This is a genomic window from Neisseria sp. HMSC056A03 (genome assembly GCF_001815685.1).
GTDB lineage: Bacteria > Pseudomonadota > Gammaproteobacteria > Burkholderiales > Neisseriaceae > Neisseria > Neisseria subflava.
Map to the genome: position 1 here is coordinate 114698 of NZ_KV821587.1, position 84920 is coordinate 199617.

The 84920-nt window shown below is 49.4% G+C and carries 75 protein-coding genes and 3 pseudogenes; 55 read left to right on the forward strand and 23 right to left on the reverse strand.

Annotation, left to right across the window (positions count from 1 at the left end):
- Window positions 1-33: 33 nt before the first annotated feature.
- Genes ispE through HMPREF3052_RS01205 form a run of 3 tightly spaced genes read right to left on the reverse strand, consistent with a single transcriptional unit; the run spans window position 34 to window position 3394 of the window.
- Window positions 34-882 (reverse strand): 4-(cytidine 5'-diphospho)-2-C-methyl-D-erythritol kinase, encoded by an 849-nt coding sequence (ispE, locus tag HMPREF3052_RS01195; protein ID WP_070748069.1) that lies wholly within the window; start codon window positions 880-882, stop codon window positions 34-36.
- Window positions 883-890: 8 nt separating this feature from the next.
- Window positions 891-1475 carry a lipoprotein insertase outer membrane protein LolB gene (lolB, locus tag HMPREF3052_RS01200; protein ID WP_049351229.1) on the reverse strand — a complete coding sequence of 195 codons (585 nt, stop codon included), beginning with the start codon at window positions 1473-1475 and terminating at the stop codon, window positions 891-893.
- 56 nt (window positions 1476-1531) lie between these two features.
- Window positions 1532-3394, reverse strand: a complete 1863-nt coding sequence (locus HMPREF3052_RS01205) for a tetratricopeptide repeat protein (RefSeq protein WP_070747948.1) — start codon at window positions 3392-3394, stop codon at window positions 1532-1534.
- 175 nt (window positions 3395-3569) lie between these two features.
- Here HMPREF3052_RS01205 and HMPREF3052_RS01210 point away from each other — a divergent pair, with 175 nt between their 5' ends.
- The 3 genes from HMPREF3052_RS01210 to recA all read left to right on the forward strand — a co-directional run bounded on the left by HMPREF3052_RS01210 (window position 3570) and on the right by recA (window position 6924).
- On the forward strand, window positions 3570-4175 hold the full coding sequence (locus tag HMPREF3052_RS01210; RefSeq protein WP_070747950.1) for a CoA pyrophosphatase: 606 nt from the start codon (window positions 3570-3572) through the stop codon (window positions 4173-4175).
- A 262-nt stretch (window positions 4176-4437) separates the two neighbouring features.
- Complete coding sequence (gene aroA, locus HMPREF3052_RS01215; RefSeq protein WP_070747952.1) at window positions 4438-5730, forward strand: 3-phosphoshikimate 1-carboxyvinyltransferase; 1293 nt, start codon at window positions 4438-4440, stop codon at window positions 5728-5730.
- Window positions 5731-5877: 147 nt separating this feature from the next.
- Window positions 5878-6924 (forward strand): recombinase RecA, encoded by a 1047-nt coding sequence (gene recA, locus HMPREF3052_RS01220; protein WP_063075842.1) that lies wholly within the window; start codon window positions 5878-5880, stop codon window positions 6922-6924.
- Between the two features lie 96 nt (window positions 6925-7020).
- Here the strand turns inward: recA and fghA are convergent, their stop codons facing one another.
- Complete coding sequence (gene fghA, locus HMPREF3052_RS01225) at window positions 7021-7869, reverse strand: S-formylglutathione hydrolase (RefSeq protein WP_070747954.1); 849 nt, start codon at window positions 7867-7869, stop codon at window positions 7021-7023.
- 500 nt (window positions 7870-8369) lie between these two features.
- Here fghA and HMPREF3052_RS01230 point away from each other — a divergent pair, with 500 nt between their 5' ends.
- The gene (locus HMPREF3052_RS01230) at window positions 8370-10082 is read left to right on the forward strand and encodes a proline--tRNA ligase (RefSeq protein WP_070748071.1); all 1713 of its coding nucleotides are present in this window, start codon (window positions 8370-8372) and stop codon (window positions 10080-10082) included.
- A 66-nt stretch (window positions 10083-10148) separates the two neighbouring features.
- On the opposite strand, the gene pflA is transcribed toward HMPREF3052_RS01230, so the two are convergent.
- The 5 genes from pflA to HMPREF3052_RS01255 all read right to left on the reverse strand — a co-directional run bounded on the left by pflA (window position 10149) and on the right by HMPREF3052_RS01255 (window position 17309).
- Entirely contained in the window at window positions 10149-10955 is an 807-nt protein-coding gene (gene pflA, locus HMPREF3052_RS01235) for a pyruvate formate lyase 1-activating protein (RefSeq protein WP_070747956.1), read from the reverse strand.
- 139 nt (window positions 10956-11094) lie between these two features.
- Window positions 11095-13380, reverse strand: coding sequence for a formate C-acetyltransferase (pflB, locus tag HMPREF3052_RS01240; RefSeq protein ID WP_070747958.1), 2286 nt, complete (start codon window positions 13378-13380; stop codon window positions 11095-11097).
- 303 nt (window positions 13381-13683) lie between these two features.
- On the reverse strand, window positions 13684-14982 hold the full coding sequence (locus HMPREF3052_RS01245; protein WP_070747960.1) for an adenylosuccinate synthase: 1299 nt from the start codon (window positions 14980-14982) through the stop codon (window positions 13684-13686).
- A gap of 43 nt (window positions 14983-15025) precedes the next feature.
- Entirely contained in the window at window positions 15026-16183 is a 1158-nt protein-coding gene (locus HMPREF3052_RS01250) for an ATP phosphoribosyltransferase regulatory subunit (protein WP_070747962.1), read from the reverse strand.
- Between the two features lie 322 nt (window positions 16184-16505).
- Window positions 16506-17309 (reverse strand): outer membrane protein assembly factor BamD, encoded by an 804-nt coding sequence (locus HMPREF3052_RS01255; protein ID WP_070747964.1) that lies wholly within the window; start codon window positions 17307-17309, stop codon window positions 16506-16508.
- Between HMPREF3052_RS01255 and rluD the strand changes: the two genes are divergently transcribed.
- From rluD to HMPREF3052_RS01285, 6 genes are all read left to right on the forward strand, one after another.
- Window positions 17308-18432 (forward strand): 23S rRNA pseudouridine(1911/1915/1917) synthase RluD, encoded by a 1125-nt coding sequence (gene rluD, locus HMPREF3052_RS01260; RefSeq protein ID WP_070747966.1) that lies wholly within the window; start codon window positions 17308-17310, stop codon window positions 18430-18432. The genes HMPREF3052_RS01255 and rluD overlap by 2 nt on opposite strands.
- A gap of 81 nt (window positions 18433-18513) precedes the next feature.
- Window positions 18514-19284, forward strand: coding sequence for a peptidoglycan editing factor PgeF (gene pgeF, locus HMPREF3052_RS01265; protein WP_070747968.1), 771 nt, complete (start codon window positions 18514-18516; stop codon window positions 19282-19284).
- 120 nt (window positions 19285-19404) lie between these two features.
- A complete protein-coding gene (gene lptE / locus HMPREF3052_RS01270) occupies window positions 19405-19884 on the forward strand; it encodes an LPS-assembly lipoprotein LptE (protein ID WP_070747970.1) in 480 nt (159 codons plus the stop codon).
- Window positions 19884-20885 (forward strand): DNA polymerase III subunit delta, encoded by a 1002-nt coding sequence (gene holA / locus HMPREF3052_RS01275; protein ID WP_070747971.1) that lies wholly within the window; start codon window positions 19884-19886, stop codon window positions 20883-20885. The genes lptE and holA overlap by 1 nt, the downstream gene beginning before the upstream one ends.
- A 147-nt stretch (window positions 20886-21032) precedes the next feature.
- A complete protein-coding gene (locus tag HMPREF3052_RS01280) occupies window positions 21033-21452 on the forward strand; it encodes a hypothetical protein (RefSeq protein WP_003746427.1) in 420 nt (139 codons plus the stop codon).
- Between the two features lie 91 nt (window positions 21453-21543).
- A complete protein-coding gene (locus HMPREF3052_RS01285) occupies window positions 21544-22068 on the forward strand; it encodes an RDD family protein (RefSeq protein ID WP_070747973.1) in 525 nt (174 codons plus the stop codon).
- 94 nt (window positions 22069-22162) lie between these two features.
- Here HMPREF3052_RS01285 and HMPREF3052_RS01290 read toward each other — a convergent pair whose 3' ends face one another.
- From HMPREF3052_RS01290 to HMPREF3052_RS01300, 3 genes are all read right to left on the reverse strand, one after another.
- Window positions 22163-23398 (reverse strand): beta-ketoacyl-ACP synthase, encoded by a 1236-nt coding sequence (locus HMPREF3052_RS01290; RefSeq protein ID WP_070747975.1) that lies wholly within the window; start codon window positions 23396-23398, stop codon window positions 22163-22165.
- Complete coding sequence (fabG, locus tag HMPREF3052_RS01295; RefSeq protein ID WP_070747977.1) at window positions 23392-24120, reverse strand: 3-oxoacyl-ACP reductase FabG; 729 nt, start codon at window positions 24118-24120, stop codon at window positions 23392-23394. Before fabG ends, HMPREF3052_RS01290 begins: the two co-directional genes overlap by 7 nt.
- Before the next feature lie 65 nt (window positions 24121-24185).
- Window positions 24186-24674: a hotdog family protein gene (locus HMPREF3052_RS01300; RefSeq protein ID WP_141756587.1), complete on the reverse strand. Its 489-nt coding sequence runs from the start codon at window positions 24672-24674 to the stop codon at window positions 24186-24188.
- A gap of 110 nt (window positions 24675-24784) precedes the next feature.
- On the opposite strand from HMPREF3052_RS01300, the gene HMPREF3052_RS01305 reads away from it, so the two are divergent.
- The 8 genes from HMPREF3052_RS01305 to HMPREF3052_RS01340 all read left to right on the forward strand — a co-directional run bounded on the left by HMPREF3052_RS01305 (window position 24785) and on the right by HMPREF3052_RS01340 (window position 31156).
- Window positions 24785-25546 carry a beta-ketoacyl synthase chain length factor gene (locus HMPREF3052_RS01305; protein ID WP_070747981.1) on the forward strand — a complete coding sequence of 254 codons (762 nt, stop codon included), beginning with the start codon at window positions 24785-24787 and terminating at the stop codon, window positions 25544-25546.
- Window positions 25543-26301, forward strand: coding sequence for a lysophospholipid acyltransferase family protein (locus tag HMPREF3052_RS01310; protein WP_070747983.1), 759 nt, complete (start codon window positions 25543-25545; stop codon window positions 26299-26301). The genes HMPREF3052_RS01305 and HMPREF3052_RS01310 overlap by 4 nt, the downstream gene beginning before the upstream one ends.
- Entirely contained in the window at window positions 26298-26558 is a 261-nt protein-coding gene (locus HMPREF3052_RS01315; RefSeq protein WP_003757545.1) for a phosphopantetheine-binding protein, read from the forward strand. Before HMPREF3052_RS01310 ends, HMPREF3052_RS01315 begins: the two co-directional genes overlap by 4 nt.
- Window positions 26559-26570: 12 nt before the next feature.
- Window positions 26571-26819: an acyl carrier protein gene (locus HMPREF3052_RS01320; RefSeq protein WP_003680823.1), complete on the forward strand. Its 249-nt coding sequence runs from the start codon at window positions 26571-26573 to the stop codon at window positions 26817-26819.
- 72 nt (window positions 26820-26891) lie between these two features.
- A complete protein-coding gene (locus HMPREF3052_RS01325; protein WP_070747985.1) occupies window positions 26892-27431 on the forward strand; it encodes a COG4648 family protein in 540 nt (179 codons plus the stop codon).
- Window positions 27432-27520: 89 nt separating this feature from the next.
- The gene (locus HMPREF3052_RS01330; protein WP_070747987.1) at window positions 27521-28294 is read left to right on the forward strand and encodes a hypothetical protein; all 774 of its coding nucleotides are present in this window, start codon (window positions 27521-27523) and stop codon (window positions 28292-28294) included.
- A 33-nt stretch (window positions 28295-28327) separates the two neighbouring features.
- Window positions 28328-30031 carry an ApeI family dehydratase gene (locus HMPREF3052_RS01335; protein WP_070747989.1) on the forward strand — a complete coding sequence of 568 codons (1704 nt, stop codon included), beginning with the start codon at window positions 28328-28330 and terminating at the stop codon, window positions 30029-30031.
- Window positions 30032-30067: 36 nt separating this feature from the next.
- The gene (locus HMPREF3052_RS01340) at window positions 30068-31156 is read left to right on the forward strand and encodes a FlxJ family methyltransferase (RefSeq protein WP_070747991.1); all 1089 of its coding nucleotides are present in this window, start codon (window positions 30068-30070) and stop codon (window positions 31154-31156) included.
- 91 nt (window positions 31157-31247) lie between these two features.
- Here the strand turns inward: HMPREF3052_RS01340 and HMPREF3052_RS01345 are convergent, their stop codons facing one another.
- The gene (locus HMPREF3052_RS01345; RefSeq protein WP_070747993.1) at window positions 31248-31904 is read right to left on the reverse strand and encodes a cytochrome b/b6 domain-containing protein; all 657 of its coding nucleotides are present in this window, start codon (window positions 31902-31904) and stop codon (window positions 31248-31250) included.
- Between the two features lie 53 nt (window positions 31905-31957).
- Here HMPREF3052_RS01345 and HMPREF3052_RS01350 point away from each other — a divergent pair, with 53 nt between their 5' ends.
- On the forward strand, window positions 31958-32839 hold the full coding sequence (locus HMPREF3052_RS01350; protein WP_070747995.1) for an NAD(P)H-hydrate dehydratase: 882 nt from the start codon (window positions 31958-31960) through the stop codon (window positions 32837-32839).
- A 149-nt stretch (window positions 32840-32988) separates the two neighbouring features.
- The gene (locus HMPREF3052_RS01355) at window positions 32989-33936 is read left to right on the forward strand and encodes a bile acid:sodium symporter family protein (RefSeq protein ID WP_070747997.1); all 948 of its coding nucleotides are present in this window, start codon (window positions 32989-32991) and stop codon (window positions 33934-33936) included.
- Window positions 33937-34005: 69 nt separating this feature from the next.
- On the opposite strand, the gene HMPREF3052_RS01360 is transcribed toward HMPREF3052_RS01355, so the two are convergent.
- Window positions 34006-34569, reverse strand: coding sequence for a YceI family protein (locus tag HMPREF3052_RS01360; RefSeq protein WP_070747999.1), 564 nt, complete (start codon window positions 34567-34569; stop codon window positions 34006-34008).
- A 278-nt stretch (window positions 34570-34847) separates the two neighbouring features.
- Here HMPREF3052_RS01360 and ilvD point away from each other — a divergent pair, with 278 nt between their 5' ends.
- The 7 genes from ilvD to ubiE all read left to right on the forward strand — a co-directional run bounded on the left by ilvD (window position 34848) and on the right by ubiE (window position 40160).
- A complete protein-coding gene (gene ilvD, locus HMPREF3052_RS01365; protein ID WP_070748001.1) occupies window positions 34848-36707 on the forward strand; it encodes a dihydroxy-acid dehydratase in 1860 nt (619 codons plus the stop codon).
- Between the two features lie 68 nt (window positions 36708-36775).
- On the forward strand, window positions 36776-36907 hold the full coding sequence (locus HMPREF3052_RS11970) for a hypothetical protein (protein WP_256388404.1): 132 nt from the start codon (window positions 36776-36778) through the stop codon (window positions 36905-36907).
- 68 nt (window positions 36908-36975) lie between these two features.
- Entirely contained in the window at window positions 36976-38265 is a 1290-nt protein-coding gene (locus HMPREF3052_RS01370; protein WP_070748002.1) for a CAP domain-containing protein, read from the forward strand.
- A 76-nt stretch (window positions 38266-38341) separates the two neighbouring features.
- Window positions 38342-38575 (forward strand): cytochrome b6, encoded by a 234-nt coding sequence (locus HMPREF3052_RS01375; protein ID WP_070748004.1) that lies wholly within the window; start codon window positions 38342-38344, stop codon window positions 38573-38575.
- 1 nt (window position 38576) lies between these two features.
- Complete coding sequence (locus HMPREF3052_RS01380) at window positions 38577-39008, forward strand: gamma-butyrobetaine hydroxylase family protein (protein ID WP_070748006.1); 432 nt, start codon at window positions 38577-38579, stop codon at window positions 39006-39008.
- A 19-nt stretch (window positions 39009-39027) separates the two neighbouring features.
- The gene (locus HMPREF3052_RS01385) at window positions 39028-39393 is read left to right on the forward strand and encodes an MBL fold metallo-hydrolase (RefSeq protein ID WP_283126932.1); all 366 of its coding nucleotides are present in this window, start codon (window positions 39028-39030) and stop codon (window positions 39391-39393) included.
- A gap of 29 nt (window positions 39394-39422) precedes the next feature.
- Window positions 39423-40160 (forward strand): bifunctional demethylmenaquinone methyltransferase/2-methoxy-6-polyprenyl-1,4-benzoquinol methylase UbiE, encoded by a 738-nt coding sequence (gene ubiE / locus HMPREF3052_RS01390; protein ID WP_070748008.1) that lies wholly within the window; start codon window positions 39423-39425, stop codon window positions 40158-40160.
- 164 nt (window positions 40161-40324) lie between these two features.
- Here ubiE and HMPREF3052_RS01395 read toward each other — a convergent pair whose 3' ends face one another.
- On the reverse strand, window positions 40325-41455 hold the full coding sequence (locus HMPREF3052_RS01395) for a polyamine ABC transporter substrate-binding protein (RefSeq protein ID WP_070748010.1): 1131 nt from the start codon (window positions 41453-41455) through the stop codon (window positions 40325-40327).
- Between the two features lie 250 nt (window positions 41456-41705).
- Between HMPREF3052_RS01395 and alaS the strand changes: the two are divergent.
- The 3 genes and pseudogenes from alaS to HMPREF3052_RS01410 all read left to right on the forward strand — a co-directional run.
- Window positions 41706-44609: pseudogene (gene alaS / locus HMPREF3052_RS01400) on the forward strand (alanine--tRNA ligase); the annotation flags it as partial.
- A 133-nt stretch (window positions 44610-44742) separates the two neighbouring features.
- Window positions 44743-45639 (forward strand): DUF262 domain-containing protein, encoded by an 897-nt coding sequence (locus HMPREF3052_RS01405; protein ID WP_070748014.1) that lies wholly within the window; start codon window positions 44743-44745, stop codon window positions 45637-45639.
- 149 nt (window positions 45640-45788) lie between these two features.
- Entirely contained in the window at window positions 45789-46478 is a 690-nt protein-coding gene (locus HMPREF3052_RS01410; RefSeq protein WP_070748016.1) for an HNH endonuclease family protein, read from the forward strand.
- A 323-nt stretch (window positions 46479-46801) separates the two neighbouring features.
- Here the strand turns inward: HMPREF3052_RS01410 and HMPREF3052_RS01415 are convergent, their stop codons facing one another.
- From HMPREF3052_RS01415 to HMPREF3052_RS01425, 3 genes are all read right to left on the reverse strand, one after another.
- Window positions 46802-47659, reverse strand: a complete 858-nt coding sequence (locus HMPREF3052_RS01415) for a CAF17-like 4Fe-4S cluster assembly/insertion protein YgfZ (protein WP_070748018.1) — start codon at window positions 47657-47659, stop codon at window positions 46802-46804.
- A 122-nt stretch (window positions 47660-47781) separates the two neighbouring features.
- Window positions 47782-48345, reverse strand: coding sequence for a peptidylprolyl isomerase (locus HMPREF3052_RS01420; RefSeq protein ID WP_070748020.1), 564 nt, complete (start codon window positions 48343-48345; stop codon window positions 47782-47784).
- Window positions 48346-48544: 199 nt separating this feature from the next.
- The gene (locus HMPREF3052_RS01425; protein ID WP_070748022.1) at window positions 48545-50767 is read right to left on the reverse strand and encodes a TonB-dependent receptor; all 2223 of its coding nucleotides are present in this window, start codon (window positions 50765-50767) and stop codon (window positions 48545-48547) included.
- A gap of 234 nt (window positions 50768-51001) precedes the next feature.
- Here HMPREF3052_RS01425 and HMPREF3052_RS01430 point away from each other — a divergent pair, with 234 nt between their 5' ends.
- From HMPREF3052_RS01430 to HMPREF3052_RS01485, 12 genes are all read left to right on the forward strand, one after another.
- Complete coding sequence (locus HMPREF3052_RS01430; protein ID WP_070748024.1) at window positions 51002-52768, forward strand: ABC transporter ATP-binding protein/permease; 1767 nt, start codon at window positions 51002-51004, stop codon at window positions 52766-52768.
- Window positions 52769-52913: 145 nt separating this feature from the next.
- A complete protein-coding gene (locus HMPREF3052_RS01435; RefSeq protein WP_003746368.1) occupies window positions 52914-53639 on the forward strand; it encodes a glycosyltransferase family 2 protein in 726 nt (241 codons plus the stop codon).
- A 4-nt stretch (window positions 53640-53643) separates the two neighbouring features.
- Window positions 53644-54573, forward strand: a complete 930-nt coding sequence (locus HMPREF3052_RS01440) for an LpxL/LpxP family acyltransferase (RefSeq protein ID WP_070748026.1) — start codon at window positions 53644-53646, stop codon at window positions 54571-54573.
- A 26-nt stretch (window positions 54574-54599) separates the two neighbouring features.
- Window positions 54600-55037: an acyl-CoA thioesterase gene (locus HMPREF3052_RS01445; RefSeq protein ID WP_070748028.1), complete on the forward strand. Its 438-nt coding sequence runs from the start codon at window positions 54600-54602 to the stop codon at window positions 55035-55037.
- 103 nt (window positions 55038-55140) lie between these two features.
- On the forward strand, window positions 55141-56520 hold the full coding sequence (locus tag HMPREF3052_RS01450; protein WP_070748030.1) for an MATE family efflux transporter: 1380 nt from the start codon (window positions 55141-55143) through the stop codon (window positions 56518-56520).
- A 70-nt stretch (window positions 56521-56590) separates the two neighbouring features.
- Window positions 56591-57631, forward strand: a complete 1041-nt coding sequence (murB, locus tag HMPREF3052_RS01455) for a UDP-N-acetylmuramate dehydrogenase (protein WP_070748032.1) — start codon at window positions 56591-56593, stop codon at window positions 57629-57631.
- Window positions 57632-57649: 18 nt separating this feature from the next.
- Complete coding sequence (locus tag HMPREF3052_RS01460) at window positions 57650-58291, forward strand: TetR/AcrR family transcriptional regulator (RefSeq protein ID WP_049332493.1); 642 nt, start codon at window positions 57650-57652, stop codon at window positions 58289-58291.
- A gap of 90 nt (window positions 58292-58381) precedes the next feature.
- Window positions 58382-59155 carry a Rossmann-fold NAD(P)-binding domain-containing protein gene (locus HMPREF3052_RS01465; RefSeq protein WP_070748034.1) on the forward strand — a complete coding sequence of 258 codons (774 nt, stop codon included), beginning with the start codon at window positions 58382-58384 and terminating at the stop codon, window positions 59153-59155.
- Window positions 59156-59205: 50 nt separating this feature from the next.
- Complete coding sequence (locus tag HMPREF3052_RS01470) at window positions 59206-59778, forward strand: ubiquinone biosynthesis accessory factor UbiJ (RefSeq protein WP_049328968.1); 573 nt, start codon at window positions 59206-59208, stop codon at window positions 59776-59778.
- 27 nt (window positions 59779-59805) lie between these two features.
- Entirely contained in the window at window positions 59806-60696 is an 891-nt protein-coding gene (locus HMPREF3052_RS01475; RefSeq protein ID WP_070748036.1) for an NAD(+) kinase, read from the forward strand.
- Between the two features lie 24 nt (window positions 60697-60720).
- Window positions 60721-61026 (forward strand): hypothetical protein, encoded by a 306-nt coding sequence (locus HMPREF3052_RS01480; protein ID WP_070585645.1) that lies wholly within the window; start codon window positions 60721-60723, stop codon window positions 61024-61026.
- 285 nt (window positions 61027-61311) lie between these two features.
- Window positions 61312-63756 (forward strand): TonB-dependent receptor, encoded by a 2445-nt coding sequence (locus HMPREF3052_RS01485; RefSeq protein WP_070748075.1) that lies wholly within the window; start codon window positions 61312-61314, stop codon window positions 63754-63756.
- Between the two features lie 172 nt (window positions 63757-63928).
- Here HMPREF3052_RS01485 and HMPREF3052_RS01490 read toward each other — a convergent pair whose 3' ends face one another.
- Window positions 63929-65230, reverse strand: coding sequence for a polyamine export protein PaeA (locus HMPREF3052_RS01490; RefSeq protein WP_003679774.1), 1302 nt, complete (start codon window positions 65228-65230; stop codon window positions 63929-63931).
- A gap of 101 nt (window positions 65231-65331) precedes the next feature.
- Window positions 65332-66639, reverse strand: coding sequence for a replication-associated recombination protein A (locus tag HMPREF3052_RS01495; protein ID WP_070748038.1), 1308 nt, complete (start codon window positions 66637-66639; stop codon window positions 65332-65334).
- A 151-nt stretch (window positions 66640-66790) separates the two neighbouring features.
- On the opposite strand from HMPREF3052_RS01495, the gene HMPREF3052_RS01500 reads away from it, so the two are divergent.
- The 12 genes and pseudogenes from HMPREF3052_RS01500 to HMPREF3052_RS01550 all read left to right on the forward strand — a co-directional run bounded on the left by HMPREF3052_RS01500 (window position 66791) and on the right by HMPREF3052_RS01550 (window position 79145).
- Complete coding sequence (locus HMPREF3052_RS01500) at window positions 66791-67165, forward strand: hypothetical protein (protein ID WP_003685778.1); 375 nt, start codon at window positions 66791-66793, stop codon at window positions 67163-67165.
- A gap of 86 nt (window positions 67166-67251) precedes the next feature.
- Window positions 67252-68661: a threonine synthase gene (thrC, locus tag HMPREF3052_RS01505; protein ID WP_070748040.1), complete on the forward strand. Its 1410-nt coding sequence runs from the start codon at window positions 67252-67254 to the stop codon at window positions 68659-68661.
- A gap of 228 nt (window positions 68662-68889) precedes the next feature.
- The gene (gene msbA, locus HMPREF3052_RS01510) at window positions 68890-70656 is read left to right on the forward strand and encodes a lipid A export permease/ATP-binding protein MsbA (RefSeq protein ID WP_070748042.1); all 1767 of its coding nucleotides are present in this window, start codon (window positions 68890-68892) and stop codon (window positions 70654-70656) included.
- Between the two features lie 85 nt (window positions 70657-70741).
- Entirely contained in the window at window positions 70742-71518 is a 777-nt protein-coding gene (locus HMPREF3052_RS01515) for a ferredoxin--NADP reductase (protein ID WP_049328975.1), read from the forward strand.
- Between the two features lie 71 nt (window positions 71519-71589).
- Window positions 71590-72282 (forward strand): annotated as a pseudogene (locus HMPREF3052_RS11975) (uroporphyrinogen-III synthase); the annotation flags it as partial.
- Between the two features lie 159 nt (window positions 72283-72441).
- The gene (locus HMPREF3052_RS11980; RefSeq protein ID WP_283126935.1) at window positions 72442-73713 is read left to right on the forward strand and encodes a uroporphyrinogen-III C-methyltransferase; all 1272 of its coding nucleotides are present in this window, start codon (window positions 72442-72444) and stop codon (window positions 73711-73713) included.
- A complete protein-coding gene (locus HMPREF3052_RS01525; RefSeq protein ID WP_070748046.1) occupies window positions 73710-74933 on the forward strand; it encodes a heme biosynthesis protein HemY in 1224 nt (407 codons plus the stop codon). The genes HMPREF3052_RS11980 and HMPREF3052_RS01525 overlap by 4 nt, the downstream gene beginning before the upstream one ends.
- A 135-nt stretch (window positions 74934-75068) precedes the next feature.
- Window positions 75069-76130, forward strand: a complete 1062-nt coding sequence (gene hemE / locus HMPREF3052_RS01530; RefSeq protein WP_070748047.1) for a uroporphyrinogen decarboxylase — start codon at window positions 75069-75071, stop codon at window positions 76128-76130.
- A gap of 145 nt (window positions 76131-76275) precedes the next feature.
- Window positions 76276-77769, forward strand: coding sequence for a cardiolipin synthase (cls, locus tag HMPREF3052_RS01535; protein ID WP_070748049.1), 1494 nt, complete (start codon window positions 76276-76278; stop codon window positions 77767-77769).
- A 265-nt stretch (window positions 77770-78034) separates the two neighbouring features.
- Complete coding sequence (locus tag HMPREF3052_RS01540) at window positions 78035-78229, forward strand: YgaP family membrane protein (RefSeq protein ID WP_036491196.1); 195 nt, start codon at window positions 78035-78037, stop codon at window positions 78227-78229.
- A gap of 12 nt (window positions 78230-78241) precedes the next feature.
- Window positions 78242-78763: a rhodanese-like domain-containing protein gene (locus tag HMPREF3052_RS01545; protein ID WP_070748051.1), complete on the forward strand. Its 522-nt coding sequence runs from the start codon at window positions 78242-78244 to the stop codon at window positions 78761-78763.
- 79 nt (window positions 78764-78842) lie between these two features.
- Window positions 78843-79145 carry an ArsR/SmtB family transcription factor gene (locus tag HMPREF3052_RS01550; protein ID WP_049328980.1) on the forward strand — a complete coding sequence of 101 codons (303 nt, stop codon included), beginning with the start codon at window positions 78843-78845 and terminating at the stop codon, window positions 79143-79145.
- A 91-nt stretch (window positions 79146-79236) separates the two neighbouring features.
- Here the strand turns inward: HMPREF3052_RS01550 and HMPREF3052_RS01555 are convergent, their stop codons facing one another.
- The gene (locus HMPREF3052_RS01555; RefSeq protein WP_283126933.1) at window positions 79237-79563 is read right to left on the reverse strand and encodes a hypothetical protein; all 327 of its coding nucleotides are present in this window, start codon (window positions 79561-79563) and stop codon (window positions 79237-79239) included.
- A gap of 162 nt (window positions 79564-79725) precedes the next feature.
- On the opposite strand from HMPREF3052_RS01555, the pseudogene HMPREF3052_RS01560 reads away from it, so the two are divergent.
- Window positions 79726-79917 (forward strand): annotated as a pseudogene (locus HMPREF3052_RS01560) (contact-dependent growth inhibition system immunity protein); the annotation flags it as partial.
- Window positions 79918-80036: 119 nt separating this feature from the next.
- On the opposite strand, the gene HMPREF3052_RS01565 reads toward HMPREF3052_RS01560, so the two are convergent.
- Complete coding sequence (locus tag HMPREF3052_RS01565; RefSeq protein ID WP_060975078.1) at window positions 80037-80852, reverse strand: HNH endonuclease; 816 nt, start codon at window positions 80850-80852, stop codon at window positions 80037-80039.
- A gap of 317 nt (window positions 80853-81169) precedes the next feature.
- The gene (gene mfd, locus HMPREF3052_RS01570; protein WP_070748054.1) at window positions 81170-84853 is read right to left on the reverse strand and encodes a transcription-repair coupling factor; all 3684 of its coding nucleotides are present in this window, start codon (window positions 84851-84853) and stop codon (window positions 81170-81172) included.
- Between the last annotated feature and the right edge of the window lie 67 nt (window positions 84854-84920).

Genomic DNA, 84920 nt, shown 5'->3' on the forward strand with positions numbered 1-84920 from the left:
AGTGTCTTAACCGCTTGACGACTCCCCAACTTACTAAATCATATGAAATAGCGGATGAATATCTAATCCTTCCACACGATAAGCCTCATATGATTGAGAAACCTGTTGGTAAATTGTATTTGCTTCTTGATGAGATGCACTTGCTATAAACAAACAAGCTCCAGAACCAGTCATTAATGTATAACCATATTGGGATAACTCAACATAAGCCTTCCAAACTTCAGGATATTCCTGAAACACAACCGCCTGCATATCATTTTGAAACGGCTGTAATGATTGGAAAGTCGGCATTATGCTGGGTTTGGAATCACGTGTCAAGCCTTCATGTGCAAAAATTTTAGCTGTTGCCACATGGACGGGGGGCTTAACGATAACATACCATTGTTTAGGGACATCTATTTCAGCCAGCTTCTCGCCTACTCCTTTGGCAAAAGCACTTCTTCCAAAAATAAAAAAAGGAACATCCGCACCAAGACTTACACCTAAATCAATCAGTTGCTGCCTGCTCAAACCGCATTGCCACCATTGGTTTAAAACCATTAAAACTGTGGCCGCATCGGAGCTGCCGCCGCCCAATCCGCCGCCCGTCGGAATCACTTTATCCAACCAAATTTCAACACCGTGCGGTACGTTTGCATATGGCAACAATAATTTAGCCGCCCGATAAGTCAAGTCCTGTTCGGGCTCAAGCCCTTCGACCGGCGTATGCAAAATAATCTGCCCATCAGTACGCATTTTCAGATGAACGGTATCGTATAAGCCGATCAAACAGAAAATACTTTCCAAATTATGATAACCATCGCTCCTACGGCCGGTAATCCTCAAATCCAAATTTAATTTAGCCGGCGCAGGAAAGGCTTGAATTTCCTCTGAAACAGACATGGCATCCTCTATTTGCGTGCTGCGCATCGGGTTTGTCCATTCTTATCCAAAGAGTGATTTACTGTATCGAATACCAAGCGGATATTAAACTTGGCATTCTCAAGTTGAAGCGTTTTGGGCTGTCCTGAACTATTTAAAGTGCGCGATATTGTCCAATCAAACTGCTCCAGACGGCCATCAGGCAGGATTTTGTATGGCGCATTGGCAACGCGTTTACCATCAGCCCAAATATGCAGATATTGAACCGGCAAAGCAAAGCCTAAAAGCTGTCTGCTCAATTCCTCAGCCGTTTCCGCCTGATAGACCTTACCCTTACTGTCTACTGCCAATACACCTTCACTGTCTTGACATAGCTGGCCAACGGTATTACCCAGCGGTGTATTCACATCAATGGTTTGAACCGCATTCTGATAAGTCCAGTCGAAATTAGCATAAGAGCCTTTGCCTTCCACTTTGACAGCCAATCGGCCATCCGCACTAAAATCCTGCACCTGCTCTGCTGCTTGCCAACTGTTTTGCTGAGGTAAGTTTGGCTGCGCACAGGCAGCCAAAAGCAATAAGGCTGTAACCGATGATAATTGTTTTAAATTCATGGATATTCCTTCATAGGCCATCTGAAATCAAACGCTTTTCAGACGGCCTTTTGGTTTTATTTGTGTTTTTGAATGTGCGGTTTACTGGGCGTTATACCGAATTTGGACATTGTCTCTTTTAATACTCGGAGATTGCTTCCGCGCTTCAAACCATCATTCCAGATTTCTTTGGCCTTGTCTTGATCTCCAAGCGTCCATAGGACTTCGCCCAAATGCGCGGCGACTTCGGCTTCAGGTTCTTTTTCGTAGGCATATTGGATATATGGAAGCGCCATTTGCGCATCGCCTTTAAGATAATAAGCCCAGCCTACACTGTCATTAATTGCTGCGCTTTCCGGATCCATTTGATAGGCCGTCTGAACCATTTTAAACGCTTCCTCCAAATTCTTGCCGTTGGACAGCAAGGTATAGCCCAAAGCATTCCAACCGTGCGGATTATCCGGATACAGCTCTACCACACGGCGCAAATCGGCAATCGCCTTGCCTGGCTGATTCAGCTTCTCGTACACCATCGAACGCTGATACAACACATTGGCAAGCAACTCTGGAGAAGCTTGGGTTTTCAAGGATTTTTCGGTGGAGTTTACCAAGCTATTCAAAGCGTTCAACGATTCTTGAAGATTGGTATTTTTAGACAATACAAACAAAGCCGTATTCAGCAAATCACTGGCTTCAAAATAACGTCCTCTTTGCTCGGGCATTTTTTGGGCACGTTGCACTAAAGCCCAAGCCTCTTTATGGTTGCCCTGTTTGGCTTCAATGGAAGCAGCCAAAATGGTTTTATCAAATGTATAAGCCGTTGCCGTTACCTTATCCAGCCATTGTTTGGCTTTGGCAAATTCTTCAGCATCATTATAAGAAACCGCACCAATCAACGCCGCACGGCTGCGCTGCTCCTCCGTACCGGCTTTATAAGCCTTTTCCAGATAGCTGTTTACTGCAGAAATATTTTCTGTTTTGCTGGCTGACAATAAGGCAGCCTGAATATACAAATCAGGGTTGGGATTTTCTTCCAACAAAGTCTGCAAGCGCTTGAATGCCTTATCATTTTGGCCATGGGCGATCAAATTGGCGATGTCCAATTCCTGCCAAATCGGAGATAAGGTTTTGGTGTCTGTATCTTTGAAGAAGCCGTCCAGAATATCAGGATGCCGTTGCGCCATCAGCCGCAATGTGACAAAAGTCGGCGGCAGGATTTCGTTGTCCAACTTGGCCAATCGCTGCAATGCCGCAATGGCGTGTTTCTTTTGACCGTCTTTTGCACTAAAAATTGCATCCGCAATCGCCGCTTCTGGAAAGTCTTTATAATTCAGTGCCGTTTTATGTACCTGTTTGACTGCATCGCTGGTCAGATTCGGCTGTTGGGCTGCGGTTTGTGCCAAAAGCAGGAACACGCGCTTTTGCTCGTCTTCACTACCGCCGGCAATCACCTTATCCAATCCGCTCAAATTCTTATCGGCTTTGCCCAGTAGCAAATTGCGCAACCAAGTCATACGCTTTTGTGCTTCACCAGGCTCCGGCTCGATTTCGCGCCATTTTTGGTAAATGGCTTCAGCCTGTTCAAAGGCATTTAAAGAAACCGCCATTTCCAAAGCGCGTTCAGCCACTTCGGGAGATTTGGTACGATGCAACGTCAAAATATACGTAAACAGCGCAGAAGCCGCATCACCCTTTTGCAGAGCCAGTTCTGAATTTAACAAAGTGAAAACCTGCGAGGTACGGTTTTGTATACCCAACAGACGTATCCGCTCCTGCTCGCGCTCTTCGGGAGAAAAACGGTCGGCACGGCTTTTCTTTTTAATAATCTTAGCCGATTCAAAAACTGCATTTGAATCGCCGGGCGCGGCAAAAGTTTGTGTAGCAAACAACATCATGACAGCCGCAGCTGCTACTCGAATACGGGATGGGAAAAACAACATAACTATCCTTTTTGAGAACCTGCCGGCATTTTCAGACGGCCTAAGCACTTGCGCAACAGACGCAAAGCTTTATTTATCATTCAGGCATAACTGTAACACACGCACCCTATTTTGTTGACACGACAACCGTAAACCTTGTGTAATCCTCATCTGCATAAAACGATCAGCATCAAAGATGAATACCGACCAACTTATCCATTTCCTAACTCAAGCTTCACACTTCAGCAGCCGTATGCAAGCAGAGCGCAATCAATTAGTTACCCCAAAAACGGTCAAAGAAGCAGCCGTTTTGGTCGGCATTGTCTTGCTTGAAGGAGCGTGGCAAATTTTACTGACCAAAAGGGCTGAGACCTTAAGGCAGCACACCGGACAAATCGCCTTTGCCGGCGGCCGCAAAGATGCCCAAGACGACAGTCTAACGGCAACGGCGTTAAGAGAAGCTTATGAAGAAACCGCCATTCCGATTGCCGCATGGCAGACTTTTGCGCCGCTACCCTTTTATGACACGCCCTCCGGCTACCGTGTTACGCCTGTTCCGGCAATTTGCGTCCAGCCCGTCAACCCAAAAGCAAATCCCGACGAAGTAGCTGAAATTTTTTATCTGCCTTTGGATTTTGCCTTAAACCTGCAAAACTACACATTCCGTCAGCTTCATCACAACAATCAAACCCTCGCCCTCCCAGCCCTGCCTTTCCGACACTACGACATTTGGGGGCTGACAGCAATCATCCTATATGGACTGGCTGAACGTTATCAGCAATATTGCCAAGCTTTTAAATAAGGCAAGGCCGTCTGAAAAAATAGGAAAGAATGGTTTCTGATTTTCTTATGGTGTTTGGTTATATACCTACCACAACAAAATAAGTTATAGCGGCAAACACAAAACAGGAGCAGAAAATTTCAAAATAAACGATTGGAAAATAGTGTAACGATATAAAAATTCATTTTTTCACAAATAAATTGCGCCCTCTTCATTTTTCAGACGGCCTTTGCCTGCGTATAATATCGGTCTGATTTACAATTCAAACGAGCTTAGTCCAGCCATGATCGAATCCATCCGCCTGCCCGCTTCTACACTCAAGCCTTCCACCGTTGCCCTGCCCGGTTCCAAAAGCATCAGCAACCGCACGCTGCTCTTGGCCGCACTCTCCGACAACGTTTGCGAAATCCATTCTTTGCTCAAATCCGACGATACCGACCGAATGCTTGAAGCACTCGACAAACTCGGCGTACACATTGAATCTTTACCTGAAGGCCGTCTGAAAGTTCATGGCACCGGCGGCCGCTTTCCCAACTCAACCGCCGATTTGTTTTTAGGCAACGCCGGTACGGCATTCCGCCCTTTAACTGCCGCGCTTGCCGTTTTGGGTGGCGACTATCATCTGCATGGCGTGCCGCGTATGCACGAACGCCCCATCGGCGATTTGGTGGATGCGCTGCGCATTGCAGGTGCGGACGTACAATATCTGGGCAATGAAAACTACCCTCCGCTTCAGATCGGTAAACGCCAAGACAACGGCGAGCGCGTTATTCCGATTAAAGGCAATGTTTCCAGCCAATTCCTGACCGCCCTGCTGATGGCTTTGCCCTTGACCGGACAAGCATTTGAAATCCACATGGTAGGCGAATTGATTTCCAAACCTTATATCGACATCACGCTCAAGCTGATGGCGCAGTTTGGTGTGGACATCATCAATGAAGACTATCGTGTATTTAAAATCCCGGCCGGTACCAAATATCATGCACCCGAACATTTATATGTAGAAGGCGATGCCTCCAGCGCGTCTTATTTCTTAGGCGCAGGTCTGATTGCGGGTACACCCATCCGCGTAACCGGCATCGGCGCGCACAGCATCCAAGGCGACGTTGCCTTTGCGCGCGAATTGGAGAAAATCGGTGCAGATGTGATTTGGGGCGAAAATTTTGTTGAAATTTCCCGCCCTGCCGAGCGCAAGATTCAGGCTTTTGATTTGGATGCCAACCATATTCCAGACGCGGCCATGACTCTGGCTATCGTCGCACTGGCCACCAAACAGCCCTGCACCCTGCGTAATATCGGCTCATGGCGCGTCAAAGAAACCGACCGTATCGCCGCTATGGCAACCGAACTGCGCAAACTGGGTGCAGAAGTCGTTGAAGAAGCCGAAGCTATTCATATTACGCCTCCCGAAACACTTACCCCTGATGCCGTCATCGATACTTACGACGACCACCGCATGGCCATGTGTTTCTCGCTGGCTTCGCTTTTGGGCGTCCCCGTCATCATCAACGACCCGAAATGTACGCATAAAACTTTCCCCGACTATTTCCAAGTTTTTGCATCATTGACCAACTGATTGATTATTCAATATTTCAGACGGCCTGTTGCATGCAAAAAACACAGGCCGTCTGAAAAATAAAAATAAAACTATACTTTTTCTTAATTTATGCGATAATAGCTAAATAAATTCTTAGCGATTCATATTTCCTTTCGGAGAGAAAACATGTCAGACGAAAAAAGCAAAGCCTTAGCCGCCGCCCTTGCCCAAATCGAAAAAAACTTCGGCAAAGGCTCCATCATGAAAATGGACGGCAGCCAACAGGAAGAAAACCTTGATGTTATTTCCACCGGCTCCCTCGGCGTGGACTTGGCACTCGGCGTTGGCGGTCTGCCCCGCGGCCGCGTGGTTGAAATTTTCGGCCCGGAATCCTCCGGTAAAACCACACTCTGTCTCGAAGCCATTGCTCAATGCCAAAAAAATGGCGGTATCTGCGCATTCATCGATGCCGAGCATGCTTTTGACCCGATTTACGCCCGTAAACTCGGCGTAAAAGTCGAAGAACTCTATCTCTCCCAACCGGATACCGGCGAGCAGGCATTGGAAATCTGCGATACCTTGGTACGCTCAGGCGGTATCGATATGGTCGTTGTTGACTCCGTAGCCGCACTTGTGCCTAAAGCCGAGATCGAAGGCGAAATGGGCGACAGCCACGTCGGTCTGCAAGCCCGCCTAATGAGCCAAGCCCTGCGCAAACTGACCGGCCACATCAAACGCACCAATACATTGGTTGTTTTCATCAACCAAATCCGTATGAAAATCGGCGTGATGTTCGGTAGCCCTGAAACTACGACCGGCGGTAACGCGCTCAAATTCTATGCCTCCGTCCGCCTCGACATCCGCCGTACCGGCCAGATTAAAAAAGGCGATGACGTTATTGGTAACGAAACCAAAGTCAAAGTCATCAAAAACAAAGTTGCGCCTCCATTCCGTCAAGCCGAATTTGATATTCTTTACGGCGAAGGCATCAGCTGGGAAGGCGAATTGATCGACTTGGGTGTCAAACATGACATCGTTGAGAAATCCGGTGCATGGTACAGCTACAACGGCGCAAAAATCGGCCAAGGTAAAGACAATGTACGCGTTTGGCTGAAAGAAAACCCTGATATCGCCAACGAAATCGATGCCAAAATCCGTGCGGCAGTCGGTATCAATATGGATATCACCGAAGGCAAATTGGACGATACCGACGGCGAACGTCCTGAGGAATAAGTCTATTTGAAATTAAAGGTTCAAAAAAGCCTAAATAAAGGCCGTCTGAAATCCGACCATTAATCAGATTTCAGACGGCCTTTTATTCAATACTGCTTAAAGCCCTAATGCCTGAGCGTGAAACTCAATATGCGAATCGATAAAGCTGGCAATAAAGAAATAGTCATGCCCATAGCCCGGACGTACTTTATATTGGATATTGAAACCTTTTTCACGCGCTGAGCGGACAAATGCTTCCGGTTGCAGGACGTCAGGATACAAAGTATCTTCACGGCCGACATCAATCAAAACAGGCAATTTATGCGAGGCCGTCTGAAGCAGCTCAGTACTGTCATAGCGTTTCCATATTTCCATGTTTTGACCCAAATAAGCTGAAAATGCCTGCCTACCTCCTTCCGTCTCGATAGGATGACATAAAGGCGCAAAGGCAGAAACCGCAGTATATCGGCCGGGATAGTTCAAAGCCAACTGCAGCGCGCCATGCCCGCCCATGCTGAAACCTGCAATGCTGCGCTCTTTTGTTACCGGGAAATTATGCTCGATCAAATCAGGCAATTCTTGGCTGATATAGCTTTCCATTTGGTAATGCTGCGCCCAAGGTGCTTCAGTTGCGTTAACATAAAATCCGGCGCCCTGTCCAAGATAATGTTCCTCGCTGTCGGCAACATGCTGACCGCGTGGCGAGGTATCCGGAAAAACCACGATAATATTCCATTGCGCCGCAAAACGCTGGATTCCGCTTTGCCGAACCAATTCAGAACCATCACTATTTAAGCCGGAAAGAAAATATAAAACAGGCGCAGGATAACCTTTTAAGATTTGTGGCGGCAGATAGACATCAAATACCATGTCCGTCCGGCAGGTTTGAGAAAAATGGCGGTACCGTTCCTGATGCCCGTTAAACATCTTTCTGCGTTCCAGCAAATGCAATTCTGAATTTTTCATTTTATCCCTTGTAAGGAAACAACCAACAATAAGCAGAATGTTAGCGCAAAACCTGCTCATCGTGTTGTTGCCCCATCTTTTTAAGGCAACCAAATCTGCTTTAAACAAGGCTTGACAATCATGCGAAATCATTACGCCGACAGCATTTAAAATCTATACACAATCTCTGTGGATAAATCTGTTGATAAGCTTTGGGTAATCGTAAAATTTTCTTTAGGAACAAACCAAGTCTTAAATTGACTAAAATTTAATCAAATAAAACATAATAAAATCAAGTAGTTATATTTATAGAATTTTACTATAATCATACAGTGAAAATTTATAGGTAAAACAAGGTTATGCGGCTTTGTGCATAAATTAGGGTTGACATCCCTAAAAATCGCCCCGAATCAAAAGCTCTGTGAAACAACGGCCAATTTCATCAGATGCCATTCAAAAGACGCGCAGCCACACATTTTGCGTTACAATACGCACTTATTTTTAAGAAAGAAAAATACGCCATGAAAGCCTCCCAGTTCTTCATTTCTACCCTTAAAGAAGCCCCTGCCGAAGCTGCACTTGCCAGCCACAAGCTGATGATTCGTGCCGGTTTGATCAAAGCAAACGCATCCGGTCTTTATACTTGGATGCCGATGGGCCTGCGCGTATTGCGCAAAGTTGAAAATATCGTGCGTGAAGAAATGGCCCGTGCAGGTAGCGTGGAGCTGCTGATGCCGGTGGTACAACCTGCCGAACTGTGGCAGGAATCCGGCCGCTGGGAGTTTTACGGTAAAGAACTGCTGCGCCTGAAAGACCGTCATGACCGCGATTTCTGCATGGGTCCGACTTGCGAAGAAGTGATTGCCGACATCGTGCGCAAAGAAGTCAACAGCTACAAACAACTACCGAAAAACTTTTACCACATCCAAACCAAATTCCGCGATGAAGTGCGTCCGCGCTTTGGTGTGATGCGTGCGCGCGAGTTTGTCATGAAAGACGCTTATTCCTTTCATGCCGACTATGCCTCGCTTCAGACGACCTATCAAGATATGTACGACGCTTATTGCCGTATCTTCACCCGTTTGGGTTTGGAATTCCGTCCTGTTGCCGCAGATACCGGCAGCATCGGCGGTACCGGCTCTCACGAATTCCAAGTATTGGCTGAAAGCGGCGAAGACGTTATTGCATATAGCGACACTTCCGATTACGCCGCCAATATCGAATTGGCACCTACCTTGCCACTTAAAGGCGAACGCGCCGCTGCTCAGGCCGAGTTGACCAAAGTACATACGCCAAACGTCAAAACCATTGAGTCTTTGGTTGAATTCCTCAATATTCCGGTTGAACAAACCCTCAAATCCATCGTGGTTGAAGGCGAAAACGAAGGCGAACTCGTCCTGCTTCTGTTACGCGGCGACCATGAATTTAACGACATCAAGGCAGAAAAACTGGCCGGCGTGAAATCGCCACTGACCATGGCAAGCCCTGCCGCGATTGTTGAACAGTTCGGTGCAAACGGCGGCTCTCTCGGCCCTGTCAACTTCAAAGGTAAAGTCTATGCCGATTTCGCCACCGAAAAAGGCGCAGACTGGGTTATCGGCGCGAACGAAGACGACTACCACTATACCGGCTTCAACTTCGGCCGCGATGCTGCCGAGCCTGAATTTGTCGATTTGCGCAATGTCATCGAAGGCGACATCAGCCCCGACGAACAAGGTCGTCTGAAACTGGCGCGCGGTATTGAAGTCGGTCACGTTTTCCAACTACGCGACAAATATACCCAAGCCATGAATGTCAGCTTCTTGGACAATAACGGCAAATCCCAAATCATGGAAATGGGCTGCTACGGTATCGGTATTACCCGCGTCGTTGCTGCCGCCATCGAGCAAAACAACGACGAAAAAGGCATTGTTTGGACCAAAGCAATGGCGCCGTTTGAAGTCGTGATTGTACCGATGAACTACAAAAAATCTGAAGCCGTACGCGAAGCCGCTGACAAAATCTATGCCGAGCTTTTGGCTGCCGGTGCGGATGTATTGTTGGATGACCGCGACGAACGTGCGGGCGTATTGCTGAATGACTCCGAGCTGTTGGGTATTCCTCACCGCATCGTAATTGGCGATCGCGCATTGAAAGAAGGCAATGTCGAATATGCCGAACGCCGTGACAATCAGGCTCAAGCCGTTGCTGTATCAGAAGTTGTCGCCAAGGTTCTGACTGCATTGAACGCTTAAGTCTTTTTCAATCATGAAAAGGCCGTCTGAAACTGATTATCTCGTTTCAGACGGCCTTTTTCTGTTTTAATAAATAATATTTTTTCCGTAGCTCTCTAATATTTCTTTGATTTTCAAAATGGTTTCTTTAGGCGGCGGATGTACGCCTTTTAATTTGTATTCGTCGCCGCACAAAGCCCATTTATGTGCGCCCAATTCGTGATACGGCAAAAGCTCGACCATTTCTACATTCTCCATATCACCAATAAACTCGCCCAATAAATGCGCTGAACGCTCATCATCGGTATAACCGGGAACAACCACATAACGCACCCGTGTCGGCTGATTGCGTTCAGCAAGATAGCGCGCGAATTTCAGCGTTTTGGTATTTGGAATACCGACAAGTACTTTATGGATTTCAGGATCGATTTGTTTTAAGTCGAGCATAACCAAATTGGTATGATCGAGCAAATCATCTAAAATAGAGTCATAGTGCAAAGCATAGCCATTGCTGTCGAGACAGGTATGGATATCGTGTTCCCGACAGGCCGTAAACCAATCGCGTACAAACTCATATTGTAATAACGGCTCGCCACCGGTTGCCGTTACGCCTCCGCCTGTCGCACGCAGATAATGACGATAGGTCATGACCTGCTTCATCACAGTTGCCACATCCAATTCCTGCGCCTGCTCGGTATGAAAATCCCAAGTATCACGATTATGGCAATACAGGCAGCGCATCAGGCAACCTTGCAAAAAGAGGACGTAGCGCAAACCCGGACCATCGACAGCACCGCAAGATTCAATCGAATGAATAATGCCTTTGCCGTTATAGTGACGGTGGCCAAGGTCTTTCAGTTCTGGCTCGGGGGTAATGGCAAAAGTCGTGGACATAGTGTTCGGCTCAAAAATATTTTTGCTTATATGGATTGTACGATAATAAAGGCCGTCTGAACATTTCAGACGGCCTCGGAGCTTTGTTTCAAAACAAACCAAATGCAAATTTAGCTTCTGGTTTGTTTCTTCACCCGGATTACATGGTTTCTGTGAATGTACGGGTAATCACGTCAAGCTGTTGTTCGCGGGTCAACGAGTTGAAGCGAACCGCATAACCGGACACACGAATGGTCAACTGCGGATATTTCTCCGGATTGTGCATTGCATCTTCCAAAGTCTCGCGATTCAATACGTTGACGTTCAAATGTTGACCGCCTTCCAAAATACCGTCTTCATGGTGGAAATAACCATCCATCAAACCGGCAAGGTTGCGCTCGCGAGAATGCTCGTCTTTACCCAACGCGCCAGGAATAATGGAGAAGGTATAGGAAATACCGTCTTTGGCAAACTCAAATGGCAGTTTGGCTACGGAAGTCAATGAAGCGACTGCACCGTTGACGTCACGACCGTGCATTGGGTTTGCACCCGGACCAAACGGAGCGCCTGCACGGCGGCCGTCTGGAGTATTACCGGTTTTCTTACCGTAAACAACGTTGGAAGTAATGGTCAGTACGGACTGAGTCGGGGTGGCGTTGCGGTAAGTTTTGTGGGTTGCCACTTTTTTCATGAAGCGCTCAACCAAATCGCAGGCGATATCGTCAACTCGGTCGTCGTTGTTACCAAATTGTGGGTATTCGCCTTCGATTTCAAAGTCAACGGCAATGCCGTTTTCGTCGCGAATCGGTTTCACTTTGGCGTATTTAATGGCAGACAGAGAGTCGGCAGCCACAGACAGACCGGCAATACCGCAAGCCATTGTACGAATCACATCACGGTCATGCAATGCCATCAATGCGGCTTCGTAGCTGTATTTATCATGCATGTAGTGAATGATGTTCAACGCGGTAACGTATTGGGTTGCCAGCCAATCCATGAATTTGTCCATGCGCGCAAAGACAGTGTCGTAGTCCAAGACTTCGTCCATAATCGGTTCGGTTTTCGGACCAACTTGCTCTTTAGATTTCTCGTCCACACCGCCGTTGATTGCGTACAGCAGGGTTTTTGCCAAGTTGGCACGGGCACCGAAGAACTGCATTTGTTTGCCGACAATCATTGGGCTCACGCAGCAGGCAATAGCATAATCATCGCTATTGAAATCAGGACGCATCAAGTCGTCGTTTTCGTATTGGATAGACGAAGTGTCGATAGATACTTTGGCGCAGTACTCTTTAAAGCCTTGTGGCAGTTGTTCAGACCACAAGACAGTAATGTTCGGCTCAGGAGACGGACCCATGTTGTACAGAGTGTGCAACACGCGGAAGTTGGTGCGTGTTACCAAGGTACGGCCGTCCAAGCCCATACCGCCGATAGATTCGGTTGCCCAAATCGGGTCGCCGGAGAAGAGTTGATCGTATTCCGGAGTACGCAGGAAACGGACCATACGCAGTTTCATCACCAAGTGGTCAATGAATTCTTGCGCTTGGGTTTCGGTAATCACACCATTTTTTAGGTCGCGTTCAATGTAGATGTCCAAGAATGAAGATACACGGCCGAAAGACATCGCCGCACCGTTTTGAGATTTAACGGCAGCGAGGTAGGCAAAGTAAGTCCATTGGATGGCTTCTTGTGCATTTTTTGCAGGGCCGGAAATATCGTAGCCGTAAGAAGCCGCCATTTCTTTCATTTGGCCCAATGCTTTGTATTGCTCATTGATTTCTTCGCGGCGGCGGATCACTTCTTCCAAATCCACACCGTTTTCCAAATCGGCTTGCAGTGAGTTGAACTGGTTGAGTTTGTCTTTCATCAAGAAGTCGATACCGTACAATGCAACACGACGGTAGTCACCGATAATACGACCTCGGCCATAAGCATCCGGCAGACCGGTAATCACGCCTGATTTACGGCAACGGCGGATGTCGGGAGTGTAAACGTCAAACACGCCTTGGTTATGGGTTTTGCGGTATTTGGTGAAAATTTCGCTGACTTCAGGGTTCAACTCAACGTTGTACACTTTGCACGCGTCTTGCACCATTTTCAAACCGCCAAACGGCATGATGGAGCGTTTCAAAGGCTCGTCTGTTTGCAAGCCGACGATGGTTTCTAAATCTTTGTTAATGTAGCCTGGAGCGTGGCTGGTAATACCGGATATGATTTGCGCATCGATTTTGTACGGCTCGTGCGTACGGTTTTCTACTTTAATACCTTCCAATACGTCCGCCCACAGTTTGGTTGTGGCTTCGGTTGCAGGTGCCAAGAAAGAGGCATCGCCTTCATAAGGCGTGTAGTTTTTCTGAATAAAATCGCGAACATCTACGTTGGTTTCCCAGTTGCCGCCAGTAAAACCTTCCCAAGCGGCTGGACGTTGCTGAACATCATTTGACATATCAAGCTCCTAATTTTATTGGAAATATATACCGTAAATTTTCTGAAAGGATAGCACTAATACCCTTCCATTTACAGGAGTTTTCTTGAAATAAAATTACAGACTAGCCTTTTCTTGACTTACATCAATGAGAATAATTGTTACTTGGCACTACATCTCGGTTTCCAAACACTCGCGTTAAAAAACGGCGTAGAATACGAAATTCAGCCCTGAAGACAGACATCCTTCAGGGCTGAATTTTTATTGCATTTCATATAAAAGGCCGTCTGAAACATTCAGACGGCCTTTTATTCACTTAATCAATTAAGCAAACGGATGATGCAAAACGATGGTTTCTTCGCGGTCAGGACCGGTTGAAACAATAGCCACAGGCGCACCGCACACTTCTTCAATACGTTTCAGATAAGCTTTAGCGTTTTCAGGAAGCTTGTCATATTCTTTCACGCCGAAAGTCGACTCGCTCCAACCCGGCATGGTTTCATAAATCGGTTTGCAGGTTTCTACTGCATCAGAGCCGCAAGGCAGAATGTCGGTTTTGCTGCCATCAGGCAATTCATAACCTACACAGATATTGATGTTCTCAATACCGTCCATCACGTCCAGCTTGGTAATGCACATACCGGAAATTCCGTTAACTTGAATAGAGCGTTTCAGAGCAGCCGCGTCAAACCAGCCACAACGACGCGCACGACCGGTTACAGAACCGAATTCATGGCCGCGCTCAGCCAAGCCTGCGCCCACTTCATCAAACAATTCAGTCGGGAATGGACCGGAACCCACGCGGGTAGTATAGGCTTTAACGATACCCAAAACATAATCCAGCATTTGCGGACCTACGCCTGCACCGGCAGAAGCGGCACCAGCCAAGCAGTTGGAGGAAGTCACAAACGGATAAGTACCGTAGTCGATGTCCAGCAACGTACCTTGTGCACCTTCAAACAACAGGCTTTCGCCTTTTCGGTTTTTCTCGTTCAAAACACGGGAAACATCGGTAATCATCGGCGTAATGCGCGGTGCAACTTTTTCAATTACCGCCATCACATCTTCAATTTTGACCGGCTCTGCATTGTGCAGGTGTTGCAACTGAACATTGTAATAAGCCAAAACGGCTTCCAGTTTCTCAACCAGTTTTTCAGGGTGCAGCAAGTCCACCACGCGAATCGCGCGACGGGCAACTTTATCTTCATAGGCTGGGCCGATGCCGCGACCGGTTGTACCAATTTTGCCTTTACCCCGGGAAGCTTCGCGAGCTTGATCAAGCGCGATGTGGTAAGGCAGAATCAATGGGCAGGTTGGCGCAATTTTCAGACGGCCTTCGACGTTTTTCACACCGGCAGCGTTTAATTCATCGATTTCGCCCAACAATGCTTCAGGAGAAACGACAACACCTGAGCCGATGAAGCAGTCCAAAGTCTCATGCAAAATGCCGCTTGGAATCAGGCGCAAAATGGTTTTTTTGCCACCGACGACCAAAGTATGGCCGGCATTGTGGCCGCCTTGGAAACGTACTACACCACTGGTTTCTTCCGCCAGCCAGTCAACAATCTTACCTTTGCCTTCATCACCCCATTGGGCACCGATTACGACAACATTTTTAGCCATAGCCATCTAACCTTATTTCAGATACAAAATTTCAAAATAAAACTCAATCGTTCAAAGCGATTACTTTCCAAACGCCGTCTACCTGTTTCAGACGGCCTGTAACCTCTTCCGAACCGTTATAGCCGATACCGTAATCGATAACGACACATTGTCCTTGTTCGCGCAAAGCATCTACCGCTTCTTGAGCCGCAGGCATGTCTTTTACATCGACAGCCACCACGGACTCTCGTCCGATAGCAGGAAGGCGGCCGATAAAGCTGCGCAAATCAAAACTGAATCCGGCCGCAGGACGTGCGCGTCCGAAGTATCCGCCCAATCCGTCATAACGGCCGCCGCGTGCCACAGCATCATGACGGTTTGAACCATAAGCCGCGTAAAGCAAACCGGTATGGTAATTGTCAACGCGCAGTTCCGACAAATCGATATGCACTTTTTGATTTAGGAACGCATCGCATACTGCCTGCAATTCATCCAAAGCCGCACTGACTGCAGACAATTCCGGTAATTTCTCTCTAGCCAAAGTCAGCACTTCACGACCGCCGTACAGTCGTGGTAACAATGAAAACGCTTTTGCCCACATACCGTCGAGTTTCCACTCTTTGACCAACTGGCTGACGACCTCGGCATCTTTGTCCTGCATTGATGAAAGCAGGGTTGCCGATTGCTGCTCATCCAAATGCGCGGCATTTGCCAAAGCACGGAATACGCCGATATGACCCAATGAAAGCAAAACTTCGCCCATATCGGCGATTTTCATGCTTTTCAGCATCAAATCAATCAATTCAATATCCGCTTCAATGCCTTCCAAGCCGTACATTTCCGCACCGGCCTGTAAAGGCTCGCGCATATTGAGCAATCCGTCAGGCCGCGCATGAAGCACTGAACCGGCATAGCATAAGCGGTTGATGCCTTGATTGGCGGAAAGCAAGTGGGCATCAATACGCGCCACCTGCGGTGTAATATCCGCGCGGATACCGAGTTGACGGCCACTGAGCTGATCAACGACCAAAATGGTTTTCAAAGACAAACCAGCATCGATATGCGTCAATAAGGAATGGCTGTATTCCATCAATGGCGGTTGCACCAATTCATAACCATGCACGCGGAACAAAGCCAATAGCCGCTCACGGGCGCTTTCCAGTTGTCGGGCATTGGTCGGTAACACGTCGGCAACGTGTTCAGGAAGCTGCCAAGACTTCATGAGAATCTACCTCTGTTTTTTTGTAAACATAAAGGGCTGCTTAAATTTAAAACCAAATCAGCCTGACGACTGAAATTTTCCTGAATGCATCAATAGCAAATCTGATGCGGCTTCAACAAAACTGATTTTAAATTTAAACAGCCCCTGAGTAACGGCTTCAAACCGTCGAGTTATTAAAATCAGACTTTACCATATTAAAACGAATTTTGCACCCTGTTTACAGAGAGCGTAAAAAAACATTAAAAACAAAGGCCGTCTGAAAACCAAATGCATAGCTGCATCGTTTTCAGATGGCCTTATTCATGCCTGAACAACCCGACGCTTAACGCCAGTAACGCCACCAAGGCATATCGTCAGATCGCCATTCGTGTTGCAAGAACGGGCTTTGTGGGAAGTTAGTTTCCAAAACGCGGCGTGTATCGGCAGCCAGTTGCGGCTTGTCCAGTTTTTTGTACGCCAGTTCCATCATCGCCAAAGCTTCTTCAACGTAACGGGTATTTTGGTAACGGCTGACGATTTTTTGCGCACGGTTGGCCGCTGCAACATAAGCACCGCGTTTCATGTAATAACGCGCCACAGACATCTCGTTACCGCCCAAAGCGTCCACCAGCTTGGCCATACGCTCGGTTGCATCGGCAGCGTATTTGCTGTTTGGATAACGTTGCACCAACTCGGCAAACGCCTGATAAGCATCGTGGTTGGCTTTCGGATCGCGGTCGGACCAGTCTTGGGAAGCCAGCTTGTTCAAGAAAGACTGGTCTTCGTTAAACAGAACCAAACCTTTCAAGTATAGCGCGTAGTCCATATTCGGATGTTGCGGATGATGGCGTTGGAAGCGCGCAATGGCAGCCAAGGCTTTTTCCGGTTCATCGTCTTTGTAATAGGCATACGCCGTATCCAACTGGGACTGCTGGGCATAGCGGCCGTTTGGAAAACGGGATTCTAAAATTTCGTATAACTTGACAGCTCGCGTATAATTGTTGCTGTTCAATTCGTCTTGCGCTTCGGCATAAAGCTTTTCCACACTCCAATCTTGAGTAATTTGGGCGTCTTTATCGATTGTGCCTTTATTTGCGCAGGCACTCAGTGCCAAACCTAAAGAAACTACTAAAAGAATTTTTTTCATGCAGAATACTTCCTTTGATAACGAAGCCGATTATAGCGATGATTTAGACTTTCCGTCATCCCCTGAAACAGAAAGTTGTGTTAATTTGACCGTTCCGCTCGAAATGGCGGGCGGAAGGCTGGATGCCGTATTGGCCAAACTCATGCCCGACTACTCGCGCAGCCGCCTGAGTTCGTGGATTAAAGAGGGTGCAGTCATTGTAAACGATAAGCCCGCGCAACCCAAAGATAAAATGATAGGCGGTGAATTGATTGCCGTTACGGTACGTCCGAGCGAAGAAAACCTCGCATTCACGCCAGAACCGATGGATTTGGACATCATTTATGAAGACGATACCGTCATCGTCATCAACAAACCGGCCGGACTGGTCGTCCACCCTGCCGCAGGCAACTGGAGCGGCACCCTGCTCAACGGCCTGTTGGCACACTGTCCTGAATTAAGCCAAGTGCCGCGTGCGGGCATCGTACACCGTTTGGACAAAGAAACCAGCGGTCTGATGGTGGTCGCCAAAACCTTGCCGGCGCAAAACTCACTGGTTCAACAGCTTCAAGAGCGCACAGTCAAACGCATTTACCGTGCAGTCGCCAACGGCATTGTTCCTTTCGACGGCAAAATCGAAACCCAAATCGGCCGCGATCCGCACAACCGCCTGAAAATGGCAGTCGTCAAATTCGGCGGCAAACCTGCCATTACCCACGTCAAAGTGTTAGAACGCTATCTTTCCCACAGCTACATCGAATGCTCGCTCGAAACCGGCCGCACACACCAAATCCGCGTTCATATGCGCGAAGCCAACCATCCGCTGGCCGCCGACCCTGTTTACGGCAACCTGCGCCATCCATGCAGCGACGCGGTTAAAGAAGCCATCAAAGCCCTCGGCGCACGCCAAGCCCTGCATGCCTACCGTTTGAGCTTTGTGCACCCGAAAACCGGCGAAACCGTTTCCTTTGAAGCGCCTATGCCTGACGATATGTACCACCTGCTTTCCGTCCTGCGTCTGGAAGTCGGTTTAGATTCGTCCCTAAGCAACGAGGAAGAATGGCAAGAGAAATTCGGCATGGACGATGACGACGATTGGAATGAAGACGACTACGATGTCGAAGTCGTTTATGTAAGGGATTAAACCCATTTTTCAGACGGCCTAAAATATTATCTGAGGCCGTCTGAAATCAATCCGTTCCAATATTTCAGCGATTCAAAGATTATGAAAACCATCACAGAAACCCTAAACCTCGCCCCGCAAGGCAAGAATTTTTTGACTGCCGACTGGCCTGCCCCTGCCAATGTCAAAACGCTTATTACCACGCGCAACGACGGTGTCAGTGAAGGCGTGTACCGCAGCCTGAATGTCGGTTCGCACGTCGGCGACAATCTGGAAGCCGTACTCCGCAACCGCGAAATCGTACAGGAACAAGTCGGCCTGCCCATTGCCTACCTTAATCAAATCCACAGCAGCATTGTTGTGAATGCCGCAGAAGCATTAGGTAATACGCCTGATGCCGATGCTTCGGTTGATACGACGGGTACGGTTGCCTGCGCCTCAATGACTGCCGATTGCCTGCCTGTCTTATTTTGCGACAAAGCAGGGACCGTTGTTGCGGCGGCTCATGCAGGTTGGCGCGGTTTGGCCGGCGGCGTTTTGCAAAATACCATTGCGGCAATGAATGTCGAGCCGTTGGAAATCATGGCCTATCTCGCACCTGCCATCGGTCCTGATGCGTTTGAGGTCGGTCAAGATGTATTTGATGCGTTTTGCACCCCCATGCCGGAAGCTGTCGATGCGTTTGAAGACATCGGCGGCGGCAAATACCTTGCCGACATTTACGCTTTGGCGCGTATGATTCTGCATCGCGAAGGCGTGAACATGATTTATGGCGGCACCCATTGCACCGTCTTGGAACGCGATACTTTCTTCTCCTATCGCCGCGACGGACAAACCGGCCGCATGGTCAGCCTGATTTGGTTGGAAAAATAAGATTTGCGCTATCAAAGACAAGGCCGTCTGAAAGACTTTCCGTTTACGGTTTCAGACGGCCTAAACATTATTCGTTATAATCCGACGATACCGTAACCGGTTTCAACGAAGGAATATCCAATGAAAAAAATCCTATTGCCTGCACTCGCCCTATTGCTTGCCTCTTGCGGTTTCCACCTAAAAGGCACAGGCGTGACTTCGCAGCCGCTGCCTTATCAAAACTGGCATGTAGAAGGCGGAGCCGTCATGCAAAAAGCGCTGGAAAATGCCTTACGCCGTGCCGACGGTCATCCGGTTAGCGAAGCCGAATCACAAATCACCCTGCGCGTTGTCGACTTTCAAAAACGCCGCGACATCTATACCATCACCCGCGCCGCCGCAATCAACGAATACCTGCTGGCCATGACCATCAAAGCCCAAGCCTTCCGCAATGGCGAGCCGGTTGGCGAACCGATGGAAGTTAAGGTTCACCGCACCATGGACTACGCCGACAGCGAAGTCTTGGGCAAACAGGAAGAGGAAGAAACCATTTGGTCTGAAATGCGCATCGACGCCGCAGATCAAATCGTCCGCCGCCTGACTTTCCTGAAAGCGCAATAATGGCTGCCGCGCCCATTGAGAGCCTGCGCCCCGATACGCCGCTCCAACCGTTGTACATTATTCACGGCGAAGAGGATTTGTTGCGCATCGAGGCTTTGGATACGCTGCGCGCAGCCGCAAAAAAACAAGGCTATCTCAACCGCGAAGTCTATACCGCCGAAAACAATTTTGACTGGAACGAGCTGTTGCAAAGTGCCGGCAGCGCAGGTTTGTTTGCCGATTTAAAACTGCTGGAAATCCACATCCCCAACGGCAAGCCCGGCAAAAACGGAGGCGATGCCCTGCAAACCTTCGCCGAACGCCTGCCCGAAGATACGGTTACGCTCATCCTCCTGCCTAAGCTTGAAAAAGCGCAAATCCAGTCCAAATGGTTTTCCGCATTGGCAGGCAAAGGCATCGTCTTAGAAGCCAAAGCCGTTGCGCCATATGCTTTGCCGCAATGGATACAGGGCCGCCTGAAACAGCAGGGTTTGGATATCGAACCTGAAGCACTCGCCCTTTTTGCCGAGCGCGTCGAAGGCAATCTTTTGGCCGCCCGTCAGGAAATCGAAAAACTCGCCCTGCTCCATCCCCAAGGCCATTTAATCAATATTGCCGACGCAGAAGCCGCAGTTGCCACTGTCGCCCGCTTCGACGTATTCCAACTGGCAGGCGCATGGATGAAAGGCGATGCCCTGCGCGTTTCCCGTTTGCTGGACGGTTTGGAAGAAGAAGGCGAAGAGCCGGTTTTGCTGTTGTGGGCGGTTGCCGAAGACATCCGCACCCTAATCCGCCTCACTGCCGCACTCAAGCAAGGCCAAAACATCCAAAGCCTGCGCAACAGCCTGCGCTTATGGGGTGACAAGCAGACCCTTGCACCGATGGCTGCCAAACGCATTTCCATCAACCGCCTGCTCGACGCGCTCAAAACCTGCGCCAAAATCGACCGCATCATCAAAGGCGCGGAAGATGGCGATGCATGGACCGAGTTCAAACAACTCGTTACCTCGCTGGCCGCTTGAAAACCGTTGCCACGCGTCAAGAAACTTGCACGCAATACGCCCCAAAAACAGAAAATACTGTAAAATAGCGTAAACTCAAATTCAGGCCGTCTGAACCTCGCATTTCAGACGGCCTCTTCCAGCAAAAAACAAGGAAACACCAACCATATGGATAATAAAACCAAACTTCGCATCGGCGGTCTGGCCCTGCTGACCACTGCCGTATTAAGCCTCATCATCGTTCTGATCGTCGATTCATGGCCGCTGGCTATTCTGTTGGCCGTCATCATTGTGGCCGCTGCCGCAGGCGGTTTCGTTTGGACTTCACGCCGTCAGCAACGCCAATTCCTCGAGCGCCTGAAAAAATTCGACATCGATCCGGAAAAAGGCCGTATCAACGAAGCCAACCTGCGCCGTATGTACCACAGCGGCGGCCAACATCAAAAAGACGCGATTACCTTGGTTTGCCTGTCACAAAAATGTTCCGTTGACGAAGCGCACGCCATCTTCAAAAAACGTCCGACCCGTCAGGAAATGAACCAAATGGCTGCCCAACAGGCACGCGGTCAAAAACGTCCACATCGCTAATCCCGACAGTAACAGGCCGTCTGAACATCCTATCCCGTTTCAGACGGCCTGTTTTTATTTCCATCAAACCCATTTCCGTTTCCATCGCATTATGACCCGTCTTCCCACCGCCCCACTCAAACGCCGCCTCGCCGCACTGGTTTACGAACTTCTGCTGACCGGCGCCGTTACCAGCATTGCCGCCCTTGCAGCCGGTATTGTCGCCATCTTTCTCAATCCCATTTCCACGCGCCTGTCCATGCTGACAACCTGTCTGATTCTGTTCTACGCATGGTGGCTCTACTTCCGCGCTAACTGGCACAAAAAAGGCCAAACTCTCGCCATGCAGACATGGAAAATCGGCTTAGCCGATAAAAACGATACCCTGCCGCCCCTGCCGCAGCTGCGCCTGCGCTTTATTTGGGCAAGCATTTTTATTGTCTTTATTCCCCTGTTTGCCTACGCCGGATTGCGCCATCTGCTCAATATACCGCCCAAAGGCGCATTCGGCGCCGCGCTCATTTGGCTCATCCTGCCATGGGGCTTCGCCCTGTTCCATCCCGACCGCCAGTTCCTCTACGACTTCTTGGCCGGAACAAGGCTGGTGGATTTGAATCAGAAGAAAACAAACGAATAAAATCCAAAAGCGACTCAATCCGTAAATAAAATAAAGGCCGTCTGAAACTCAAGATAAGTTTCAGACGGCCTTTAATCATAACATCAAGCAATGATTATTCTTGCCAACGTTTGAACACCAGCGATGTATTGACGCCGCCAAAAGCAAAGTTATTGCTGACCACATAATCGGTTTGAATCTCACGTCCGCCTGTTTGGATGTAATCCACCTTGCCGCAACGCGGGTCGATGTTTTCCAAATTGACGGTCGGCGCAAACCAGCCGTTGTTCATCATTTCGATGGTAAACCAGGCTTCCAATGCACCGCACGCGCCGAGTGTATGGCCGAGATAGCTTTTTTGCGAACTCATCGGCACAAAACCAAACACGGCTTCGGTCGCTAATGTTTCGGCAATATCGCCTTTTTCGGTCGCCGTACCGTGACCGCTGACATAGCCGACTTTATCAGGCGTAATACCTGCATCTTTCAGCGCAAGCTCCATACATTTTTGCATGGTCTCTTTTTGCGGTTGGGTAACGTGGCTGCCGTCGCTGTTGGCACCATAGCCGACAAGCTCGGCATAGATTTTCGCACCGCGCGCACGAGCGTGTTCCAATTCTTCCAATACGAATATGCCTGCACCTTCGCCGATGACCAAGCCGTCTCGAGCGTTGTCGTAAGGGCGTGGCGTCAGCTCAGGTTCGCAGTTGCGGCGGCTGGCGGCATAGAGTGAATCGAAAACATACACTTCGGACGGACAAAATTCTTCGCCGCCGCCCGCCAGCATCATGTCTATCATGCCGTATTTGATGGCTTCGTAGGCATAACCAATGCCTTGGCTGCCCGAAGAACACGCGCTTGAAGTTGGAATAATGCGGCCTTTCAAGCCGAAGAAAATACCGATATTGGCGGCAGTCGTATGCGGCATCATGCGCACATAAGTATTGGCGTTAAAATTGCGCGATGTGCCTGTCAGCAAAAGTTCACCCATATCGCCAATGTCTTTAGTACTGCCGACAGACGAACCGCACGCCACGCCCATACGGCCGTCGGTAATGCTTTCATCACCCAGCAAGCCCGCATCCGTCAAAGCTTGTTCCGCCGCATCGACACACAAATGCGACACGCGCCCCATGCTTCTGAGCTGCTTGCGCGTCCAATGTTCGGGAGGAGAATAGCCTTCGATCGGCGCACCCAGCTGCGCTTCCAATTCAGGAAAGCGTTCGCTCCAGTCCATGTATTTGACGGCATTTTTTTCGGCTTTAAAGGCCGTCTGAATACTTTGCCAATCACGGCCGAAGGCGGTAATACCGCCGATACCTGTTACTACGACTCTTCTGGTATTCAACACAAACCTCCGTTCACAGCAATCACTTGGCGCGTAATGTACGCCGCTTTTTCATCCATTAAAAAGCGCACCGCATGCGCCACTTCCTCGGGCAATCCCATACGTGCGGCAGGGACGGCCTTTAAGATTTCTTCGACAGGCACGTTCTCATCGATAATATCAGTATCGATAAGGCCCGGCGCCACGCAGTTGACGGTAATTTTGCGTTTTGCCAACTCAACCGCCAAGGCTTTTGCCGCGCCGATCAGGCCCGCTTTGGACGCGCTGTAATTGACCTGACCGCGGTTGCCCGTCAAACCGGACACCGACGCCATGCACACAATCCGTCCTGCTTTGCGGCGGCGGATCATCGGCATGGTCAAAGGGTGCAATACATTATAAAAACCGTCCAAATTGGTACGCAGTACCAAGTCCCAATCGTCATCTGTAAACGCAGGAAACGCATTGTCTCGCGTCAGGCCGGCATTCAGCACCACGCCGTAATATGTGCCGTTTGTCTCAATGTCGGCAGTCAAAATTTCTCGGCAGGCTTCGCGGTCGGACACGTCAAACTGCAACACGCGCGCATTCCTACCCAATGTACGGATTTCTTCCGCGACGGCTTCCGCTTCATCACGGCGGCTGCGGCAGTGGACGACAATATCAAAACCGTCCTGCGCCAAACCAAGCGCGACGGCTTTGCCGATACCGCGATTAGACCCTGTAATTAAAATAGTTTCACTCATACGTTTTCTCACTATATCGACAGGCCGTCTGAATCTTTGTCTTTTCAGACGGCCTTGTAAACGGTTTAAATGATTTGACCGTCTTTCGGACTGTACACATTTAAAGAAGCTTTTGCCAGCAAACCGTCCGGCGGCAACAGATGCTTCACATCTTCCGGTGCCTCCGTCCAACGCAACTCGCAATCAAATACGCCCATGCCGCCCAAATCCTGAATGGACACATACGCCCTGACTTCCAGCTCAGTACCGACAGGCACGGAATCGGCAAACAAATCCAGCTTGCGCGTTCCCAATAAAAAACCCAAGCGTACAGGCTCTCCGGCCTTTAAAGCCTCAATGCCTGCAAACGCGCCTATGCCCTGCGCCATCAATTCCATATAAGCCATAGACGGCAACACGCCGTCCTGCAGCAAAATATGCTTGTCGCCAACCGGCACATGGCAAACCGTGTAGTCATCGCCAAATTCTTTCACACAGTCGATAAGCACCATATGTCCGCTGTGCGGAAGCAGCGAAGCCACATCATAAATCGGAGCACTCGGTATTGAAGGCATAAAATGTCATCCGGGAATAAATTACGTTACAATATGCATTATAACAGAGCCTAGCTTTTACTAACTCATTTCATTACAATGTATGAAAATGTAAAACATTGAAAGACATCATGCCTCAAAACGTTTGCCGTTTCAGCTTCAATATCGCCGCATGGCAGGCCTCCTCCAGCAAAATCAGTACGCCGGAGCAATGGCGGGACTGGGCGCAGGGAAAACTCGATACCGCATCACTGCCGGAGTGCAAACCCGCGCTCTCCTTTTTGCCGCCTATGCAACGCCGCCGCTTGGGAAAAGCGGCGCGCTTGGTTTGTGATGCCGCATGGAATCTGGCCGACCAATATCCTGAAAGTGTACCGGTATACGTTTCGCACGACGGCGAAAGCAACCGCAGCTTTGAATTGTGGCAAGAGCTTTTGAACACGCATACCGTATCACCGACCTCATTCGGCCTGTCCGTTCACAACGCGACGATTGGGCAATGGTCGATGTTGCGTAAAGACATGAGCGAGCATACCGCGTTGGCCGTTGCCGCCGATTCCTTTGAAACCGCGCTGACCGAGGCATTCGCGCTTTTACAAGACGGCGCGCCATCCGTTTTAGTGATTGTTGCCGATGATCCGTTATCTGAAGACTATCCTGTTTTGGCTACCCGTGCGCCGTTTGCCTATGCATTGGCACTGGTCATCACCAAAGGCGAAGACTATACCTTAAGCTTGGAAACCACATCCGCAAGGCCGTCTGAAAACCCTAACGATACAACAGTCGAGCCCTACTGGAGCAGCTTGGAGTGGGTACGCTTCCTGCTTTCAGACGACCGACAACACACGCAACACTATGCCGGTAGAAACTGGCACTGGCAGAAAAACGCATGAAGACTTTAGACTATTTCCGTCGCTTTTTTGCCACACTCTTCGGCTTCATCCTCTTCGGCGTTGCAGGCGTATTGTTCAAAATCGCACTTTTGCCCTATACGCTCAAATCGACCAAAGGCGACATCAAACGCCAACTTGAAGCAAGACGCATGATAGGCAGAGTTTGGCGTTTCTTCGTCGGCTACCTGCAATGGTCGGGCGTATTGAGCGTCCGCTTCAACGGCTTGGAAAAACTCGGCAGGCCCGGCCAGCTCATTCTTGCCAACCATCCCTCGCTTTTGGATATCGTCTTGCTGATCAGCCACTATTCCGAGCCGAACGTACTGGTTAAAAAAGACCTGTTGCACAACCCCAGCATGAAAAGCCAGATTATCGCTTCAGGCTACATCCCCAACGACGAAAGCATGGAAATGCTGGAAGAAATCGACGCCGTGTTCAAAAGCGGGCAAAGTTTGCTGATTTTCCCCGAAGGCACGCGCACAGGCTGGGATGGACAGGTTAAAATGCACCGTGGCGCAGTATCGCTCGGTTTGCGCAGCGCATCGGTCATCACCCCCGTGTGCATCAAAATGACGCCGCCCAATTTCAAAAAAGGCCAGCCTTGGTACAAAATACCGCCGCACAAAATCCATTATGAAATCACCGTCGGCGACGACATCCTGCCCGAAGAATGGCTGGAGGAAAAACCCTTACCCATCGCCGCAAGGCGTTTAAACGAATACCTTCAAGACTATTTCACAAGGAAAACCACATGAATAACTTAGAAAACCAAATCAAAGAATTAATCATCGACAGCTTGGGGCTGGAAGACATCACCCCTGCCGACATCGGCAGCGAAGACCCGCTCTTCGGCGACGAAGGCTTGGGTTTAGATTCCGTCGACGCGCTGGAACTCGGTTTGGCAGTGCAAAAAACCTTCGGCTTCCAGCTCGACGGTGAAAACGACAACCTGCGCGAAAACTTCGCCAACGTCAAAACACTGGCCGAGTTCGTCAAGAGCCGCCAAGCATAAGGGAGAGACAAGATGACCGAACAAGAAGTACGCACCCTGCTGACCGATGCACTGGTTAACCTGTTTGAAATCGAACCGGAACGCATCAAACCCGAAACCAACCTCTACGAAGATTTGGAAATCGACAGCATCGACGCCATCGACCTTATCGACCACATCAAACGCGAAACCGGCCGCAAACTGCAAGCTGAAGACTTCCGTAATGTGCGTACTGTAGAAGACGTGGTTCAAGCGGTTTTGAAAGTACAACAAGATTCCTGATTCCGCTTTGAATCAGCATATTTTCAGACGGCCTTGTCAATCTGCAAGGCCGTCTGAAAATCAATCATAACCATGAAAATATTAGGAAAACTCCTACTGACCCTCGCCAGTCTCGCCTATCCGCTTCTATGGTATTACGGCAGGGAAAACGGCGCATTTTTCTGGCTTGCAGCGGCCATGTGTGTGTTATGGCTGATACGCGCCGCCATGCCGCAAACCACAGCCCAGCGCATTACGGCGATTATCCTTGCCGCCTTTTTCGCCGCCGTACTGGTTTTCAGACGACCCGACTCGATGTATTGGTATCCCGTCGCCGTCAACGCGCTGATGCTTGCCGTTTTCGGCGGCAGCCTGTTTGCCAAACAAACCGTCATCGAACGCCTCGCCCGACTGCAACACCCCGACCTTCCCCCCGAAGGCGTGCGCCACACCCGCCGCGTTACGCAAATCTGGTGCGCGTTCTTTATCTTCAACGGCGCAACCGCTGCCATTTTGGCAGGCTTGCAATATTACGATTGGTGGGCGGCTTATACAGGCATCGTATCGTATGTGTTAATGGGAATCTTATTTACTGGAGAGTGGATTTATCGAAAATTGGTTTTGAAGGTGTAGGCCGTCTGAAAACGCCTTACTTACTCTCTCAGAGCAAAGAAAATACAGCTTTACTTTCGCTAAAACTATCTTTTCATAAGGGATAAATAATGGAATTACAAGTTGGTTATACCACGTTATCAATTACGATAAAAAATAGTGAACCTGTAGAGTTATCTGATTTTGCTCAAAGTATGTTAAGCCTATCCGATGATTATACTACTCGCTATACATCCAATCCTAAACAACCAGCCAAGCTATATATTAAAGAATTGCGTAATGGAAGCATTATTGCCGAACTAGCTCCATTATTAGCCTTCACCGGAGATCTTTTAGGAAGTTTTGATAGTATTAAATCTTATGCTGAATATCTATCAGAAATAATTAACTGGCTTTTAGGTAAAGATAAGAAACCCGAAAACATTAACCAACATCAAATGACCAATATTGCTCATATCGTAAATCCTGTAGCACAAGATCATGGAGCTCAAATGAACATTGGCGTACTTAATGTTGCAGAAGGCTCCACCGTCAACTTTATTAACATCAACTCCAATGATGCCAACATAATTCAAAATCGTGCAAGAGAAGTAAGAAAGCAGCTTCAAAATATAGATAAAACTGTTGAAGCAGGAGAATACAAAAATGTTTTAATGTATTGGGAAAGAATCGCTACAGAAACTGATACTGACAGAGCAATTATTGAAAGCATTTCAAAAAAACCCGTAAAAGTTCTTATGCCTGAAGAAATCAAAGAAAAAATTGGACTTACTGCACAATATCCTTTTCAATATGCCCATCTCGTAGATGTAATAGTAGAAACTATTGAGGGTAAACCAAAATTATATAAAATCAACAAGTATCACGAATCCATTGAAAAATAAATATTTTTCTAATAAACACTTTAAGTTATCCCCATGTGCCTTACCCGAATCCTATCCCCCGACCTGCCCCAACACAACCTTATCGCCGCCTATCCGAATTGGACGCGTGCTGATTTCAACCGTGCAGTTTTTCATCTGTCAGGCCGTCTGAAACAGGCAGGCGTGCAAACTGCCGCGTTGTGGTTTGAAGATGCTGCGCTGTTTGCCTGTGCTGTGTTGGCGGTGTGGCATTCTGGCGGAAAGGTTTTATTACTGCCCAATTTGGCGCAAGACAATTTGGAGTGGGGAAAAACGGCAGAAGCGTTTTTAACGGATTCAACAGATAAAAAGCTGTCTTCAGACGGCCTGAACGTCTGGCACTTGCCTGATGTATTGACTCAAACAGAATCGGAAGGACTGAGCACCTATCCTGAAAACCATCTGATTCCCAACCATGCCGAAGCATGGCTGAAAACATCAGGATCCAGCGGCGAAGCGCAGATTATTGTGAAAACCGCCGCTCAAATGCAGGCAGAAGCCCTGACTTTGGCAAATACGCTGCCATTTGGACAACACGGTGAAACCGTGATCGGCAGCGTGATTCCGCAACACCTTTACGGCTTCACGTTCCGCTTCGCACTCGCGCTGACAATGGGTTGGACTATGGAGCGACAGCAGGCGGTTTATCCGGAAAACCTGCTTTCCAGCACGGCCGCACATGATAAAGTGGTTTGGATTGCCAGCCCGGCCGTACTCAACCGCTTGGGTGAAAACCGCAACTGGCAGAGTATCGGCCATAAAATTGCAGGCATTGTCTCGGCCGGCGGCGCATTGCCCGCAGCCACAGCGGATTTGCTGCAACAGGCTGCCGTCCGCCCGTTTGAAGTCTATGGCAGTACCGAAACCGGCGTGATTGCCTCACGTTGCGAACGCCAAGAATGGCAGCCTTTCAAAGGCGTGGAAATCGGACAAAACGAAGAAGGTGCACTTTGGGCTTCTTCGCCTTGGTCGCCCGAACGCTGTCAAACAGCCGATTTGATCGAGCCGCAAGATGACGGTTTTCTGTTACTCGGTCGCCAAGACCGCATTATTAAATTTGAGGACAAACGCGTGTCGCTGACCCAAATCGAACACGAACTTTTACAACACCCTTGGATTGCCGACGCCCACTGCGGCCGCCATCCGCAGCATCAACGCATTGCCATATGGGCGGCATTGAACGCAGACGGTATCGCCGCCTTGCGCGAGAAAGGCCGTGCTGCGGTTGCCGATACGCTCAAACGCCATCTGGCTGCCACGCAGGACACCATTGCCCTGCCGCGCTACTGGCGTTTTGCCGACAGCCTGCCGCGCAACGCCCAAGCCAAAATCGCCGCGGCAGATTTTCAGACGGCCTTTACCGTTGCCCAAACTTCGCCCGTTTGGTCGAAAACATCATCTGACGATGAAACCAATACCGAAACTTTTATCGGCCGCGTGCCTTTGGATTTGGTTTATTTCGGCGGCCATTTTGCCACCTTCCCGCTGGTTCCCGGCGTGGTCGAGCTGCAATGGGTGCGCAACCTGATCGCGTCCAAGCCATGGAGTAAACAGCGCGTTATCCGCATCGAAAATCTAAAATATCAGCAGTTTATCCGTCCTCACGATGAAGTGTCGGTAGAGCTGAAATTTGATGAAAGTAAAAACAAACTGAGCTTTAAAATCAACAACGGAGAGCATCCGTGTGCATCAGGACGGATTGTGTTTGAGGCCGTCTGAATATACTTATTAACTTTTTAGTGGAAAACCAACAATATGCAACTCTTCCCTGCCCTAGAACAACGCTATTCCCACGAACACCAGTCCGCAGGCGAGGCTCAACGTCTAGCTCAAGAAATCGCTTTTGCACCGATTGTGTTCCAAGTTTCCCGCCTGATGGTGAAATTTGGCATTCTGGACCTGCTGAACGACCATCCAGACGGCCTCACTCAAGCCGAAATCGCCGAAAAAGCGAAAATCAGCAACTACGCGGCACAAGTCCTGCTGGAAGCCTCGCTGTCTATCGGCACTGTCTTGACTCGCGACAACCGCTATTTCATCAGCAAGGCCGGTTGGTTTGTCCTCAAAGACAAAATGGCCCGCGTCAATATGGATTTCACGCAGGAAATCTGCTACCAAGGCATGTTTGATCTGGAAAAAACCCTGCAAACCGGCAAGCCCGAAGGCCTGAAAGTATTCGGCGACTGGCCGACCATTTACGAAGGCTTGTCTTCATTGCCAAGCATCGCGCAGGAAAAATGGTTTGCATTCGACCATTATTATTCCGACAACTCCTTCGCAGAAGCACTCAACACCGTGTTCGCCAAACCGGTTAAAAAACTGCTCGATGTCGGCGGTAATACCGGTCGCTGGGCGGAACAATGCGTCAACCACAATGCCGAAGTCGAAGTAACCATCATGGATCTGCCGCAACAAATCGGCTTGATGCGTGAAGCGACCAAAGGCAAAAACGGCGCGGACCGTATCCACGCCCATCCGGCCAACCTGCTTGATCCTGAAATTCCGTTCCCAACCGGTTTTGACGCGATCTGGATGAGCCAATTCCTAGACTGTTTCACCGAGGAACAAGCTACCAGCATTCTTCAACGCGCCGCTGCATCTATGAGCGAAAACACCAGCCTCTATATCATGGAGCCTTTCTGGGACAGACAACGCTACGAGACCGCCGCCTACTGTCTGACCATGACCAGCCTGTATTTCACTGCCATGGCCAACGGCAACAGCAAAATCTTCCACTCTGAAGACCTGATCCGTTGCGTTGAAAAAGCCGGATTGAAAGTAGCGGAAATTTCAGACGACATCGGCCGCGGCCACAGCATCTTGCGCTGCGTTAAGGCCGTCTGAACATCATCTTTTAAACCCTAAAAAGAAACCGACCCCGACAGCCATTTCAGCTATCGGGGTCGGTTTGTTTTTAGGTATCAGCCTTAATGCATCAGCCGCGCAACATCCATACTGCGCACACTACCGCAATCACCACCAACAAAGCGGCAAACAGTTGTCCCATTCCGGCCAATTTAGGCTGCTGGGCATCGATGGTTTTAAAGCCGTTAATCATCGGCGTAATCAAATCCTGTTTTTTCACAAAGCGATACAGCAAAACAGCCGCGATATGTACGCCCGCCAAAACAGCTAAGACATTAAAGAATTTGACATGGATTTTTCGCGCCAGCGTACCGGCGTGTTCGCTGACCAAATGATTCAAAAAGCCGGAATTGGTAAACGTATTTTCATCGGCGGCAAATAAACCTGTGGCCGTCTGAAAAAACAAGGCGGCCAATAAAGCGATGACCATCAGCGCGCCCAAAGGATTGTGACCGACCAATTCGTCTTCAGACATTTGTCCTTGCGTATAGCGACGGATTTCGGAAAACGGGCGCACAAATCGGCTGAATTTTGTCGTATCGCTGCCCCAAATTCCCCAACACAAGCGGAAAACCACCAAAGCCAGCATCAACAAGCCGCCGCGTAAGTGCCATACCAGCATCTCGCCGCCTTGGGTCGCGCTGTACCACATGAATCCCATCAATAACACCAAGAGCCAATGGAACAGGCGCGTAGGTGCGTCCCAAACTTTTATTTTTTGCTTCATTACCTTTTACTTTCTGATTTAAAATTAAATTTCTTATCTTGGAAGGTTACGCCATGCAGCCCATCTACACGCTTCCCGAATCGCTTCAAGCTTTTCAGACGGCCTTAGCATTTCCCGACGTATTCCGCCCCCGCGCCCAAGAATCACACAAAGGCACATACGGCACGCTTGCCATTATCGGCGGCGCAACAGGAATGAGCGGTGCAATAGTTTTGGCAGCCATAGCCGCGATGTATCAAGGGTGCGGCAAGGTTTGGGCTGGCTTCAACCAAGCCACGCTGCCTTTTGCCATCATTCCCGAACGCCCTGAAATTATGCTCGCCACTGCGATCCAACTGATGAAGCGCGACGATGTCAGCGCACGCGTAATCGGCTGCGGCTTTGGTTTGGACGGATTATCAGAGCAGCTGCTGCCCCAAATCCTGTCTACACACCATAACCAGCCTTTATTGCTCGATGCAGATGCTTTGACACTGCTTGCCCGCTCTTCCGAATTAGCCGAACGCCTCAAATTGTACAAACATATCGTCCTGACACCTCATCCGGCCGAAGCTGCACGCTTACTTAGTGCCGATACCCAATCAATTCAAGCCGACAGGCAAAAAGCCGTGACCGAAATCAGCCGTAAATATGGCGCGACCGTTGTATTGAAAGGCCATCATACATTGGTGGCCACGGCAGACGGCATAGTCTATACCAACACCAGCGGCAATGCCGGTTTGGCCACCGCGGGCAGCGGCGATGTCTTAAGCGGCATTATCGGCAGCCTGCTGGCACAAGGCATTCCGGCATTCCAAGCCGCCTGCGCCGGCGTATGGCTGCATGGTGCGGCGGCCGATGTCATCAAACACAGCGACCAAATCGAAACCGGTATACTTGCCGGAGAAATCGCACCTGCCGCCCGATGGCTGCGCAATATTTTATCAAAAGAATAATGCCGTCTATATAGCAAATACAAATCACAGGCCGTCTGAAAATCAATTCTTATCTTCAGACGGCCTTATTTATTTTAATCCATTTTGCAAATTAAGGTTAAGGCGTGTATCCTTGATTTCCCTTAAAAACAACTTCACAACATATCATCATGAATACCCTCAACAAAATCAGTGATTTTATCGGAAAGACCTTTTCCCTTTGGGCCGCGCTCTTTGCCGGCATCGCTTTTTTCGCACCCGACACCTTCAAATGGGTCGGCCCTTACATTCCTTGGCTACTGGGCGTCATCATGTTCGGCATGGGCTTGACCCTCAAGCCCTCCGACTTTGACATTTTGTTCAAACACCCCAAAGCCGTCATTATCGGCGTGATTGCCCAATTCGCCATCATGCCTGCGACTGCCTATCTGCTGGCGAAACTGTTGAACCTGCCTGCCGAAATCGCGGTCGGTGTGATTTTGGTCGGTTGCTGTCCGGGCGGTACGGCTTCCAATGTGATAACCTATTTAGCACGCGGCAATGTGGCTTTGTCGGTTGCCGTTACATCGGTTTCCACCCTGATTTCCCCATTGCTGACTCCTGCCATCTTCCTAATGCTTGCCGGTGAAATGCTGGAAATCCAAGCTGGCGGCATGTTGATGTCCATCGTCAAAATGGTTTTGCTCCCCATCGTTTTGGGTTTGATTGTCCATAAGATTTTGGGCAACAAAACTGAAAAACTGACCGATGCGCTGCCGCTGGTTTCCGTTGCCGCCATCGTGCTGATTATCGGCGCGGTAGTCGGCGCCAGCAAAGGCAAGATTATTGAAAGCGGCCTGCTGATTTTCGCGGTTGTCGTACTTCACAACGGCATCGGCTATCTGCTCGGCTTCTTTGCCGCCAAATGGACCGGCCTGCCTTATGATGCACAAAAAACGCTGGCCATCGAAGTCGGTATGCAAAACTCAGGCTTAGGCGCCGCCCTTGCCGCTGCACACTTTGCCGCCGCGCCGGTTGTTGCCGTTCCTAGCGCATTGTTCAGCGTGTGGCACAATATCTCCGGCTCGCTTCTGGCAACTTATTGGGCAGCCAAAGCCGATAAAAATAAAGAATCCTAAACGTCTTTAATCATAAGGCCGTCTGAACAGATTCCGTTCAGACGGCCTTTATTTTGAAATCAAACAGGATTATTGTTTCACTGCTTCGATTTGGATATTGATGTCTACTTTTTTGCTCATACCGGCGCTTACCAAATAATCCAAGCCCCATTTGGTACGGTCGATGGTGGTGCTGAAGTCGCCGCCACACACTTCTGCTTTTGCCATCGGGCTTTGGTAGCAGTTGAATTTATCGGCTTTGAGTTTTACCGGCGCAGTTTTGCCGTTCATGGTCAGATTGCCGTCAACAGACAGCAGTTTTTTGCCGTTGAAATTGAATTTGGTGGATACAAAACGAATTTCAGGGTATTTGTCTGCATTGAAAATATCGGCAGATTTCAAATGTTGGGTAAAGTGATCGGAACCGGTTTGCAGTTTGGACAAAGGCAATACGATATCGATAGAGCCTTGGCGTTTGGCACGGTCAAATTCCAAATTGCCGGTCAAACCATAAATACCGCCGACGTTGGTGCTGGTGTTGAAATGGTCGATGGCAAAGCGGGCATTGGCATGAAATTCGTCCACTTTATAAACAGCGGCAGACGCAGCAGAAGCCAACATGGCCGAACACAATGCAAACATGATTTTTTTCATCGTCTTATCCTTAGAAATGTGAGAAGTTCCCTATCATATCACTTTTTGATGCTAACATCTTTTGCAACTGAGAAAGACAGCGTTTCATCTTAAGAAAACTTCAGGCCGTCTGAAGGATTGAGCAGCAAATTCAGGTGAAGCAAATACAGTTTAGTTTTATTACAAAATAGCGTGCTTCATCGCTCGTAATTGGTATAAAATAGCCAGTTATTTCTACAACGGGCCGCCAACCAACCAGCCTATTTCAGACGGCCTCAGCATAAAACAAAGGAACAAAAATGCCTGAATACCGCTCAAAAACCTCTACCCACGGCCGCAATATGGCAGGCGCGCGCGCATTGTGGCGTGCGACCGGCGTAATGGAAACCGACTTCGGCAAACCGATTATCGCCATTGCCAACTCCTTCACCCAATTCGTCCCAGGCCATGTCCACCTGCACAACATGGGTCAGCTGGTTGCCCGCGAAATTGAAAAAGCCGGAGCAATCGCCAAAGAATTCAACACCATCGCCATCGACGACGGCATCGCCATGGGACACAGCGGTATGTTGTACTCCCTGCCCAGCCGCGATTTGATTGCCGACTCCATCGAATACATGGTCAACGCCCACTGCGCCGATGCGTTGGTGTGCATTTCCAACTGCGACAAAATCACCCCCGGGATGCTGATTGCCGCCATGCGCCTGAACATACCGACCATCTTCGTTTCCGGCGGTCCGATGGAAGCAGGCAAGGTCATCGGCGTGGCCAACATCCAACCCGAACGCCGCTTGGACTTGATTGACGCCATGATTGAATCGGCGGACGACAATGTCAGCAACCAACAAGTCGAAGAAGTCGAGCAAAACGCCTGTCCGACTTGCGGCTCCTGCTCCGGCATGTTTACCGCCAACTCCATGAACTGCCTGACCGAAGCACTTGGCCTTTCCCTACCGGGCAACGGTTCATACTTGGCGACCCACGCAGGCCGCAAAGAATTGTTCCTCGAAGCAGGTCGAATGATTGTCGAAATCACCAAACGCTATTACGAGCAAGACGACGAAACCGTTTTGCCGCGCAGCATTGCCAACAAAAAAGCGTTTGAAAACGCCATGACCATGGACATTGCCATGGGCGGCTCCACCAACACCATCCTGCACTTGCTCGCCGTTGCTAACGAAGCCGGTGTCGATTTCAAAATGGCAGACATCGACCGCTTAAGCCGCGTCGTGCCCTGCATCTGCAAAACCGCGCCCAACAACCACGACTACTACATGGAAGACGTGCACCGCGCCGGCGGCATCTTCGCCATCCTGAAAGAACTGGACAAAGCGGGCAAACTGCACACCGACGTGTACACCATCCATGCGCCGACACTGAAAGACGCGATTGAAAAATGGGACGTGACCAACCCTGAAAACACCCATGCCATCGAGCGTTTCAAAGCGGCTCCCGGCGGCGTGCGCACTACTCAGGCGTTCTCGCAAAACCGTATGTGGAAAACCCTCGACCTCGACCGCGAAAAAGGCTGTATCCGTGATGTCGAACATGCCTACTCGCAAGACGGCGGCTTGGCAGTATTGTTCGGCAACATCGCCGAGCGCGGTTGCGTAGTGAAAACCGCAGGTGTAGACGAGAGCATCCTCAAATTTACCGGCCGCGCCCGCGTATTTGAAAGCCAAGAAGACGCAGTAGAAGGCATTTTGGGCAATCAAATCGTGGCCGGCGATATCGTCATCATCCGCTACGAAGGCCCTAAAGGCGGCCCGGGCATGCAAGAAATGCTGTACCCGACTTCTTACCTGAAATCCAAAGGTTTGGGCAAAGCCTGCGCCCTCCTGACCGACGGCCGTTTCTCCGGCGGTACTTCCGGCCTGTCTATCGGCCACGCTTCTCCTGAAGCGGCAGAAGGCGGCGCCATCGGTTTGGTACACGAAGGCGACACCATCGAAATCGACATTCCAAACCGCAGCATCCACCTTGTCATTTCCGATGAAGAGCTTGCCGCACGCCGTGCCGAAATGGAAGCGCGCGGCAGCAAAGCGTGGAAACCGGAAAACCGCGACCGCTACGTCTCCGCAGCCCTGCGTGCCTACGGCGCGATGGCGACTTCCGCCGACAAAGGCGCAGTACGCGACGTATCGCAAATCGAACGTTAATTAACCTGACTTAAGGCCGTCTGAACGCTTTCAAGTGTTTCAGACGGCCTTCATTCAAACGGACAAATATGGACAAATTCATTTTAGCGATGATCGGCATGGCCATTGCCCTGTTGATTATTATTGGCGGCGGATTTATCGCTGTTGAATATTTCAAATCCCATCCTGAAGCATTCCAAGTCAAGCCGCTATCAAAATAATCATTTAACGGCATGAGTTTCAAGGGGAAAGAGCCGTAGCTCAAGGCCGTCTGAACGCAGTACATATAATGAAACACATTCTTTACTGGTTGGGTGGTTTTGCCGTCGCGCTCGGTATATTCCAATACTACGAAACCCATCGCTATTCCGAAGACCAGCTCATCTACGCCCAACCGCCGCAAAATCGTTCTGCCGTTGCCGATTTTGACGCCTTGGCGTATTTAAACTTCCTCCGCTCCTCAGCCAATCTGCCCGCACTGGCGCACTCAGACACACTCGAACGCGCCGCGCGCAATCATGCCCGCTATCTACTGCAAAACCCTGACGACGGCCATGACGAACACAATACGCGCAATCCCTTTTATACAGGCCCACGCCCATCAGACCGCACGCGCAAAGCCGGTTATGCCTATAAAGGCGTGCACGAAAACGTCAGTACCGGCCAGCATCCGCCAAACGAAAAAATCAACGACCATCTACCTGCCCAACATCAGCTGGACAACCTGATGACGGCGATTTACCACCGCCTCTCCTTACTCGACCAAAATATCGACGAGGCCGGAGCCGCATTTGAATCGCAAGGTAAACAAATCGCGTTGAGCATCAATCAAGGCGACAGCAGATTCAACAACCTCTGCCAAAAAAACCGCCCCCTCTCCGACCTCAGCCGCTCGTTTTATCAAGATGCCTGTCATGGCCACGCTATTATTTATGCGGATGAAATTTCCAACCGCAAACTCCGGCCTTACATCACCTATCCGCAAGGCAACTTTGCCTCGCCGGTTTTCCATGGCGAACGTCCCGACCCTATGCCGCATTATGAAATGACCGGCAATCCGGTCAGCATCGCGTTCTCAGAACAATCGCCTCCGGTCAAAATACGTTCGTTCAAACTGTATCGGGACACAAAAGAAATCAGAGATGTCAAAATCTTATATAAAGATAATGACCCAAACCGCCTCCTGACCGAACGCCAATTTGCGCTGTTTCCTTTACAGCCATTGGAATACGACACCGACTACCGTGCCGTGTTCGAATACCGTCAAAACGGAAAAGACAGAACGGCCGAATGGACATTCAGCACGCAAAAACCCGATTATCCTTACTTCATCGTCAAAGGCGGCGAAACGCTGGCCATCGAATCCGGACAAAAATATTTTATCCATTGGCAGGATTTTTGGTGTTTGAAGCAATGCGAACGCTACAACTACCGAACGAACCGCGACACCCAAATCGACATTATCGAGCGGCAGGCCGGCGGCATCATTATCCGTGTCAACGGAAGCAAAGGCAGCAGCATCCGCTTAATGCCCGAAGGCGAAGACAGGCGCGCCATTACACTTTATTTATGGAAATAAAGCCGTTTTCAGACGGCATGAAGCACCAAAAAGCTGATAAAATACCGCCTCACTACCCTACGGTAAGCTATCCAATATGACCAAACATCCGCAAACAGCAGCCAATACCCGCTATGCCTTTGCCAGCATTGCCGCCATGTTAGCCGCGTTTTTACTGTTCGTTGCCGTGATGTTGCTGCCTTTGAGACTGACGGCAGACACACAAGTGAGCCTGATACGGTTTTCACTCTACGCAATCGTGCTGTTTGCCGTACTTGGCGGTATTTTTTCTGTACGCGTTGCCTATTTGCGTAAAAAGAACGGAGCATGACATGACCCAAGCCGATAAAATCCCACAAGAAATCCGCCTCCAGCAAGAGCGGCGCGTACTGACTTTGGTCTATGTTGACGGTGCCAAAAGCCTTCCTGCCGAATACCTACGCGTGTATTCGCCCAGCGCGGAAGTGCGCGGACACGGTCCAGGTCAAGATGTTTTGCAAACAGGCAAAGCCGAAGTCAGCATTACCGATTTGGACCCCGTCGGCCAATACGCATTGAAAATTACTTTTTCAGACGGCCACGACAGCGGCCTTTACGACTGGAACTATCTCTACCGACTGGCACACAATCAAGACGCGCTTTGGCAAGACTATCTCGACCGCCTCGAAAAAGCCGGTGCGTCCAGAACCCCAAGTGCTGAAGATTTGAAACCCAAACACACACATTCCTGCGGCAGCGGCGGTTGCGGCGGAAAGGCCGTCTGAAAAAGGCGAGACCGTAATATTGGACGACGGCAGAATCATTGACGGCAAAGCATTCCTCTCCCCGCCCAAAAAAGGACGGGTAGCGGCCATCTTCGGCGATACCAAAGCCTGCCTTCAGGCAGTGCGCGCCGCACAAAACGCAGACGTTTTGGTGCATGAAGCAACCTTTGCCGCAGGCGATGAAGACACAGCGGAACGAGTGTTCCGTTCAACCGTATCCAATGCTGCCAAGCTGGCCTTGCAAGCCAATGTGAAACAACTTTACCTGACCCACATCAGCGCACGTTATACCGAAGAAGGGCAACGCCTGATGCTGGAGCAACAGGCACAAACTATATTTCCCGCGTCGAAAGTGGTTGGCGATTTCGACGTATTCGATATCTGAATCCGTATTATTTTAAGAAGGCAGACACTATGAGCGACCACAAAACCCATTTCGGCTTCACGACTGTTGACGAAGACGAAAAAGCAGGCAGAGTTGCCGAAGTCTTCCACTCCGTGGCAAAAAACTACGACATTATGAATGACGTAATGTCCGGCGGTCTGCACCGTGTTTGGAAACATTTCACCATCAATACCGCGCGCCTGAAAAAAGGCGACAAAGTATTGGATATCGCCGGCGGTACAGGCGATTTGTCCCGAGGCTGGGCGAAACGCGTAGGCAAAGAAGGCGAAGTTTGGCTGACAGACATCAACTCCTCCATGCTGACCGTTGGCCGCGACCGCCTGCTCAACGAAGGCAAGATTCTGCCCGTATCATTGGCAGACGCTGAAAAATTGCCGTTCCCCGACAACTATTTCAATCTGGTTTCCGTCGCATTCGGCCTGCGCAACATGACGCACAAAGATGCCGCGCTGAAAGAAATGTACCGCGTATTGAAACCGGGCGGCACCCTGCTGGTGTTGGAATTTTCCAAAGTATACAAACCTTTGGAAGGCGTGTACGATCTCTACTCTTTCAAACTGTTGCCGATTATGGGCAAACTGATTGCAAAAGATGCCGACAGCTACCAATACCTCGCCGAGTCCATCCGTATGCACCCCGACCAAGAAACCTTAAAACAAATGATGCTGGATGCAGGTTTCGACAGCGTGGATTACCACAACATGAGCGCAGGCATCGTTGCCCTGCATAAAGGTGTGAAATTCTAAGGCCGTCTGAAACAAACACAAAGGGCGTGATTAATAGACACGCCCTTTGTTTTTAAATCTTCCAAGCCAATCTGACACGAACCAAAGGCCGTCTGAACAGTCGTAAAACGAAATCAAGAATTTCGGTTACGCCATTCAGACGGCCTTAATACATTCAAATCAACTTATGTCCCTGCTTTCACACTTTGCCATTGACGGACCATAAATTTCAACGCCGCCGGCTGGATAGGCACCATGATAAAGCTGTTTTTCAAATCCTCATCTGTCGGGAAAATCGTATTGTCGTTTCTAAACTCTTCATCCATCAGCTCTTGAGCCGGTTTGCTGGACGGCGCATAAGTAACAAAATTGCCGTTTTTCGCCGCAACTTCAGGATCTAAGAAATCATTGATATACGCATGGGCATTGGCCACATGTTTGGCATCTTTCGGAATCACAAACGAATCCACCCAAATCCCTACGCCTTCTTTCGGCATCATCACACGGATTTTTTCCTTGCCGCCTGCTTCTTCGGCACGACGTTTGGCAATGTTCAAATCGCCGCCAAAACCAATCGTTACGCAAGTATCGCCGCGCGCCAAGTCGTCGATAAAGCCCGATGAGGTAAAGCGTTTGATGTTGGGGCGGTTTTTCTTGAGCAGCTCGGTTGCTGCTTTGATGTCTTCGGTATCGTTGCTGTTGGGGTTTTTACCCATATAGTTCAACACCATAGGATAAATTTCCGCCGCGCTGTCCAAATAGCTGATGCCGCATTGCTTGAGTTTGGACGTGTATTCGGGGTTAAACACCAAATCCCATTGATTGTCCGGCAGCTGATCCGTACCCAAAGCCTTTTTCACACGCTCGGTATTAATGGCGAAAGTATTGGTACCCCAATAAAATGGCACCGCATATTCATGCCCCGGATCGACACCTTCCATCAGTTTCATCAACTGTGGATTCAAATTTTTATAGTTCGGAATCAGAGATTTGTCGATTTTCTGATACGCACCTGCCTTAATCTGCCTACCGACAAACGCATTGGAAGGACCCACGATGTCGTAACCCGACTTGCCGGTCAATACCTTGCTCTCCAGCGTTTCATCACTGTCATATACATCATAAGTTACTGCGATACCGTGTTTCTTCTCAAACGCGGCAACCGTCTCGGGATCGACATATTCCGACCAGTTGTAAATGCTCAAAACCTTTTGATTATCGGTTTGAGCCGCCTTGTCGGCAGAAGTTTTGTCCGAGCCGCCGCAGCCGGCCAGTGCCAGCGCAGTCAGTACGATGAGGGGCAGATATTTGGTCATTATCATTCCTTGCGTATCCGGTTGAAAATAGAGAGGCATTATAAAGCAGGCAAGCCCGAGCGGATAGGCTTCATTGTTAAAAGATATCGTCCCGCTTGAGGCCGTCTGAAAGACGGATTGCTGCCAACTTAAAACCTTTCTGCCGATAGCTTGAAATATGGTTTTGCGGTAAGATAACGCCCATTCGTTTTTAATCGCAACGCGCCGTCCGGGCCGTCTGAAATCCTTGTAAAAAATTTATCGAGACATTATGAAAACCACCGAACTACGCCAAAAATTCCTGAAATTTTTCGAATCTAAAGGCCACACCATCGTCCGCTCTTCCTCGCTCGTGCCACACGACGACCCGACCCTGCTGTTTACCAACGCAGGCATGAACCAATTTAAAGACGTATTCCTCGGCTTTGACAAACGCCCATACAACCGCGCTACTACCGCGCAAAAATGCGTACGCGCAGGCGGCAAACACAACGACTTGGAAAACGTAGGCTACACTGCCCGCCACCATACCTTCTTCGAAATGATGGGCAACTTCTCCTTCGGCGACTACTTCAAGCGCGACGCGATCCACTTCGCTTGGGAATTCCTGACTTCCCCGGAATGGTTGAATATCCCTAAAGACAAACTCTTGGCAACCGTTTACGCAGAAGACGACGAAGCCTACAACATCTGGTTGAACGAAATCGGCATGCCTGCCGAGCGCATCGTCCGGATCGGCGACAACAAAGGCGCGAAATACGCGTCCGACAACTTCTGGCAGATGGGCGACACCGGCCCTTGCGGTCCGTGCTCCGAAATTTTCTACGACCACGGCGAAGAAATCTGGGGCGGCATTCCGGGCAGCCCTGAAGAAGACGGCGACCGCTGGATTGAAATTTGGAACTGCGTGTTCATGCAGTTCAACCGCGACGAGCAAGGCAATATGAACCCGCTGCCCAAACCGTCCGTCGATACCGGCATGGGCTTGGAGCGCATGGCCGCCGTCATGCAGCATGTTCACAGCAACTACGAAATCGACTTGTTCCAAGACCTGCTCAAAGCCGTTGCCCGTGAAACCGGCGCGCCTTTCAGCATGGAAGAACCCAGCCTGAAAGTCATCGCCGACCACATCCGCTCCTGCTCCTTCCTGATTGCAGACGGCGTGTTGCCTTCCAACGAAGGCCGCGGCTACGTATTGCGCCGCATTATCCGCCGCGCCGTGCGTCATGGCTACAAACTGGGTCAAAGCAAACCATTCTTCCACAAACTGGTGGCCGATTTAGTTAAAGAGATGGGCGATGCCTACCCGGAATTGAAAGAAAAACAAGTTCAAATCGAAGAAGCGTTGAAAAACGAAGAAAGCCGTTTTGCCCAAACTCTGGAAACCGGTATGGCTTTGTTAGAAAACGTATTACAGTTTGGAAAAGCTAAGTTATTACTTCCTAAATATAAAAATGGTAATGCCCAGCAAGGTATAGATTTTATTTCCACTGGTAATACACCGTTTAAGGCACTGAGTCATCGCACAAGAGAAGATATAGAATGTATTGTTATTCCCCTAAAAGATAGTAATACATTAGAAAGTGCTTCATATATTTACCTTCATGATTGGAATGAGAAAGTATCTAAACAAGGGACTCGCATTAACCAATGGATTGAGCCAATTCGTGAATGGAGTCGCAATATGTCTCTTCCTGAAGGAACGACTCAAAAACTCGACGGCGAAATCATCTTCAAACTCTACGATACTTACGGTTTCCCATACGACTTGACTGCCGACATCTGCCGCGAGCGCAATATCGAACTGGACGAAGCAGGCTTCAACCGCGAAATGGAAGCCCAACGTGCACGCGCACGCGCCGCACAAAGCTTCAAAGCCAACGCCCAACTGCCTTACGACGGTCAAGACACCGAGTTTAAAGGTTATAGCGAACGCCAAACCGAATCCAAAGTTCTCGCCCTCTACAAAGACGGCGAACAAGTCAATGAATTGAACGAAGGCGAAGAAGGCGCCATCGTTATCGACTTTACCCCGTTCTATGCAGAATCCGGCGGTCAAGTCGGCGACGTCGGCTATATCTTTGCAGGCGAGAACCGCTTTGAAGTACACGATACCCAAAAAATCAAAGCGGCCGTATTCGGCCAATTCGGCATACAAACTTCAGGCCGTCTGAAAGTCGGCGACAGCGTTACCGCCAAAGTAGATGACGAAATCCGCAATGCCAATATGCGCAACCACAGCGCGACCCACTTGATGCACAAAGCCCTGCGCGATGTATTGGGTGAACACGTTGAACAAAAAGGCTCTTTGGTTACCGCCGAATCCACCCGTTTCGACATTTCCCATCCTCAAGCGGTAACTGCCGAAGAAATCGCCGAAGTAGAACGCCGCGTCAACGAGGCCATCTTGGCCAACGTTGCCGTCAACGCCGCCATTATGAGCATGGAAGATGCCCAAAAAACCGGCGCCATGATGCTCTTCGGCGAAAAATACGGCGACGAAGTGCGCGTACTGCAAATGGGCGGTTTCTCTACCGAACTGTGCGGCGGTACACACGTTTCACGTACCGGCGACATCGGCCTCTTCAAAATCATCAGCGAAGGCGGTATTGCCGCAGGCGTGCGCCGTATCGAAGCCATCACCGGCCTGAACGCACTCAAATGGGCGCAAAAGCAAGAGCGTTTGGTTAGAGACATTATTGCCGAAACCAAAGCCCAAACCGAAAAAGACGTACTGGCGAAAATTCAAGCAGGTGCGGCACACGCCAAAGCACTGGAAAAAGAATTGGCACGCGCCAAAGCCGAACTCGCCGTCCACGCAGGCGCCAAACTCTTGGACGATGCAAAAGACTTGGGTTCAGCCAAACTCGTTACCGCACAAATCGAAGCCGACGCAGCCGCCCTGCGCGAAATCGTGACCGACTTGACCGGCAAATCAGAACAAGCCATCGTATTGCTCGCCGCAGTCAACGACGGCAAAGTTTCCCTGTGTGCAGGCGTATCCAAACCGTTGACCGGCAAAGTCAAAGCAGGCGATCTGGTTAAATTTGCAGCCGAACAAGTCGGCGGCAAAGGCGGCGGCCGTCCTGACTTGGCGCAAGCCGGCGGCACGGATGCTGATAAATTGCCTGAAACATTGTCAAGCATTGAAAATTGGGTTAAAGAGAAACTGTAATATAGAAAAGTGCAGGCTGCCTGAAAGTGGGTTTCAGGCAGCCTGCACTATAACTTGCCATGTTCAAAACCAAATTAAATTTGATAAACCACAATAACTACTGTTTTCTATTTATGAAATGAAGGATGTAACTATGATTCAAACTGCAGCTCAAACTACCGTAAAAGCTTTGTTAAGTGAAAACAACGGCGCGAAATATCATTATGTTATTCCGCCCTATCAACGCGAATATGCATGGACAAAAAACCAATGGGATAACCTATTTGATGATTTAACCGATAACGATAAAGGTTATTTTCTCGGTTCGCTGATTTGTATTTTAGACGGCAACGTAGGAGATAGCATAGAAGCCACCGTTATTGACGGGCAACAGCGTTTAACCACTTTGAATTTATTACTACTTGCATTGTATGAAAAAATAAAACCATTGAATGAAAATCGCAAAGTAATAGAAAACGATGATTATCAGGAAGCGCGCCTTGCATTTAAAAAATATTTTCTCAACCATTCCGACAATAAATTAACACGCCTCACCCCATCTATCCAAAACAACAATCAGGCTGATTATACGTATTTGGTACGTGAAATCGTGCACGGCAATAAGAGCAACGAACCGCAATATCGTGGCAACCGCCGCATCACCAAAGCATTCAATCATTTTAAAGAGCGCATTGAAAACTATGCTGGCGATGATGTGGATACTTTGTTTAAGCTACTGGATAAAATTACGGCTGCCTGTGTGGTGCGGATTGATACGCAAGATGCGGCATCTGCATTTATCCTGTTTGAAAGCATCAACAACCGGGGCGTGCCGCTTACACCGATGGATTTGATTAAAAACAGCATGATTAGCAGCCTGAAAAACCAATCAGCCGAACAGACCAACGAAGAATGGCAGCAAATCATCAATAATCTGAACGACTATGACGTGCAAGTCCGCTATTTGCGGCATTTCTATCAAGCGTTCAAACCTATCGGTTTGATTTGGGATAAAGACAAAGGTAAAGACAAAATTACAAAAATGACCTAATCCAAACTTATACAGCAGCCATCAAACAACAACCCGAAAACGTACTTCGAGAACTAATCTCAAAATCAAAAATTTATCATGCTCTATCATTCCCAGAAGATATTGCAGCGAACAGTGCATTTGTTCGTTATCAAAACAAGTTAGTTGATTTGAAAAAACTTGGCATCGCACCTGCCTATACATTACTGCTGTTTTTGTTTGACCAATATCCGCAACAAGATTTTTCTGGTTTATTAAATTATATAGAACAATGGTTTATGGTGCGCCATTTAACCAATATTCCCGCAACCTCCCGTACAGATGATATTTTTATTACTGCCGCAAAGACCCAGCATGAAAAATATGATGAAGCTGCACTGATTGCCCAATTACAACAAGCTTTGCCTGATGCCAAATATATAAAACAATCTTTGGAAAACAAATATTTATATGAAGATAACGTCCATTTAACACGTTATATCTTGGTATATTTGGAACAAAAACAGCGAACGGACGAAAATGCGGTAGATTTTTGGGCAAACACCGATAAAGGCAAACCTGTTTGGTCAGTGGAACACATTTATCCGCAAAAACCCAAAACGGGGGAATGGCCGGATGATTGCAAAGAATGGCTGCATTCGTTGGGCAACCTAACTTTATCTGCATATAACAGCAATCTGCATAACCGCTCATTTGTTGGAAAATCGCAAGTAATTGATGAAAATGGCAACGATATCGGCCTGAAAAGTGGTAACGTCAAAATTAACGATTACCTGTGTGATAAAACCGAATGGAATGCAGAACATATTAAAAAACGTGGTGATGAATTGATTAAAGCATTTCTAAGCTCGTTAAAATAAGATAATGTGAATATTTGTAGCAAGCCGCAGCCTGCATTCCCACCAACCGCGTGCGTGGCTACGCCACACACCCTACCTGCGGGCGACGCAAACCTTAAGATTAAGGTGTAGGGTGTGTGCGGTACGCACGCACGCGGTTTTCGTTGTTACCGAATGATTCCAAACCATGCCGTAATCCAGTCAGCAGCAAACGCAGCTTGGGTCATGTACCAACAAAACACAATATCAAAGGCCGTCTGGAAAATAATTTTCAGACGGCCTTTCTTTTTTCATTTCAAGCTGATTAATGCTTAAATTTAAGCTTTTTGTTCAATCATCTAACATCAATCTTTCTCAACCGTAAAAAACAGTTCTTCCTGTTTCAAAGCATTACCGTCTGCATCGGTCAATGCTGCTTCTGCTGCGGAAAACTTGATAACGGCGAGGCTGAGGCTGCCTTGCTCAGTCAGTGCCGTGTTAAGGATAACGCCTGCTTCTTCTTCGCCGACTTTAACGACAATACCGGCGGCTTCTAAAGAATCGCCGCTTAATACGGCCAGACCGCGTTTGACTTGGCCTCGGTATTGGGCGCGGGCGATGATTTCTTGGCCGGGGTAGCAGCCTTTACGGAAATGGACTGCGCCAATGATATGTTGGTTGAGCATTTGGGCAACAGCCGCTTCTTTGGTTGCGGTGCAAATCCACGGATAGCCGCTGCGGATTTCGTGTAGGTTCCACGCGTTTTCGGCTCCTGCTTGATATTCGGCTGCATTTTCGGCTGCTGAAATTTTCAGACGGCCTGTGTGCGGCAAGGTAATTTCTACGGTGTTTTCTTGAATTTGGGCTGAAAAAGACAGTTGTGGTTCGGCAGCAGGATGAGGTTCTGCATTGTCTGCCAACTCGCCGCTGACTGCTAAATCAGGCATCAGCTCGAAGACGACTTTTGCACGCAAGACAAACATTCTCAGGCGTTTGATGATGGCTTCGGCCAAATCTTGAGCCATAACCAACAGTAAATCTTCTCCGCGATTGACGACCAACATATTCGCCAACACGCGGCCTTTAGGCGTATTGTATGTGGCGTAACATGCCTGACTGATAGCTAAATTATTAATATCGTTGGATAATTGACCATGAAGAAATGAAGCTCTGTCTTCGCCGCTGACACGGACAACACCGAAAAAAGGCAGGCGGGTTTGCATAATCGACTCCTTAAATTGTAGATGCTGAATTATCGCCCAAATTGCTGCTTATTATCAAATAAATAAATTCAGGCCGTCTGAATGTTTCAGACGGCCTGTTGTTTGGGTTCAAACAATCAAAATTATTTGATGCTGACTTTGCGGATAATCACGGCTTCGGTTGGAACGTCTTGGTGGAAGCCGCGTGTTGCTGTTTTCACTTTGCTGATTTTGCGGACGACATCCATGCCGGAAGTGACTTTACCGAAAACGGCATAGCCGTAGCCTTGAGGAGTTTTGCTTTTGAAATTCAAAAAGTCGTTGTCGGCTGTATTGATAAAGAACTGGCTGGTTGCTGAATTCGGATCGCCGGTGCGTGCCATGGCGATGGTGCCAACGTTGTTTTTCAAGCCGTTGTATGCTTCGTTGATGATGGCTTTATCGGTGGATTTTTGTACCATATTCTCGGTAAATCCGCCGCCTTGAATCATAAAATTGTCGATAACGCGGTGGAAAATCGTGTTGTCGTAAAAACCTTTTTTGGCGTAATTGACAAAGTTTGCCACGGTTTTCGGCGCTTTGACTTCATCCAGCTCCAGTTGGATGTTGCCCATATTGGTTTCAATTACGGCATGGGTAACCGCTTGCGCTTGCACAGAAAGTGAGAGTGCGAGGGCGCACAGGGTCAGTTTGATGGATTTTTTCATATGTCTTCTCGAATGATGTATTGTGAAAATGGAATATTAACCTTGTTTCGCGTGAAATCCATAAAAAACATGTAAGATTTTTCAAGCAAAAAACATAAGGCAATCAAATCAGGCCGTCTGAAAAGGGATAAAAACCAAATTCTTGCTTTTTATCATTCCCTTTCAGACGGCCTGCTATTACGGTCAAACCGAAATCAGATTAGAAATCCAACTCCGCTTTCAGCCAATAAGTGCGCGGCATACCGACGACGGCGAAGCTGCGGTCGTATTGGCCGCGTTGCACCTGCCAGTAGTTTTTATTGAACAGGTTTTCTACCGAGCTGCTGACGGTCAGGGTATTTTTGCCGAGCTTGGTTTTGTAGCGCGCGCCTACGTCAACTAAGGTATAGGACGGGAAGGCGTATTGTTTTTGCGTGTCTTGGTAAGACTTACCGAAATACGAAACATTACCGTTCAAGGTCAAGCCTTTGGCAAACGGGGTATCCCATTCAATGCCGGCTTTGGCAATCACGCGCGGGTTGGCGACTTGTACGCCGTTAACAAGATTGTCGGCGAAATTCGGATAATCTTTTACGGTTGATTGCAGATACATCAAACCAAAGCTTGGACGCAGGGTTTTGTCCAACAAATTGGCATAGGTATTGAACTCAATACCGCGGCTACGTTCCATACCTTGCTCGGAACCACTATAAGCCAAGCCTGCATTTTTGCGCATTGCGAAGTCAGTACCTGAAGTCGTGTTACCGCGCCAGTAGCCCGGACGTTTGATTTGGAATGCGTTGAGCGTCGTTACGAAATCACCCCAGTTTTTGCGTACGCCGACTTCAAACTGACGGCTGACGCGCGGATCTGCCATCGTTACATGACCGTCATCATCGGTACGGATGTCGGACGGCTCCAAATCTTCCATATAGTTGCCGTAAACCACCAAATCAGGCTGCGGAACCCATGCCGCCATCAACATCGGGCTGAAACGGCTCGCATCCGCTTTGCGGCCGTTTAATTTGTTTTTCTGCTCAACAGCTTGGAAACGTCCGCCCAAAGTGAGGCGGTATTTGTTGTCGACAAAACCAAGCGTGTCAGATACTGCCAAACTGTTTACTTTAATCACGGTATCCAATGAAGGTGTTGAGCTCCAAGCGCTGCCTAAGTTGGAATCCAATTTTGCCAATTGGGTTGGAATATCCAGACTCGGATCGATAACGCTGCTTTTCGTTTGGCGTGCGCCTTGATAAGTAGTACGTTTGCGGTCGATACGGTCAAATGCGGCACTCCAGTTGTGACTTACCGGACCGGTTTCAAATTCGCCGCGTGCAGTCAGATTCATACTGAGCGTTTTGAAACGCTGGTCGGTCAAACGTGCGCGACCTGAATTGTAGGTCAAACCGCTGCTCGTAACGGTAGGAGAGGCGAAATTACCGTAATAGCGCGCATTGTTGTAGCCGATACCACCTGTAATTTGGGCATTTTCAAACGCATCCCATTCGAAGGTCAGCATATTCGTTTGACCGCGCGTGTTTTGAGCCTGCCAGCTCGGCGCCAAATTCACTTTGCCTTCAGGTGCGTCAAACAAGCGGCCGTTGGCGTTTTGGATGTCCTGCATACGCGCACGGCCGCCGTTAGTTTTGCGTTTCGCGTAGATGGAATCGAACGCCACACGCACTTTTTCGCCGCGATAATCGGCATTTAAGGCAAATTCTTTGTTGTCTTCGCTGTAACCATGGCGCGGGGTATCGCCGTGGCGCAGTTTGCCGTTGGCGCGCACGCCGAATTCTTTGTTTTCGCCAAAGCGTTGGCCCAAGTCGAACGTACCTTGGGTGCGGTTGTTGCTGAACCAGCCCAAACCGATTTTGCGGTTGCCTTCATCGGCGGCTTTTTTGGTTTCGATGTTGACGGAACCGGATACCGCTCCTTCAGGGTCCATGCCGTTTACGGCAGTGGACGCGCCTTTAATCAATTGCGCCGAGCCGACTTGTACGCTGGCTGTGCCTTGTGTGCCGTACATACCGGCCAAGCCGTTGACGCTGAATTGGCGCGCATCAAGTTGGTAACCGCGGAAATACAGACCGGTCAAGGTGTTGCTTTCGCCGCCAAACTGCCAAGTCGAAGCGTCTTTTTTCGCTACGGCATCCACCAAAGTACGCGCTTCGGTGTTGTTGAGGGCTTGTTCGTCGTAATTGACGACGGTAATCGGTGCGGTAAAGGCGTTGGCTTTGCCCAATACGCCCAAGTTCACGCGGTCGCGCAAGTCGCCGTCGCTGGCGATGGAGTAAGAACGGGCGGCTTTGACGCGTTTGGCGTCGGCGCGGACATTGACTTCCTGCAACTGCTGTTGCACAGGGGTTTCGGGTGTCGCTTCATCGGCGGCATAAGAAAATGCGCTCATAATCAAAAGCGGCATCAGGGCTAATTTGCTGTTCATAAAATACCTTCTGATTTGAAATATTAATAATTCTTAATATCGGGTAAAAAATTACAAAGTAATTTAGCTTTGCGATTATATTTGATAAGATTCCTGCTTTCCACAAAAACAAATAAGAACTGTTTGTAAATACAAAAATACAACAGTTTGAAAAACTATTTTCATAGTGATCATAATTCAATAAATTTGCCGTCCTTTCAGACGGCCTTTACGACCCTTTCAGAGAATACACCCATGCAAAAATGGCAAACCGAGCTTTATTCCTCACCGTCTTGGCTGGTGCAGACCTTGTTGATGGTCGCCGCCGCCTCGGCGGTGATTCTGTTTTTTGCACGCAACACGCGCTTCGGGCGCGAGTTCAGCTATATCCTGCGGCTATGTCTGACGCCGAAAAGTGCAGTTAAAGTATTGCTGCTGATTACGGCGATGATTACGCTGCTGCTGACCGAAGTGCGGTTGAATGTGTTGAGTACCTTTATGTCCAAAGGGCTTTACGACTCGATGCAGGATTTGAATGCCTCCGCGTTTTGGATGTTTGCGGCGATGAATGCAGGCGTGGTGTTGATACGGGCGTTTAACAACGTCGTCAACGACTTTCTCGATCAAGGCTTGGCGATTAAATGGTCGGAGCGGCTCAATGAAGTTTTGACTTCGCGCTGGCTTGCCGACAAAAACTACTACCGCCTGCAAATGCGCCGCCATGCGCCGGACAATATCGACCAGCGTATCCAACAGGACGCGCAGGAATTCATCGCTTCGACCATCGAATTTGTGCGCGGCATGGTCAATTCGGTCGTTACCTCGCTGGAATTTGCCGTTGTTTTGTGGGGCTTGGCGGGCATCCTGACCGTGTTCGGCTTCGATATTCCGCACGGTATCGTTTGGTTTGTCTATATGTTTGTGATTTTGGCGACCTTTATCGCCATGTGGATAGGCAACCCTTTGATTCGTTTTAATTATGAAAACGAAAAACTCAACGGCGACTACCGTTATTCCCTTGTCCGCGTGCGCGACCATGCCGAAAGCGTCGCGTTTTACAACGGCGAAAAACACGAACACGACCAGCTTGCCGACCGCTTCAAGGCCATCATCCGCAACCGTTGGCGTATCGCGCGGCAAAGTGTCTGCCTGAGCGGCTTTAACGATATGTTTACCAACGGCATCAAGCTCTTTCCCATTATTTTGCAAGCTCCGCGCCTGTTTGCCGGACAAATCAAAATCGGCGACATCCAGCAGACCGTCCAAGCCTTCGCACGACTGCAAAACGCGCTGTCTTTCTTCCGGATGTTCTACAACAAATTCACTGCCTACCGCGCCCGATTGGAGCGTCTGTACGGATTCTTGCTGAGTACGGAAGAAAAACACGCCGCACGACAACCTGAGCTTACCGAAGTTTCAGACGGCCTGATCTTAGAAAACGTTGCCCTATACCGCCACAACGGCGAAGTTTTATTAGACGGCATCAATATCAACCTCAAAAGCGGCAATTCCCTACTGATACGCGGCCCGAGCGGTTGCGGCAAAACTTCGTTGCTGCGTGCACTGGCTGGACTTTGGCCTTTCGGCAGCAGCGGTAAAGTCAGCCATCCGCCGCATCAAAACATCCTATTCCTGCCGCAACGCCCCTACACAGCACAAGGCAGCCTGCGCGATGCGATTTGTTACCCCGACATTGACCATCATCACCCCGAGTTAGCCGAAGCCATGAATACCTGCCGCCTAGGTTATCTCGTTGATAAATTGGACAAAACCGACGACTGGCAACACAAACTCTCCCCCGGCGAACTGCAACGCGTCGCCTTCGTCCGCGCCCTGCTCTCGCAGCCCAAAATCATCCTGCTCGACGAAGCCACCGCCGCTTTGGACGAACCGACCGAAGCCCTGCTCTACCGCTCCTTAAAGCAAAAACTGCCCGACAGCATCATCATCAGCATCGGACACCGCAGCACGCTCAACGAATTCCATGATTTATGTCTCGATGTCGGTCATGTACAATGCTGAATTAATGGCATACCAAAGGCCGTCTGAAACAGTGAGAAACAAAATCAAACGATTTTGTCATCGCCGTTTCAGACGGCCTTTTCAAACGCCATGGCATGTTTATTTGCTATACTCTGCATTGTGTTAACGTCGTCTAAAAATATTTATGAAAACCCTGGCCCTTATTCCACATTACAACCATCCGACCACCATCAGCCACGTTGCCCAAACCATGCGCGGCTTCGGTTTAAACGTTTTAATTGTGGACGACGGTTCACGCGAAGAATGCAAACCTGTATTGCAGGCTTTGGTTTCAGACGGCATTGATGTCCTTTACCGTCCCATCAACGGCGGTAAAGGCGCAGCGGTCAAAACCGGCTTGGAATACGCTCAAGAACATGGCTATACCCACGTCTTGCAGGTTGATGCAGACGGCCAGCATTGCTTGAGCGACACTCCCAAACTCCTCGCCGCAGCAGAACAAAATCCCGAAGCTGTTGTTTGCGGCTGGCCGCAATACGGCGATGACGCGCCCAAAGCACGACTTTACGGACGAAAAATTACCGACTTCTGGAATATGCTGCACACTTGGTCATGCGACATCAAAGACGGCATGTGCGGCTTCCGCCTCTATCCCCTTACACCCGCGCTGTCCGTCGTCCGCGAAGAAACCGTAGGCGACCGCATGGACTTCGATACGGAAATCCTTATCCGCCTCTACTGGCGCGACATCAAACCGGTTTGGATTAAAACACCCGTCCAATACGCCGCCGACGGCGTGTCCCACTTCGATGCCTTTGCCGACAATGTCCGCATCAGCAAAATGCATACACGGCTGTTTTTCGGTATGTTGAAACACCGATTGGGCAAAGTTTTCGGAAAGGCCGTCTGAAACCATGACCAACCATAAACAAACCCATTGGGCGGCACAACCCGAACGCGGCAGCCGCCTGTTTCTCGCCCTGACTACATTGATGGTGCGCCATCTGCCGGCCTTTTTAATGAGGCCGTGCATTTGGTTTGTGGTACTGTATTTTTATGCAACCGCGCCCAAACCGCGCCGTCATGTCTTACGCTATCAAACCCGTCTTCAGACGGCCTTTCCCCATACCGTCCTGCCGAAACACAGCGTATTCAAACAATTCGTTGCATTTGGCGAAGCGGTTTGCGACCGTTTTGCCGTGTGGCAACGCAAAATCCGTTATGAAGATTTGGTGATTGAAGATCCGGACGATATCTATTCGCAAATCAAACGCAACGAACGCGGCCAGATTTTTGCCTGTTCGCACTTGGGCAATACCGAAGTTTGCCGTGCGCTGGTGTCGCACCATAAAGATTTCAGACTCAATGTATTAGTACACAGCAAACACGCGCAGGCATTTAACGAGGCATTGCAAAAAGCCGGCGCAGAACATATCCGCCTGATTCAGGTAACCGATTTGGACACCACCCTGATGATGGAATTGAACCGCCGTATCGAAGACGGCGAATGGATTGCCATCGCGGCCGACCGAGTACCTGTCCGCGGCGAGAAAACCGCCGACATTAATTTCTTAGGCCACACCGCCCCTATGCCGCAAGGCGCATGGCTATTGGCTTCGCTTTTAAAAACGCAAGTAAACACGCTGTTTTGCGTCAAACAAAACGGCCGCCATCATTTGAAACTGCGCCGCTTTACCGATACTTCCAGCTGGAAACGCGGCAACCGCGAAGCCGCCGTCAAAGACGCGATGCAGGGTTTTGCCGACATTTTGGCGCAAGAATGTGCGCAAAATCCGCTACAATGGTTCAATTTTTATGATTTTTGGGGCGAAGACGCCGTCTGAAACCAACACACTCACTTTTTTAAGCCATGAAAAAACACATCTATTGCCAACACAGCTTTGAAACTGAAGTTCCTTTTTTTGACGTAGATGCCATGCACATCGTGTGGCACGGAAACTATGTCAAATACCTTGAAACCGCACGTTGCGCTTTTCTGTCTTCCATCGGTTATGACTACAACGAAATGGGGCGGCAAGGGTACAGCTGGCCGATTGTGCAGATGAACCTCAAATACATCCGCCCTGCCCGTTTCGGCCAAAAAATCCGCGTTGATATGGACATCATTGAAATCGAAAGCTGCCTGCGTATCGATTACACCATTTACGATGTTGAAACCAACGAAAAACTGACCCGCGCTTCGACTACCCAAGCTGCGGTTTCGCTTTCAGACGGCCTGATGCAGTTTCAAACGCCGGACAGCTGGTTAGAAGCAGTAAAAAGACATCCGACATTTAAGGCCGTCTGAAAAATTTCGCGATTAAACAACATATCGCCTGCTTATCAGCATTACCCTTTATAATTTTAAGTTTTCGTTTCAGACGGCCTTTATCCTCAATCCACACACAATTATGCTACTGAACCTCAACCGCTTTGCCTTTCCTGTTTTCTTAAAAGAAACCCGCCTGCTTACTGCCCTCGCCCTGCCTATGCTGTTGGCGCAAGTGGCGCAAGTGGGTATTGGTTTTGTCGATACGGTAATGGCCGGTGGCGCAGGTAAGGAAGATTTGGCCGCAGTGGCCTTGGGCAGCAGCGCGTTTTCGACGATTTACATTACCTTTATGGGCGTGATGGCGGCTTTGAACCCGATGATTGCCCAGCTGTACGGCGCAGGTAAAACCGAAGAAGTCGGCAAAACAGGAATGCAGGGCATTTGGTTTGGCCTATGTTTGGGCGTATTCGGCATGCTGTTGATGTGGGCGATGATTATGCCTTTCCGTCATTGGCTGACATTGAGCGATTATGTCGAAGACACGATGGCGCAATATATGTTCTTTACCAGTTTAGCAATGCCGGCAGCCATGATACACCGCGCCTTGCACGCCTATGCCTCCAGCTTGAACCGCCCACGCGTGATTATGTTGGTCAGCTTTGCAGCATTTGTGTTGAATGTGCCGCTGAACTATGTATTTGTTTACGGCAAATTCGGTATGCCTGCTTTGGGCGGCGCAGGTTGCGGCGTGGCAACGGCAGTGGTATTTTGGTTCAGCGCATTGGCTTTGTGGCTTTATATCGCCAAAGAAAAATTCTTCCGTCCGTTTGGTTTGACGGCAAAAATCGGCAAACCTGATTTGGCGGCTTTCAAACAGATTTGGAAAATCGGCGCACCCATCGGCTTGTCTTATTTTCTAGAAGCCAGCGCGTTTTCGTTTATCGTCTTTTTGGTGGCGCCATTCGGCGAGGATTATGTTGCCGCCCAACAAGTCGTCATCAGCCTGTCAGGCATTTTGTATATGGTTCCACAAAGTGTCGGCTCTGCAAGCACGGTACGCGTAGGATTTTCTCTCGGGAGACAAGAATTTCTGCGGGCGCGTTATATTTCAGGCGTTTCGCTGGTGTTAGGCTGGGTATTAGCCACCTGCACCGCGCTGCTCTTGGTCATCTTTCGCTTCCAGTTGGCCGGTATGTACACCAACGATGCGGCAGTATTAGGCATTGCTGCGACCGTTTTATTTTTCGCCTCCCTATTCCAACTGGCAGACGCCACCCAATGTATCGCTTCATATGCGCTGCGCGGCTATAAAGTGACCAAAATGCCGATGTTCATCCATGCCGCCGCTTTCTGGGGCTGCGGCCTGCTGCCCGGCTACCTGCTTGCCTATCATGTCGATATGGGCATTTACGGCTTCTGGACCGCGCTGACCGCTTCACTGACGATTGCCGCCATCGCATTGGTATGGTGCCTGGAGCTTTGCAGTAAAGAGATGGTCAAATCGCATAAGGCCGTCTGAAAAATACAAGCAGTCTTTCTCCAATGATTACGCTATTTAATCAACGAATTCCTATTTTAAAGTTAAGCCCATGCAACCCATCCAATACCAAACCGACCTCACCTCCTACAACACTTTCGGCCTGAAAGCCCAAGCTCAAGCATTTGTCGCACTCAAACATGCCGACGAGTTGCGCGACATCGTCCGACTGCCCGAGTTCAACCGAGATACTGTGTTATGGCTCGGCGGCGGCAGCAATATCCTTTTGATGGAGGACTACGCCGGTTTGGTTGTACATATGGAAAACAAGGGAATACGCGAAATTGAGCGTTCAGACGGCCTGGTTTACATCGAAGCGCAAGCCGGGGAAATTTGGCATGATTTTGTTTTGCATACGGTTGGACTGGGTTTAAGCGGGCTGGAAAACCTCAGCCTGATTCCGGGCACGGTCGGCGCGTCTCCGGTACAAAACATCGGTGCATATGGTGTTGAAGCGAAAGATGTTATCCATAGCGTACGCTGCTTTGATTTGGATACGGAAACCTTTGTCGAGCTTTCCAATGCCGACTGTAACTTTGCCTATCGTGAAAGCCTGTTCAAACAGGAAGGCAAAGGCCGTTATGTGATTGTTTCGGTTGTATTTGCGTTGAAAGAGCATTTTGTGCCGAACTTGGGCTATGGCGATTTGGCGGCAGCGGTTGCAGAACTGAGTCAAGGCCGAGAGGCAACGGCCAAAGATGTTTCCGATGCAGTGTGCGCAATCCGCAACAGTAAACTGCCTAATCCTAACGTACTTGGTAATGTCGGAAGTTTCTTTAAAAACCCTGTTGTCAGCGCTGAAAAAGCTGCCGATTTGTTACAGCAATACCCCAATATGCCACGCTATCCGCAGCCTGACGGTTCGGTCAAACTCGCGGCCGGCTGGCTGATTGACCAATCCCGTCTGAAAGGCCATCAGATCGGCGGTGCGGCAGTGCATGACAAACAGGCTTTAGTTTTGGTGAATAAAAACAATGCATCCGCGCAAGATGTCCACCAGCTGGCACAATATGTTTGTAATACAGTATTTACTCAATTTCAGGTAGAATTACACGCAGAACCCAACTGGCTGCCTACTTCATACAGCCTATAAAACAAAGGAGTGTATCCCATGCCGCGCATTGCCAAAGTCAACACTTACACACGAATCATCAATGCCAGCCTCGCCTTATTCAACGAAGAAGGCGAGCGCAATATCAGTACCAACCACATTGCCGCCCACTTAGGCATCAGCCCGGGCAACCTCTACTACCATTTCCGCAACAAAGACGAAATCATCGTCCAATTGTTTAAGCGTTACAGCGAGGCCCTGCTTGTCTACCTTAACGAAGCCGTGTTGCCGTCTAATGTGGAAGACTCCATCAACTACATGGCCGGTATTTATGATGTGATGTGGGAATACCGTTTCCTTTTCAGCGATGTAAATACCCTGCTTGCCCGCAGTGCCGAATTATTGGGCGAACACAATACCTTTACCCAAGCCAAAGTTTCCCCGCTGTTGGTCAACCTGCTGACCCAGCTCAACGGTCTGAACATCATCAGCGCAGACCAAACCGCCATGAACGACCTTGCCGTCAATATGTGGATGGTGACAAAATACTGGTTCGACTTCGACAGCTCCCTGCGCGGCCGCGCCAAGTTGACCGAAGATTCCAAAGTACGGGGCATCAGCCGCACACTCAGCCTATTGCGCCCTTACCTCCTGCCGGAACACCGTGCCAAATTCGACCAAAAAATCGGCAGCAACCATTAATTTTTTCCATACAAAGGCCGTCTGAAAACGTGGCTTTAACCAAGTTAAAGCGATTTTCAGACGGCCTGTTAATTTTCGGATGCTTTATTTATGCACCTTCCCGATATTTCCATTCTCGGCTTAGGCTATCTCGGCCTGCCGCTGGCGCAAAAATGTTATGAACAAGGCAGTCAGGTAGCCGCCATCAAACGCACCCTGACTTCCGACGACATCAATCTGCCGATTGAACTCAACATCATCGATTTGAATCAAGACGATATTTTTCACAGTTCGACCTTGTGGCAAAACCATATCAACAAGCCGACATGGTTTTGCCTGCTTCCGCCTTCGTCATTAAACCATTACGCCGATACCCTGAAAAAATGGATTCAACTTGCCGAGCAGTCCAAGGTACAACACATCATCTTTACCAGCAGCACCAGCGTGTATGGCGACCAAGCACGCATATGCGATGAAACCACGCCGCCCGACCCGCAAACCGAATCCGCCCGTCAAATCCTCGCGGTTGAACAAGCCCTGCTTGAAAGTGCCGTCCCCCATATCGACATACTGCGACTGGGCGGACTTTATTCTGCCGACCGTCACCCCGTTACCAAGCTGGTTCAAAAAACACGCATTCAAGGCGGCAACCAACCCGTCAATATTCTTCATAAGGATTTTGCAATCCAAGTCCTTTTTCAGACGGCCTGCCAAACTGACGGCAAGCGTATCCGCAATATTGTCGAACCCCGCCACCCAAGCCGGACTGAATTTTATGCTGCCGAAGCGGCCAAACTCGGGCTGCCGGCTCCTGATTTCATCGTTGATGACAAAAGCAACGGCAAAATTGTAAATACCGTTTGCGCAGACGGGCTAAGCCTGTAAAATTGCGACTCAACCCATTAATCCGTTTCAGACGGCATTTAGAGTAAACCATGTCCGCCCTATTTCCCCTTATCAACCACCTGATACAGCAAAATCCAGAGCAACAGCGCGAGCTGTCTGAATTTGCAGGCAGCATCATCTGCATCAGCCTGACCGGTTTCAGACTGACCGGACGCATCAGCGAACAAGGTTTTCTTGAAACCGCAAACGAAACCGCCGACACCAACATCACATTTCACAACAGCGCCATCCAAAAAATCCTCCAAGGCGGTCAGCCCGGCGTGGGCGACATCAGCCTCGAAGGCGACTTGGTCTTGGGCATGTCCGTCCTTCCTATTTTGGGTGGACTGCGCTATTATCCGAGCGACGATTTAGCGCGTGTATTCGGTCATGTGGCCGCAGAAAGCATCAGTTCGCGCGCCGGCGATATCGGCCGCACCATGAAAAAAATCGGCAAAAGCATTGCCGAGCAAATCAGCGACTTTTCACGCGAACCCGAATCCCCTGTTATCGACCAAGCCACGCTTGCCGAATGGTTGGAAGAAGTGGACAAACTGCGTGACGACGTTGCCCGCCTAAACGAACGCCTCGACCGGCTCGAGCGCGATATCTGGATAGATTAGACACTTAATTTCAGACGGCCTACTATCATGAAAAGCCCATTTAAAAACATCGGTATCGTTACACGTCCCAATACGCCCGAAATTCAAGATACCGTCCACACATTGGTTTCTTTTCTGCGCGAAAACGGCTTCACCATCTATCTGGATGAATTGAGCGTAGAAGAACACTGCGTCTATATCCAAGATTCCGCCTACTGCGAAATCGTAAACAAAGCCCAGCTGGGCAAATATTGCGACCTCGTCGTTGTACTCGGTGGCGACGGTACCTTCCTCTCCGCCGCCCGCGAAGTCGCCCCCCGCGCCGTTCCCATCATCGGCATCAATCAAGGCCACTTGGGCTTTCTTACCCAAATCTCACGAGACACCATGGTTGAGGGCATCCGCCCCGTACTGGAAGGCAAATATCTGCCCGAAGAGCGCATCCTCATCGAAGCCAGCATCATTCGTGACGGCGAAACCATCGAACGCGCCCTTGCCCTCAACGACACCGTACTGTCTCGTGGCGGTGCAGGCCAAATGATTGAATTTGAGGTATTTATCAATCAAGAATTCGTCTATACCCAACGTTCGGACGGCCTGATTATTTCCACGCCGACAGGTTCGACCGCCTACGCGCTTGCCGCCGGCGGCCCCATCATGCAGGCCGGTTTGCACGCCTTCACGCTTGTCCCTATCTGTCCGCAATCCATGACCAACCGTCCGATTGCCATCCCCGACACCAGCGTGATTGAGATTCTCATCACCAAAAGCGGTGACGCACGCGCACACTTTGACGGACAATCCCATATCGACGTACAAAACTTCGACCGCATCCTCATCCGCCGCTATCACAATCCCTTGCGCGTCCTCCATCCTACCGATTACCAGTACTTCAAAACCCTGCGTCAAAAGCTGCACTGGGGCGAACAATTGATTTAAACAACTTCAATAAACAGGCTTACCATGAAAACCATTTCAAAAACCTTAATCATTGCACTGTGTGCCCTTTCCTCCCTATCCGTCTCCGCACACGGCATGCACAAAAGCAAACCTTTATCCTTTGAAGAATTGCCGAAAATCTGCCAGCAATACTTTACCCGAGCGGATGCGTGTTACCAAAAAGCAGGCGATAAAGCATCGTTCCAACGCGACAACACAAAATACCTGCGCCAAATCCTGCCCGCCGCCGACGTAGGCCAACGTGAACGCATGTGCCAAATTGCCATGGATACATTCGCTGAAAAAACAAAAAACTTGAGTTGCGAATAAAGGTCTCAGTCTTAGCTCTAGCAATTTCTGATTCCATAAAAAGGCCGTCTGAAACATTGGATTGTTTCAGACGGCCTTTTTAATATTTTATAACTAATTATTAATAGATAGTCTATGATAAATTTTACGAATATTTATAATTATTGATAATAATCAAAACTGATTAAAATAGACATATTTATTCATGATAATTACCGTAGAAAAGATATATCATGACGCCTTTCGTAATGTGATATCAATAAAGGATAAGCGGTGAAACAACAATTTTTATGTAACAAAAATAAAATGTTATGCGCCATTTTGGCTGTTTTCTCAGGCCAGTCATTTGCAGAAGAACTTCCTCAAGTAGATATGCCTGAAGTCAAAGTTGTCGGTAATGCGCCTTCAAGTAACTGGCGTTTGCAGCCTGGCGCAAAAGACTATCTAAGAGATGGAGAAGTTTTAACTACAAACGATTTAAAAACAAAACGCGCCGTATCGCTCGGACAGGCTGTGGAACAAGTCTCCGGCGTTCAAAACAATGCTTATGGCCCCAATACCGGCGTACCGCAAATCCGCAGCTTGAGCGGCTCGCGCGTATATGTTAGTGAAAATGGTTTGGGTATTTCGGATGCTGCTTCAATCAGCCCCGATTTGCCGCTGATGGTCAATCCGTTCATGGCGGAAAAGATTACCGTTTTAAAATCATCGGCAGCAGTCTTGTATGGCGGCAACGCGATTGGCGGCGCAGTTGACGTCGATACCGGCGTGATTGCCACAGCACTGCCTGAAAAAGATTTAAACGGCAAAGTCGAAGTCAGCGGCGGCTACAATACGCCGCGTGTCGCAGCGTTCAAATTAAACGGCAAAGTCGGCAATGTGGCTTGGCATTTGTCGGGGGCAGACACTCATGCCAATGATTACCGTATCCCCGGCGATTCCAAACCGGCCGCCTGTTACGATCATGCCAATATTTCTAGTTCTCGCCTGATGTGGGCATGTCAGGTTACGCCCGACATTACCGAAACCTTAAACAAAGGCTATTACCGTTATGTCGCGAAAGACATTCCGGCTTTCATTGAACTATGGAAACGTTATAACGACGGCTCGGAACCTGACGAATCTGAATTGTACAAATTAAACAAACCGTCCTGGGGCGATTGGGTAGAAAATCCGCTTTATGACGGCAGCCCAAACTTTAGAAATAAAGTTATCAATGCCATGAAAGACGATATGCCTGTTGAAAAAGGCCGTCTGAAAAACAGCCATTTGAGCAATCAAAACTTTGCTTTTGGCCTGAGCCATATCGGTGAACGCAGCTATGCCGGCGTATCCGTCAGCCGCTTCTTGAGCAAATCCGGTATTGCAGGCTTTGGCTATTACAATTTTTCCGAATCAGGCCACCACCACAGCGGTACCCGCAAAGCACCGGTACGCGAATACGCTTCCGTACACGCCCAACAAACCCGTTGGCAGGCAGAAGCCATGTACCGTCCATTGACGCCATGGATTGAAAACATCAAATTCCAAGCCGCCTATACGCAAAACCCAACATCCGAATACTTGGGCGACACCAAAATGCAAACTTTGGACAGCAAAACTTTCCAAAGCCGTTTAGAGTTCAATCACAAAGCAGGTTCTTGGTTGAAAGGTACATTGGGCGCAGATTGGAAACAGCGCAGCACCGAATCTTCAGGCATCAACGGCAAACGCACCGGAAACTATGCCTACCTGCCCGATACCGACAGCAAAGAATACGGCATTTTCGCTTTGGAAAACTTCAAGTGGAAAAACTGGAATGCATCTTTGGGTTGGCGACATGGCGAAGTCCGCCACTCGGTCGACATCGGTGATTACAAACCTGGACGCAATAGCTCGACCGTTAAAGGATTGGAAGAGAGAGGCCGTCTGAAATACAGCTTGAACCACTATCATACAGGCTTAGGCGTAGATTTGTTTGACTTCTTAAAACTGGGCGCACGATACAGCCGTTCACAACGCGCCCCTGAAGTCAACGAGTTGTATGCAGGTGGCGATCACTATGCCCTGATGGCTTCAGAATCACACTGGGGAGCCGATGTCCTGCGTCCGGAAACAGCAGGCACTTGGGAGGTAAACGGAGAAATCGGTTGGAAAGACGGCCGCTTCCGTGCAAGCTGGTATAAAACCCAATTTAAAGACTATACCTTCCTCGTAGATACCGCACATGACGGCGGCCAACGCCTACCAACCAAATACTGGCGCTCCGGCAATACCCAGCTTCACGGTGTGGAATTGGAGGTAAACCAATGGTTTGACCTGAATAAATACGGCACATTGGAAGCCCGCCTGTTTGGCGACTTCGTACACAACCACGCCGATTTGGACGACGAGCGTAACAGCACATTAGGCAATGGCAACCGTGTCCGCAACAACGGCTATTACATGCCCAATATGCCCGTATCCCGCTACGGCGCGAGCCTGACATGGAATAAAGGCAACTGGCAACTGGGCACCAGCCTGACACGCTACCGCCCTGCCAAACATACAGGCCACATGGCTGCCAACTACAAAGAGCCTGTTTTGGGCGGCTATACCATGTGGGATATGTACATGAGCCATACCACCAAACATGGAAAATCGACAGCCGAATGGTTCCTCGATGCACGCAACCTTGCCAACCGTACCGCAAGACCGCAAAACTCCATGCTCAAATATATCGCACCATTGCCGGGCCGCTCCGTCCGCGCCGGTGTAAGGCTGACGTTCTAAGTTGAAAATAAAACAAACCGGATTCCCAGTTGATAGAAATCCGGTTTTCTTTTTTGATTATTTGATTTTCAGACGGCCTTTTATACAACTTAAGAAAAGACATAAATCATAAGCAACTTATTTCAAGATGGCCCGTTTTCATCTGATACTACAAATATTCCTTTAAAGCCTATTACATTTTCCCCACCATATTTCCTTGTTTGGAAACCAAAAGCTGGTCGATTTTCAAATTTTCAGTATCAATGATTTCAAACTTATAACCGGCATAAACCAGAAAATCCGTACGTTTCGGAATTTTGCGCAGGGAATACATCATAAAGCCGGCGATGGTTTCGTAGTTTTCCGAATTGGGAAACTCTTCAATATCCAGCGCGCGCATAACATCGGTAAGCGGCGTGGCCCCGTCCACCAACCATGTATCTTCGGTACGGCGGATGATTTGCGGCTCTTCTTCGGTATTGACCAGCTCGCCCATGACGATGCTCATCACGTCTTTCAGCGTTACCACACCGACTACCAGCGCGTATTCGTTCACCACTACGGCAAAGTCTTCGCCGGAAGTTTTGAAGGTCTCCAATACATCATAAAGCGACAGCGTGTCGGGGATAAACAAGGCTTTGCGCAACACGCGCTTGTCGGTCAGACGGACATCTTTTTCTTTTAAAAACAAGGTCAGCAGCGTATGCGATTCGATATAGCCGATGACGCGTTCCAAGTCGCCGTCGCATACGAGGAATTTGTTGTGCGGTTTGTCCGACATCATTTCCAACACGGTATCGCTGTCGTCGTGTTTGTCAAAATAGGCGATATATTCGCGCGTACTCATGGTGGAAGTGACCGTACGCTCCTGCATATCGAAAATGTTTTCAATCAGATAGTGTTCTTGTTCTTTCAATACACCAGCCTGCGCACCGGCATCAACGACGGCATAAATATCTTCCGAGGTCAGCTGCTCCTGACGGACGGTTGAGATTTTGAAGAGTTTGAATATTGCGTTTGCCAACCCGTCAAAAACCCAGACAAGGGGCTTTAAGATAAAAATCAAAAACATCATCGGACGGACAATGCGTACCGCCACCGCTTCGGGATGGGTCATCGCCATGCGCTTGGGCATCAGGTCGGCAATTAAAATAAAGCTGCCTGTAACCAGCGAGAAAGTCAGCAAAGAGGCAACTGTGCTGCCCCAACTGCCTGCATTCTCCAACAGCTTGCCAAAATACGGACGTATTGCCGCCTCGCCGACAATACCGGCAAGAATGGCGACGGCGTTCAAACCAATTTGGACAACGGTAATAAAACTGCCCGGCTGCTGCTGCATATTGATTACGTCAAGCGCACGCGTATCGCCGCCGTCTTTCGCCATGACCTGCAATTTGATTTTACGTGCCGAGGCAAGCGCGAGTTCGGAACAGGATACAAACGCGCTAATGACAATCAGCAGGCACAATAATAGTAAGGCTTCAAAAATATTCATGAAAATTTGTGTGTATGGTATAGGTTAAAAATATTCAAACAGCAAAGGCCGTCTGAAAAACTCAATTTGATCTTAGATTTGTATTATGTTCATTTACTGTTTTAATCATCCAGTGCATCTTCATCCAAGGATTTCAGCCATTTCAGCTTTTCGCCAATTTTGATTTCCAGGCCGCGCGGAACGGGTTGGTAGAAATCGAGTTCATCCAAACCATCGGGCATATAGCTTTCTCCGGCGGCGTAAGCGTTAGGCTCGTCATGAGCGTAGCGGTACTCGCGTCCGTAACCCAATTCTTTCATCAACTTGGTCGGCGCATTGCGCAGATGGACAGGCACTTCGTCGCTGGCATTTTCTTTGACGAAACGGCGCATTTGGTTGTATGCCTTGTAGCCCGCGTTGGATTTGGCGGCGACGGCAAGGTACAGCACGGCTTGCGCCAGCGCGAGTTCGCCTTCGGGCGAGCCTAAGCGTTCGAAGGTGGCGGCGGCATCGTTGGCAATTTGGAAGGCGCGAGGGTCGGCAAGCCCGATGTCCTCCCACGCCATGCGCACGATGCGGCGGGCGAGGTAACGCGGGTCGGTGCCGCCGTCGAGCATACGGCAGAACCAATACAGCGCGGCATTCGGATGCGAACCGCGTACGGATTTGTGCAGGGCGGAGATTTGGTTGTAGAAACTCTCGCCGCCTTTGTCGAAACGGCGGATTTGCGCGCCCAAGCTGTCGGCGAGAAATTCGGCAGTTAAGGTTTTCAGACGACGTGTGTCGGCGGCGCGTAAAAATTGTTCCAACAGATTCAACAATCTGCGCGCATCGCCGTCGGCGGTATTGACGAGCAGCTCCTGCGCATCGGCTTCAATCGTGAAATCTCGGTATTCGGGCAACGCCAACACTTTGGCAATCAGCTTTTTGAGGTCGTCTGAAGACAAGGATTGCAAAACATATACCTGCGCGCGGCTCAACAGCGCAGGATTGACTTCGAACGACGGATTTTCCGTAGTCGCGCCGATAAAGGTCAGCAAACCGCTTTCGACATGGGGCAAAAACGCGTCCTGCTGCGCCTTGTTGAAGCGGTGGACTTCATCGACAAACAAAATCGTCGTGCGTCCCTGTTGCAAAGCGATTTCGGCTTTATCGATTGCCTCGCGTATGTCTTTCACGCCGGAGAATACGGCGGAAACAGGCAAAAACTGGGCATTGAAACTCTGCGCCAAAATCCGCGCCAACGTGGTTTTGCCTACACCCGGTGGCCCCCACAGCAACATAGAATGCGGCTTTCCACCCTCAACCGCCACACGCAAAGGTTTGCCTTCGCCGATTAAGTGCTGCTGCCCAATGACATCGTCCAGGGAATGCGGGCGCAGGCGTTCGGCTAAAGGGGCTTCGGGTTGGCGGGCAAAAAGGTCGGACATAGTAGCTTCCGTGCTGGCTGATTGAAAAGAAAATTCGCTAGCATTATACGGCAGTTTCGCAAACACACATATCAGGCCGCATTACGGTATAATACATGCTATTTTGAGAACTCTTCGGGCGTTTCAGACGGCCTTGCTTACAGGAAACATCATGACTTCAAAAACTCTTTTGGCAGCTATTACATCAGTTTTTTTATTGGGTGCATGTGCTACCGGCGGCGAATCTTTCGGCGGTTTGGGCAGCGGCACAGGTATCGGCAGCAGCGTAGTGAAAATGGCGGTAGACAGCCAATGCCGTACCGAATTAAACAAACGTAACGAATGGCGCGTCATTGCTTTGGCCATGAGCGCGGAAAAACAAGCCGAATGGGAAAATAAAATCTGCGGCTGCGCCAGCGAGGAAGCGCCAAATCAATTGACTGCAACCGAAATGATGCAGGTATTGAGTCCGGCAACCCGCGAGCAAGCTATTGCTTCCGTTACCGCAAAAACGGTTACCGCCTGCTTCAAACGACTCTACAAATAATCGTTCAGACGGCCTTTTTTAATATCTAGGCCGTCTGAATTCGTTTTGACTTTCTATTTGAATTTTAAATATATAGAGAAGAAACCATGAAATACATCAGCACCCGCGGTGCAACCGCACGCAAGCAATTCAGCGAAGTTTTATTGATGGGTTTAGCTCCTGACGGCGGTTTGATGCTGCCTGAGCAATACCCTCAAATCGACTGTGCTACTTTAGACCAATGGCGCACACTCAGCTATCCTGAGCTGGCGTTTGAAGTCATGAGCCTGTTTGCCACCGACATCCCTGCTGATGATTTACGCGACATCATCAACCGCACCTACACCGAAAAAGTATTCGGTACCCAAACCATTACTCCGGTGCGCACACTTTCAGACGGCATCAAAATCCAAGCCCTGTCCAACGGCCCGACTTTGGCATTCAAAGACATGGCCATGCAATTCTTGGGCAATGCGTTTGAATATGTATTGAATAAAGAAGGCAAAGTGCTCAATATCTTGGGCGCCACCAGCGGCGACACCGGCTCTGCCGCCGAATATGCCCTGCGCGGTAAAAAAGGCGTTAATGTCTTCATGCTGTCTCCGGAAGGCAAAATGAGCGCATTCCAACGTGCGCAAATGTTCAGCCTGCAAGATGCTAATATCCACAACATCGCCGTTGAAGGCATGTTTGACGACTGCCAAGACATCGTCAAAGCCGTACAAAACGATGCCGAATTCAAAGCCAAATACCACATCGGTACAGTCAACTCCATCAACTGGGGCCGTATCGTCGCTCAAGTCGTATATTACTTTGCCGGTTATTTCAATGCCACTTCGAGCAATGATGAAAAAATCAGCTTCTGCGTACCAAGCGGCAACTTCGGCAATGTCTGCGCCGGCCATATTGCCCGCCAAATGGGTCTGCCTATCCACCGCTTGATTGTTGCCACCAATGAAAACGACGTATTGGACGAATTTTTCAAAACCGGCGCATACCGCCCGCGCAACAGCGAACACACCCACGTCACTTCCAGCCCGTCTATGGATATTTCCAAAGCCTCCAACTTCGAGCGTTTTGTGTTTGACCTGATGGACCGCGATGCAGACGAAATCAAAACATTATGGGCTGAAGTAGGCTCCGGCAAAGGTTTCAATTTGGAATTTATGTTAAACAAAGTACATCAACAATATGGCTTTGTTTCCGGCAAATCGACCCATGCCAACCGCCTTGCCACCATCAAACAGGTTTACGAACAAGACCGTGAGTTGATTGATCCGCATACAGCCGATGGCGTCAAAGTAGCGCGTGAAGTACGCGAAGCCGGCGAAACCATCGTCTGTCTCGAAACCGCGTTGGCTGCCAAATTTGAAGCCACCATCCATGAAGCTGTTGGCGAAGTTGCCATCCCCCGCCCGGCCGCATTGGAAGGCTTGGAAAACTTGCCGCAACGTGTCCGTGTTGTCCCTAATAACGCAACGACAGTAAAAGACATCATTAAGGAAGCTTTGGCTTAACCAGCTGTCTTTGACGACTGAAGAGGCCGTCTGAAACTTTTTCAGACGGCCGCAACTGGTGCTTGAGAAGTGGATAACATTATTGCCAATCCTACCGCATCACAGTCGTTCTCATTATAAAATCAAGGCGTTAAAACAATACCAACTCCTTTCAACTTTCAATTGCAAACATTGTAATGACAGATATTTTCGTTTAGAATTGCATGTTTGCTCTAAATCTGGATTGATATGCAGACAACACAAGCCACATCCAACTGGGAGCTGTACAAGCGTTTGCTTGGATATTTAAAAAGCTATTGGAAGATGTTTATCGTCTCCGTAGTAGCCATGCTGATTGTCGCCGGTACGATGCCGGCTTTCGGTTACTTACTCAAACCTTTGATTAATGAAGGTTTTGTCGATAAAAACATGAAAAGCATGTCATGGTTGCCGCTGGCAATTGTGGCGCTGTTTTTCGTTCGCGGCCTGTTCAACTTCATTAACGAATATTGCACGACTTATCTGTCCAGCCACTTGGTGCAGCGTTTGCGCGGTGAAATGTTCAATAAAATGATGCACCTGCCGACTTCGTATTTCAGCAGCAATACCGGCGGCCGTCTGATGTCGCGCATTTTAAACGACGTCAACCAAATTACCGATGCAGGATTTAACGTCATTACCGTGATCGCCAAAGACGGCGTGAGCGTGGTCGGTCTGTTGGGCTTGTTGACTTATCTAAACTGGCGTTTGACCCTGATTACTTTTATTATTTTGCCGGTCGTCGCCGTATGTATCCAAACGGTCAGCAAACGCTTGCGCAAATTGTCTGCCAACAATCAAATTTACATCGGTCAGCTGATGCAGGTTTTGGGAGAAAGCATCAATGGTGAACGTGTTGTGAAAATCTATGGCGGTCAAGATTATGAAAATCGCCGCTTCAACCGTATTGCCGACGATGTGCGCCGCAACCTGCTCAAACAGGTTTCCGCCAGCTCTGCCGGTACCGGCATTACGCAATTAATGGCTTCGGTTGCACTGGCTGCGATTATTTACGCAGCGGCACGCCAAGCAGGGCTTTCAGGATTTAGTGCAGGCGATTTTATGTCGTTTTTGTCCAGCATGATCATGATGTTTGACCCCATCAAACGTATGACCGGCGTGATGCAATCCCTGCAACGCGGTTTGGCGGCGGCAGAAAGTGTCTTTACCTTTTTGGATCAACCCGAAGAGAGCAACGAAGGCAAACAAATCCTCAGCCCAAACCCTGGAGATATTGAATTTTGCGATGTTGTACACCGCTATCCTGAAGCCGAACGCAACAGCTTGAACCACATCAACCTGCTTGTACCGCAAGGCAAAGTGACTGCATTGGTCGGCGCATCAGGCTGCGGTAAAACCACTCTGGCCAATATGTTGCCGCGCTTCCTCAATCCGGATGAAGGCAAGGTTTTGATTGGCGGCGTCAACATCAAGGAATATACACTCGAAAGCCTGCGCAGCCGCATGGCATTTGTCGGCCAAAACGTTATCCTGTTTAATGGTACGATTGCTGAAAACATTGCCTATGCTCAAGCTGACAAATTCAGTGAAGAAGAAATTATCAATGCTGCAAAAGCCGCGAATGCTTGGGAATTTATCCAAAAAATGCCGCAAGGTTTGCACACTGAAGTTGGCGAAAACGGTTTAAAACTGTCCGGCGGCCAACGTCAACGCCTCGCCATTGCGCGTGCGCTTTTGAAAAATGCGCCGATTTTGATTTTGGACGAAGCCACCAGCGCATTAGATAATGAATCCGAACGTTTGGTACAAACCGCATTGGAAAACCTGATGCAAAACCGTACCACATTGGTGATTGCCCACCGACTTTCAACCATCGAAAAAGCCGACAATATCGTTGTGATGCACGAAGGCAATGTAGTCGAACAAGGCACTCATCATGAATTGATCAACGCAGGCGGACGCTATTCCAACCTGCACAGCCTCAGCGAAAAATCAGCCAAACCGGCAAGCAAGTAGCTGAACACCATATTCCATTCTTTTTATTAACCTCGGCCGCCCCTACCTATTCTTTTCAGACGGCCTTATCCGACAGGAAATATCAATGGCAGCATTCAACACCCAGAAAGTCTTGTCCGTACACCACTGGACCGACGCTTACTTCACTTTCACCTGTACCCGTGACGAGTCTTTGCGCTTTGAAAACGGCCAATTCGTCATGGTCGGCCTGATGGTAGACGGCAAACCGCTGATGCGCGCATACAGCGTGGCTTCTGCCAACTGGGAAGAGCATCTGGAATTTTTCAGTATCAAAGTACAAGACGGCCCATTGACCAGCCGCCTGCAACACCTTAAAGTCGGCGACGATGTCCTCATCAGTAAAAAACCGACCGGTACACTGGTTGCCGGCGACCTGAATCCGGGCAAACATCTCTACCTCTTGAGCACCGGTACCGGTATCGCCCCTTTCTTGAGCATTACCAAAGACCCTGATGTTTATGAGCAATTCGAAAAAATTATCTTGGTTCACGGCGTACGCTACAAAAAAGACTTGGCATACTACGACCGCTTCACCAAAGAATTGCCCGAACACGAATACTTGGGCGACTTGGTTAAAGAAAAACTGATTTACTACCCGATCGTTTCACGCGAAGAATATGTACATCAAGGCCGTCTGACCGATTTAATGCGCAGTGGCAAACTCTTTGAAGACATCGGCCTGCCTAAAATCAATCCGCAAGACGACCGCGCCATGTTGTGTGGCAGCCCTGCCATGTTGAAAGATACCTGCAACGTCTTGGACGAATTCGGCCTGACCGTTTCTCCGAAAACCGGCGTTCGCGGCGACTACCTGATTGAGCGCGCATTCGTCGATCAATAACGTACGTTAGCAACAGGCCGTCTGAAACCCTTCTTTCAGACGGCCTAAACCTTAATAATTTATCCCACATTATGCCTACTCTACTCATCATCCGTCCGTCCAACCGTCCACAGCAAGATATCCAAACCTGCCATACAGCCGGTTGGCAGGCTCAGGTATTGAGTCCGATTGAAATAGAGGTGGATCGTTCGGCGCAAAAAAAACTCCCCGAACAATTCAAGCAAGCCGACGTCGTGTTTTGGGTCAGCCCGACCGCTATTGAAACCGCAGCGCCGCATCTGAACTTTTCAGACGGCCACAAAGCACACATTACCGTCGGCCAAACCAGCCAACATACTTTGGCGCAATTCTCCCCCTATCCCGTATTCTCTCCCGAAGACGGCAACGACAGCGAAGCCGTCTTGAGAATGCCTATTTGGAAAAACCTGCCACCCAACGCCCGAGTTCTAATCATTCGAGGTCATGGCGGCCGTGATTTTTTAGCAGACAAACTGACCGAACTGGGTTTCCAAATCGACATCGCCGAAATCTATTTCAGACGGCCACACGCCATCGATTGGCAGAACTTTAAAACTGAAGACATCGCTGCCGCCTACGTCACATCCGGCGAGCTCGCGCGCGAATTTTTCCATCAGATTCCGCCGCAATTTTCCCGATTCTTCGAATCCTTGCTATACTTTACCCACCATCCGCGTATTGCCGATGCACTTCGCATCGTCGGCGCCAAACATGTAGAAACCGTCACTTCTTTATCCGCTGCACTTTCATCCATGCCACAAAGGAGTCAAGCAGTGAACCCAGTCGAAGACAATAAAGATACCCAACAAGTTGCCAATACGGCAGCTCCGGCGCCTGAACGTTCTGAAAACACCAGGCCGTCTGAACAAATCAAACCTACCCAACCTCAGCGAGTGGAGGCGAGCATGCCCGAGTCCAACAATCTCCCACAAAACAACGCCCCTGTTATCATCAAACAATCTGGCGGCAAAGCCTTGGCCGCAGGTGCAACCGTCTTGGCACTGCTTAGCTTGGGCGCGAGCGGATTCCTGTTTGTACAGGGCCAAAATGTTTTAAAAAACCAAGAGCTCGAATTCAACCAAAAAATCGACAAAGCTGCATTGGGCGAGTCTGAAAACGCTAGCCTTCTAAAAGACAACCTCAACCGCCAAACCGCTATTCAAGCCGAGTTAGACCGCCTGAACAACGGTCAAAAAAACAATAGCGATCAAATCCTGCAATTGCAGAAAGCTTATCAAGAGTTACTCAAAGGCCGTATCAACTGGCTGGTCGACGAAGCCGAATCGATGTTGAACACTGCTTCGCAACAATTGATGCTGTCAGGCAACCTCCAAGGCGCAGTCAGCGTATTGGAACACATCGACAGCCGCTTAAGCCGTTTTGAACAACCTGAACTTATCCCCATCAAACAAGCCATCAGCAATGATTTGGCCGCGCTAAAAAACCGTCCTTATGTCGATATTTCCGCCACTGCCTTGCGTATCGACCGTTTGGAAACCGGTATTTCAGGCCTGCCTTTGGTTTTGGACGGCGTATTGAAACCGGGTGCCGCGCCTGTCGAAGTCGCCAATTCAGGAACTTGGTGGGAAAACACATGGGAAAAATCCCTCAATGCCCTCAAAGGCTTGGTTGAAGTCCGTCATCTGGACAGCAACGACGCCATGTTGATTTCGCCCGCTCAAACCTACTTCATCCGTGAAAACCTACGCCTGCGCCTTTTGGATGCGCGCATTGCCCTGTTGCAACACAACGGCGAAGTGTATCAAAGCGATTTGAACAACGTTGAAGCAACCGTGAAGCAATACTTCGACAGCAAATCCCCTGCTACCCAGTCATGGTTGAAAGAGTTGGCCGAACTCAAAGCCCTTGATGTCCGCATGATTTCAGACGACAGCCTGAAAGCCAGCTTGAGCGCCGTTCGCGCTTATCAAGAAGGTTCGCGTATACAAATGACGACCGTAGAAGCTGCACAAACCCAAGCTGCCGAGAAAACCGCTTCCGCTCCGGCTGCAACTACCGAGCAAGCCACAACTTCCGCACCGGCTGCCACTTCCGCTCCTCAGTCTTTAGAAGCACCTGCATTGCCGTCTGAAAACAAAAAAGAACCGGCCGCCGAAGCTGCCAAACCACAAAACCAAACCAAGCCTGCTGCCAAAATTAAAGGAGAGCAAGCATGAAAACCGTCGTTTGGATTGTCATTCTGTTTGCCGCCGCCGTCGGTTTAGCGTTGGCTTCCGGCATTTATACCGGCAACGTGTATGTCGTGGTTGAACAAACCATGCTGCGTATCAATCTGCATGCCTTTGTTTTAGGCCTGCTGTTGAGCGTATTCGTCTTGTATTTCCTGATTAAATTCGTGTTCGGCCTCTTGAACATTCCGGCGCGTATGCAACGCTTCGGCATTGCCCGCAAAGGCCGCCAGGCTTCTGCCTCTTTGAACAGCGCGGGTCTGGCATATTTTGAAGGCCGTTTTGAAAAAGCCGAACAAGAAGCCGCCAAAGTCTTGCAAAACAAAGAAGCAGGCGACAACCGCACCCTGGCTTTGATGTTGGGCGCGCATGCGGCCGACCAAATGGAAAACTTCGAATTGCGCGACCGCTACCTGCATGAAATCGAACAGCTGCCACAAAAACAACAACTTTCCCGTCATCTTTTGCTGGCCGAATCTGCACTGAGCCGCCGCGATTATCCGACTGCCGCACAAAACCTTGAAGCCGCAGCAAAAATCAATAGCAACTTAAGCCGCCTGGTCCGCCTGCAATTGCGTTATGCCTTTGATCATGGCGATGCTGCAGATGTCTTGGCAAAAGCAGAAAAACTGGTTAAAGCCGGCGCCATCAACGATTACGAAGCCGAACAGTATCAAAATTGGGCATATCGCCGCCTCTTAAGCGAAGTAACCGATGCAGGCAGTCTGAAAGCTTGTTTGAAACGCATTCCTGAAAGCTTGAAATCAGGCGAATTGTGTGTCGCGATTGCCGAAAAATACGAGCGTTTGGGTTTGTATGCCGAGGCGGTCAAATGGGTTAAAGCCCATTATCCGCAAACCCGTCAGCCTGAGCTCTTGGAAGCATTTGTCGAATCCGTACGTTTCCTAAGCGAGCGCGAGCAACAAAAAGCCATCGACTTGGCAGACTCTTGGCTGCAGGAACAACCCGACAATGCACCACTGTTGATGTATCTTGGCCAACTGGCTTACGGACGCAAACTTTGGGGCAAAGCCCAAGGCTACCTCGAAGCCAGCATCGCCCTGCAACCCAGCGTATCCGCACATTTGGTCTTGGCCCGCGTGTTTGATGAAACAGACCAACCACAAAAAGCGCAAGAACAACGCAATCTGGTTTTGGAAAGCGTGGCCGAAGAAGAACATCCGGCAGCTCTTCCTCAGTCAAATTGATGTGCTGATTTCGCATTAAGCAACAATATGAAATCTACAACAAAACCAACTACTTAATCATTTCAGACGGCCTCAATACATATCTAAGGCCGTCTGAACTTTGTCCAACACACCAAATCAGAAAGCCTCTCTACCATGACTGCTCTGAAAAACGACACTTTCCTCCGCGCCCTGCTCAAACAGCCTGTCGAATACACTCCTATCTGGATGATGCGCCAAGCCGGACGCTATCTGCCTGAATACAAAGCCACGCGCGCGCGCGCAGGCAGTTTTCTCGATTTGTGCAAAAACACCGAGTTGGCAACCGAAGTTACCATCCAACCTTTAGAACGTTTTGATCTAGACGCGGCAATTCTGTTTTCCGATATTCTGACCGTTCCCGATGCCATGGGTTTGGGCCTGTATTTTGCCGAAGGCGAAGGCCCGAAATTTGAACGCGCCTTGCAACACGAAGTCGACATTGCAAAACTGCAAGTTCCTGACATGGAAAAACTGCAATACGTCTTTGATGCCGTAACTTCCATCCGTAAAGCACTAGACGGCCGAGTTCCGCTGATCGGCTTCTCAGGCAGCCCATTCACACTTGCCTGCTACATGGTTGAAGGCGGCAGCAGCAAAGAATTCCGCACCATCAAAACCATGATGTACTCGCGCCCCGATTTGCTGCACAAAATCCTCGACACCAACGCCCAAGCCGTTACCGCCTACCTCAACGCCCAAATCGACGCGGGTGCGCAGGCCGTGCAGATTTTCGATACTTGGGGCGGCGTCCTGAGCGATGCGGCGTTTAAAGAATTCAGCCTCAAATACATCCGCCAAATCGTTGCCGGATTGAAACGCGAAAGTGAAGGCAGACGCGTTCCCGTTATCGTGTTTGCCAAAGGCGGCGGACTGTGGCTGGAAAGCATGGCAGAAATCGGCGCAGACGCATTGGGCTTGGACTGGACATGCAACATCGGTGAAGCCCGCCGTCGCGTCGGCGAACAAGTTGCCCTGCAAGGCAACTTCGACCCATTTGCCCTCTTCGGTACACCGGAATCTATCCGCACCGAGGTCGCACGCATTCTTGCCGACTATGGCAACGGCAGCGGCCATGTATTCAACCTCGGACACGGCATCAACCAACACGCCAATCCGGAACACGCCAAAATTTTGGTCGATACCGTACATGAATTATCCCGTCAGTATCACCGTTAATTAAAACAACTCAAAGGCCGTCTGAAAACAGAAACACGATTATCGTGTAAATTTGTTTTCAGACGGTTTTTCTATATACTTAATATCTGAAGCTTATCAGCTGACACCTTCAAACTTAAAAACACATCCACTCCCGCTACCGAATATGAATTTTTTTAAAGACATCACCTGGACCGAAATTTTCATCTTCGCCCACACCTGCGCCGCACTCGTCTGTATGCTGCGCGTGTTGTACAAACAAAAAAACATCGGCTCAACCTTTGCCTGGCTGATTATCCTATTCCTTTTCCCCGTATTCGGAACCATCGCCTACATCCTTATTGGAGAGCCTCGTCTAGGCACCGCCCGCGCCAAACGTACCGGCGAAATGAACCGCTTCTACCGCAACTTTGCCGCCACCCATCTAGCCGATATCTATCTCGACATTGCCGACCAAGTCAAATCACGATACCACGGCATCAGTAAAGTTGCCGAAAAAGGAACGGGGCTGGGTGCAACCAAAGGCAACGCCATGAGCCTGCTCTCTACCACAGATGCCATCATCGACAGCATGCTTGCGGACATACGCGCCGCAACCCATTCCTGCCTGCTGGCCTTTTACATTATCGAACCCAAAGGCCGCATTGAAGAAATTTTAAATGAAATTCTTGCCGCCGCAGATCGAGGCGTTGACTGCGCCATTCTGGCCGATGCCGTCGGCAGCAGGAGTTTTTTTGAAAGCGATTGGGTAGAGATACTGCGCCAAGCAGGCATTGAAGTACATACCTCATTGCCTGTCGGCATTTGGCGTACATTATTTACGCGTACCGACCTGCGCAACCACCGCAAAATCCTCGTTATCGACAGCAAAATTGGTTACACCGGCAGCTTCAACCTCGTCGACCCGCGCTATTTCAAACAAAACTCCGGCGTTGGAGAATGGGTCGATGTCATGATGCGCTGCACAGGGCCTATGGTTTTGGAACTGTCTGCCGTCTTCTTCGCCGACCTTGCCGTCGAAACCGATGAAAACCTCCAAAACGTACAAACATACCTCAACCAAGCCCAAAGCCTGCTGCCCCAAATCCTTCCTGAAAAAATGCAGCAAGACGATATCGTTGCCCAAATCATTCCATCCGCCCCCGAGCAAGGCAGCTTCGTTATTTACGAAACCATCATCAGCGCCATCTATGCCGCCACCAAACAAATCACGATTACCACCCCCTACTTTGTCCCCGACGAGCCGCTTCTCATGGCATTAACCGTTGCCGCCAAACGCGGCGTCAAAGTGACCCTGATACTGCCTGCCAAAGTCGATTCACTGATGGTTCGCTACGCCTCACGCGCCTACTACCCTATGTTGCTGGAAGCCGGCGTCAAAATCGCCATGTTTGAAGGCGGTCTTCTACATGCCAAAACCATGACTATTGACGAAGACTACTCCCTCTTCGGTACGGTCAACATGGACATGCGCAGTTTCTTCCTCAACCTAGAAATCAGCCTCGCCATCTACGATCGTGATACCACCAAACAAATCTGCAACCTCCAACGCAGCTACCTTAAAAACAGCAGCTACATTGCCATCAAATCATGGCAACAACGCTCCAAACTCCGCGACCTCGTGGAAAATGTCGTCCGCCTGATGAGTCCTTTACTGTAAAACATAAATATTTAAGCCGTCTGAAAAATACTTTTCAGACGGCCTTTTTTATATATAAAAATTATATCGTTCTTTTATTTTAAATCAGATGCTTAAGCGATCATTTACACCAACCAAACAAACCAATACCTATCCCTATTCCAAACTGCATGGTTACAAATAATTTGACAAAATCATTTTTAGGGATATAATATTTCTCATATATGATTTTTATTATATATATATTTATTTATAGATAATTCATTCTGAAACAAGGAGCAATAAAATGAAACGAAACTTGGGTACTTTGGATCGCGTAATCCGTATTGTTATCGGCGTAGCGCTGATTGCTGCAGCCGCTACCGGACACATTGGCTGGTGGGGTTGGCTGGGCATCATCCCCCTGGGTACAGCACTGATTGGCAACTGCGCGCTGTACAGCTTATTGGGCATCAACACCTGCCGCATCAACAAAAAATAAAGAAGGCAAAACATGAGTACGGTCGGACAACTCCCGCAAATCAAGCCTTCCGAAGCAATGGCAAAAATCCGTGAGGGCGCGTTGGCAGTGGACATCCGAAGCCAAGCCGAATATCGGGGCGGGCATATTGGCGGCGCATTATCCCTTCCGCCTGAACAGCAGCGAGACAAACTGCCCGATGATACTGCCCCATGCCTGATTTTTTATTGCCTGAGCGGTAAACGTACAACACGGGCAGAAACAATATTGTCAGCGCTTGGCCAAGGTCGAGAATGTTATATTCTAGAAGGCGGCTTACTTGCATGGAAAGCTGCAGGGCTTCCTATTGTTGCCGACCGTGCCGCACCGGATATCATGCGGCAGGTGCAAACCATTGCGGGCAGTTTGATTCTGTTGGGCGTGCTGGCAGGTTGGCTGGTATCGCCTTGGTTTTATCTGATAGACGTGATAGTCGGCGCAGGCCTATTAACGGCTGGACTAACCGGATTCTGCGGCATGGCTCGCCTGCTGGCCAAAATGCCATGGAATCATTAAGCAAAGGCCGTCTGAAAGTTGCTGCTGAGGCCATTATGACTGATAATTCGACCTCCTCATTTGCCGAAAAGCGTGAAAAATGACCATTGCCGACAATCAACCGCCCTACGAAGAAGCCACCGCTTTTCTCAAACTACTGGCCAATCCCAACCGCCTCGCCGTATTGTGCAAACTACATGAAAGGCCGCACAATGTAACCGAGTTGGCTGAATCATCCGGACTGCCGCAAGCGGCAATGTCCAGCCAATTAGCGCTACTGCGTGAAGCCGGTTTGGTATCGTTTGAAGTGAACCATCGGGAACGGCAATATTACATTGCCGACCCGAGGGTAACCGAGATGATACAGTTGCTGTATTCCTTTTTCTGCGCAGATAAACCTTGAAATGTTGCCGAAATAGGATAGCCAAAAAATCTATCCATTTATAATTTTAGAGGCCGTCTGAATCTTTTTCAGACGGCCTCTACTATAATTTTTAGTCTTGCCATATCATCTCGTGTTTAGAACCATAAGTAATCTTCTTGATATTGCTTTCAAGAGCAATTTCTTTATCTAATGTTCCTGAGTATTCCGAACCTGCTAATTTTTGAAATAAAGTAATATTCAGCTCATCGTTGCGGTTAGTTATTTTGATATCTGAAATACCCATTGCACTATTGCCTAATAAGCCTGTCAAATGCACCTGCCTATTCCCCTTAGCTTCATTGACAGTAATTTTAAAATTCCAAATATCTTCCAACTTAATTTCATCATTAGAGAAAAAGCAGCCGGATAAAATCAAGCCTGTTACTCCCAGCATCATTACCCTCATTTTCATAATAATTCCCTGATCGATTTAGCAGCCTTAGACTCAATTTTCAATCGCCGACAGTTTCAGTATTTTCAGACGGCCTTTTTATACTGCTTCTGTATTCACACTTAAAGCATGTATGCGTGCCGCACACTCCCCTGTATGTAGGTTTGACGTGCACTATTTAAAAACATGATGAGCGGAGATATTTGGCTGCACAACGGCTGCCTGAAAATCAGCCCGAGCTGCCATGTCAAGCTGGAAACGTGGGATGCCATTGATGCAGACGATGTAATTTTATCATTGGATAACAGCCCTGAAGAAATCGGAGCAGGTTTAAGGTTGGCATTGAGCCGCTGCCGATAATATTTGGCAAAAGGTCGTCTGAAAACTGGAAAAATGTTTCAGACGACCTTTTTTACACTCAAAGCCCGCGTGCGTACCGTATACACCCTACCTGCAGGTTTAATGCGGGCTACGGCTTGTTAGGGCTTAAATATTTCTTCTCGATGCCACTTAAAGTATTTTTCGCTATCAGGGTGAATTTTTAATTTTGTATCAGTTGAGATGCCTAGTCGGAACAGGTTTTTTTCAGAAAGCCTTTTGCTAATACGGATTTTGCCATCTGGCTCAAACGTAATCAGCCCACTATCAAACAAGGCATCAATGTTTGGGGCGAGCATCAAGCCGTTGTATGGGTCAAGCCGTTGCCATTCTTCATCATCCTTGCAGTCGCGCCAAGGTTTGATATGGCTGGCAATCAGCAATTCAGGCATATCCACGCCGCTGATGGGGCATTGCGGATACCGTTCCAATACGCCGTTTCTGAATTCGCCTTGACCTCTGCGGGCGTTAATCAGGCGCTGGATTTCGGTTTTGGCTTCTTCGGTTGTGGCGTTTTCTAAGCGTTGGTTAAGTTCATCTAAATCATTTTCCAAAGATTGTTGATAGGCTACCTGAAAAGTGGGTATTTCAATGTATTCGCTGGGGACGTAATCTTCCATACAATGTCCGCATCCGGTTAAATGTTTATTATATTTCTGCCGAGAATAAGCCTCTAATGCAGGAATGGAATTAGAACAAACTTTATAATAAGGGCTTGATTCAGTAGTGTAGTTACCATTCTCATTGCTGATACATGGTTTCCTCTTTATTCCTTGTACACGATGTATCATAGGATATTTAGAAATGGGTTTGCCTTCTTTGTTTATATTTAATATATAACCATCAGGGTTGTTCTCTCTCCATTTCAAATATTCGGCATCATTAGGCTCATCTTTAAAAATTTTGAGTTCGGGCATAATATTTCCTTTGAAAATAAACATACGCTGGATTATTAGAAATTTCACAGACCTGTAAAAAAATGAATGTTAGATTTTGTTCCAAACTACGTCAGAAATGCCCACAACGGTATTTCATTTGTTGCTTGCTGTTCCAATCGGCATCATAAATCTTTTGCCTACTACATGAAAAGTTTTTCCAAGCAGATGTAGGTCGGATTCTAGAATCTGACAGCTTCATACGGGAGATTTTGTCGGATACAAGTATTCGACCTACAAATTTTGGATAATAAAAGGCCGTCTGAAAATCGTTTCAGACGACCTTTTTTCACTAGCCTCTACTTTGCAACCACTCTTTCTTTCAAAATCTTCAACACACTCTTCACTGTCTTAATCCTCATCTCCACATCCTCCATCTGAGCCGTAAACTTCAACTTATCCGCCCCTGCCAGCCGGTATTTTTTATCTGTCTGAATCAGCAGGATAATTTCTGTTGGGTCGATTTGGTGGTGTTTGCCGAAGGTAATGGTGACGGCTTCGCTGGTCGCGTCGATGGCGTCTATGCCCAATTCTTTTGCTGCGAGCCGCAGGTGGTGGCTTTCGATGAGGGTTTTGACGGGTTGTTCGGGCAGACCGAAGCGGTCGACCAGTTCTTCATGTATGGCGTTGATTTGCTGCACGGTTTCGCAGACGGCGAGGCGTTTGTAGAGGACGAGCCGTTCGTGGATGTCGGGGCAGTAGCTTTCTGGCAATAATGCCGGGCTGTGCAGTTTGATTTCTGTGGTAATGCCCAATGGCGCGTCGAGATCGGGCTGGCGGCCTTTTTTGAGGTCGCGCACGGCTTGTTTGAGCATTTCGGTGTAGAGTGTGAAGCCGACCTGTATCATTTCGCCGGATTGTCCTTCGCCAAGGATTTCGCCTGCGCCGCGGATTTCCAAATCCTGCATGGCGAGGGTGAAACCTGCGCCGAGTTCGTCTGCCGCCGCGATGGCGTCTAGGCGCTTTTCTGCGTCTTTGGTGATGTATTCGGGCGTGAGCAGGTAGGCGTAGGCTTGGTGGTGGCTGCGGCCGACGCGCCCGCGAAGCTGGTGCAGTTGCGCCAGCCCGAATTTGTCGGCACGGTTGATGATGATGGTGTTGGCGTTGGGGATGTCGATGCCGGTTTCGATGATGGTGGAACAGAGCAACACGTTGAATCTTTGCTGCAAAAAGTCGCGCATCACTTGCTCCAGTTCGCGCTCGCGCAGTTGTCCGTGCGCCACGCCGATGCGGGCTTCGGGTAGCAAGGTTTCCAGCCGCTCGCGCATGTTTTCGATGGTATCCACTTCATTGTGCAGGAAAAATACCTGCCCGCCGCGTTTGAGTTCGCGCAACACGGCTTCGCGCACGCTGCCTTCGCTGAAGGGTTTGACAAAGGTTTTGACGGCGAGGCGGCGGCTGGGCGCGGTGGTAATCAGCGAGAAGTCGCGCAGACCTTCGAGCGCCATGCTGAGGGTGCGCGGAATCGGCGTGGCGGTCATGGTAAGGATGTCGACATTGGCGCGCAGGCGTTTGAGCTGCTCTTTCTGGCGCACGCCGAAGCGGTGTTCTTCATCAATAATCACTAAACCTAAGTTTTTGAATTTGATGTCGTCCTGCACCAGTTTGTGCGTGCCGATAACGATATCGACCGTGCCATCCGCCATGCCTTCCAGCGCGGCTTTGGTGGCTTTGCTGTTGTTGAAACGCGAAAGGCTGGCGACTTTCACGGGGAAATCGGCGAAGCGGTCGGCGAAATTTTGCGCGTGCTGCTCGACCAGAAGCGTGGTCGGGGCGAGTACGGCGACCTGTTTGCCGCCCATCACCGCCACAAACGCGGCGCGCAGGGCGACTTCGGTTTTGCCGAAACCGACATCGCCGCACACAAGGCGGTCCATCGGCTTCGCCTGCGTCAAGTCTTTAATCACGGCGGCAATGGCGGCGGCCTGGTCTTCGGTTTCTTCGTAGCCGAAGCCGTCGGCAAACGCCTGATAGTCCAACTCGTTGATTTCAAACTTGTGTCCCGATTGGGCGGCGCGTTGGGCGTAGAGGTTGAGCAACTCAGCGGCGGTGTCGCGCGCTTTTTCGGCGGCTTTACGTTTTGCCTTATTCCACGCGCCGCTGCCGAGCTTGTGCAAGGCGACGTTTTCATGCGCTTGGCCGGAGTAGCGGCTGATTAAATGCAGTTGCGAAACAGGTACATAAAGCTGCGCTTCGCCCGCATATTCGAGCAACATCATTTCGTTGGTTTCGCCGCCCAAATCCATCGTTACCAAGCCCATATACCGCCCGATGCCGTGTTCTTCGTGCACGACGGGGTCGCCGATGTTGATTTCGGCAAGGTCGCGCAACAGGCCGTCTGAAACGGCGGCGTGTTTCTTGCGGCGGTTATGGACACGCGAACGGGCGACGTATTGGTAGAGGTCGGATTCGGTGATAACGGCGATGGCACTTTGAGCGGCAACCGCTTTGCCCTCTCCCCAACCCTCCCCCACGGGGGAGGGAGCAGGTTGCTGTTGGATTGGCTCGTGCAGATCATTTGCGACGGGATGCAGGTTGCTTTCGGTTTTCAGGTCGTCTGAAACGGCTGCTGCATTCTGTTCCCTCTCCTGAGGGAGAGGACTAGGGAGAGGGTTTGTTACGGCTGCGGGAAATTTGGTTTGGTCGGTAACCGTTTTGCCTTCTCTCTTGGAGGCAGGAGTGGGTTGCTGTTGGCTCGGAGATTGCAGCCCGCCCAGTTTGAACCCGTACGCCAACGGCGCGACCGTAATCATCAGCGGCTCATGTGCCGATAAAAAGCCCTGCCAGTCGGACACAGGTTTGGCTTTCAAGCCGTTTTGCTGCAAGAAGCCGAGCATGGTTTCGCGCCGTCCCAAACTTTCGGCGCACAGCAAAATTCGTCCTTCAAAGGTCGTCTGAAAATCCTTCAATGCCTGCAACGGTTTGTCGGATTGGCGGTTGACGGCAAGGTTGGGCAGAGTGTGTTCCTTGCCGGAAACATCGGGCAGCACCTGTCCGTAGTTTTTCAGACGACCTGCGAATACATCGGCAGAGAGATACAAATGCTGTGGAAGCAAAGGCGGATAGGTTTCATCGCCCTGCGCCATGGCGTAACGCGATTTGACGTCGCTCCAAAAGCGGTTTGCCTCAGCGTGAACGTCGCCCAAAGAGACAAACAGCGCGTCTTCGCCGATGTAATCAAACAGCGTTTCCAGCTCGTTTTCAAAAAACAGCGGCAGATAATATTCCACGCCCGCGCCGAAATGGCCGTTGCTGACGGCTTTGTACACAGCCGCATCGTTCGGATTGCCATCGACTTCCTCGCGGAAGCGGCTGCGGAAAATCTTTTGCGCTTCGCTGTCGGTGGGGAACTCGTGTGCCGGCAGCAGGCGGATTTCGGAAACAGGGGAAATGGTGCGCTGCGTTTCTGTGTCAAAGGTTTTGATGCTGTCGATTTCATCGTCGAACAAATCGATGCGGTATGGCATCTCGCTGCCCATCGGGAACAAATCGACAATGCCGCCGCGCACGGCAAATTCGCCCGCCGCGACAACATGGGAAACATGGTTGTAACCCGCATCCACCAAATCGGTTTTCAGACGACCTATATCCAAAGTCTGCCCCGTTTTCAGCCAAAACGTGCGCCCCGCCAGAAACGGCACGGGCGGCAGCTTCTGCATCGCCGTGGCAACCGGCACAAACAACACGTCCGCCACGCCGCTCTTAATCTGCCACAACGCCGAGAGCCGCTCCGACACCAAATCCTGATGCGGAGAAAAACGCTCGTAAGGCAACGTTTCCCAGTCCGGCAGGAACACCGCCGTATCGTGCGGACGGAAAAACAGCCAGGCCGTCTGAAGGCGTAGCGCCTGTTCCGCATCTTGGGTCAAGACAACCTTGAGCTGCTTATGCGGCAGATAACGTGCCAAAGCCAAGGGCAACGAGCCTTGAGACAGATTGAGCCAACGGGATTTTTCACGGGGTTTGGGAATCGGATAGGTCATGACAAAACAGTTTGTAATAAGTAAATACAAGCACCACAGGCCGTCTGAAAAATTTTCAGACGGCCTT

What these genes read in the sequence shown, in the direction of transcription:
- ispE (WP_070748069.1), bottom strand. Translation starts at nt 882, where the DNA reads ATGTCTGTTTCAGAGGAAATTCAAGCCTTTCCTGCGCCGGCTAAATTA.
- lolB (WP_049351229.1), bottom strand. Translation starts at nt 1,475, where the DNA reads ATGAATTTAAAACAATTATCATCGGTTACAGCCTTATTGCTTTTGGCT.
- HMPREF3052_RS01205 (WP_070747948.1), bottom strand. Translation starts at nt 3,394, where the DNA reads ATGTTGTTTTTCCCATCCCGTATTCGAGTAGCAGCTGCGGCTGTCATG.
- HMPREF3052_RS01210 (WP_070747950.1), top strand. Translation starts at nt 3,570, where the DNA reads ATGAATACCGACCAACTTATCCATTTCCTAACTCAAGCTTCACACTTC.
- aroA (WP_070747952.1), top strand. Translation starts at nt 4,438, where the DNA reads ATGATCGAATCCATCCGCCTGCCCGCTTCTACACTCAAGCCTTCCACC.
- recA (WP_063075842.1), top strand. Translation starts at nt 5,878, where the DNA reads ATGTCAGACGAAAAAAGCAAAGCCTTAGCCGCCGCCCTTGCCCAAATC.
- fghA (WP_070747954.1), bottom strand. Translation starts at nt 7,869, where the DNA reads ATGAAAAATTCAGAATTGCATTTGCTGGAACGCAGAAAGATGTTTAAC.
- HMPREF3052_RS01230 (WP_070748071.1), top strand. Translation starts at nt 8,370, where the DNA reads ATGAAAGCCTCCCAGTTCTTCATTTCTACCCTTAAAGAAGCCCCTGCC.
- pflA (WP_070747956.1), bottom strand. Translation starts at nt 10,955, where the DNA reads ATGTCCACGACTTTTGCCATTACCCCCGAGCCAGAACTGAAAGACCTT.
- pflB (WP_070747958.1), bottom strand. Translation starts at nt 13,380, where the DNA reads ATGTCAAATGATGTTCAGCAACGTCCAGCCGCTTGGGAAGGTTTTACT.
- HMPREF3052_RS01245 (WP_070747960.1), bottom strand. Translation starts at nt 14,982, where the DNA reads ATGGCTAAAAATGTTGTCGTAATCGGTGCCCAATGGGGTGATGAAGGC.
- HMPREF3052_RS01250 (WP_070747962.1), bottom strand. Translation starts at nt 16,183, where the DNA reads ATGAAGTCTTGGCAGCTTCCTGAACACGTTGCCGACGTGTTACCGACC.
- rluD (WP_070747966.1), top strand. Translation starts at nt 17,308, where the DNA reads ATGCAGAATACTTCCTTTGATAACGAAGCCGATTATAGCGATGATTTA.
- HMPREF3052_RS01255 (WP_070747964.1), bottom strand. Translation starts at nt 17,309, where the DNA reads ATGAAAAAAATTCTTTTAGTAGTTTCTTTAGGTTTGGCACTGAGTGCC.
- pgeF (WP_070747968.1), top strand. Translation starts at nt 18,514, where the DNA reads ATGAAAACCATCACAGAAACCCTAAACCTCGCCCCGCAAGGCAAGAAT.
- lptE (WP_070747970.1), top strand. Translation starts at nt 19,405, where the DNA reads ATGAAAAAAATCCTATTGCCTGCACTCGCCCTATTGCTTGCCTCTTGC.
- holA (WP_070747971.1), top strand. Translation starts at nt 19,884, where the DNA reads ATGGCTGCCGCGCCCATTGAGAGCCTGCGCCCCGATACGCCGCTCCAA.
- HMPREF3052_RS01280 (WP_003746427.1), top strand. Translation starts at nt 21,033, where the DNA reads ATGGATAATAAAACCAAACTTCGCATCGGCGGTCTGGCCCTGCTGACC.
- HMPREF3052_RS01285 (WP_070747973.1), top strand. Translation starts at nt 21,544, where the DNA reads ATGACCCGTCTTCCCACCGCCCCACTCAAACGCCGCCTCGCCGCACTG.
- fabG (WP_070747977.1), bottom strand. Translation starts at nt 24,120, where the DNA reads ATGAGTGAAACTATTTTAATTACAGGGTCTAATCGCGGTATCGGCAAA.
- HMPREF3052_RS01300 (WP_141756587.1), bottom strand. Translation starts at nt 24,674, where the DNA reads ATGCCTTCAATACCGAGTGCTCCGATTTATGATGTGGCTTCGCTGCTT.
- HMPREF3052_RS01305 (WP_070747981.1), top strand. Translation starts at nt 24,785, where the DNA reads ATGCCTCAAAACGTTTGCCGTTTCAGCTTCAATATCGCCGCATGGCAG.
- HMPREF3052_RS01310 (WP_070747983.1), top strand. Translation starts at nt 25,543, where the DNA reads ATGAAGACTTTAGACTATTTCCGTCGCTTTTTTGCCACACTCTTCGGC.
- HMPREF3052_RS01315 (WP_003757545.1), top strand. Translation starts at nt 26,298, where the DNA reads ATGAATAACTTAGAAAACCAAATCAAAGAATTAATCATCGACAGCTTG.
- HMPREF3052_RS01320 (WP_003680823.1), top strand. Translation starts at nt 26,571, where the DNA reads ATGACCGAACAAGAAGTACGCACCCTGCTGACCGATGCACTGGTTAAC.
- HMPREF3052_RS01325 (WP_070747985.1), top strand. Translation starts at nt 26,892, where the DNA reads ATGAAAATATTAGGAAAACTCCTACTGACCCTCGCCAGTCTCGCCTAT.
- HMPREF3052_RS01330 (WP_070747987.1), top strand. Translation starts at nt 27,521, where the DNA reads ATGGAATTACAAGTTGGTTATACCACGTTATCAATTACGATAAAAAAT.
- HMPREF3052_RS01335 (WP_070747989.1), top strand. Translation starts at nt 28,328, where the DNA reads ATGTGCCTTACCCGAATCCTATCCCCCGACCTGCCCCAACACAACCTT.
- HMPREF3052_RS01340 (WP_070747991.1), top strand. Translation starts at nt 30,068, where the DNA reads ATGCAACTCTTCCCTGCCCTAGAACAACGCTATTCCCACGAACACCAG.
- HMPREF3052_RS01345 (WP_070747993.1), bottom strand. Translation starts at nt 31,904, where the DNA reads ATGAAGCAAAAAATAAAAGTTTGGGACGCACCTACGCGCCTGTTCCAT.
- HMPREF3052_RS01350 (WP_070747995.1), top strand. Translation starts at nt 31,958, where the DNA reads ATGCAGCCCATCTACACGCTTCCCGAATCGCTTCAAGCTTTTCAGACG.
- HMPREF3052_RS01355 (WP_070747997.1), top strand. Translation starts at nt 32,989, where the DNA reads ATGAATACCCTCAACAAAATCAGTGATTTTATCGGAAAGACCTTTTCC.
- HMPREF3052_RS01360 (WP_070747999.1), bottom strand. Translation starts at nt 34,569, where the DNA reads ATGAAAAAAATCATGTTTGCATTGTGTTCGGCCATGTTGGCTTCTGCT.
- ilvD (WP_070748001.1), top strand. Translation starts at nt 34,848, where the DNA reads ATGCCTGAATACCGCTCAAAAACCTCTACCCACGGCCGCAATATGGCA.
- HMPREF3052_RS11970 (WP_256388404.1), top strand. Translation starts at nt 36,776, where the DNA reads ATGGACAAATTCATTTTAGCGATGATCGGCATGGCCATTGCCCTGTTG.
- HMPREF3052_RS01370 (WP_070748002.1), top strand. Translation starts at nt 36,976, where the DNA reads ATGAAACACATTCTTTACTGGTTGGGTGGTTTTGCCGTCGCGCTCGGT.
- HMPREF3052_RS01375 (WP_070748004.1), top strand. Translation starts at nt 38,342, where the DNA reads ATGACCAAACATCCGCAAACAGCAGCCAATACCCGCTATGCCTTTGCC.
- HMPREF3052_RS01380 (WP_070748006.1), top strand. Translation starts at nt 38,577, where the DNA reads ATGACCCAAGCCGATAAAATCCCACAAGAAATCCGCCTCCAGCAAGAG.
- ubiE (WP_070748008.1), top strand. Translation starts at nt 39,423, where the DNA reads ATGAGCGACCACAAAACCCATTTCGGCTTCACGACTGTTGACGAAGAC.
- HMPREF3052_RS01395 (WP_070748010.1), bottom strand. Translation starts at nt 41,455, where the DNA reads ATGACCAAATATCTGCCCCTCATCGTACTGACTGCGCTGGCACTGGCC.
- HMPREF3052_RS01405 (WP_070748014.1), top strand. Translation starts at nt 44,743, where the DNA reads ATGATTCAAACTGCAGCTCAAACTACCGTAAAAGCTTTGTTAAGTGAA.
- HMPREF3052_RS01415 (WP_070748018.1), bottom strand. Translation starts at nt 47,659, where the DNA reads ATGCAAACCCGCCTGCCTTTTTTCGGTGTTGTCCGTGTCAGCGGCGAA.
- HMPREF3052_RS01420 (WP_070748020.1), bottom strand. Translation starts at nt 48,345, where the DNA reads ATGAAAAAATCCATCAAACTGACCCTGTGCGCCCTCGCACTCTCACTT.
- HMPREF3052_RS01425 (WP_070748022.1), bottom strand. Translation starts at nt 50,767, where the DNA reads ATGAACAGCAAATTAGCCCTGATGCCGCTTTTGATTATGAGCGCATTT.
- HMPREF3052_RS01430 (WP_070748024.1), top strand. Translation starts at nt 51,002, where the DNA reads ATGCAAAAATGGCAAACCGAGCTTTATTCCTCACCGTCTTGGCTGGTG.
- HMPREF3052_RS01435 (WP_003746368.1), top strand. Translation starts at nt 52,914, where the DNA reads ATGAAAACCCTGGCCCTTATTCCACATTACAACCATCCGACCACCATC.
- HMPREF3052_RS01440 (WP_070748026.1), top strand. Translation starts at nt 53,644, where the DNA reads ATGACCAACCATAAACAAACCCATTGGGCGGCACAACCCGAACGCGGC.
- HMPREF3052_RS01445 (WP_070748028.1), top strand. Translation starts at nt 54,600, where the DNA reads ATGAAAAAACACATCTATTGCCAACACAGCTTTGAAACTGAAGTTCCT.
- HMPREF3052_RS01450 (WP_070748030.1), top strand. Translation starts at nt 55,141, where the DNA reads ATGCTACTGAACCTCAACCGCTTTGCCTTTCCTGTTTTCTTAAAAGAA.
- murB (WP_070748032.1), top strand. Translation starts at nt 56,591, where the DNA reads ATGCAACCCATCCAATACCAAACCGACCTCACCTCCTACAACACTTTC.
- HMPREF3052_RS01460 (WP_049332493.1), top strand. Translation starts at nt 57,650, where the DNA reads ATGCCGCGCATTGCCAAAGTCAACACTTACACACGAATCATCAATGCC.
- HMPREF3052_RS01465 (WP_070748034.1), top strand. Translation starts at nt 58,382, where the DNA reads ATGCACCTTCCCGATATTTCCATTCTCGGCTTAGGCTATCTCGGCCTG.
- HMPREF3052_RS01470 (WP_049328968.1), top strand. Translation starts at nt 59,206, where the DNA reads ATGTCCGCCCTATTTCCCCTTATCAACCACCTGATACAGCAAAATCCA.
- HMPREF3052_RS01475 (WP_070748036.1), top strand. Translation starts at nt 59,806, where the DNA reads ATGAAAAGCCCATTTAAAAACATCGGTATCGTTACACGTCCCAATACG.
- HMPREF3052_RS01480 (WP_070585645.1), top strand. Translation starts at nt 60,721, where the DNA reads ATGAAAACCATTTCAAAAACCTTAATCATTGCACTGTGTGCCCTTTCC.
- HMPREF3052_RS01485 (WP_070748075.1), top strand. Translation starts at nt 61,312, where the DNA reads ATGTTATGCGCCATTTTGGCTGTTTTCTCAGGCCAGTCATTTGCAGAA.
- HMPREF3052_RS01490 (WP_003679774.1), bottom strand. Translation starts at nt 65,230, where the DNA reads ATGAATATTTTTGAAGCCTTACTATTATTGTGCCTGCTGATTGTCATT.
- HMPREF3052_RS01495 (WP_070748038.1), bottom strand. Translation starts at nt 66,639, where the DNA reads ATGTCCGACCTTTTTGCCCGCCAACCCGAAGCCCCTTTAGCCGAACGC.
- HMPREF3052_RS01500 (WP_003685778.1), top strand. Translation starts at nt 66,791, where the DNA reads ATGACTTCAAAAACTCTTTTGGCAGCTATTACATCAGTTTTTTTATTG.
- thrC (WP_070748040.1), top strand. Translation starts at nt 67,252, where the DNA reads ATGAAATACATCAGCACCCGCGGTGCAACCGCACGCAAGCAATTCAGC.
- msbA (WP_070748042.1), top strand. Translation starts at nt 68,890, where the DNA reads ATGCAGACAACACAAGCCACATCCAACTGGGAGCTGTACAAGCGTTTG.
- HMPREF3052_RS01515 (WP_049328975.1), top strand. Translation starts at nt 70,742, where the DNA reads ATGGCAGCATTCAACACCCAGAAAGTCTTGTCCGTACACCACTGGACC.
- HMPREF3052_RS11980 (WP_283126935.1), top strand. Translation starts at nt 72,442, where the DNA reads ATGCCCGAGTCCAACAATCTCCCACAAAACAACGCCCCTGTTATCATC.
- HMPREF3052_RS01525 (WP_070748046.1), top strand. Translation starts at nt 73,710, where the DNA reads ATGAAAACCGTCGTTTGGATTGTCATTCTGTTTGCCGCCGCCGTCGGT.
- hemE (WP_070748047.1), top strand. Translation starts at nt 75,069, where the DNA reads ATGACTGCTCTGAAAAACGACACTTTCCTCCGCGCCCTGCTCAAACAG.
- cls (WP_070748049.1), top strand. Translation starts at nt 76,276, where the DNA reads ATGAATTTTTTTAAAGACATCACCTGGACCGAAATTTTCATCTTCGCC.
- HMPREF3052_RS01540 (WP_036491196.1), top strand. Translation starts at nt 78,035, where the DNA reads ATGAAACGAAACTTGGGTACTTTGGATCGCGTAATCCGTATTGTTATC.
- HMPREF3052_RS01545 (WP_070748051.1), top strand. Translation starts at nt 78,242, where the DNA reads ATGAGTACGGTCGGACAACTCCCGCAAATCAAGCCTTCCGAAGCAATG.
- HMPREF3052_RS01550 (WP_049328980.1), top strand. Translation starts at nt 78,843, where the DNA reads ATGACCATTGCCGACAATCAACCGCCCTACGAAGAAGCCACCGCTTTT.
- HMPREF3052_RS01555 (WP_283126933.1), bottom strand. Translation starts at nt 79,563, where the DNA reads ATGATGCTGGGAGTAACAGGCTTGATTTTATCCGGCTGCTTTTTCTCT.
- HMPREF3052_RS01565 (WP_060975078.1), bottom strand. Translation starts at nt 80,852, where the DNA reads ATGCCCGAACTCAAAATTTTTAAAGATGAGCCTAATGATGCCGAATAT.
- mfd (WP_070748054.1), bottom strand. Translation starts at nt 84,853, where the DNA reads ATGACCTATCCGATTCCCAAACCCCGTGAAAAATCCCGTTGGCTCAAT.